An 81,315-nucleotide genomic window follows, 5' to 3' on the forward strand; every position below is an offset into this window, starting at 1 on the left:
TCACCGCACTGTGCCACAAATTTTTATTAAGGATCAATTCATCGGTGGTTTCGACCAGCTTTATGCTTTAGAGCGTGAAGGCAAACTTGATGAATTACTGGCTTAATTCTACTAAAATCATCACTTTATATTAAGGATCAAAGAATGAGTGAAGAACAACAAGCTCAACCACAATTGGCATTAGAGCGTATTTATACCAAAGATATTTCTTTTGAGGTTCCTGGGGCACAAGTTTTTACCAAGCAATGGCAACCTGAGCTCAACATCAACCTTTCTTCTTCTGCAGAAAAAATTGATGAGACTCATTTTGAAGTGGCTTTAAAAGTCGTTGTTCAAGCGACCAATGAAGGTGATACTGCTTTTATCGTCGACGTGACTCAAGCCGGTATCTTCTTGGTAGATGGCGTTGAAGAAGAGCGTCTTCCATACATCCTGGGCGCATACTGCCCGAACATTCTGTTCCCGTTCCTGCGTGAAGCAGTGAATGATATGGTGACTAAAGGTAGCTTCCCACAGTTGCTGCTTACCCCAATCAACTTCGATGCTGAATTTGAAGCCAATATGCAACGTGCACAAACTGCCGTTGTAGATGGTCAGGCTTAATCGCTGTCCTGCAAATCTAAAAAAGACCGCATATGCGGTCTTTTTTATGGCCTTGAGTGAATTCCCCCTTTATCAAAGGGGGGAATGAGGGGATTTTGCTCATTTACTCTTTTTTTAAAGAAAGGGTTTAGCAAGATTAAAGAAAAATAATCCCTCCTAACCTTCCTTTAAAAAAGGGAGGAACTCTTCCCCCCACGGCAGAGAATAGACTTTTATTCCGCATCCGCCATTAAATCAGCGCTCATACCCACGGTATTGAAACCGGCATCGACATACAGGATTTCACCGGTAATGCCATTGGCCCATGGCGAGCACAGGAATAATGCTGCATTGCCGACATCTTCAATCGTTACATTACGTTTTAATGGCGCAACTTTTTCATTTAAGTCGAGCATTTTACGGAATGATTTAATGCCTGAAGCAGCCAGAGTACGGATTGGACCCGCAGAGATGGCATTGACACGAATACCTTCCTGACCCAAGCTCGAAGCTAAATAACGAACACCGGCTTCTAAAGAGGCTTTGGCCATACCCATCACGTTATAGTTCGGCATTACGCGCTCAGAACCTTGATAAGTTAGCGTTAACAGGCAGCCTTGACGAACTTGTAGCAAAGGCTTTGCCGCACGTGCCATCGCGATAAAGCTATAGGCACTGATGTCATGTGCAATATTGAAACCTTCGCGGTCTGTGATTTCGGTAAAGTCGCCATCCAAAGTATGCGCCGGTGCGAAACCGATAGAATGCACTACGCCATCCAGACCATCCCAGTGTTTCGCCAGCTCAGCAAATGCATTATCAATATCAGCATCTACCGCCACATCACAAGGAAAAACCAGTTTTGAACCAAACTGTTCAGCAAAGTCATCTACCCGCTTTTTCAGCTTTTCATTTGGATAAGTAAAAGCCAATTCAGCACCTTCACGATGTAATGCCTGAGCAATACCAAAAGCAATGGATAATTTACTCGCAATACCCGCGATCAAGAAGCGCTTACCCGCCAAAAGTCCTTGTGCCATGTGAATCTCACCTAAAAGAATATATATGCATGATGCCAAGTCTGAGGCATTTTAGAAATTGCATAATGCATCTTTTTTTAACAGATACCAAATTACAGCAGATACAGCCGAGCAATAAAAACCGGCATTATTCATCGGCCAAATTCAAAACCTGATGGGTATTCTGCCAGAGCTGCTGTGCCAATTTGGCTTGATCTTGCCCTAAGCTTTGTGCCAAACCTTCCAGTACATAAGGCAAGTTGGCAGGTGTATTGCGGGTACGTTGCTCACCTGACTGTTGACAGCATAACGGCGTCATATCCGGACAATCGGTTTCCAGCACCAGATGTTCTGCACCGACTGCCTGTACCACCTGATGCAGTTTTCTGGCATTCGGATTGGTAATCTGACCAGTAACACCAAGCTTAAACCCCAACTTGACAAAAGCCTTGGCTTCCTCGACACCTCCGCCAAAGGCATGTGCGATTCCACCCTGTTTAAACTGATGCTGTTTTAAAATTTGTAAAACTTCTGCATGTGATTTACGGATATGCAGCAAAATCGGCTTATCAAATTGTTGTGCCAGTTCAATTTGTGCAGCGAAAAAATCTTGCTGCTTTTGAAAAATTTCAGGTTGTTTATGCTGCTTTAAAAATGTGTCGAGACCGATTTCACCAATGGCAATGCATTGTTCATTTCTAAGTAGCTGCTCCAGATCATATAAATGTTCAGCCTGATGCTGTTCAATATAAAACGGATGCAAGCCGGGTGCCAAGTGGCTATGCGGTGCATTTTCCAACCCGTTGATAAAATGGTGGGTTTTTAACAAATCCTGAAAGCGGTTTTGCAAAAAGCCAATTAGAACCAGATGTTCCACACCTACCGCTTTGGCCGCATAGGCCAGATGTTCCCGATCAGGATCAAAATCGGGAACATCAAAATGGGTATGCGTATCGAACAGTTTTAACTTCATTCGGCTTTAGATGCTAACGCTGGCTGTGCCTCAGAGGCTGCTGTTTCAGCTTGCGGCAGATATTGCGGTTTTAGCACGCCTTGTAGCTGCGCATAAGGAATCATTAAGCGCGGCAAACCCACCACATAAGGTCCGATTTCATATTCGGCATATTGTAAGATCAAACCTTCTTTGGCCAGATAAAAATTATCGGTCAGTGTGAACTTCCAGGCCTGTTCATATTCAGCGACATCTTTTGCCAGCTTGGACTCCATGACCCAGACTTTAAAAGCCTCATACGCCTGTGCTTCGAGTTTGGCTTTTTGCTTCTCGGCAATAATGTCATCCAGCTTGACCAGTGTTTGCTGTTCAAGATCAAAATTATAATAGCGCTGTGCAGATGCCCCGTGCGCACCTCCCAGATAATGGCTACTGTTTAGCACCACAGTCGCCAATGGATCACCCGAATTCAGAATCTTGGGCTTAATCATCAGGCTAATGCTATGACTGGCACTCAGTGCTTTGAGCTCCTTGTCCAGATTCAAGAAGGTCTGCATAGAAGGCTGAATTTGCTGCTCAAGCTGCTGTTTTGGTGTAGTGACCGTCGACAAGGCTGTTTTTGGTTCAGAAGCAGCCACTTCGGCTTCACTGGCAGCAGTGGCTTTTGCCGGCTCAATCGCATCGACAGACAGGATATTTTTTAACTGTTGCAAAATCTGCTGGTCGATCCATTCATCAATAAAGCTCTGATTACTGTTCAGACGTTCAATCGAAATTTCCGGACAGTTTTTACCCTCACACTCTGGAATCACCAGCTTGAGTTTTTCGGTATCACCACTAAGTTTCAGGACTTCTGGCTCGGTTTGTACCACTTCAGGAGAAGTCGGCTCTTTCGGCTCATTGCTCTTCGGCTGACATGCACTCAGTAAAACTGCGGATGCCAGTATCGATAGACAAAAAATATTCTTATATTTTGGCATTCATTACCCTTTTCAAAACGTGTAATTAATCCTGAGAGGATTACGACCTTTAGAACATATTCCGATAGACTTCGGCTTTCAAGACCTGTTGTGTTTGTTCTTTTGTTAAATAGATATCCAGTTGTTTGGTATCTTTGCTAATGTCATGACTACGATAATGCAGACCAATCCCTTCCTGATCGAAGAACCACTCAGCCTGCCCCCAATACAGTTTTTTCGGTGCTTGCTGCTGAACCTCGTGATTATTGTCTTTTAACCATTTTTCATAAGCGGTTTGAATGATCTGATCCATTAACAACTGTTGTTTGGGATCGATGATATCCAGTGGGGTCAGCATTTTTTGCTGTTGACGATCGGCTACAAAAAAATAATAGCGCTCATACACACTGATATTTTCCTGTTTACTATCAATACCAATTTGCAGCAAGACATATTGATTACGCTGATAGGGAATGCGGGTATACAGCGATAATTCATAAGCCTGATTGAGCTGGAGTTGAGCCTGCCAGGCATCCGATTTTTTCACATAGGCATTCATTGCCTGTTGTAAACTCATATCCTGTTTTAAGCCAATTTGATCCTGAATTACCTTGGCCTGCTGTTTTTCGATCCAGTGATTCATCCAGGGATCAGCCGTATATAAAGTCTGGATATCGACATTGATACAGTTTTTGATTTCACAAAATGGCAAGGCGATCTTGGCCGGTTGTTCTTGAATATTCAGGTAAGGCAAAATACTGGCACTTTGCTTAACTGGCGTTGTTTTTCCATCCGGCTGGTCAAGTTCCGGTTCTTTTTCGCTTTTATCACAGCCACTCAGGACAAGACTTAAACCAATGACAGCACCGAGGGCGGCTTCCTTGCTGAACTTCATTTTTAAACAATCTATCAGGTTATGAATAGTTTAAATGTAACATAAAACAAAACAGCTTCCGGAGAAGCTGTTTGATATTTTTAGACGATATTTGAATGCCTGAAAGTTTAGTGTTCGCGCGTATTATGGAACACGATGTCCGGATAACGTTCTTGCATGAGCTGTAAATTCACTCGGCTTGGCGCAAGATAAGTCAAGTGACCACCGCCATCGACTGACAACTGGTCGTGGGCCTTTTTCTTAAATTCGTTAAATTTTTTCTCGTCATCACAAGACACCCAACGAACAGTATTGATGTTCACGGGTTCGTAAACACAGTCAACTTTATATTCTTCTTTCAAACGATACGCCACCACTTCAAACTGAAGTACGCCCACTGCACCCACGATCAGGTCATTATTATGCTGTGGCATAAATACCTGTGTTGCACCTTCTTCAGACAACTCTTTCAGGCCCTTTTGCAACTGTTTCGATTTCAAAGGATCTTTTAAGCGTACACGGCGGAACATTTCCGGTGCAAAGTGCGGAATACCTGTGAACTGTAGTTTTTCACCCGAGGTAAAGGTATCACCAATCTGAATGGTGCCGTGGTTATGCAGTCCGATAATATCGCCCGGCCACGCTTCTTCTAGATGCTGGCGGTCACCGGCCAGGAAGGTTAAGGCATCACTAATCCGCACATCTTTATCCAGACGTACATGCTTCATTTTCAGGCCTTTTTCATATTTACCTGAACAAATTCGCATGAATGCAATACGGTCACGATGTTTCGGGTCCATATTGGCCTGAATTTTAAAGACAAAACCGCTAAAGCCTTCTTCATCAGCTTCGACAACACGAGCCTGAGTAGGATGGGCCTTCGGCGGCGGTGCATATTGACTGAAGGCATCCAGCACATGGTCAACCCCAAAGTTACCTAAGGCTGTACCGAACAATACCGGCGTTTGACGGCCTGCCAGAAATTCTTCACGATCCAATGGCTCATTGGCCATTTGCACCAGTTCAAGTGATTCTTCAAATGCAGCCCACGCCAGCTCACCAACTTTCTCACGAAGATCCGGATAGTCATAACCATCACGTATTTCGATTGTAGGAATGGTTGAACCAAAACCGGTTTTGTAAATGTAGAATTTTTCTTCGATTAAATTAAATACACCGGCAAAATCACGCCCCGTACCCAATGGCCAGGTGATCGGAACACATTTAATTTTCAGAACGTTTTCGATTTCATCCAGAAGCTCGAGTGGCTCACGGATTTCACGGTCCATTTTGTTAACAAAAGAAATAATCGGTGTATCGCGCATACGACACACGTCCATCAATTTAATGGTCCGGTCTTCTACCCCTTTTGCACCATCAATCACCATTAATGCCGAGTCAACGGCGGTTAAGGTACGATAGGTATCTTCCGAGAAATCTTCATGTCCCGGGGTATCGAGCAGGTTGATCATCTTGTCTTTGAACGGGAACTGCATCACCGAGGTCGTGATCGAGATGCCACGTTCTTTTTCCATTTCCATCCAGTCTGATGTAGCGGCCCGGTCAGACTTACGGCTTTTCACCATACCTGCAACCTGAATCGCCTGCCCCCATAACAGCAGCTTTTCTGTCATGGTGGTTTTACCGGCATCGGGGTGGGAAATAATGGCGAATGTACGTCGCTGAGCGACCTGCGCCGCTAACTCATCTTTAAAACTCATGGAAAATACCTACTGCAGAACCGCAGTGCTCAAGATCAAAAACGATCAATATGAAAATTGGCGATATTGTAGCAGATTTCTAAAGCCAATAAGTATGCCCACGGCTGAAGGAAATGACAGTATTTATAAGATCTACACTTGCTGACTGCTGGATTTTTCAGCCCAGATTGAGTCAGAAATAATACGGTTATGAAGCTTAAATATGGGAGTTTGTGTCATTCAACTGGCCTGCTGAATAACGCTAAATATAGGTCCACCGTACTCTTTAGTACCGCATTAGTAGCGTATAAAAATTCAAATTAAGACAGAAAATCCTGTATTTCCAATGACTCGACTGGCATCGGCTTTGCCAGCAAATAACCTTGTAATTGCTGACAACCGAGTCGAGTCAAAATATCTGCTTGCAGCGTGGTTTCTATGCCTTCAGCCGTTACTTTTAAACCCAGTTTAATCGCCAGCCGAATAATGCTTTCCAGAATCATTTCTTCTTTAGAGCCGACGCTAAGATCCTGAATAAACTCTTTATCAATTTTCAGTTCATCCACGGGCAGATTTTTTAGATATAAAAAGCTGGAATGTCCGGTTCCAAAATCATCAATCGCCAGCTGGATGCCGATATTACGTAATTGTTCAAGGGTACGAATACTGGCATCGATATAATGCATGGCGGTCGATTCAGTAATCTCGATCATCAAATGCTGCGGATTGATCTTATAGCGTTTAAACAGGTTTTGCAGATTAGCTAATAGATGCTTATGCTCAAACTGCACCGCAGACAAATTCACGGCAATCGGGAAAAAGTCGGTATTATTTTTTTCCCAGAGTTGGATCTGTTTGCAAGCCTGCTCCAGTGCCCAATAGCCCATCTGAATAATAAGCCCGGTTTTCTCAGCGCCATGAATAAACATATTGGGACCCAGCAACCCATGTAACGGATGCTGCCAGCGAATCAGGGCTTCTACCCCACAAATTTTTCGTTTACCGGTAAATTTGGGTTGATAAAACAGTACAAATTGCTGATCTTCAACTGCTTTATACAGATCATTAATCAGCTTGCTCTGGCTCTTGGATTCATGCTGATCAGAAGAAAAATTAAAGACTGAATAGGTATTGCGGCCCTGATATTTAGAACTGAGCATTGCAGCATCGGCATTTACCAGTAAATCTTGCAGATTTTTGCCATGCTCCGGATACATCGCGATTCCGATACTGCCCGAAATATTAATGGTTTTGCCATCAATAAGGAAGCTGTCCTGAATCAGATTTAGAATCTGCTCTGACATTTCTGAAGCTTTGCTGACGGACGTATTTTCCAGCACCATCAGGAACTCATCGCCGCCAATTCTGAGCAGCTTGGAACGGTCACCCCATAACTGATGAATACGCGCAGTCAGTTGAATCAGCAACTGGTCTCCGACCTGATGACCAAACACATCATTCACCGCCTTAAAACGATCCAGATCAATATATAAAAAGGCAATTTCCTGCTGATGTTGTTGCTTGGAAAACAAGATATCTGCGTATTCAGCCAGGTATAAACGGTTGGGTAATTTGGTGAGATTATCCTGGATATTTTGATTTTCGAGCTCTTTATTGGCCCATCGCAGTTGGCGATTCCGAGAGGCCAGGCGCAATTCTGAGAGAACCAGACGAATCATGGCAATCAGTAACAGAGCACTGATTAACACAACCGCGAACAACAGATCATAAGTCGCATGTGAAGATTCTGTGATTGGCGTAATCTCTGTTCTCTCAAAGTTGGCCCTAAGACTACTTGTATAGTGCATGGCTGAGACCCCGAGACTCATCACCACGATCGCGAGAGCCACTCGGGAAAATGACCAGATGCTTTGGATCATTAACCAGAGGGTAAAAATAGAAGCCGTAAAGACACTCAAATAAGAGAGCAACATCCAGCTGAAATCAAAATGATAGACATGACTTAAATGAATTGCTGTCATCCCAATGAAATGGATCGACCAGATCAACAGCCCCAGTAATGCGGCCGTTGCAAATAGCATGAGTGTTGCAAATTTTCTTCGCGACTCACGCCACCATATTTTTTGAATCGGCATCAAAAAATAGCCAGCGACGAAAGCAAAGAGAGTTGATCCGATGACCAGACTGATATCATGCTGAATAGGGATCATATAAAATGTTCCGTATTGGTCATCATTGTTATTATTCCCCTCACGTGTATTTCTATTTCCACCTGGTCAAGTTTAAAGCCGTCAGAATCGTAAAGTTGACAAGCAATGCACATGTGTCGCTGTGCAAAGCCTCTGGTTTTAAATAAAATTAGAATTTATATTTCTTTAATTCAGTGTCGAGAACAGATTCTGAAATCATGATGAGCATCAGCATAAAATATGACTTCTATCTTATGAGTCTTGAAAATTTTAGCAAATGTTTAAATCTATTTTTCCAGTTTATTTATTCGACCACCGTCACAATTTTTTTCTTTTTATTTAGACAGCTAGCAATTCATATGAAAAATTTATTCTGATTTTTAAATAGCCGGATATCATAAAAAAATAGCCTGTCGAAACAGGCTATTTTTTTAGATCCTTAGATACTTAAATGGACATGCTTAAAAGTTACTGTTTGGCCTGTAACTTGGCATAATCCAGCAACACATGTGCAGCTTCGATCACAAAGGCTTCTTCTTCAGGAAGCGCCGGACGCTCTTTGGCTTTCATTTTGGCACGGGTTTCAATCAGTGCATCCATTGAAGCCTGATAAGTTTCCCAGTTCGGATAAGGTTTAAGACCTGTAGCCATACGGCGGGTATTTTCTGCCTCCAGCGTTTTTTGCTCCATGGCAATCAACTCTGCTTTACGCTGTTGCAAGTCCAGTACCTGACGCTTTTCTTCCTCGGCTTTTTTCATCACCGCCTTACGCTGTTCCAGATACTTGAACTGAGAATCCAGCACGACCCGTTGCTGAGAAAGTTTAGCTAATTCAGGTACATATTTCTGTACTGCACCTTCACGTTTAAACGGTGCGGTTGGAATGGTATCCCACTGCAAGGCATTTTTAGCCTTACGCTCACCAAACTCTTCATTATAAATATCGACCAGTTTAATGTCTGGCACAACCCCTTTATTCTGGGTACTACCACCAGTCACCCGGTAGAATTTACGCTGTGTCAGTGTCGCCTGACCATGGGCCAAGCTATCCAGTTGCACCTGCGCCGTACCCTTACCAGTGGTGGTACTGCCGATCACAATCCCGCGTTCATAATCCTGAATCGCTGCGGAGTAAATTTCGCTGGCCGAGGCAGAGGCCAGATTGATCATTACTGCCAAAGGACCCGCATAGGTTTGTGCACCGCCATCATCATCTTCAAAGACGCTAACATTGCCATTACCATCACGAATCTGTACCACTGGGCCAGATTTAATCACCTGCCCCAACATACGTGCCACCTCTTCCAGTGAGCCACCCGGGTTATTACGCAAATCGACAATAATTCCGGCAATATTTTTGGCCGCCAGTTCTTTTAAAGCCTTATTGGTATCTTCAGAGACTGAACGATAATCTGTACCGGCACGACGTGCACGATAGTTCAGGTAGAACGACGGGATTTCAATCACACCATATTGATATTTCTTGCCATCGCGCTGAATGTCGACAACACGCGTACGCACACCGGCATCTTCTTCCTGAATCACATCACGGGTAATGGTCACGTTACGTGCCTGCCCCATGGTCGCGCCTGCACCGAGTAAACGTAGAGTGACTTTAGTGCCACGCTTGCCGCGAATCAGACCGACAATTTCATTGCTTGGCCAGCCAATCACATCGACCATCTGTTCGCCATCCTGGGCTACACCAATGATACGATCACCCGATTTCACCTGACCGGATTTACTCGCAGGACCACCTTCGACAATGGTTTCAATCTTGGTGTAATCTTCATTGCCACGTTCAGGACGAATCGAGACCCCGACCCCTTCGAGCTGCAAAGTGGTCTGACGATTCAGCTCCATCGCATCTACAGGCGGGAAATAATTACTATGCGGATCATAGGTCAGCATCATCGCATTCAAGGTCTTGTCGAGCACATCATCACTCTTGATCCGGCTGACACGTTCCAGCTGACGGGTATAACGCTTGGTCAAGGTTTGTGCAGGCGTCAGATCTTCAGGACCGGTAAGGTCTTGTCCATTGGCCAGTTCTGGATTGGCCTTCAGTGCTTTCTGTTTGGCCTGTTCTTCTTCTTTACTGATGGTCAGATTGATCAGCTGGGACACCAGCATTTTTGACCAGTGCGCGCGCTGTTCAGCCTCAGTTTTAAAGAATGGTGCTTTTTCACGATCCGTTTCGATATAGACATTTGGCTGATTCAGGTTCTGCGGTTTTTTCAGCTCATCCAGCATATAAGTATAGAACTGGGTCAGGCGCTGACGATATTGCGCATGGATTTCATAAGAACCCGACAAATTGCCAGCTTTCAGGTGAGCACCAAAATTGGCCCCATAACGTTTCTTGTAATTTTCAACTTCTGGTGCCAGAAATAAGCTATGTTCCGGATCCAGACTATCGATATAGAAATCGAAAATACGCTGCGAAGTCTGGGCATCCAGACGCATATTCAAATAGTGCTGACGATCCACCAGCGTCGCCAGTTGACGTGATACTAACGCCTGTTCTTGAGATGGCTGAATGGCTTTGCTGACCACTTCTGCACTATTGGCTGCAATCGCATCATTCACGACATGGGTAAAAAAGAAGCCACCTGTCGCAATCGCAACGGCGCAAGCTATCGTTTGAAATTTCATAAATAATTCGTACTTCCTTGGCCTAGAGACCAATGTGACCGTGTTGCTTTTCGACCAGAATTTAAAGTATTCAGCATCTTAAACAACTTAATATGTTTATGTCGTGTAGTTTTATCATATTCTGTGCTGACAAAGTGTAGCAAATCATTGCAGAAATCAGGTATTGTTTCCCGGAAAAATTCTAAAACGGATTCCGCATATGATTGGCGCATTGATGCTCGACATCGCAGGCACAACCCTGACTCAAGAAGATATTGAACTATTCGGTGCGCCGCAAGTCGGTGGAGTCATTTTATTTGGACGTAACATCGAATCTGCGGCTCAAGTCCGTGCCTTAACCGATCACATGCGCCAGATTCGTCCTGATATTTTGATTGCAGTCGATCAGGAAGGTGGACGTGTGCAGCGCTTAAGACAGGGCTTTACCCTGCTCCCTGCGATGGGGAAATTTGGCGAACTGTATGCTCATGATTCGCAGCGTGCTTTAGATTTAGCCGAAAAATGCGGCTGGCTGATGGCGATTGAAGTACTGGCTGTCGGGATTGATTTCAGTTTTGCGCCGGTGCTGGATTTAAACGACATCAGTGATGTGATTGGTGACCGAAGCTTTGCCAGAAATATTTCAGATATTATTCCACTGGCCAGCGCATTTTTAAAAGGGATGAAACGTGCAGGAATGGCGTCAACTGGGAAACATTTCCCGGGTCATGGTTCAGTCAAAGCGGATTCACATGTTGCCGCAGCCATTGATATGCGCAGCTATGAAGACATTCAGCAAAAAGACATGCAGACCTTTATCCAGTTACAGCCGCAACTCGATGCTTTAATGCCAGCGCATGTGATTTATAGTCAGGTAGATCCCAATCCGGCCGGATTCTCGGAATTCTGGATTCAGAAAGTTTTGCGTCAGCAACTCGGTTTTGACGGCGTTCTGTTCTCGGATGATTTAAGCATGCAGGCCGCCTGTGTGGCAGGCGGTGCCGATGCCCGAATTCAGGCCGCACTGAAAGCCGGGTGTGATATGGGGCTGGTCTGTAATGATCGTGCAGCACAATGTATTGCACTGGAAGGCATTGCCGACCTGCCGTTGCCAAATCAGGAACGTTTAGAACGTATGCGCGGTCAAATTCCAGCGATTCAAATTGGCACTGAACTGGATCTGGGTGATGAATGGCGCAAGATTCGTGATGAAATACTGGTATTCAAGCAGCAGACTAGCTGAAACTTTTTAAATCCAATCAAGATCATAAAGGAACACGACAAAGTGTTCCTTTTTTATTATGATGTTAAAAGGCGTTACTTCTGTAGCACCCAACTAAAATAACAATAAGGTCAGAACCCTATGCCAAAATCACTTTCGCAGCATCGCCATATTTCTTTTACAGCACATTATACCGGCTATATCTGGTATCAAATGGGGATCTCACATCCGGTTTTTGCCACGACTAAAGGCAAGTTTCTGGCCACACTGCTACATCCACTCGAAGTATGGGCAGAACGCTCTGTGGGTGGCAGTATGCGTACCACACTCAAGCAGCGCCATCAGATGATTGATGAACATCTGTGTCAGTTGATCGAGCAACATCCACAACTTCAGATTCTTGAAATTGCCTGCGGTTTGTCTCCACGTAGCTGGAATTTCAGACAAAAATTTCCCGAGATTGATTATCGCGAACTGGATCTTCCCGACATGGCCAGAATCAAGACCCAAGCCTTGCAGCAGATTGATCTGCAGGCTCCCGAAGTGCTCACTGCAGATATTTTTAGTGAAGAGTTGGACTGTATCTTTCAGATGTTTGATCCCGACCAACCTTTGGTGGTAATTAATGAGGGGCTGATTAATTACTTTGATCAACGCATGTTGCGTATTCTGTTGCAAGGTATTGCAGAGAATGCACGACATTTTCCAGCCTTGCATTACCTTAGCGACATTTACCCGGAACCCGTCAAAAATAAATTGGCGAATTTTATTTGGAGCTGTAGCCGTCTGCTTAAATTCATGTCACGCAGTGCATTTACCTTTCATTTTAAAACCCCCCAAGAATTACAGCACTTTTTTCAAGATGCCGGTTTCAATCAGGTTGAGGTACAACAACCGCAACGTTATTTTGCCGAGCCTCGTCAGCAAAATCTGACACCGGAGCAGGATGAACATCTCGGTGATCTGGTCTGGATGATTCATGCAGTGAAAAAAAACAGCGTTAAATGACGCTGTTTTTTTATTAAGCCCCGATTAAATCACTGCATCGAAAGCGTCTTCTTGCTGAAGGATTTTCTGTTGTTGCACAAAAGCCAATAAACGTTCTGCCACTTCAAAACTGCCATGTTTAAACAGGGCCCGCACTTGAGTCTCATCCTGTTCAAAGATCAGACATTCGATCTTGAACTCGCCGTTTTCATCTTCCAGATGCAAGGCCAGATCACGCGGATAAGCTGCGGCACACTCTGTCTGTCCTGCGTCTAACTCCAGCAATACTCCAAAGAAATTCATGTCGATAATTTCTACATTCAACAGCAGATCCGAATGACGATGACTCAAATAACGTTGTGGCTGTTGCACACAAATCCGTTCTTCACCGCGCCGTTCAATCTGCTGCATCTGTTCACGGCTAAACGGAATAATTCCCGGCAACTGCTCGACTGCTTCATCACGCAAGAAGGTGGCAAACAGATGCATAGTTTCTTTCCTGCGCTGCAACTGAGGCACATGGTCAGCACCGGCAATTTGTACATACTGCATATTTGGACATTGCAGGGCAAAATTGGCATTCTCATGTGGCAAGGTAAAACTGTCATATTGACCACAGGCCACCAGAACCTTGCACTGTGGAATCGGCACGTGGGTCAGACGCAATAGACGGTTGCAGTTAATATCATAACGCTCTTGTTCGGTCACCGTGAATTCTGACATCTGCTTGAAGAATAAGCGCTTTGCTGTTGGTGACATGCGGGTTTCTTTGAGACGGGCATGATTGACCAGATATAAAATGACCGCCTGACCAAATTCATCCATGCGCTGTTCTTTCATCAGATGCAAGGATTCTTCCAATAGCATGCGCCAGCTTTTGCGGGTTTTCTGCATTACGCCCATCAGGATCATCCGATCCACCAGTTCAGGGCGCTGGTCTGCCAGACAGGAGGCGACTACTGAGCCTAAGGACATGCCTAAAATTGAAACTTGAGGAAGTTGCATCTGCTCCAGCCATTGCCCCAGCATGGCAGCAAGGTCTTCAAGCTCCAGAGTTCCAGCCGACAGACCAGTATCCACATTGCTGATCTGCTGGTTGGCTCCCATCGAAGGCAAGTCAATCAGAATGATCGGGCCGGCAGCGAAGAGCTGTTCGACACAATATTTATAGGAATTAAAATTCTGGAAGGCGCCCCCAATGATCACCATCGGCCTGAGATGCAAGGTATCCGGACGGGCAATCGCCATATATTCGATTTTCCAGCCATCCATCCAGGTGCTTCGTGCTGGCTGCTTAAAACTGTGCTTGTCATAAAGATCAAAAAAACCATAATGGCTTTGCGAATCCAATACATGGGCATCCATGTGGATAATGGAATTCATTTTCCTTTTCCTCCGTCCTTGCCTTATTTTTATTGTGCAAGTCATGCTAAACAGATCTTATGCTTCAGGCACATTCCGATATGCCTGAACACGCATCCTGCTCTTTAATAGTTATATATGACTTCAATGTCGCTTATTTCATTCTATACAGAGGAGCTTTTCACAAGCAACCGCTTCAGCAACCACTTATCTGCTTTTAAACAGAAAACAATTTCAAAATGTTTAGAAGTCCGCGAAAACGGATGATTTTTAATAGATGGGCTTCATTGTGCAGCATCAGACTGTTAATATCGAAGTGAAATTTCTAAGTGATCAAAGCGCTATGCAAGAGTCTATTGAACAATATATGCAAACGGTAGGACAGCAGGCACGCCAGGCTTCTCGCATTTTGGCTCGTGCGTCCACCCAAACCAAAAACAACGCACTATCGGCTATTTATACGGCTTTGGAAAATAGCCAGCCAGCTATTTTGGCTGCCAACCAGAAAGATATGACCAAAGCGCATAATAACAATCTGGACAGTGCCCTGCTTGATCGCTTAGAACTCAACCCCGCACGCTTTAAAGGTATGTTAGAAGGCCTGAAAGATGTGATTGGCCTGAAAGATCCGATTGGTGAAATTAGCGATATGGCTTATCGCCCATCTGGCATTCAACTGGGCAAGATGCGTGTACCTTTGGGTGTGGTTGGCATGATTTATGAATCACGTCCCAACGTAACCCTGGAAGCGGCTTCACTGGCACTGAAATCAGGCAATGCGATTATTTTACGTGGCGGTTCAGAAGCTCTGGAATCCAATCAGGCGATTGCCGCAGCAATTCAACATGCGCTGAAAATTTCTGGCCTGCCAGAATCAGCAGTACAAGTGATCAATACCGTTGATCGTGCTGCAGTCGGCCAGCTCATTACCATGACCGAATATGTCGATGTGATTGTGCCCCGTGGCGGCAAGAGCCTGATCGAACGCATTACTGAAGAAGCTCGTGTCCCGGTGATCAAACATTTAGATGGTAATTGCCATATCTATGTGGAAGCACAGGCGGATCTGTTAAAAGCCTTGCCCATTGCTTTAAATGCCAAAACCCATCGCTATGGCGTGTGTAATGCCATGGAAACTTTGCTAGTCGATGAAAAAGTTGCTGAAGAGTTCTTGCCCCGCATCGCAGAACTTTATCAGGAGAAAAAAGTAGAGCTCCGTGGTTGCAAAGAAACCCAACGTATTCTTGCTGATGCAGTGATTGCGGCCACTGAAGAAGACTGGTATACCGAATATCTGGGCCCAATTCTGGCCATCAAAGTGGTTTCTGGCATAGAAGAAGCGATTGAACATATTAATCAGTATGGCTCACATCATACCGATTCGATCATTACTGAAAATTACAGTCTGGCACGTGAATTTTTGGCCGGTGTCGATTCGAGTTCGGTGATGATCAATGCCTCGACCCGCTTTGCTGATGGTTTTGAATATGGCTTAGGCGCGGAAATCGGAATTTCAACCGATAAAATTCATGCCCGTGGTCCGGTTGGTCTTGAAGGCCTAACCTCACAAAAATGGATCGTATTTGGTGATGGTCAGATTCGCCAATAACTATTTCAGATGATCACGTTAAAAATCAGCTTTGTTCGCAAGGCTGATTTTTTATGGATATAAAAATTAAAACCAAAATGGATCAGAACCTTTGGGTCATTTTATTGATGAATCTCTGTATAGAATTGTATGTATAAGTCATATTTGCTGTTTTAGGCACTAAACTGAAAGCAATCTGTTCCAGTACGACATTGAAAATAGAATTTGGCAGCTTTATTGATTATATTTTCAACATCATTTTATTTATAAATGAAAACTATGAACTGATAAATTTTAGTTATTATTGTCAGCCTGGTCGATAATGCTTAAGTCTAATCTGCTAAAGTCTATCTAGGACAGAAAAAAAACAAATGTTAAAACATCAATATTGATTCAGCTTAGTGCCTTTTTGCTGATCACTGGATCAAGTCAATGGACGAGAATTTTAATTAAAAATCGGGTAATCAATCGTGTCTAAATCAGTATTAGTTATTAATTGTGGCTCTTCTTCAATCAAGTTTGCATTACTTCTTGAGGAACAGAACTTCCGTATTCATGGTTTAGCTGAGAATTTAGGCACAGAGAATGCTCGTATCAAAGGCGTGACTGTCGGTAACGAACCGGTCGATATCCATATTCCTTTTGCCGACCATAAAAAAGCCCTTGAAGTTGGTTTGGAGCGTCTGGCTAACTATCGCCCAGATGCGATTGGTCACCGTGTGGTACATGGTGGCAGCCTGACCAAAGCAGAATTGATCAATGATGAAATTATTGAAAAGATTCGTGAAGCAACGCCGCTTGCGCCCTTACACAATCCGGCACATCTGATTGGCATTGAAGCCACCAAACGCTTGTTCCCAGACTTACCGCAAATAGCAGTATTTGATACCGCATTCCATCAAAGCATGCCAGCACATGCATATCGCTATGCCCTGCCAAAATTCTTATATACAGCCCATGGTGTGCGTCGTTATGGTTTCCACGGCACCAGCCATGCTTATGTTTCAGACCGTGGTTCTGAACTGGCAGGTAGCCTGAAACAAGGCGGCTGGTTAACAGCACATCTCGGTAATGGCAGCTCGACCTGTGCCGTGTGGAATGGGAAAAGTGTAGATACGTCAATGGGCTTAACCCCGCTTGAAGGTATTGTCATGGGCACCCGCAGTGGCGATGTCGACCCAAGCCTGCACAGCTTCCTGGCAAAGAACCTGGGTTGGGATATCTATAAAATTGACAAGATGCTGAATAGCCAGAGCGGTCTGTTGGGTCTGTCTGATTTGTCGAATGACATGCGTACCCTGATTGAAGCATCGGAACAAGGTAATGAAGATGCTGCATTAGCGATTGAAGTATTCTGCTACCGTCTAGCCAAATCTCTGGCAGCACTGAGCTGTGGTCTGCCACGTATTGATGGCTTGTTCTTCACTGGCGGTATTGGCGAAAATTCTGCCTATATCCGTGAAAAAACCATGACTTATCTGCCCCACTTCGGCTTCAACCTGGATAAAAGTGCCAATAATGACCTGAAACGTGGCACTGAAGGCCGTATCGATTCAGGTACAGGTCCACAAATCTGGGTAGTGCCAACAGACGAAGAAGGTCGTATCGCTCAAGAAGTACATAGCGTTGTAGAACTTGAAGTGGAGCAAAAAAACGCAAAAAAGTCTGAAGCTGAGGTAGCGCTTGCATAAGCAAGCAGGGCCACTTTTTAACTGATTTTTATTATTGTGTGACTGACGTAACTTATGAAAACGATTCTATTGGTTCCCACTGGGGAAGGCGTAGGCTTAACTTCTGCATGTTTAGGCCTGATTTATGCACTGGAATGCCAAGGGGTTAAAGCTGGCTTTCTCAAACCTTTTGCTCAGGAATTGAATGATGTCGAAGACCGTACTACGGCTTTGTATCGTCATATTTCTCAAAGTGAAACTGTTGAACCAATCCGTTATAGCAAAGTCTTGCAGCAGATTAATCTGGGTGAACAGGATGAACTGCTGGAAGAAGCGGTACGTCTGCATCGTCAAATTGCCAGACAGCATGACCTGATTATTGTCGAAGGTCTATTGCCAAATGCTCAGGACAGTTTTGCCGATGATCTGAATGCCTCGCTGGCGCAGGCTTTGGATGCCAAAGTGATTGTGGTCAGCAATGCCAATATCCAGCAGCCAGGTCAGACTGCCGATAAAGTTGAAAACCAGATTCGCAACTTTGGTGGCGCCAGTTCAACCCGCCTGTCTGGCATCCTGTTGATGCGAACCAAAGGTCTGCCTGAAGAATCTGCACAGATTCCTGTAACGCTTGATCCGGATCTACGTCTTGCAGAAGAAACCACACAATTTATTCGTGCCATCCAGCAAACCCATCCACATATTGGTTCAGAAAAGTTACCTGTAATTGGACTGGTGCCTTTCAGTAAAACTTTAAGTGTGCCGCGTATATCTGATCTGGCGGCACATATTCAGGCCTACTGGATTAATGAAGGCGAAGCGAAACAGCGCCGTGTCCAGCACAGCAGCCTGATTTCGGCCAATATTGAACATGAATTGCATAAATTTGTAGCGGGTGAATTGATCATCAGTGCATCTGACCGGATTGATGTGTTATTGGCCAGCAGTCTGGCCAGCAGCAATGGTATTCCTTTGGCTGGCTTGGTGCTAACTGAACATCATCAACCAAATGATCACGTACTGGAATTTTGCCAGACCGCCATCAAACAAGGTTTACCAATTTTACATACACCGCTTAGTACCTTTGAAACCGCACAAAAACTGGTAAATCTCAGCAATGAAATTCCAGTAGATGATACGGAACGTGCAGATCAGGTCACGCGCTTTGTTTCGAGTCACATCAATCCGGAATGGCTCGGTCAGATGTTGAATGGTTCTTATAAGCCACGTCTCTCGCCTTCAGCCTTCCGGCATGAACTGGTACAAAAATCGATTGCGGCCAAAAAACGTATTGTATTACCTGAAGGTGATGAACCACGTACGATACAAGCTGCAGCAATCTGTCAGTCGCGTGGCATTGCACAATGTATTTTATTGGCCAATCCCGAATCTGTTTTAGAAGTGGCAAAAGCTCGTGGTATCGAATTGCCTGAAGATCTGGAAATTCTGGATCCGGATCTGATTCGTGATAACTATATCGACAAGATGGTCGAGCTACGTAAAGGCAAACTCAACGAACTGCAAGCGCGTGAACAGCTGCAAGACACTGTGGTGCTCGGCACCATGATGCTGGCGCTGGATCAGGTTGATGGTCTGGTCTCTGGCGCGGTACATACCACGGCCAATACCGTACGTCCTGCCTTTCAGCTGATCAAGACTGCACCGGATTATTCATTGGTTTCTTCTGTGTTCTTTATGCTGCTGCCAGATGAAGTCTATGTTTATGGCGACTGTGCGATTAATCCTGATCCAGATGCAGAGCAGCTGGCCGAGATTGCGATTCAATCAGCAGATTCTGCCAAAGCCTTTGGCATTGACCCGCGGATTGCCATGATTTCTTACTCTACCGGAACTTCAGGTATGGGTGCCGATGTCGAGAAAGTGGCTGAAGCAACACGAATTGCCAAAGAACGTCGTCCTGACCTGCTAATTGATGGGCCATTACAATATGATGCTGCCTCGGTTGAAAGTGTTGGCCGTCAAAAAGCACCAGATTCACAAGTGGCCGGACGTGCCAATGTCTTTATTTTCCCGGATTTAAATACGGGTAATACGACTTATAAAGCTGTGCAACGTGCTGCCAATGTAGTCAGTGTCGGGCCAATGTTGCAAGGTTTGAACAAACCGGTGAACGACCTGTCTCGTGGTGCTTTGGTCGATGATATTGTATTTACCATCGCCTTAACCGCGATTCAGGCCGAGCAGCAAGAAGCTTAATACTTCTTGAATTTAAGTTTTCCAAACCATCTGATTGAAAAATCAGGTGGTTTTTTTATAAAAAAACACTCATAGCTTCAATAAATTCAGCACGCGATCATTATCTCGTTTTAATAAACAATAAAAATGCCAGTCTTTCGAACTGGCATTTTCAATGATTACTAATAAAGTCTGTGACATAAAAAATTAAGCTGAGACAGCCCTGCTTTTCAGTCCACTGACTTTAATTTTTTATAAGGTGGTCCACTCTTTACGCACATCTTCTGCTGTTTTATTGAGCACTACGCTATCGTCTTTGATTTCGCTTACCCAACTCAAGGGAATCAGATGATGCTCATTATTTTCATCATCACTTCTTGTTAATTTAATTGAATCCTGACCTTCTAAATGGTCTACCTTCCCGACTTGAGTACCACATGAAGCAATGACTGAAGCATGTTCTTTAATATCACTTGCATTAAAATTGTTCATTCTACTTGCCTGTTTCTAGAAGTTGAGAGAAACAGTCTAAGCAATAAAAAATGCCACATGTGTAAGGGTTTTCAGGCTTTGAGTTTTTCTGGGTTAAAAATGTAAATGGTCAACATGGCTTGAGTAAGCTATAGGAGAGATGCTTTTTAAATTTGAGTTTTCAAATATTTTTATAACTGGATTTGAAGATTTGAAGATTTGAAGATTTGAAGATTTGAAGATTTGAAGATTTGAAGATTTGAAGATTTGAAGATTTGAAGATTTGAAGATTTGAAGATTTGAAGATTTGAAGATTTGAAGATTTGAAGATAGGTTAATTTTTTATGTCTTAAAATAAAAAAGAAGATAAAGCTTAGGCTTGATCTTCTTTCTGACCGTACATCCAAGTTGCAGCGATATATACACAAAAACCACTTGCCATTAAAATACCTGTAACCATTGTTAAGATCTCCCGTTTCAATAGCTGCATTATGTAAAAGTTTTATGACAGTTATATGACAATCTGGTTTTTTATTAAATTTAAAATAATTAATAAAATTCAATCGCTTAATACGGAATAAGCAAAATTATGCGTATTTTTTATCTGAAATATGACACTAAATATGACCGATTACTGTCATATTTGACCCGCTGAGCTGCTCAAGTCGTCCTTCAGATTGCTTAAACTATAAACTTTCGGCCAATGCTCGCCCAAAATGCCCACAACCCGATTCTTTTGTCTTATAATTTAGCCCGCTAGCTATCAGCCCGCTCAAGAGATATTTGTATGACAACTATTATCAAGCAAGATGACTTAATCACATCGGTTAAAGATGCGCTTCAGTTCATTTCTTACTATCACCCACAAGACTTTATCCAAGCGATGAGCCGTGCGTATGATCGTGAAGAGAACAAAGCTGCTAAAGATGCGATCGCGCAAATCTTAATTAACTCACGCATGTGTGCAGAAGGCCACCGCCCAATCTGTCAAGATACCGGTATCGTCAACGTATTTGTTGAAGTGGGCATGGATGTTAAATTCGATTTAACCATGGGCCTGGATGATGCAATCAATGAAGGCGTACGTCAGGGTTATTTAGAAAACTCCAACGTGCTTCGTGCATCAGTTCTGGCCGATCCTGCTTTTGGTCGTAAGAATACCAAAGACAACACTCCTGCCGTGATTTACCACAAGCTTGTGCCTGGTAATAAAGTAGATATCACTGTAGCAGCCAAAGGTGGCGGTTCAGAAAACAAATCTAAATTGGCAATGTTAAACCCGTCTGATTCAATCGTGGATTGGGTACTGAAAACTGTTCCAACCATGGGTGCAGGCTGGTGTCCACCAGGTATGCTGGGGATCGGGATCGGTGGTACTGCTGAAAAAGCCATGATGCTTGCCAAAGAAGCATTGATGGAAGAGATCAACATGGACGAATTGCTTCGTCGTGGTCCACAAAGCAAAATGGAAGAGCTTCGTATCGAAATCTTCGAAAAAGTAAATGCTTTGGGTATTGGCGCACAAGGTCTTGGCGGTTTAACCACTGTTCTTGATATTAAGATCAAGGATTACCCTTGTCACGCTGCTGGTAAGCCAGTCGGTATGATCCCGAACTGTGCTGCGACTCGTCATGCACACTTCACACTTGATGGTACGGGTGTTGCCAACATCATCGCACCGAAACTTGAAGACTATCCTGAAGTCACTTGGGATTCTTCAACCTCTAAACGCGTTGACCTCGACACAATTACTCAAGAAGAGATGAATGCTTGGAAACCAGGCGATACGCTTCTTCTTAACGGCACAATCTACACGGGTCGTGATGCTGCGCACAAACGTATGGTCGACATGCTCAACAACGGTGAAGAACTTCCTGTTGATTTGAAAGGCAAGTTTATCTACTACGTTGGCCCAGTCGATCCAGTCAGTGATGAAGTTGTAGGCCCTGCAGGCCCAACAACGGCTACACGTATGGATAAATTCACACGCCAGGTCCTTGAAGCAACTGGCATGTTCGGCATGATCGGTAAAGCGGACCGTGGTCCTGCTGCCGTTGAAGCCATTAAAGACAACCAGGCGACTTATCTCATGGCTGTCGGTGGTGCTGCTTACCTAGTATCTAAAGCCATCCGTGAAGCTGAAGTGGTTGCCTTTGCTGACCTAGGCATGGAAGCGATCTACAAGTTTGTCGTAAAAGATATGCCGGTATCTGTAGCAGTTGATGTGAATGGTACTTCTATTCACGCGACTGCACCGAAAATCTGGCAAGCAAAAATTGGTAAGATTCCAGTCGTGGACGCTGCTGCGGGCTAATTTTGACTGCAATAACAAAGCACCCTCTATCGGTAATGCCAGTCAGTTAAGGAATTGACTGGCATTTTCTTCTTGAAATTCATGATTATATCTGATAGATAGAAAAGTCATCCGCAACTGTTTGAGGCATGAGGTGTATTGCACCGCAAGATTTAAAAATGATTGTTTCTGCGACAAACTTACTGGTCGATGGTGGCTGACGAGTTTTGCGGATGAGGAGTGTTGCTCCGCAAGATGCCTTCCTTGCGAAGCTTCGCTTCTCATTTGGGCGAAACCAAAGTAACAAATAATTTACAAGAATTTGATTTATAAAATTAATACTCCGCTGTGAATGACTAAAAAATTAAAGAGTCTATTTCTAAACTCCTTAACTGATCAACATTACCCTCTATCGGTGCTTTTTTATTATATTTATTCTAGAAAATGTTCCATTACCAAGTACGCGGATCCCAAAGTTTAAAAGGTGCCTTCAACTGTACATCTAATGATGGATCATAAGCAGTCGGTTCAATTTTCTGGGCTTTTTTGCGAATATAGCCAGTTTCCTGATCTTGCGCTACAAAATTAAAACTGTGAGATTTAAGCTGAGTAAAAGCAATTTCATTCAGACCGACTTTTTCCGGCATGAGCATGAAGGGCCCCGAGACACTACGCCGGGTGCTGATATTTTCTTCATCATATTTAATAAAATAGGATTGTCCTGCTTCCACACTAAAATCCAGATATTTAGGCTTCTGAAAATGCAAAGCGCCCAACGGTCGACTGGTACTTAAACGGTACGTTCCTGTAGGAACTTCAATCCAGTAATAATGATTATGCAAAAGACTTGGAATATGTTCTTGATTAATAAACAGGCTGGCAGCAACAATTTCCTGACGGTTCCATCTGGAATCAGGCCGGTATAAATACACGATGGCTGCTTCAGCATGCTGCGGTTTCACCGTCTGAAACTGGTTGCCCTGCTTTTGATTGACCCAGCCGCCAATGGTGAACATGCCGATACGATGCTGCTCGACGAAGCCCGGTTTTTTTTCAAGATCGATATTTTTTAAAGTGCTGAGTGGCTGTGTAGGCTCAACGACGGCTTTCTTACCATGACACCCCAGCAATGCCAAACTGCTGATGAGTACAATTGCGACTCCACGCATGCTTATCCCTCACTGCGTCTTTATTCTTTTGTATGCAAGTGCTTTGCGATTTGTTTTTTATAAGTTTTAGGCATCCACGCCTAGTGAATCAGATTAACACCGAGCTTTATTTTTGGAAATAAAAAACGTGCGAAAACACGGAGTTTTCGCACGTTTCGGACGAATAGCAATTAAGCAGATTTACTATTCACGACCTTTAAATCTATTTTTGTCGCTGTCTCTTGCTGATCATGCGGCTGACGCTCGGCACGGTATTCCGGCTCTGCTTCACCTTTAATCACCGCTTCATTGACGACCACAGTGCCGACATCACTACGGCTTGGCAAGTCATACATGGTTTCCAGCAATGAATTTTCCAGAATCGAACGTAGACCACGTGCGCCTGTATTACGCTCAACTGCTTTCTTAGCCACGGCACGTAGAGCAGATTCTTCAAAGACCAGATCCACATCTTCCATATCAAACAGATGTTGGTACTGACGGGTCAAAGCGTTCTTCGGCTCAGTCAGAATCTGCATCAGTGCTTCTTCATCTAACTCATCCAAAGTAGCAATCACTGGCAAACGACCAATAAATTCTGGAATCAAACCAAATTTTACCAGGTCAGTTGCTTCAACTTGACGGAACAAGTCAGACAGCTTCTTGGTTTCATCTTTTTTACGCACTTCTGCAGTAAAGCCGATGCCACCTTTTTCCTGACGCTGCTGTACAATTTTCTCAAGTCCTGAGAATGCACCACCACAGATAAACAGGATGTTTGAGGTATCAATCTGAATGAATTCTTGCTGCGGATGCTTACGTCCACCTTGTGGCGGAATTGATGCAACCGTGCCTTCAATCATTTTCAATAATGCTTGCTGAACACCTTCACCTGATACATCACGCGTGATGGATGGGTTTTCAGACTTGCGGGTAATCTTGTCGATCTCATCGATATAGATAATCCCCTTTTGCGCTTTTTCGACATCGTAATCGGCTTTTTGCAAAAGCTTCTGTACGATGTTTTCTACATCTTCACCCACATAACCGGCTTCGGTCAGTGTCGTTGCATCTGCCATAGCAAATGGAACATCAAGAAGACGTGCCAGCGTTTGTGCAAGCAAGGTTTTGCCTGATCCTGTCGGACCAACCAACATAATATTACTTTTTGAAAGCTCGACTGAATCATCAGCTTTCTTGCCATTATTCTGCACTTTCAAGCGCTTGTAATGGTTATAAACCGCCACTGACAAGGTTTTTTTCGCGACGTCCTGACCAATCACATATTGATCCAAGGCCGCACGAATTTCATGCGGTTTCGGCAAAGGACGATTGGCCCAGTCATTGGTTTCCACCTGCTGACTGGTTTGAACCAAATCTAAGCATACGTCCACACATTCGTTACAAATGTATGCGTCCTCGCCTGCAATCAGCTTCCCGACTTCAGACTGCGTTTTACCGCAAAATGAACAATGCTTTTGTCCTTGAGGATGTTCGGACATATTTACTCCACTATCTCAATCTTTAAAACTTACGGACGTTTAGTTAAAACTTCGTCCACAAGACCGTATTCTTTCGCTTGCTGAGCAGTCATAAAGTTGTCACGGTCTGTATCACGTGCAACTTTCTCGTAATCCTGACCGCTGTGTTCAGCCATTAAACGGTTTAAACGTTCTTTAATAAACAAGATTTCACGTGCATGAATTTCAATATCTGAAGCCTGACCACGGAAACCACCCAATGGCTGGTGAATCATGACACGGGCATTTTCAAGGCAATAACGCTTGCCTTTGGTACCGGCATTCAGCAGGAACGCACCCATTGATGCTGCCTGACCCATGCAGTACGTTACGACATCTGGTTTGATAAACTGCATGGTGTCATAAATCGCCATACCTGCAGTTACCGAACCGCCTGGTGAATTGATATATAGATGAATATCTTTATCTGGATTTTCCGCCTCTAAAAACAACATTTGCGCAACGATCAGGTTCGCCATGTTGTCTTCAACTTCGCCCGTCATAAAAATTACACGTTCACGCAAAAGGCGTGAATAAATATCAAAAGAACGCTCACCACGAGAGGATTGTTCTACCACCATTGGCACTAAAGCGTTTTCAATCGTTGGAACATACATACGTTTATTTATTCCTAAATTTTTTGTGACCTAACCCATAATCACAATATGAGGGATAATCACTGAAATTGCAAAAAATTCGCCAACAAATCCATTATATTTTTTGCATTAGTTTTGTGAAAAACAGAAATGCTTTTTTCAGCGCTCAATATGAAAAAAAAGGCGCATTAAGCGCCTTTTTTATCGAAAGCTAAATTAGCCTTGTTGACGAGCTTGTTGCTCTTTCAATAAGTCTTCATAGCTTACAGTCGCATCAGTTACTTTAGCAGAAGCCAAAATGTAATCAACAACTTGGTCTTCTAGTACAACTGCTTCGATTTGAGCACGCTGTTGCGCATCGTTTTTGAAGTATTCGATCACTTCATTTGGATCTTCATAAGAAGAAGCCATGTCTTCGATGTACGCTTCAACACGTGCAGCATCTACTTCGATTTTCGCATCAGCTAAAACACGGCTAACCAATACACCAAGTTTTACAGATTTTTCAGCTTGTTCTTTGAACAATTCATCTGGAAGCATGCTTGAATCAAATGCTTGCGCACCTTGAGCACCGAACTGTTGAGTGAACTGCTGAATCATTTGTTGACGTTGACGGTCAATTTCTTGAGCAAGCATAGCCGCTGGAAGTTCAACTTCGTTTGCAGCAACAAGCGCATCAAAAGTCGCACCTTTTACCTGGTTACGCAGGCCGTTTTTCACTTCACGTTCCATGTTTTTACGAACGTCAGCTTTCAACTTCTCAACGCCTTCTTCTTCAGACACACCGAAGATTTCCAGGAATTCAGCATCAATTTCTGGAAGTTTTTGTTTTTCAACAAGCTTCACAGTGATTTTGAATTGAGCTTGTTTACCAGCAAGGTTTTCAGCTTGGTAATCTTCAGGGAAAGTTACATCAATCACTTTCTCTTCGCCTTTCTTCATACCAACGATGCCGTCTTCGAAGCCAGGAATCATACGGCCAGAACCGAGTACAAGTTTGAAGTCTTCAGCAGCGCCGCCTTCAAATTTCTCACCATCAACCGTACCTTCAAAATCGAAAGTCACTTGCATGTCTTTTTTAGCCATGCCTTTGGTTTCAGCCCAAGCAGCACGTTGTTTTTGAAGATTTTCGATCATCTTCTCAACGTCTTTATCGTTGACTTCAGTTGCTTTACGTTCAACTTCCAGACCTTCGAATTTCACTTCAACTTCTGGATAAACTTCAACAGTCGCTGTATATACCAGCGCGTCGTCTTTCATTTCAGTTTTTTCGATGTTTGGCATGCCCACAGCATTGATTTTCTCTTGCTGGATTGCTTCGAAAACTGTGTCACGAATAATATCGTTTACCACTTCTTGGTAGATACCCGCGCCGTATTCACGACGAACTACGTTTACAGGCACTTTACCTGGACGGAAGCCGTTGATCTTCGCAGTTTTAGCAGTGCGTTTTAAACGAGCTTCAAATTGCTCATTAATACGGCTCGTCGGTACAGAAACATTTAAACGACGGGCAACGCCCGAAACCGCTTCAGAAGTTACTTGCATGGCTTCCTCTATATATTAGGTTATAACAGGTTTATAAAAATGTGCCACATTATATGACAACATTTAAGGATATACAAAAAATACGCGCGAGTTCCAGTTTTTAAACCCTTTTTTTACTTGAATTGGCATCTTTTCAAATATTCAGGCGATTAAATTGAAATGAAGGAATTGTATATTTTTATTGCAAATGATAAATATTATCACTAGTATTCACTTTCAAATTTGATACAAAACTCTGAACTCTCTCCATATTGGAATTTTGGTTATGCGTGATTTTAATCTTCGACCTTTAGCTGTGGCTATTCTTGGGGTTACAACAGCTGCTGCACATGCTGAAACAACAAGCACAACATCTGTTCCGACAACTCAACTTTCCACGATTGTGGTGTCAGCGGCTGGCTTTGAACAAGAATTAAAAAATGCACCTGCCTCTATTAGTGTGGTCACTGCTGAAGACCTAAAGAAAAAGGGCATTACCAGCATTGCTGATGCACTTACAGAAGTTCCTGGTGTTGACGTACGTAATGGTCAAGGTAAAACAGGCGGCCTTAATATCCAAATGCGTGGTTTAAATCAAAGCTACACCCTTATTTTAATTGATGGTCAACGTCAAAATACCTCTGGCTCAATTGGCCCAAACGGTTTTGGTGAATTCTCTACCAGTTTTATGCCACCTTTAGCTTCTATTGAACGTATTGAAGTGATTCGTGGTCCAATGTCTACACTATATGGCTCAGATGCAATGGGCGGTATTATCAACATCATTACCAAAAAGGTCTCTTCTGAGTGGAATGGTAATGTTTCTGTTGAGCAAAATATTCAAGAAAATTCTGAGATTGGCAATAACTGGAAAACTAGCGCAGTCGTAAATGGTCCATTGATTCAAGATAAGCTTGGCATTCAAGTACGCGGTGAGTTTTTCCATCGTGACGAATCAGATCGACTTGTGACACCTGCAAAAACTATTGATGAAGGTAGTCAAGGACGAGATCCTCGTACTGTAGAAGCAAATAATTATGCTGTTGGTACAAAATTGACCTATAACCTGAATGATAATGTGTCTACTTGGGTTGATTTCGATCATTCTGAACAACGTTTCAATAATAGCGATGCTCGCTTAGGCGAACTTTACGAATTCAACCGCACGACAGGTTTACCATCTGGCCCAGGCTCATATAAAGATGAAATCAAATTTTTAAGAGATCGTATTTCTGCTGGTGTCGATACTGAGTTAAATTTCGGTCAATGGAAAACGTTTGCAAGCTATGTAACTTCTGAACAAGAAGGTCGTCGCTTACCTAAAGGTAATGTTCCTGAATACAACTATTTCTCTGATGGTACCCAAGATCGTATCTTAGAAAATAAAGACTTAACTGTTGATTCTCGTATAATTTCAACGCTTGGCAATCATAAAGTTACTGCTGGTGTTGAATATAAAGATGGTGAAACCATTGACAATTCAGCAGGTAATAGTGTTGCATTTGAGCAAGACTCTTGGTCTATATTTGCTGAAGATGAATGGAATCTAACTGATTCACTTGCGCTCACTTTCGGTGGTCGCTACGAAGACCATAGCGCTTTTGGTGGCCACTTCACACCTCGTGCTTACTTAGTTTGGAATACGAATGATCAATGGACATTAAAAGGTGGCGTGAGCACAGGCTATAAAGTTCCAACAGCCAATGATCTCCATAGCGGCATTAACGGATTTAGCTCTCAAGGTCGAAACGTGACCTTGGGTAATCCAGATCTTAAGCCTGAAGAAACCACAAACTATGAGCTTGGTTTCGTTTACGATAACTTATCTAATTTCTCTTTAACGACTACGGCATTCTTTACTCAATTTAAAGACATTATTGTCAGCGATGCACGTGTGTTTGAAAACTGTTTATGGGCAGGTCGCCCAGCAGGACAAGCGCCTGCGAGTGACTGTATGACTGTAGGTAGTTTCGATAATCAACAAAACTTCGGCTTTAAAGGTAATGCTGATAAAGCTGAAAGCTATGGTGTTGAGCTAAGTGCAAAATACGATATCTCTCCAAGCTTTGATGTAAAAGCAAACTATACGTGGTTAGAATCTGAAATTACCGAAGGTGAAAACAAAGGTAATCCTATTGAAAATACACCTCGTCATGCTTTGAACTTCACAGGAACTTGGTATGTTAATGATAAGTTCACCACATGGTTAGAAGCTGAATATAAATCTGATCGTGTTCGCTTCACGAATCCTAATCTTAATGATGTAAATATAAGTCGCGAGATTGATGCCGTTGGTAATAAATTAAAAGCATATGAGTTATTCAATTTAGGTGCTTCTTATAAAGTAAGTAACCAAGTGACGGTTTCAGGTCGAGTGAATAACTTATTGAACAAAGACTTTGGCGACTACAAAACGTTCATCAACAGTGATAATGATGTAGAAAATGCCTTTCTTTATACTAAAACTACAAGTGGTTTAGCAGGAACATATATTCCTGATCGCAACTACTGGTTATCTCTGTCTTATGACTTCTAAAACTTAAAGTAATTGCAATAAAAAACCCTGCCCTAGCAGGGTTTTTTATTGTCGCTAGACCAGCACCTTCCGAAACCTTGCTAATTCATACCCTTCCATAAACATCACTATTATCAATAAAAATTTAACAATCCAATTTATTTTTCAATATTAATTAAAAACAAATACTTAAATAACTATTGTTACATCATTACATTTAAGAACTCATTTAACATTTTCTTAAAGATCATGAATTCCCATGATAAAAAGATCAAAGTAAAAACAAGAATCATTATTATTCGCATACATTTTCAAATTCATTTCTTAGGTTTAACATGACCTTTATTAAAACACGTAAAAAAATCGTTTCCTCTGCAATTGTTTCGTCTTTATCAATTGTCGGAACACATGCAATTGCTGAAGAAAATGTAGTTCGACTTGACACCATTCATCAAGAAGTCAAAGCTGAACAAGCACCCAGCTTAAAAGTAGATCAATCTGCAAACAGCAAATTTGTTGCTCCTTTACTCGACACACCAAAATCAGTATCCGTTATTTCAAAACAGCTGATTGCAGATACGCAAGTGACGACTTTAAGTGATGCTTTACGTACTGTGCCGGGTATTACCCTAGGTGCAGGTGAAGGGGGCAATCCAAACGGCGATCGTCCGTTTATTCGTGGTTATAACTCTGAAAGCTCCATGTATGTAGACGGCGTTCGTAATGCCACTTCACAAAACCGTGAAATGTTTGCTGTCGAACAGGTCGAAGTAACTAAAGGTTCTGCGTCTGCCATGGGCGGCGCAGGAGCGACCGGTGGTAGTATCAACATGATTTCTAAAGTTGCGAAGAAAGGTGACTTTTTAGAAGGCTCGGTCGCTGGTGGCACAGATAACTATCAACGTATTACTTTAGATGGCAATAAAGATTTCGGAAATGGTATCGCAGCACGTGTTGCGGTAATGGGTCATCATAATGAAAAAGCTGGTCAGAAAGATGGTGCCGAATATAAACGTGCCGGTATTGCGCCAAGCATTAGTTTCGGCTTAGACACCCCTACTCGCGCGACTTTGAGCTATTACTACTTAAAGTCTGATGATACGCCTGATTCTGGTGTTCCTTATCAATATGATGCGGTAAAAAAAGCAACCGTAGGTAAACCTGTCGATGTAAAACAAGGTATTTACTACGGATGGCTTAATCGTGACTTCCAAAAACAAGAAAATCAATCTGGTACTATTAAACTAGAACACGATCTAAATGAAGATCTTACTCTTAGCAATACCGCTGTATACAATAAGTCTGAGAATAATTATTTGTGGACACAACCAGATGATAGCCAAGGTAATATTTTAAATAATGAAATTTGGCGCCGCCTCAATACCAATTTAACCAGTACAGACAGCTTTACAGATCAACTCGCTTTAACAGGAAAGTTCAATACTGGGGTGCTAACGCACAAATTCAATGTTGGTGCCGAATATTCTAAACAAGATTCAGATCGTGGATCGAATATAGTCACTGATCCGAATACATCTAAAATTGGCGGTAGTTCCAATAACAACAATGCAAATAATGCCTGCTCGTTAGTCAATTCAAATGGTTGGTGTACCGATCTGAACAATCCTAATTCTTATGATGCTTGGTTAGGAACTGTTACCCCAAATCCTAATGTCACTAATATCACATCTAAAACACAATCTATCTATGCTTTGAACAATCTAGAAATTACCCCACAATGGCTGGTAGACCTAGGTGTTCGCTGGGATAAGTTCGAAACGGATATGAAATACAATAAAGATTCCGGAACGATTAAAGCAGGAACAGCATATACTTCAAGTAATGACTTTTTTAATTACCAAGCGGGTTTAACATTTAAACCTACTGAAAGCAGCGCGATTTATGCAAGTTATGCCACTTCTGCCAACCCTGTAGGCGTGGACGCTGGTGACGGCTCTGAAGGTATTAGCGTTCCGGGCAGAAATACATCTGAAGAACAGGCCAAAGCGATCAATAATCTAAAACCAGAAGAAGTTAAAACATATGAAATTGGTACAAAATGGAATGTACTCAATGATAAGTTAAATTTAACTGCTGCTATTTTTAGAACTGAAAAAGAGAATACCCGTGCTCTTGATACAGATGGATTTACTCGTAATATTGGTGAAACTCGCGTAGATGGTATTGAACTTGGTGCAAATGGCAATATTACTGATAAATGGGCAGTTTCAGCTGGCTATACTTATCTAGACAGCGAAATTGTTGATGCTGGTTTTGTTAATACTGCGGCATCAGGAGCACCAGCAGTATATGTTCCAAGCCCAACTAATGGCAATCAGGTTCAAAACGTCGCGAAAAACAGCGCAACCCTGTGGACGACTTATGCAATAACTCCAGCTTTAACTTTAGGTGCGGGTGCTGTGGCAATGGATAAAGTCTATGGCGATGCTGCGAATACAAAATATGTTCCAGGCTATATACGTTACGACGCGATGGCACGTTATAACCTAAATAAAAATGTTGATTTACAATTGAACGTCAACAACCTGTCTGATGAACGTTACTTTACCAAAGCTTATGCATCTCACTATGCCACTGAAGCAGAAGGTCGTAGCGCAGTATTGGCAATCAACTTTAAATACTGATCATTCTTGAGTTAAAACCGGCATAGCCTCCAAATTGAGGCTATGCTATTTTCAATATAAAATATTCAGGAAAAGTCTTCGTGCTGCATCATATCCCAAACGTACTGAGCAAAGAACAAGTGCAATATTTCCGTGAGGAGATGAATAAAATCGAGTGGGTGAATGGCAAGGTTACGGCTGGTACGCTCTCTGCAACGGTGAAACAGAATCAGCAATTGCCTGAAGATCATCCCCTGACCCATCATTTAAGTAATATTATTCTTGAATCTCTGGGACAGCATGCTTTATTTTCATCGGCAGCGATTCCACTGGATATCATTCCTCCCCTGTTTAATCGCTATGAAAATAATGAAGCTTTCGGCTTTCATGTCGACAATTCGATTCGTCGTATTCGCGGCAGCAATGAACGCCTTAGAACGGATTTATCCTGTACGGTTTTCTTGAGTGAACCTGAAGAATACGTCGGTGGTGAACTGGTGGTCGAAGACACTTACGGTTATCACGAAGTAAAATTACCTGCCGGCGATATGATTCTGTATCCATCCACCAGTTTGCATGAAGTCACCCCAATCACCTCAGGTTGCCGAATTGCCTCATTTTTCTGGATACAAAGCATGATTCGTGATGATGCAGAACGGCATATGCTGTTTAATCTGGATCAAAGCATTCAAAACTTGAGAATGCAACTGGGCGATCAGCATGCAGAAGTTATGAAACTGACCAATTTGTATCACAACCTCATGCGCAAATGGGCCGAGCTTTAAAAGCTTGCCCGGATGAAATGTCTTTAACCATCTAGGGCTATCTTTTCTAAAAATAGAGGCTGATATGGCATGATTGGGTGTAAAAAATAACGGCTTATTTCAAAATCAAGAAAATATAAAACACTATACTTAAAATATATGGGAATATTTTTCAAAACTTAAAGCTTATAAGAAAATCTTTATTAAGATACGACTAAAATCTATTAAAAAAGCAAAAACTTTTCGGTTTAACTGGATTAAACTTAAAGTTATAAGTTGATCATGCAGGTTTTTTGATTAAAACTAAATCCCAAATATTCCAGAAGATTTTTAGTTTTAATGCTGGTTCCAATCTGTATGTAGACGATTATAGACACAATCTATTCGGTAACCTTTGCCAGTGCTTCAACCAAGCGCAGACTCTATCAGGTTACACAAGGAGCTCTCTCATGATGTTGGCTGATCCAAGTAAAAAATACCGTCGCATGTATCAACGTGTGGACTTACCAGACCGTCAATGGCCGAACAATGAAATCAACAAAGCGCCAATCTGGATGAGTACTGACCTGCGTGATGGTAACCAGGCGATCTTCGAGCCAATGAACATGGAGCAAAAATTCAAGATGTTCCAGATGTTGGTGAAAATCGGTTTCAAGCATATTGAAATTGGTTTCCCTTCAGCATCGCAAATTGACTTTGATTTCACTCGTAAATTGATTGAAGAAGATCATATTCCTGAAGATGTTTATATCGAAGTTTTGGTTCAAGCCCGTGATCATTTAATTGCTCGTACCTTTGAATCTTTACAGGGTGCAAAACGTGCCATTGTGCATATCTACAACTCCAATTCACCGACTTTCCGCGAGAAAGTCTTGAATGTAGATGTAGCGGGCGCAAAACAATTAGCCGTCAATGCCGCACAAAAAGTCAAAGAATATGCCGCAAAACAGCCTGAAACTGAATTTGTCTTCCAGTACAGCCCGGAATGTTTCACTGCGACTGAATTAGAAGTCGCAAAAGATGTTTGTGATGCTGTGACTGAAATCTGGGAAGCATCACCGACCAATAAAGTGATCTTGAACTTGCCAGCAACGGTAGAAGTTTCAGGTCCACACATCTATGCCGATCAAATCGAATGGATGCACCGCAACATTCAGCGTCGTGACGGCGTGATTATTTCAGTGCACTGTCATAATGACCGTGGTTGCGGCATCGCGGCATCTGAATTGGCGATGATGGCTGGTGCCGATCGTGTTGAAGGTTGTGTGTTTGGGAACGGTGAGCGTACCGGTAACGTCGATGTGGCAGCAATCGCATTGAACATGTATACCCAAGGTGTTGCGCCAAACCTGGATTTCTCCAATATCAATGAAATTATCGCGACTGTAGAAGAATGTACCGGTTTGCCAGTACATCCACGTCATCCATACGCAGGTGATTTGGTCTTTACTGCATTCTCCGGCTCACATCAGGATGCGATCAAAAAAGGTTTCGAATTCCAGAAAGACCAAGAAATGTGGGATATGCCATATTTACCAATCGATCCAAAAGACTTGGGCCGTGACTATGATGCGGTGATTCGCGTTAACTCACAGTCAGGTAAAGGCGGTATCGCCTACTTGTTAGAATCGAATTACAACGTGACTTTACCACGTCGTTTACAAATCGAGTTCTCGCAAATTGTACAAAAACGTACCGATGAACAAGGCACTGAAATTTCTGCAACCGAGATCTGGAAGTTGTTTAAAGAGACTTATGTCGATGTTAAACATGTACATTACTCAACTAAGAACTACAAGTTATCGGATGACAATGGCAATCAGGTGATTGAGCTGGATCTTGAAGTTGAGGGTCAGTCCCGCCGTGTTCGCGGTGAAGGCAATGGTCCAATTTCTGCAATCTTGGATGCACTTCAGTTACCGATTGATGTGGTGAACTATGAAGAGCGCAGCATCAGTTCAGGTGCGCATGCCAAAGCCTTGGCCTTGATTGAACTGCAAGTCAAAGGCACTGGCAAGTCTGCCTTTGGTGCGGGTGTGCATGACAACATCGTGACCTCTTCGATCGAAGCAATTCTTGCATCGACCAACCGTCTGATTGATCAAGGTGTATTAAGCACTGATCAGGTAATCGCTGCTGCGGTCTAACCGGCTGTATTAGAATTAGCGATAATTCATAGCACTAAAATGACTTTAGAAGGATATCCGCTAGTGGTATCCTTTTATTATTCATACTCAAGATTTTAAGGCGAATCCTCCCCGTGTCTTTTCCAGCTGACTCAGTGGGCATTGTTGTCCCACAAAAGTTCCAATTTGAAGAGCCGTTAGAGCTTGAATGCGGTCGCATCCTCCCCCGTTTTGAACTGATGGTTGAAACTTACGGTACCTTAAATGCTGACAAGTCGAATGCCATTCTGATTTGTCATGCCCTTTCTGGTCATCATCATGCCGCAGGTTATCATCATGAAGATGATAAAAAGGCCGGCTGGTGGGACGCCTGTATTGGTCCCGGCAAAACCATTGATACTGCAAAATTCTTTGTGGTTTCACTGAATAATATTGGGGGCTGTAGTGGCTCTACCGGTCCAACCTCACCAAATCCTGAAAATGAAAACCGTCCTTATGGTCCAGATTTTCCGCTGGTCACGGTCCGCGACTGGGTTAAAACTCAGGCTTTATTGTCCGATCGTTTAGGCATTCAGACTTGGGATGCCATCATTGGTGGTTCACTCGGTGGCATGCAGGCACTGCAATGGTCAGTGGATTACCCGAACCGTTTAAGAAAATGTGTGATTATTGCCAGTGCGCCAAAACTTTCAGCACAGAATATTGCCTTTAATGAAGTAGCACGTCAGTCAATTTTGTCTGATCCTGACTTCCACAACGGCCGTTATCTGGAAAATGACAGCTATCCCAAACGTGGCCTGATCCTGGCGCGTATGGTCGGTCATATTACCTACCTGTCCGAAGAAGCCATGAAGCAGAAATTTGGCCGTGATCTGAAATCTGGCAAATTTATGTATGGTTTTGATGTCGAATTCCAGGTCGAAAGTTATTTGCGTTATCAGGGTGAACAGTTCAGCCGTAACTTTGATGCCAATACCTATCTGATCATGACCAAAGCACTGGATTATTTTGATCCGTCACGTGAATATGAGCAGTCACTGAAAAAAGCCATGGCCCATACCCAGTGCAAATTTTTGGTGGTGTCCTTCACGACTGACTGGCGTTTTACCCCTGCCCGCTCGCAGGAAATTGTGGATGCATTAATTAGCAACCATAAACCGGTGAGCTATTTAGATATTGATGCCGAACAGGGTCATGATTCCTTCCTGTTCCCGATTCCCCTGTATGTAAAATCTTTGCGTGCATTCCTGGGTGGTGAAGAACACCTGAAAGCCACACCGAAGGAGGCCGTATAATGCGTATCGATCAACAACTCGCTGAAAAGTGGATTAAGCCCGGTTCTAGCGTGCTCGACCTGGGTTGTGGCGATGGTGAATTGCTGGCACAAATGAGTAAAAAACACGATATTCGTGCATACGGATTGGAAATTGATCAGGAAAAGATTGCAATTGCGGTCAGTCGCGGGTTAAATATCATCCAACAAGACTTAAACCTCGGTTTAAGCCGCTTTGCCGACCAGTCTTTTGACAATGTGGTCATGGCACAAGCTTTGCAGGCTGTAGATGCACCTGACGTATTATTGCGTGATATGGTGCGTGTAGGGAAACAGGCCATTATTACGTTTCCAAACTTTGCCCACTGGAAGACCCGTTCTTTCTTGGCGATCAAAGGAAAAATGCCGGTTTCTGAAGCCTTGCCTTATATGTGGTATAACACCCCGAATATCCACTTATGTACATTCCGTGACTTTGAAGCACTCTGTGCGGAAAATAACATCAAAATTATTAATCGACTCGCTGTGAACGGGAATCAAGAAGATAGTTTGCTGAGCAAACATCTCCCTAATCTATTTGGTGAAGTCGCAATTTATCGAGTGAGCGCGCTATGAAAAAATTATTATTAGGTACGACGCTACTGGCTGGACTTTTTGGCATGCAAGCCCATGCAGACTATGTTGCTCCAAGTCCTTCTGTTGCCAGTCAAGCGGCTCAGTATTCAATAATGGATATCAACAGTCTGATCAAAGCGGCTAAAGCAGGTCAGGCCGGTGCACAGTTTTATCTGGCCACCAAATACCAGTATGGCAAAGACATTCAAAAAGATGAACGACAGGCCTTTGCCTGGTACAAAGCTGCTGCCGATCAAGGTTTAGCTGTGGCGCAGTTAAATGTCGGCCGTATGCTGGCAGATGGCATGGGCACCCGAAAAGATGAAGCGCTGGCACGTCAGTATTTTGAAAAAGCAGCCAGCCGTGGTGATAACCGTGCCAGCTTTAACCTGGCCATGATGGAAGAGAAAAAGAAAAACTACATGGGTGCTTATCAGTGGTATGAACTGTCTACCCGTGATGGCATGCTCGACAATAAAGTGATTACCCTTTCTGAAGGCAAGAAAACAGCATTGGCGGCAAACTTGACCCAGGAACAGATCCGTCAGGCGCGTGACCGTGCCGACAGATGGATTCAGGCACAATAAAGCTGAATGGTATAAATAGCACCTTCGGGTGCTTTTTTATTGCCTACAAACCCGCAATGGCAGTTAAAATAGCACGATTGATATTTAGAGAATGAGTGACACATGGCTTCTACAGATTGGTTATCCCAAGGCACACTGGTATTGGCAAGTAATAACAAAGGTAAAATTGCCGAGTTTGAGAAAATGTTTGCTGAATTACAATTACCTGTTGAAGTCGTGGCGCAAGGTAAATTGAATATCGAAGATGCCATCGAAGATGGCTTAAGCTTTGTTGAAAATGCCATTATCAAGGCACGTCATGCCTCTAAAATCTCAGGTAAACCTGCGATTGCCGATGACTCAGGCATTTGTGTGCCAGTTCTTGGCGGAGCTCCTGGGATCTACTCAGCACGTTATGCCGGTGAACATGGCAATGATGCCGCCAACAATAAGAAACTGCTGGCAGATTTGAAACCATTGCGTAAAGATAGCGAAGCGATTGAAGGCATGTTTGTCTGTGTACTGGCACTGGTTCAACATGCTGAAGATCCACTGCCACAAATTTTCCAGGGCATCTGGACGGGTGAAATTTTAGAAGCAGCACGCGGTGAAAATGGCTTCGGTTATGACCCGCTGTTCTGGTTGCCGGAACTCGGTATTTCCAGTGCAGAAATGAGCAAAGAAGAAAAGAATAAAATCAGTCATCGTGGTCAGGCCATGCAGCTGTTTAAAGCCAGTTTGGCGAAATAATTTGTTTTACCCCTCCCTTTTCCAAAGGGAGGTCGGGAGGGATTCAAATTTACCTCTTATCAAGAATCCCCCTAAATCCCCATTTTTCAAAGGGGGGGACTTTATAACTCTTTCTAGCCTTCTCTCCAAAAAAGGAAACTTTATAGCGTAGGCATCACCGCATGCAACACCAGCCCATAGATCCCAATCAAAATTGCACTCGCAATCGTCCCCGAAGCAATATATTTGGCAGAATGCCCTGTGCCCTGATAATGGGTTTCTAAAGCCACGATGTTCGCTGCCGGTGGCAATAAGAAATACATCATCATTACACTATAAGTCAGGAGCTGATGTGGAATCGGCAAGAATATATAGGCAATACCAGCCAAGCCTAATGCAAAAATAAAGCGCCCGCTGATCAGCACCAGACTGCGCTTTAAATCCCTCAGCTGAATACGGACATGACGAAGCCACATGCCCAAAATGCACATTCCTGCAAAAGTGACTAAAAATTTATTGGCTGCATATGCCCATTGAAGGGTGGGATGAAACTCATAATGACTAAAGTCCCAAAATGATAAAACCCCTGCAATACTGAGTGCGATCACCGGTGGCGATTGCAGGATATTTTTCAGAATAAATGTCCAATCTTGGCGAGTTTGGCTCACGGCAATGACAGCACTGACATTCCCAAATAATGAGCCACCAATATAAAGTGCAATCATGGTCGACATTGCGTCAGTGCCAAACACTGCTAAGGCAAACGGCAGACCGAGCCATACGCCATTCAAATAGCTAAAACACAGCGCACGCAATTTATCTTTGGCAAAATAATAAAACAGGCTAAACAGCACAATTGAACTAAAAATACTAAAGCCCATCAGCCACAGACTGCCCGCTTTATAAAACACCATATTGTAAATAATCAGCACAGGAATCAGGACACGTGCCAATAAAGCCGCCAAGACAGGTCGAACCGGCTTTAAATATTGCACACCCCAATAACCAATCAAAAAAGACAGCAGGGGAAGAATCAAGGCCATGACAGTGCTGCTGAGATTTCCATATCAGGTTATATGCTAGCACAGCATCCTTTTCATCTAATGATAGATTTTTCATATGAATTACTCATTACCCTGCTGCCGTGTCGGCAAACTGTCATTAAAGCGTCACTGCATTGTCATACAAGCCTGCTGAGATAGGGGCATGAAATATAGAGGATAAAATAATGGCAGGATTATCAATTTGGCATGTGCTGATTTTTGCAATTGTGGTGATTTTATTGTTTGGTACATCGAAGCTGAAAAACCTGGGTAAAGATGTCGGCGGTGCAATTAAAGACTTTAAAAAATCAGTCAAAGATGAAGAAGTAGAAATGGCCAAGCTGCAAGAACCGCGAACGATTGATGCACAAGTCAAAACCCCTGAAACCTCAATCAAGAGTTAAGAGTCCGCTATGCTCAATATCGGAATGACCGAGCTGCTGATTTTCGGGATTATTGCACTTCTGGTGCTTGGGCCAGACAAGTTACCTGAGGCAGTCCGTTTTGTCGGAACATGGTATGGCAAGATCAAGCGCATGGTCAGCAATGTTCAGAACGATCTGGATCGTGAATTACGCTTGTCCGAACTGCGAGAACAGATGCAGGCCGAAATGCAGCGGATCCAGCAACTCGAAGCCAAGATGCAGGCACAAATGGCAGATTTGCAGCAGCCGATTGCAACTGATGAATTAAAAGTAAAGCCTCAGGCTGCCCAGCCCGTGCTTCGCTATCAGCCTGTAGTACAGCCCGTATCAGTGGTGTATTTACCTCAGCCTGCACAAACTCAAGCAGTGATTTCCCAACAACGCTATACAGAAATGAAGGTGGCCGTATGACGTCTTCACCGACCACACCTGCTTCAAATGATGCTGCAGCGCTGAACCTTGAAGAGATGCCGATTACCCAGCATTTGGTGGTGTTAAGAAAACATCTGTTTAAAGTGGTTGCTGTCCTGATTGGCCTGTTTTTCTGTTTGCTGCCTTTCGCCAATCAGACCTATCAATGGTTATCTGAACCTTTACGGGCACAATTGCCTGCCAGCTCGACCATGATTGCCACGGATGTGACGGCAACATTCATGGCACCGTTTAAGCTGAATTTCTTTGTGGCGCTGATGATCACAATGCCGTTTATTCTGTATCAGCTCTGGACATTTGTTAAACCGGCGTTATATGCCAAAGAAAAGAGTCTGGCGCTGCCGCTTTTGATCGGCAGTATTGTGCTGTTTTATACCGGGATCAGCTTTGCCTACTCTGTGGCCTTACCTTCGATCCTGCATTTTTTTATCAGTGTCTCACCGGAAACTGTGGCACCGATGACCGACATTAACAGTTATCTTAGCTTCTGTTTAAAGCTGTTTCTGGTCTTTGGTTTTACCTTTGAAATCCCGATTATTACCTTGGTTTTAATCCTGATTGGGGCAGTTTCAACACAAACCCTGGTGGAGAAACGGCGCTTTATTATTGTCGGCTGTTTCTTTGTCGCGATGTTCGTGACACCGCCAGATGCACTGTCGATGATCATGTTAGCTGTACCGATGTGGTTGCTGTTTGAACTGGGTTTGCTGGCCGGAAAACTGATCGAAAAACGGCGTTTAAAAGCGCAATAAGAACAATCAGCCAAAACAAAAATCATGCTTTAACTCAGGCAGCTCCGGCTGTCTTTTTATTTTCAAAATATTATTAAAATACTGATTTATTTAATCTTAATGTCACATTTCCTTAAGATTAGTGTCACATCCCAGACTTAAGGTATTGAAAACTTCTACACCACCAAGCACTTATTTTTTAATTGGGACTTTAAAATGAAAAACGAAGACATGATACCTTGCCAGGATCTGGTTGAAGACAGTAATAATTCAAACAATAGCCACTTTCAAACAATTCTGGATCAATACACCAGTCGCCGTAGTTTTATTGCAAAAACCACCAGTGGGGCAATGGCCTTAGCCTTCGCAGCAACAGTAAGTGGTTGTTCAGATGATGATAATGATTCTGGCACGCCTGACACTAATCCCACTACACCACCAGACACCACGAACCCAGATCAACATGCATGGAGTGACCTGAAAGCGCGCCCGAATAAATTGACCTTTGAGCCGGTTCGCAAAAATACACAAAACTTCTTTAGCGTGCCTGAAGGCTATGAACTGAAAGTGCTATATGCGGTCGGTGATCCAATTAACCCCGCGTATCCAGAAAAGACAGATGCAACATTAGCATCAGGTGCTTCTTATCAGTTCCGTGCAGGCGACAACCATGACGGCATGAGCTTCTTCGGTATGCATCCAACCAACAAAAATTATGCTGCCAAAGAATCAACACAAGGTTTACTTGTTTTAAACCACGAATATCTACAACAATCTCAGCTCCATACACCAGAAGGTACAATTACCATCGATGGCGTACGTCCAGAAGATCAGGTACTCCGTGAAGTGAATGCGCATGGTGTTTCTGTTATTGAGATCAGCAAAGATGCAAATACACAAGACGTTAAAATCAACTTGAATTCTAATTTTAACCGTCGTATCACTGCAGCAACCGAGATGGAAATTAATGGACCGGCTCGTGGTTCTGACCTCGTCAAAACTATTTTCTCACCCGATGGAACGTTGACGCGCGGCACCTTTGCCAACTGTGGTAATGGTTATACGCCATGGGGAACTTACTTAACGGCTGAAGAAAACTGGAGTGGTTATTTCGCTCGTCAAGCCAACGACACCCGCGCTATTGCAAAAGAAGAAATTTCATTATCTCGTTATGGTCGTGGTGGTACTGATGCCCGTTCGTCTCAATACCGCTGGAATACTCCTGTTGCTGAATTAACCGGTGATAAAGGACTTTATGATCGTTGGGATATTTCAGTTAAAGGTGCAAGTGCTTTAGCAGATTATCGTAATGTCATGAATACGTGTGGCTTCATTGTAGAGATTGATCCATTTAGCGCGACTACACGTCCAGTTAAACGTACTGCACTGGGTCGTTTTGCACACGAGGACTGCCGATGTAGTAACCCTATTCCGGGTCAGCCATTAGCTTTCTATATGGGTGACGATGCGACCGGCGAATATATCTATAAATTTGTTTCTGAAGCCGTCTGGGATCCGAAAGACGTCAATGGTGGTTATACTGCTGGTGATAAATACATGGATAAAGGGACATTATATGTCGCTAAATTCAATGATGACGGTACAGGTGAATGGCTAGAACTGACTCATGGCAAAAATGGTTTAACTACTGCCAATGAAATCTATCCATTTGCAGGCCAGGATGACATCGTCATCAATGCCCGTCTTGCTGCTGACCATGTTGGTGCGACCAAAATGGACCGTCCAGAATGGGTTGCCGTGAATCCCGAAAATGGTGAAGTGTATGTAACCTTAACCAACAACAGCAACCGTGGTCGTGCATATGAAACTGATGCTGCCAACCCACGTAGCTACATCGACTTTAAAGGTTCAAGCGCCAGCAATTCAGGCAATATGAATGGTCATATCATTCGTTTCAGTGAAGCTAAAAATACAGTTACAGCGACAAGTTTTGCTTGGGATATTTTCCTGTTCGGTGCAGAAGCACGTGCTGCTTCTAACATCAACCTGTCAGGTCTGGATGATTTAAATGACTTCTCCAGCCCGGATGGCATGTGGTTCGATCCGCGCGGTATTCTGTGGATTCAGACGGATGATGGCCAGTACACCGATGAAACCAACTGTATGATGCTGGCAGCCCTGCCAGGTACAGTCGGTGATGGCAGAAAAGCATTGGCAGCCAGCACCAAGGCTGAAGGACAGGAAACCTTTGTCGGTGCCAAACTGAATAATGATCGGGTTCGCCGCTTTCTCACAGGTCCATCGGGCTGTGAAATTACCGGTGTGACGATTACGCCGGACTACAAAGCAATTTTCGTCAATGTGCAGCATCCAGGCGGTGCATGGCCAGCCAATCAAAGCGAGCGTTATAGCCGTTTAGGCAAAGTGCCTCGCTCTGCGACTGTGGTCATTACCCGTAAGGATGGCGGTGCGATTGCCGGTGAAGCCTTGGAACAAGCGACAGCATAAAAAAATAAGTTTCATTAAAATGCCGGCAGATGTCGGCATTTTTTATCTGGGATTATTGTTGTAGCATCATGATTTTCTCGATCAATTGCCCTGCAGTCACACCTTGTTGTGACTTCTCGATCCAGTGCCATTGTCCTCGCTGCATTCTTAGAAAATTCGAGCAACGGGTGCCGTAAGTCGGGCTTTGAATAAAAGTCGAGGACAGCAGATGTTCCATTTCAACCGAGATCCCTGTTTCCGGCAACAGTTCAGGAATCACCTTGCGTTCATCTTCCAGAATATCCCAAACCGCATGACACAGATCAGTTTCTGGCATGGCTGGTTGTTGCAGCATGGGTAAAAATTCCTGGGTAAAGCGTTTACGCAAATGCCGGGTCTTATACCAGTCTTCGCTCATCAGGCCGTTGGAGACAACATAGACGCCTTGTGCCAGCACTTGCGGTGCTTCGCCGCGATTGCTCATATACACCGCCTGCTGCTGGTCTCCAACGAACAGGTTAAAACCGGCATAGTCACACTGCCGTTGTTCCAGATCTTGTGCGAAACGAATCGGCGTTAAGTCCGAATTTAAAAAATCCTGGATGATATGACCACGTGAAGTCGGATAATCTGTCCGATCTTGCCCGTTGCGAAAATTGGTAATCACTGCCCAGCGACCTGAGGCCGTGATACCCATCCAGGTGCCGCCCGACTGCAAATCCTGCCCGGCAATAATCGGACTATCTTCCCATTCATGCAATGCCTGTGTAGGCCGCTGATAGAATTCATCCCGATTTGAAATCAGACATAATGGGGTCTCATCCACAACCCGCCAAGCCAGTGCCACGATACACATAATTTACGCTCTCGATCTTTACACATTGAATGTACAACATTTTTCTTTGCTTTCAGCTAAAATCTGTGCAAAACAGAATCACAAGGAACAGGAATGCTCACCTATCCCAATATTGATCCCGTCGCGATTTCGCTCGGGCCCCTGCAAGTCCACTGGTATGGACTGATGTACTTACTGGCATTTTTATTTGCCTGGGGCTTGGCAACGTTTCGAGCCAAACAACGCGGCTGGACGCCAGATATGGTCTCTGACCTGATTTTCTTCGGTGCGCTTGGTGTGATCATCGGTGGCCGTGTCGGTTATGTCTTGTTCTATGGTTTTTCTCAGTTCCTCGCAGATCCTTTATGGTTATTCCAGATCTGGACCGGTGGTATGAGCTTCCACGGTGGTTTCCTCGGTGTCACTCTGGCCATGTTGTGGTGGTGCCGGAAATACAAGATGACCTGGTTCCAGACCCTGGATTTTATTGCACCCTGCGTACCAACGGGGCTGATGTTTGGCCGGATTGGTAATTTTATTGGCGGTGAATTGTATGGCCGTCAGGTGACCGATCCCAACTTTGCCTGGGGCATGATTTTCCCGACCGATCCTTTGCAGCTGGTGCGTCATCCATCACAACTATATCAGGCGCTGTGTGAAGGCCTGATTCTGTTTATTGTATTGTGGTGGTTCAGTTCCAAGCCGCGTCCACGTATGGCGGTCTCTGCACTGTTCCTGATCGGTTATGGTCTGGCACGCTTCGTGGTCGAGTTCTTCCGTGAGCCGGACAATGGTCAGCTGTTTATTGGCTGGATGAGCAAGGGCCAGTTCCTGAGCCTGCCAATGATCCTGATTGGCTTGTGGATGATGTGGTATGCCTACCAAAAGAAAATCTATGACTGGGGTCCACAGAAAAACAGTTAAAACCAGCTTAATTGAGCGAGGCACAGGCCTCGCTTTTTTATAGCCAAAATATGCTAAAGTGCCGATTATCTTTTCGATTTCTTCATCACTATGCTTGAGTTCTGGTTCAATCCACAGGTGTCTGTTCTAAAAAAACTGTTGATCTTTATTGTGATTGCCGTGACAGCTGCAGTGTTGTACTGGATGGAACCACTGCCCTTGGATGCAATTCTGATGTTTGTCGGTACGGGTGTGATTTTTCTGATTTGTCGTTACTGCAAAATCCACTTTGCCAGCAAAAATCCGACCGGTTTACTGTATAGACTACTGACCTGGATTCCAATTGCCTTATTGATTGCTTTAGTTTTTATGAACATGCAGCAGGGTGAAATCCTGATTCCGGGTGCACAAGGCATTGCTTTTATGGCACTGGCGATTTGCCTGTTTTCACCGCTATCGCTGCTCAATCAGAACTCTCACGATCCAGAGCCGCCACATGCTTGAATTTTGGTATTCCGAACGCTGTCACCGTCAAATCAAACTGATGGTGATTATTGCGACCTGTATTGTCATTTACGCAGCATCGACTGTGGCCCAGTTAGATCCGGTATTTGTAGGGGTAAGTTTAGCGATTGGAATTGTCGTGCATTTACTGCATCATTTCCGCTTGAAAATCTCGAAGTCCAATCCCTATGCCAATGGTTTTAGCGCCTTAAGCCGGGTCATTCCTATCATTGCACTGATTACCCTGTTTGGTTATTTACCCGAGCAACATCAGCCATGGGCGAAACTTGCCTTGGGTTTGCAATGTCTTGGCTTTGCTGCGATTGGATTGTTTATCGTATCGGTCTATGAAAACCGTGCGAAGCGCTTTGAGGACTGATCACTTCGCAGCATTTTCTTAGAAGTATGTTTCCAGTCGATAGTAACTATAAGTCAGGTTTTTGGTGCGATAGATTGCATGACTATTCTGCTTGAAATCTGACACCCAGGCACTGCCTGAATATGCCGCAATGTGTCCATATTTATGATTTGAAGTACGGTCAATAATATAGATATCACCTTTTTTCGGCCGGTCAAAAGAAGCATTAATTTTCTTATAACCCAGTTGCATCAGGGTATTTCCCCAATCCGCTGCAGCCACGGGATGATTGACAATTTTCGCACCCGAAGATTGCAGACCGACACGAATACTGCGCGCACATTTCTGTGTACTGGTATTTCGGGTAATGCCTTGCAGATAACTGGTAAATTTCTCGATATTAATACGCTGACCATTGCCTGCGCCTGAAGCATTACGGACAGTGGCTTTTTGCGTTGGCTTTTTAGGTCTTTGCTCCGATTGGGAACGCACCATGATATTCGCTTGCACAGGAGCATAAACTTCGCTCATGTTCACCTGATGATCATAGATCATGCCTTACCAACCGCTCCTCGCCTGCAACTTAGGCTTTCATATTGTTAACAAGCGAAGGATACTAGCCGGATAAATGTTATTTTTCACATAAAAAATGTAAACAAATTTGTCTATTTTTACAGCATTTAAATTAAGCCTTTCATTCTACTGTAATTACAAAAATAATCATCTTTATAAAAAAATTGTAAAGCAAATAAGACTCAAACAACCAATAAAGTCTGAGCATGCCTGAATAAGCATTCTCTTCATCTATTTTTTCGGCAATCTGGTAGGCATATTTAATGCATTGCAAAGCGCTATTCCAAGATAACATTTCACTACAGGACTACATCATTTTTAGCCGCAAATCTCGTATTAAACTAATTCGGTAGTTTTAATATTGAATTGAGATTAACGGAGAAGAAAAAATGACTCAGGATTTAGCCACTGTTTCAAATTTTAATTTAGAACAATATTTAGGTACCTGGTATGAAATTGCACGTTTGCCAATGAAACACCAGCCCGAAGACAGCACTGATATTTCTGCGGTATATAGCTTGAATGAAAATGGTAAAGTTCGGGTGCAGAACCGCTGTCTGGATGGCGATGGCAAGCTCGATGAAGCCATTGCTGAAGCCAGCATCGTTGATGCAGAACATGCCAAGCTTGAAGTCAGCTTTTTACCCGAAGGCCTGCGTTGGATCCCGTTTACCAAGGGCGATTACTGGGTATTAAAAATCGATCCGGATTATCAGACGGCCCTTGTGGGCGAACCTGGTAAAGAATACTTATGGCTGCTACATCGCGGGACGACTTTAGATGAAGCCACTCAACATGAATATTTAAGCTATGCAGAATCCTTAGGTTATGATCTGTCCGATCTGATTCACACCGTGCATACTGGCCATAAAACGGCTTAATTTACTGTACAAAGACCTCTATCAGGAGGTCTTTTTTATTCTGGTTTGAGCGATGAAAGCTCATCAAAAAATGCTATGATATGCGCAATTTAAATTGTCCCTTTCGACAGCAAATTATTTTTGAAATAATCTATACTGCTGTTAAAACGGCGATTTTCAACAGATTTAAATAGAGAGACCTATGCGCCAATATCTTGACCTTTTACAACACATTCTCGACAACGGCGGCGATAAAGGCGACCGTACCGGTACAGGGACACGTTCGGTATTTGGTCATCAGATGCGCTTCGATCTTTCCCAAGGTTTCCCTTTACTCACCACCAAAAAAGTTCATTTCCGTTCTATCGTGATTGAATTATTATGGTTTTTAAAAGGCGATACCAACGTTCAATATTTAAAAGAGCATAAAGTTTCGATTTGGGATGAGTGGGCAACCGCCGAACAGACCGCACGTTTTGGCCGCCCTGAAGGTGAACTGGGGCCAGTTTACGGTCACCAGTGGCGTAATTTTGGTGCCAGCAAAAATGCAGATAATAGCTATAGTCAGGATGGTTTTGACCAGATCAAATGGTTGATTAATGAAATTAAAACCAATCCAAATTCGCGCCGTCTGATTGTATCTGGCTGGAACCCGAATGAAGCAGGCCAAGTGGCATTACCGCCTTGCCATACCTTGTTCCAGTTCTTTGTCCACAATGGCAAATTGTCTTGTCAGCTGTATCAGCGTAGCGCCGATGTTTTTCTCGGTGTTCCATTTAATATCGCCAGCTATGCCCTGTTGACACATATGATCGCGCAAGTCTGTGAGCTGGAGGTCGGTGATTTTGTCTGGACCGGTGGCGATACACACCTGTATAGCAATCACTTCGAGCAAGCCCAGTTACAGCTCAGCCGTGAGCCCTTGGGCCTGTGCCAACTTAAATTGAATCCTGAAATCAAAGACCTGTTCGACTTCAAATTTGAAGATATTGAAATTATTGGTTATGAATCACATCCGGGGATTAAGGCACCCGTTGCAGTGTAAATATTCCCAAACCAAAGAAAATCAAAATCCCACTTTGCTTAAAGTGGGATTTTGCATTTTAATAGGAGCAAATTTTTATTTGTTTTTGAGTGTAGGTATGGCATTTCAGGATTTAGAAGTCGTTCATGTCGTTGCAATGGATCAGCAGCGCTGTATTGGTAAGGACAATGACCTGCCTTGGCATATCTCAGCCGATCTCAAGCATTTTAAAGAAATCACTCAGGGCGGTGTAATTGTCATGGGCCGCAAGACCCTTGAGTCGATGGGGCGTGTGCTCCCTAAACGCGTGAACTGGGTCATTACCCGTGATCCTGACTGGTCTTTTCAAGGCACTAAAGTTGCTCATAACATTGAAGATGCGCTTATTCAGGCAGTTACTGATGTACACAGCTCAGAAAAACCGACGTCTATTTTTATTATTGGTGGCGGTGAAATCTTTAAACAGACCATGGACATTGCCGACCGTCTGGAACTGACTCATGTCGACCTGGATGTACAAGGTCATGCCTATTATCCTGAAATTCCGGCAGAATTTAAAAAAGTCGCGGCCGAGCAACATATTGACGACAAAACCGGGATTGCTTTTGAGTTTGCAACCTACAGAAAATAAAGCCTATTTCTCATGAAAAAGTGACCATGCAGGGACGCGAATATATTTCCAAGCACTGGAGTCTGTGGCTACTGGGTAGCCTGTTTACCCTCTTTGTCATTCTGTCGAGTCTGTGGCTCAGCCTGATGCTCTGGGTGCAGCAACCTCTCGGCAAGATTGGCAGCTTGATCCTGATTGGTGTTTGGTTAACCTTTTCCCTGCTGGTACTCGGGATCTACTTCACCCGGCACCTGATCTCGCGTAAAGTCGATAGCATTCTATATCTTCTGGTCTTTCTGTTTTGTCTGCTGGGCTATTTTAGTCTGCAAGCGCGTCAGGATCGGGAGTGGAATCCTGAAGTGGCTCAGTTGTTGCACTATGAACAACAAGGCGATCAGGTCACCCTGCACAATATCCGGAACTTTGACTGGCAAGCTGATGGTCGTTATATCGAACGTTGGGAAAGCCGCAGTTTTGACCTGAACCAGATTAGCGGGGTGAATATCATTACCTCCTACTGGATGGGTCCGAAAATTGCCCACACGCTGGTCAGCTTCGATTTTGCCAATCAAAAACCTCTCACCTTCTCGATTGAAATCCGCAAGGAAAAACATGAAGAGTTTTCTGCAATTGGTGGGTTTTTCCGTAAATATGAATTGAGTCTGGTGGCATCGGACGAAAAAGATATTGTGTATACGCGTAGTAATATTCGCGGGGAGCAGGTGTATTTCTTTCCGGTGAATATGCCCCAAGCTCAGGCCAAAGCCTTATTCAAAGAATATCTGGCCCAGGCCGATGAATTGGCCAGAGAACCCAAGTGGTATAACACCCTGACCAGTAATTGCACCACTCTGGTCTTTGATATGGTTCAGGCAGTATCGCAACAACAATTGCCTTCAGATTATCGACTGTTAGCGTCCGGCTATTTACCGAATTATCTCTATGATCTGAAAGTGCTGGATCAATCCTGGGATATGCACACCTGGTACCAACGGGCGCATGTGAATCCACGAGTCAAACAGAGCGCCGATCTGTCCAGCCAGGAATATTCGCAGCGACTTCGTCAAGGCCTGCCTGCACCTCAGACACATTAACTGGCGTTTTTATCACTGTAAATAAAGATACAAAATCAACTGGAACCTGAGTCATTTTTTTGTTTATATACAAATAGCTAGTCAATAATCAGAGTATCTTTCATGCTAAAAAAATTAACTGCAATTGCCCTATTAGGCTCGGTATTGGCTGTAATGGGCTGCGAGACCGTGCCGAATACCGCCACCACACAAACCACGAATCATTTACAACTTTTGCAAAATCGTACCTGGATTGCCACACAGATTGGCAATACTGAAATCAAGACCGCAGCTACTGCATCTCATCTTCCAAGTCTGCAATTTGATACCAGCACCCAGCGTGTTTCCGGTTCAGATGGTTGTAACCGGATCATGGGCAGCTATACGGCGGGCAAAGATACTTTGAATTTAAGCCAGATGGCAACAACACGCATGGCCTGTATGCATAATGATCAGCTTGATCAAAAATTTAATGAAGCTTTAGCCAAGGTGACGCATTATCAGGTATTTGGTAAAACCCTAAAACTATTGGATCGTCATGGTAATGTGTTAATTCAGCTGGAAAGTGCAGTTCAGCCACGTTAAGACTTCCCTACAAAAAGCCTGTATTGGCGGGCTTTTTTTATCTTTCATACTGATGGGCCAGGATTTAACCATCAGCCCAGTTCAATCGAATGAGGAATCAGCCATGCAACAAGCACTTTTTGGTGGTGGATGCTTTTGGTGTACCGAAGCGGTATTTTTACAAATTCAGGGCGTTCAGCAAGTCCTGAGTGGCTATGCCGGCGGTCATACCCCTGAGCCAAATTATGAGGCCGTGTGCGGCGGTGAAACCGGCCATGCTGAAGTTATTCTGGTTGATTTCGACGAAAACCAGATCAGCTATGCCCAGCTCCTTGAGGTGTTTTTTGCGACGCATGATCCAACCACTTTGAACCGTCAGGGCAATGACGTCGGCACCCAATATCGTTCCGTGATTTATTATCTGAATGCTGAACAAAAAACTCAGGCAGAAGCAGCCATGGATGCTTTAAAAAATGAAGGCCTGAATATTGTGACTGAACTCAGCCCGATGCCGACCTTCTATCCTGCTGAGGAATATCACCAAAATTTCTTTGCGAAAAATCCAAACCAAGGTTACTGCAATTTTGCCATTCCGCCAAAACTGAATAAATTACGCAGTAAATTTATGACTTTGTTAAAAACCCATTAATTTGCATAAAAAATGGGGATAAAAAAAGCGACTGAAATCAGTCGCTTTTTTTGTTAGCTGAATCTTAGTTATCGGTTGCAAAGGCAATGTCGCTGAGTCCGGCTCCACTCGCACGCGACATGACTTGAGCTACCGTGTCATAACGGGATTCTTTATCTGCTTTCAGCACAATCGTCGGCTGACGTTCGGTCTGACCTGCTTCATTAAAACGGGTCTGCAATTCGTCTAGGGTCAGGACATTGCCATTCCAGGCAATCTCACCTTCCGCATTGATGCTGATTGTGACATTTTCAGGCGGCAGATCAATAATCTCCGCGGTGGTTTGTGGCAAGGTTAATGGAATTGATGGGTTCGCAACGGTCGCTGTCACCAAGAAGATGATCATCAATACCAACATAATGTCGATGAGGGGAATGAGGTTCATCTCATTCATACCTACATCGTTGTCTTCACCCAGTTGAAAAGCCATTAAGCTTGACCTCCCACTAAACTCTGTTGTGTTACTTTTTCATCAGACTTTTTTGTAGCAGATTCCTGTTGCAACATGGTGTCAATCAACAAGCCATGTGCCTGATCTTGTAACTCATGCGCCAAACCACGATTGAAACGCACACAGATGTTATAAGCCAGTACCGCAGGAATCGCGACGGCCAAGCCTAGACCCGTCATGATCAAGGCTTCACCGACTGGGGTTGCCACTTGTGCCAGACCAGCCTGACCGCTTTTACCCACTGCAACCAGCGCATGGAAAATACCCCACACGGTACCAAACAAACCGACAAATGGTGAAATCGAAGCAATCGTACCGAGGACGGATACCCCTTTCTCAGCATTGGCTTTTTCGGCTGAAATCTGACGTAACAATGCCTGTTCTGCCACTGCCTTACGCTGTTCAAAGCCCAAAGGAGCCAATTTGGTTTTCAGTTGCTCCAATGCTTGAGACAGCTGGGTATAAGCAACTTGTTTAAGCTGGCGAGTGCCCATTAAACGCAGCACAAAAATGGTCCATGTCGCAATCGACATTGCCAATAACACGAAGTACAGCGTTTTACTGACTGCATCAGCGTGTTGCCAATAAACTGAAAAGTTCATCTTCGAACTCCTAATGGGTTAGCCGTTATTTGGTAATTTGAAAATCGAAAGGTTGCTCAACCCGGGTTGGATAAGCCACACCATTTTCCACATATTTGGTTAGTTGCGCGCGGCGTACCGCTGCTTCAACTTTACGGTTCACTGCCGAGCTACAATCCGAATTACGTGCAGTCGCAGAAACCACTTTACCCTGCTCATTTGCCGCCACATCGACTACCATCGAACAAGTCGCTCTTAACTCACCTGAAGACAAGGAAACTTTCGGTGCGCGCTGCCAGCTCACTCCACCCCCAATCGAGACACTTTTTGGTGATGGCGCAGCAGCAGGTGCTGGCGGTGCTACAGGCGCAGGTGGCGCGACTGGAGCGGGTGCCGGTTGCACTTTGGTTTCGGTGACCACTGTCGGTACCACCGGACTTGGGGTTGGTTTAGCTTCAACGGGTGGTGCTTTCACGACTTTAGGTGCTTCTGCCTTCTTCACCTGTTCTATTTTTTCAACTTTTTTTGGTGGTGGTGGCAGCGGTTTATCTACAATTTTGACTTCTTTGGGCTTAGGCGGCTCTTTTTGTGGCTCGGCCTTCGGCTTTGGCGGTAAAGGTTTGGGTGCTTCCTGCAATTTCACAAAGCGCACTTTGAGCGGCTCTTTCTCTACAGGCTTGAGCTCCGGTGCGTCCATCTGGCTCACTGCCCACAATAGGCCCACATGTCCGACGAACACGGCCGCCAGAATCGAGATGACTTTCTTTTTCATCTTGTTGGGCGGTGTAGGTGGCATGGGAGCAGCAACTTGACTCATTAAATCTATTACCTTGAGGAGATGATGTGAAACAAACAATCAAGCTCATCGGTTAGCACAATTAAAGTACGCCAATAATAAATGAGAAGTGTTTTCATTTGCAACTGCTAATCATACCTTTCACTGATTTTTTTTGCATCAAAACAAAAAAAGGCACACTAAAAGTATGCCTTTTTAAATAGGGATGCAAGTTTTATTGGAACACGACAGTTTTATTGCCATCGACAATAATACGGTCTTCCAGATGCCATTTCACTGCACGTGCCAGTACATTACGTTCTACATCCTGACCGAGTTCACGCAACTGTTCAACGGTAAAGTCATGATTGACACGTTCTACGTCCTGCTCGATGATCGGACCCTGATCCAGATCGGCAGTAACATAGTGTGCAGTCGCACCGATCAGCTTGACACCTTTTTCATGCGCCTGCTTATACGGATTTGCACCGACAAATGCGGGCAGGAATGAATGGTGAATATTGATCACTTTCATTTCCCACTTACTTACAAATTCTTCATCTAGAATCTGCATATAACGTGCCAATACCAACAGGTCATTGCCCTGCATTAACTGGTCAATTTCTGCATAGGCTTCAGGCTTGTTGTCTTTGGTCACCGGCACCACTTCAAATGGAATCCCAAAGTTTTCAACCGCTTCGCGTAAAGTCTCGTGATTCGATACCACCTTGGTAATTTCACATGGCAACCCACCACGGGCATGACGCCATAACAGCTCAAGCAAGGCATGATCGACCTTAGACACCAAAATACCGACTTTCTTCACATCGCTGACCAGAGCCAGACGCCATTGCATGCCATAACGCTCTGCGACATTTACCGCAAAAGTCTGGGTAATGCTTTCTTTACGGCTTTGCAGATGATCCAGTTCAAATTCAACGCGCATGAAGTAACGGCCGCCCTGCGCTGCTGTCGCATATTGGTCAAGCGCAGTAATATTGGCACCTTGATGATACAAGAAGCTCGAAACAGCCTGCACGATGCCCGGCTTGTCTTCACAAGTAATCAATAAACGTGCGGTGTTAGCAGTCGTCATATTCATGTTGGTTTAAGTCACTAATCAGTTAAATTTAAAATAAGCCGAGTATTCTAGCGCGTTTCCGAGATATTCTGAATAGGCGACTCGACTTCTGTGTTTTTTGCAGATGACAGGCTGGCAAAAAGTTCCGAAGAACCTAGGCTATTTAGCAAACCTTCATAAGTTTGACGGCTTTCACCGCGTAAATAGGCCCCTTCCAGGAACACCATTTGACGGAGTGCCTGCCAGACCCATTTTTCTTCCAGCGTATTGGAATCGGTCAGATGACCTGACATATATAGAAAGTTGGTCCAGTTGGTCAGTACAATCCACAGGTTAATGATCAGTGCTTCAATTTCTGAATCGGTCATGTCCATCAAGCCAGCATTCACAAAAGCCTTATAGATTTTCTGACCTTGCTGCATCACCTCGCCGGCAAAGCGTGGATACATCTTGCGGAAATCTTCGTTATTTTCGACCAGATGATAGACATCGCGATGCAGGAAACGATAAGCCCACAGCTGACTGCTCAGTACCTGAAAATAATGAATCTTGTCATTGGCATCCAGAGCACGATCATCCGGCAGCGCCAGCATTTCCAGAGTTTGCTGCTGGTACTCCTCCATCAGTTCTTTAATAATTTCATTCTTATTACGGAAATGATAATACAGGTTACCAGGGCTCATCCCGAGTTCAGCCGCAATATGATTGGTGGTCACAGAGCGTTCGCCACGTTCATTGAACAGCTGCAAACTGAGCTGCAAGATACGCTCTTTAGTTTTTAAGGTTTTGGTTTGGGACATCCTAAAATAACCATTCAGTTCGTGCATTAGCAGGCTAACACACAAAGTCACTTGACTAATTAGAGTATTTGCTCTAAAAATTAATTAATCGATTTTTGAATAATGGTAGTGCGGCATGAACAGTCACACAAAAACAATATCAATGACACCACATTTTTTTGATGGCCAATACTTAAATGAGCTTTTGGCACAACAAAAACATGCTTACTTAAACTATCCTTTGCCGACGGCAAAGGAACGCATCGATCGTTTAGCTCGACTTAAGCGTATCTTAGTTAAGTATCAAGATCAATTTGCAGAGGCAATTAATCAGGATTATGGTAACCGCTCGATTGGGGAAACCAAAATTGGTGAACTGCTCACCTGTCTGGAACATATCAAATATTATAGCAAAAACTTGACCCGATGGATGAAACCCTCCAAGCGTCATGTCGGCATTATTCATCAACCGGCCAAAGCTTGGGTGCAATATCAGCCTTTGGGCGTGATTGGGATTATTGCACCGTGGAACTATCCATTGTTGCTGTCCATTGGCCCACTCATTTGTGCATTGGCTGCCGGCAACCACGCCATGATCAAGATTTCTAGCGCATCGGCTGCGTTTGGTGAAGTGCTTGAAAAAGCCTTGGCAGAAGCCTTTCCGAAAGAACTGGTCGCAGTGGTTAATGGTGGCGGTGTGATCTCAGATGCCTTCTGTCGTCTAGCCTTCGACAAAATGATTTTTACCGGCTCGACTGCTGTGGGTAAAACCGTGATGGCAGCCGCAGCAGAAAATCTGGTTCCGGTGATTCTGGAACTGGGGGGTAAATCGCCAGTGCTGGTGCATCCATCAATTGATCTGCGTGATGTCGCACAGCGGATTGCAGTGGGCAAACTCTGGAATGCCGGTCAAACCTGTGTCGCACCGGACTATATGTTCCTGCCTCGTGGCAAGACGGCAGAATTTATTGATCATTTTAAAGCCTGCGTAGAAAGTATGTATCCGGATATCACCCATAATCAGGATTACACCTCGATTGTGAATGACAAACAGTACAACCGTCTGCAAGGCTATCTGGATGATGCGCGTGAACAGGGTGCGCAAGTCATTGAAATTAATCCGCGTAGTGAAAACTCGGCTGATCTGCGCAAGATTGCACCGACCATCGTGACCAATGTCACCCCGATGATGCAGATCATGCAGCATGAAATCTTTGGCCCACTGTTACCGATCATGGAATATGATCAAATTGACGATGTCATCGACTTTATTAATAGCCGTCCGCGTCCACTTGCTTTATACTACTTCGACTTTGATCAGGCGCGTGCCGATTATGTCGCACAGCGTACCCATTCAGGGCATTTCGGGCAAAATACGGTACTGACCCATGTTGCGCAGGACGATCTACCATTTGGGGGTGTCGGTGCATCAGGTATGGGTAAATACCATGGCCCAGAAGGCTTCTTCAGTTTGTCGCATGAACGCTCAGTAATGTCGAATCCAAAGCTGTACAGCTTGAAATACATTCTGCCACCGTTCAATAAACCGATTCACAAGCTGATTTCGAAGACACTTCTCCGCTAAATGATCAAGGCATGAGCTATCGATATAGTTCGTGCCGCGTTTTGACGAAAATCGCTTGTCTTTTAAGCGCATTTTTGATATAAAACGCCCCTTGAATGATTTCAATCCGTTTATTTTTGACTGGCCATACAGATTTGCTGTTGGCTAAATCAATGGAGTTACACCATGTCTAAGGTTTGCCAAGTTACCGGCAAGCGTCCAGTCGTTGGTAACAACGTCTCACACGCCAACAACAAAACTAAGCGCCGGTTCGAGCCGAACCTGCACCACCACCGTTTCTGGTTAGAAAGCGAAAAACGTTTTGTACGTCTTCGTTTAACCACTAAAGGTATGCGTATTATCGACAAATTGGGCATTGAAAAGGTTGTTGCTGACCTACGTGCTCAAGGTCAAAAGATCTAAGGAGTCTGAACCATGCGTGATAAAATTCGCTTAGTTTCTTCAGCTGGTACAGGTTATTTCTATACCACGACTAAGAACAAACGTACTATGCCGGAAAAAATGGAAATCAAAAAATTTGATCCAAAAATCCGTCAACACGTAATCTTCAAAGAAGCTAAAATCAAATAATTTTAGTTTCTTTAAAAAAACGACCTTTGTGGGTCGTTTTTTTTTGCACTTTTTTTATCCGGCTTGATAAACTTTCTGCATGTTTTGGCACTTTTTGTGCTTATTTCCCAGCAAACCTAGCTAAAGGAGTATTTAGTGCCACATGACGTAGAGCTCATTATATTACTGGCTGTTGGTTTTGGCTTAGCTTTGGTCTTTGGCTATCTCGCTGCACGGCTACGTCTTCCTCCTTTGATCGGTTACTTAATTGCCGGCATTCTGATTAGTCCCCATACGCCCGGTGTAGTCGGTGATATTCATCTGGCCAACCAGCTGGCAGAACTTGGCGTCATGTTCCTGATGTTTGGTGTCGGGATGCATTTTTCCCTGAACGATCTGATGCAGGTACGCCGGATTGCCCTGCCTGGTGCGATTTTACAGATTGCAGTTGCCACCTTGCTCGGGGTCGGAGTTTCGATGCTGTGGGGCTGGAGCTTTGGTTCAGCGCTGGTCTTCGGCCTAAGCCTGTCCTGTGCCAGTACCGTGGTTCTACTCAAAGCACTCGGTGATCGTGGCCTGCTCGATTCAATTAATGGCCGGATTGCCGTCGGTTGGCTTTTGGTCGAAGATCTGGTCATGGTCTTGGCCTTGGTATTATTGCCGGCCACTGCCTTACTTCTAGGCGGACAAGCACTTGAAGGTGCGAGCGATGAAAATATCTGGGCCACTTTAGGCATTACCCTGCTGAAAGTCGCAGGCTTTATTGCCTTTATGCTGATTATTGGTAAACGTCTGGTGCCGATGATCATCCAAGTCGTGGCACGTCTGGGTTCTCGTGAGCTGTTTACCCTGACTGTGGTCGCTGCGGCCATCTCGATTGCCTTTGGGGCCTATAAGGTTTTTGGGGTATCTATGGCGCTGGGGGCTTTCTTTGCCGGGATGGTGGTGAAAGAGTCAGATTTCAGTCATCGCGCGGAACAAGAAACCTTGCCGCTGCGTGAAATCTTCTCAATCTTATTCTTTGTTTCTGTCGGCATGCTGTTTGATCCGCGTATTTTACTGGAACAGCCACTCCATGTGCTGACAGTCGTCGGCATTATTCTGATTGGTAAGACTATTGCGGCTATGGCATTGGTGCTGTTCTTCCGTTATCCGATCAATACCGCCTTGACCGTCGGTGCTTCTCTGGCACAGATTGGTGAGTTCTCCTTTATTTTGGCTGCACTCGGTGTTGCGCTCAACCTGCTTTCGCTGGAAGGTCAAAACCTGATTCTGGCGGGTGCATTGATCTCGATCACTCTTAATTCCTTTATCTTCTCCGCGATTGAACCGGTACAAAAATGGATTCGGGAACGCTCGACCCTGGCACGCTTACTGGAACGCAGTGGTGATCCATTGGCAATGTTACCCGATGAAGTTTCACAGGATTACTTGCGTGATCAGGTGGTGCTGATTGGTCATGGTGAAGTGGGTCGTCGTATTACCCGCTCATTAATGGAAGAAAATATCAAGGTGGTTATTGCAGAAGAAAACCGCGATATTGTCGAAAATCTGCGTGAAAAAGGTATTGCCGCGGTTTCAGGCGCTGCGACTGAAGCCGGTGTTTTGATCCAGGCGCATATTCAACATGCGCGCTTACTGGTCATTTCCCCTATGGATATCATCGATATTCATAAAATTGTAGATATTGCCAAGACCTTGAATCCAAAAATTCAGGTATTGGTCTGTGCCGAAAGCAAGGAAGAAGCTGAAGCGATCCGTCGTGATAATATCGGCGCGGTGTATTATGCCAAAGAAGAAATGGCGAAAAATATGAGTAATCATATTTTAAACCAGATCGAAATTGCGCATCAGCATCCCCCTTCTCATTAAATTTCTTTGCATAAAAAAAGTTGCCCAATGTGGCAACTTTTTATGCATAATCACAAGATTTTTTGTAATAAGCTGACTTCAAATCATCAGGATTTAAATCAAAGAAACGAGGTTTTCATTTCTTGAAATTAACCTTGAGCTCGTACCTAAAATCTAACTCACCCCCAACCCTTTAAAATCAAAAAGCACACCGATAGTGTGCTTTTGAATACATTGTAATCTTAACTCATATACTTCGGCTCTTCATCTACCACTTCTGCCTGCCATTCATTGACCTGCTGTTCCAGCAAGCCATACAGGGCCGCCTGAATCATCTGTTGCGCAATCACAGGCGTCTGCTCTCCGAGTAGAGCCTTCACCTCGTCATTAAACTGAATCATGACCAAAGGCTGTTTATGCGAACCTGCATTGCGTAAAGCCAAGGCACCACCTTCAAGTTGAACGAGTTCTAAAATCGCGTCTTGATTACCAAATAAGTCTTTCAACTGTTCTATAGACATATATCCTCCATGTTCAACATGGTGGCAAAGAGCCGGGTGCACTTTGCATCATTAGAGTAATTAATATAGGGTTAAAAATTCTAATTTCAAGTACGGTCGATCCGATTAAAATTCAATCATCTCATTGCGAAAACCATCGATGAGTTGTGTCAAGTCACGATGCCATTCTCTTAATATAGCAGGATCAGGTAACCATGCTTGTGGAGACTGTGTGACTTTAATGATGAGATTTGAGGAGGTTTCGTCTTCGGGTTCCGGTGTACTCGGTTCAGGCGCATACTGGCACAGACGATACGCACGTTTTAGTTCAGCAATGAAACCGCTCTTGGATAAGTGTTGTAATACGGCTACTTCGGGTGAAATCTGGCCTTTGGCTGCCATTAGTTCTTCGATCGATTTTAACGTCGGATTGGCATCATTCAGGCGATAGTAACGCACCAGTTCCTGCAAAAATGCCAATAAAGCGCCATGCAAATGAAACACAGTCGCCTCACGTTGTGCCTGAGCCTGTTGCACATGCTCGGTTTGCTCTGCCTGCTGACAGGCAAGACGGGCAAAATACAGTTTTTGATTGGTACGGTCCGCATGATAGCGAGCAACACGGGTCATTGATATTTCCTAAGGTTTTAAACAAATTTTGGCTTTTATAAAGTAAAAGGTTCGCTTTCATTTCGCAATCAAAACATGTTTAAACTGAATCCATCCAGTACTGAAATCCAGAAAATCTAACTGCCTGCACGAGTACAACCATGAGCACAACAAGGTTAAATTTCAGCCATAAAAAAGGAGCATATCAAGTGCTCCTTTTCCAGTTTAAGCCTCGGGCTTATCTTCTGCTTGTTTTACCCGGATTCCATGTCCGTGCAAGCGCAAAGTATTCAGGCCTTTAATGGCTTTGATGGCTTCACGTGCATGCGGCATTTCTACAAAGGCAAAACCTTTTGATTTCCCGGTTGCCGCATCGAGCACCAAAGTACAAGTATTCACTGTGCCATATTCCTGGAACAACTTCAGCAACTCGGCTTCTGTGACCGTACGTTCTAAATTACGAACTAAAATTTTCATCTGATAACCTTAAGAAGATAGGCAAAAAATATCAAAAAGCACGCGCCTACTCTACTTTTTGTATGCAACAACTTTGCTATAGTTTAATCGAGATCAATGCCAAAATCTAAATTAATCGATTGACGTTCAATTAAGGCACTTTTCACGGTCTGCTGCCGGGTTTTGTAATGGGTTTCCGTGGTGCATAAATGCCGGGTGAGATCATTCAAGAAATAACTTGCGACTTTACGTCCCTGCGCATCGACCGTTTCCCGCGCCCAGTGATTCAGATTTTGTTTGGTTAGAATCAATTCATTTTTGGCTCGGGTCAGCGCCACATACAGCACACGACGTTCTTCTTCAACATCATCAAAGTCGCCTTGGGCGCGTGCATGCGGATAATTTCCCGGCGTGACATTGGCCACATAACAGACATTCTGTTCGGTGCCTTTTGCTGAATGAATGGTAATCAGGGTCACCACATCATGATCGGACTGGCGTTCAATTTCCGAAATCGACACTGGATCGAGCACATATTCCTCTAAAAATTCACTTAGTTGTGAATGCTTGGAGGCCAGTTGTTTCACCAGTTCAAAATCACCCTGACGACGTGGCCAGTCTTTTTTATAGTTCTCTGCCAGTTGTGTTTCAATTGCCTGAATCGCAAGACTGACACAAGCCTGCACTTCGCCTTTCAGCACGCTCATCTGCTTCATGATCAGAATCGCATTTAGAGGTATCTTGCCAAATTTCTCCAGTTTATCGGAGATTTTATCGATTTCAGGTTCCAGCAAAATGTGTTGCGCCAGCTTGCTTGCACCGACATCACCGACACCATTCCACAGGGTCAAGAAACGCATCCAGGCGATATCATCCAGCGGATTGGCGACCACACGCAGCATGCTGAGCAAATCTTTGACATGTGCCGTTTCCAGCAGCTTCATACCGCCAATAAATCGATACGGTACATTGGCCGCGATACAGGCTGCTTCAATATGCCGCGCGGCAAAACTGGAACGCACCAGTACCATATGTTCGCCCCATTTGCTGCCCTGTAGATAATGACGCTCTTTAATATCAATTGCGATCCATTTGGCTTCATCAAACTCATTCGGAAATATATGCATGCGCGGCTTTAGGCCCTCGCCACGATAAGCTTCCAGACGTTTGTCATATTTGATTTCAGACTGATCCAGCAGCCAGTTGGACAGATCCAGAATTTCCTGGGTCGAGCGGTAGTTTTTTTCCAGTTTAAAAATTTGCGCATCTGGTACCCGTTCTTTGAAATGATGAATATTTTCAAAGTCTGCGCCACGGAAACCATAAATCGACTGGGCATCATCGCCGACACAAAATAGGCTGATCCGGTCTTTCAGCGGCTCCAGCAAGGCCCATTGCAGTGGATTGGTATCCTGCATTTCATCGACCAGCATATGCCGACAGATTGAAGCCACATAATCGACTAAGCCTTCTGATTGTGCCAAAGCTGTCGCCACCACCGCCAGAATATCGTCATAATCCAGAAAACTGCGCGCCTGTTTGCGTGCTTCATATTCCTTCATGATCTCGGCAATTTGATCTTTCAGCGCCAAATATTCCGGCATCTGCTTTTCCAGCGCGAGACTGAGCTTCTGCCGGGTATTACGTGCAAAGGAATATAAATCGCAGAGTTCTTGTGGCTTGGGCAAATGATTAGGATTTTTTTTGTCATCACGGCCACGAATCAGACGGAACATCATCAACTGATCATCACGATCAATAATCGAGAACTGTTCCAGACCAAAGGCCTTCGGAATACGGCGCAACAGATACATACAGAAAGTATGAAAAGTCGAGGCACGCAGACCTTTGGCTTGATCCCCCAAGGCTAATTCCACCCGCGCTACAATTTCACTGGCTGCACGGCGGGTAAAGGTCAGAATCTGAATCTGGTTGGCGGGTACACCCTGCTCAATCAGGTAAGCTGCACGTGCCACGATGGTCTTGGTTTTGCCACAACCTGCCCCGGCCAGCACCAGACTATGTTTTGTTTCTGTGGTCGCTGCTTGCTTTTGTTGGGGATTTAATTCATCAATCAGGTTGGCTAAACTCATTTTCACTCATCGTTTTGTGGATGGCTGTAGTTTAGCAGATCGCTCTTATAATTATGGCTTTTCATCCGCCCTGAAACAGCAGCAAATTTTATCTCTTGATTTGTTTGCTATAGGGTCGACAGCATGGATGCCGTCTGCTGGATTGAGATATAGGGACATACCCTCAATCCAGCAAAGGATTTCTGTTACCTTGCGAAGCAGTGCTTCTCATCCATGAAAAGCAAGATCTGCTTATGCGTTATTATCTGCCATTACGTAAAGCTTGTGCAGCAATGACGATCTTGTAAAAGAAAACTAAATACGCTGTTCCTCAATATTTTTAATTGTTTTGGACACTGCTTTTTCCAGATTCACTTCCGCATTTTTTAAGGCTTCTTCCCGGCTACAATCTGGTGGATTAATCCCGATAATCTGACTAAATCCAGACTCATATAGTGACTCAATCCCATCGCCCACCAGTCCAGCAAATGCAAGCACCGGTTTATTGAATTTTTGCGCTACTTGTGCCACGCCAAATGGAGTTTTGCCTAATTTAGTTTGATGATCAAGCTTGCCTTCACCGGTCAGAACATAATCGGCTTGGGCTATTTTATTGGCTAAATCTGTCTGCTGAATGATGAGTTCCACGCCTGATCGAATAGAAGCAGCTGTGAATGCCATTAAGCCAAAACCAAGTCCACCTGCCGCACCCGCACCTGCAACATGACGATGATCACGTCCAATTTGCCGAGCAACCAGATCGGCAAAATGACTGAGGTTCTGATCCAGTTGCTTGACCATTTCCGGTGTCGCACCTTTTTGTGGGCCAAAGATCGCTGAAGCACCATTGGGTCCACACAGCGGATTATTCACATCCGATGCAATGATAATTTCAATATCCGCCAGCCGTGAATCCAGTTCGGATAAATCAATTGCTATGATTTGATCTAGGTTTCCACCGCAAGCCTGTATTTCTAATCCTTGGGCATCTAAAAACCGAGCGCCTAAAGCCTGTGCCATTCCCGCACCGGCATCGTTCGTCACACTGCCACCCAAGCCAATGATGATTTTACTGGCCTCTAAATCGAGCGCAGACTTGATCATTTCTCCTGTGCCACAGGTTGAGGTCAGCAGAGGATTACGCCTTGCAGCTTCCAGCAGATCTATGCCATTGGCTTTGGCCATTTCAATGATTGCGGTTTTTCCTGCATCAATTACGCCAAAATACGTCTGGATGCGCTGATCAGGCAATGGCCCTGTCACTTCACAGGGAATGCGCTGTCCTTTTGAACTTGAGATCAGCGTATCGACAGTGCCTTCCCCTCCATCCGCCACAGGAACATGAATACACAAAGCATCAGGCAACACGTTTTGAATGCCACTCTGCATGGCCTGACAGGCTTGTTCAGCACTCATACTTTCTTTAAAGGAATCTGGAGCAAGAACAAAAGTAAGCGGCATATGGTTATTTTTATCTATCAATAAAGTCTAGATTCTGGATAAATCCAAGAGAATCTACAAGTCTTTATTTCCAGCCCAACTCAATTGCTGTGATCTCATTAATCAGGGTCTGATCCAGAGATCCCGGCATTTTACTCGTGGTTTCGGACAGCGGGATATGTCCTGCCATCAGTTCTGCCTTGGCTTGTGGGGGAACACAGGTTGCTGATCTGGAAATGCATAACCTATTGGATAAATCGGCTGACCTGTGGCCAGATCATATTTATCACTGGCACCAAAGGCATGCAGTAACTCATGTACCAAAACAATTTTATTTTGTTCAGACTGCTTTTGAGAGGCAAACAGGTTGACCGAACCAATACGGCCTTTTTGCAAGGCAGTTGAATGCTTTAATTGCCGGGTTTGTGCCGGATCATAATAATTTAAAAACAGGGTCAGACTGGCAGAAGGGTCCGAACTTTGTTGCTGTTTCCAGGCATAAAATCGAAACTTTAAACTCCATACAACAGTATCGAAAATTGAGGCCTGCTCAGGGACTTTAGGCGGTAAAACTTTAAGCTCACGACCCAAATTAAAATAAAAATAAGTGGGTTGATTCCGATATTGCTGTGCTGATTTTTGTAGAAAGTCTCTTGCCGTTTCTAGATCCTGAACTGACAGTTGCTGGATGTATTGCTGTGTGGTCGGTAATCCATCTGCATTAATCGGATGCAACAGAACCATGACCGGCTTTGACCAGTTCTGATTTTGATCACGATAGGCATTGACTGCAACGATCAATAAAATACTTAATAAAATCTGAATCCGAATCTTTTTCCACATATCCCCAAGCAACCTTATTTATTTTTTTTAAAATATCGACACATCATAAATAAAAAATGCCGACTTTCGTCAGCATTTTTTTCAAGTTTAAACTTTATTTAGGCTTCAACCCATTTTCCATCCTGGTAAACCAGAGACCATTTGGTTTGCTTGCCTTCCGCATTTTCAGAGCCAATATATTGCGATTGGTTCTTGCGACTGAATTTCACCAAAGTCGGGTTACCTTCCGGATCTGCATCAGGCGCTTGCAAGATAAACTGATATTTCGGATCTAGCTGTTCAGCCACAGAGCGAATCTCGGCAACTTTCGGTGCCCGTGTTTCACGCACTTTCGGGAACTTGCTGGCAGCCAAAAATAAACCGGCCGCACCATCACGCAGCACAAAGAAGTCATCGTGCTTGGTCGAGCGCAAATGTTCCATCTTGATCGGATCGACACGCGGAGGTGCCGGCTGACCACTCTTTAATACTTTACGGGTATTGTCACAACTGTTGCAGGCGAAGTATGGACCAAAACGACCCGTTTTAAGCTGCATTTCGCCATCACATTTGTCGCATGGAATGGTTGGGCCATCATAACCTTTGATCTTGAACTCTCCTTCTTCGAGTTCATAACCATCACAGTCCGGGTTATTGCCACAAACATGCAGTTTACGACCGCCATCAATCACATAGCTGTCCATTGCCGTTTCACACACCGGACAACGTTTCTTCGACATCAGGTCAGCGGTTTCGGCCGCATCATCATCAGACAGTGCAGCCAAAGACTCGACTGGGGTCAGGTTCAAGGTTCCCTTGCAACGTTCTTTCGGTGGCAGGTTATAACCAGAACAGCCCAGGAAAACGCCTGTGGTTCCGGTACGAATCTGCATTGGGCGCTCACATTCTTTACAATGTACCGCATCCACTTCCACTGGCTGATTACGGCGCATACCGTTCTCACCTTGTGCCGTAGTCAAACGCTGCTTGAAATCGCCGTAGAAGCTGTCTAACAGCTCTTTCCAATTACGTTCACCATCTGCCACCTTATCCAGCTGACCTTCAAGATCTGCGGTAAAGGCGTAGTTCATCAGGTTATTGAAGTTTTCATCCAGACGGTCGGTGACGATCTCACCCATCTTCTCGGCAAAGAGACGACGGTTATCGAGCTTCACATAACCACGATCCTGAATGGTCGAGATAATTGCAGCATAGGTCGATGGACGGCCAATACCTTTTTTCTCGAGTTCTTTGACCAGTGAGGCTTCAGTAAAACGAGCTGGTGGCTTGGTGAAATGTTGAGATGGATCAAGCTTCTGAAGTTTCAGCACTTCACCGACTTTCACTGCCGGTAATAGAATATCGTCATCCGCTTTGTTGGCACCACGCACCCGGGTAAAACCATCAAAGACCAGCGTCCGGCCTTTGGCTTTCAGTTCTACGCCATTGGCATTGACTAAAATGGTTGAAGACAGGTATTCAGCCGGTGTCATCTGACAGGCCACAAACTGGCGCCAGATTAAGTCATAGAGACGCTGTGCATCACGCTCCACACCGACCAGACTGTCACCTTTGAGACTCACAGTAGATGGACGGATTGCCTCATGCGCTTCTTGCGCGCCGGCTTTATTGCCATAGCGGTTGGGTTTGGCCGGCAGGTACTTCTCACCAAATTCTGATTCGATATGGCCACGGACCATGCTTACCGCATCATCACTCAGGAAGGTCGAGTCGGTACGCATATAGGTAATGAAACCGGCTTCATACAGGCGCTGTGCCAGCATCATGGTTTTCTTCACAGAAAAACCGAGACGGGTACTGGCCGCCTGTTGCAACGTTGACGTGATATAGGGCGCGCTTGGATTGACTTTGGTTGGCTTATCTTCACGGGCAGAAACGGTATAATCCGCATCTTTAATCAGGTTTAACAGTGCATCCGTTTCGTCTTTATTACGAAGCTTTAAAGTCTTGCCATTTTGCTTGACTGCTTCCAGACGGATGTCATCTTTTTTCGATTTGGTATCGGCAAACACCTGCCAGTATTCTTCAGGAATAAAGGCCCGAATTTCACGTTCGCGTTCAACCACCAGTTTCACCGCAACCGACTGTACACGACCGGCTGACAGGCCACGGGCAATCTTTTCCCACAAGAGTGGTGAAATCATGAAGCCGACCACGCGGTCCAGGAAACGGCGTGCCTGCTGGGCATTGACTTTATTGGTGTCCAGACGTGAAGGATGCTTAAAGGCTTCCTGAATGGCATTTTTGGTAATTTCGTTGAAGACCACACGTTGATAACGTGACTCATCGCCGCCAATCACTTCTTTTAAATGCCAGGCAATCGCTTCCCCTTCCCTGTCCATATCCGTTGCCAGATAGACTTCATCGACTTGCGCTGCCAGTTTTTTCAGTTCGGCAACCACATGTTCTTTGCCGGGCAGCACTTCGTATTTGGCTTTCCAGTCATGTTCCGGATCGACACCCATGCGGTTAATCAACGCATTCTGTGATTTTTCAGCTTTCTGTTCATCTGTCAGTTTGGTGCGTGTCGCCGGCTTTTTCTCTGTCGATTTGGCAGAGCCGCCTGTTGGCAAGTCACGGACATGACCGACTGATGATTTTACGATGTAGTTTGGACCAAGGTACTTATTGATTGTTTTCGCTTTTGCAGGCGACTCCACAATCACTAAGGCACGCTTACTTCCAGCGTCGGGAGACTTTGCTGTGCTGCTTTTTGATGTGGACCGAGGAGCGTTCGCCATAATTAACCGTTAATCCTGTTTATTTCTAAATTAAAGTTCAGCCAAAGCGTGTAATAGTGCTTTGATATCGTCGAGTTGGGCTGCTCTTAAATCAGCATGTTCATCCCAATACAATCCGACACAGTTGGCCTGCATATCAATAGCATAAATGCCTTTTAATGCAATGGGAAAATCTTTAAATTTCTCATCACCCTGCACAATTTCGAGTTTATTATCGACAACACGGGCACGCATCAAGGGTAAACGCGCATCTGGCATGAGTACGCTGTAGTACGCAACCATACTGGCACGACTTTCAGTGGCCTTTGGAATTTTGGTCCAGTCGGGTGCAACCACCAAACGTGGATGCAGACCCATTTTGCGGGCTTTGTCACGCATGATGCCAAGCGCTTTTTCTCTTGGGCTGACACGTAAGCCAAAAATTGACCCCATGACAAAAATGATGATGATCACCGCTACCCAAATTCCAGTGTTTTCCATAGTTCAACCTTTATGTTCTATTATTAGAGTTGCATAAGCACAATATAAAACGCAAGTTTGCACGATAAAATTAATTCAAGAACATTTCATGACTATATAAAACTTCGTGACCATTCCAGTAAATATAACCCTTCTCGATCAGCTCCTTCAGCAGCAAGCGAATGTCCGATTTTGGAAATAACTGTTCCAGTAAATCACGTAACTCATAAATGTCTTTGGGTTTATCGCCCTGCAATTCACGCAGTTTACGTGCGACTTCCAGTTGCACCGGATCAATCCGGTTAAAGTTTTTAAACAGGTCTTGCTGGGCTGACTGGATCGGAGTTTGCAATGATTCAACTGGAGCATCATCCACTTTGAGCCGGGACAGGACCTGATCCAGTTTTGGATTTTCAAGCGGATCTTGTTCATCCAGATTGAGCTGTAGCCACTGTTTCAGGACTTTTTTACGGAAGCTGATCTGCTCATCATAGCGTTTGACGATTTTCAGGTTAATCAGCATGCCGACCACATGCTGGGCCTTCACGGGCATGACGTGCAGAATATTGGCAACTGAATTTTTTAAGGTTTCCAAGGTATTTGGCTTACCACTCATTTTCCCTAGAGCATCACAGTACTTTTTCACCAGTTGCAAGGCCGGTTTGTTGCGGATCGCCTCCAGACTAGGCAGGTAATTTTTAACATGCTCTGCTGGAATAGAGACTTCATCGGGCTGAATCTGAATCAGGCTACATTTAATATCAGAGGCTTGCAGCATCTGCTGCAATATCTCGCTGCTGTCCATCGCCGAGATCAACTCGACTTCGGTTTCCGGCTCCAACAACGCCATCAGCTGACCGACAATGACCGCATATTCATATTCTTTCTGGGGCGATTCAGGTGTATCCAGAATGATGATCTGTCCACTCGCAATCCAGCCGGCCAGCTCGGTTAAATCTTCTAATGAAAATTCAAATGTTCCGGCACAATTAAACAGATACAGGCTGGAATAATGCGTCACAATTTCACGCAGTAACTTGGCCGTCGGAAAATTATTTTCGAGGTCGAGTAGAACAACTTTTGGATGCATGGGACAAGCTTCTGAAATGTACCTGAAAGCCAGTATTAGAGTAGGAAGTGAGTGAAAGGTCAAATAATTTCATGGTGAATATTCGGGTTGCAGCGGATTTACCAGATTCCAACCGAGTGGAAGATTACATATTTGATCTTGCTGCAAGCAGGTCAGAAATCGCTAGATTCCAGGCTGAGAGCTGATTAAATGAATCGAATCATCGGTGAAATAGCAGCTGCAATAAAAAACCCTTATCAAATATAAGGGTTTTATTAAATGATTGCTTGCAAATTAATAATGTGGCGGACGATCAGCAACTGGATCAAAATCCGCAATTCCTTCAGAACGGTCTGAGGACTCAACACGTTGATATAACAGGCTCATTTGCTTTTTCAGATCGGCAATTTCCAGAGTCTGTTTAGCCACCTGATCATTCAACTGTTCAACTAAATCGTCTAAAAATGCAATTCGCACTTGCAAATCTTCAATGGGTGCGGAAAATGACGCCTGATCATTTAGATTTTGTTGTTTAGTCATTTAAAGTCCTCATTGGGGATTTCAGGAAACATTATGGCCTATATTACCCTTAGGGATGTCCAACTTGCGTTTGGTGGACCCGCCCTGCTCAACGGCGCGAATTTTAACTTGGAGCGCGGCGAACGAGTGTGTTTGATTGGCCGTAATGGTGAGGGTAAGTCTACCTTACTTAAGCTGATTGAAGGAAGTTTACTGCCGGATAGCGGCGAAGTTTCATTACAAAATGGCATCACGATTTCGATGCTGGCGCAAGATGTACCGATGGACTCAGGCCGAGTGGCGGATATCGTGGCTGACGGTGCCGGTGAAGCGTCGGAAGTTTTGCGTGCCTACCATGCAGCCAGTGAAGCCTGTGTACTGGGCGATATGGACGCTTGTGACCGCATGGGCAATCTGCAACACAAAATGGACCAGCTCGATGGCTGGGCGCTGGAAACCAAGGTCAATTCGATTTTAAGCAAAATGGGGCTGGACCCAGATGCAGATCTTGCCGATTTGTCGGGTGGTCGTAAGCGTCGTGTCCTATTGGCACGTGCCTTGCTGACTCAGCCAGATGTCTTATTACTGGATGAACCGACCAACCATTTAGATGTTGAAAGTATCGAGTGGCTGGAAAAATTCCTGCTCGATCAAAACAATTTAACTCTGTTATTCATTTCGCATGACCGTGCCTTTGTCGATAGCATCGCCACCCGTATTGTGGAACTGGATCGTGGTCAATTGCGCAGTTATGAAGGTAACTATTCACGTTACTTAGAACTCAAAGCCATGCAAATGGAAGCTGAAGAAAAGCAGAATGCGCTGTTTGATAAAAAGCTGGCTGAAGAAGAAGTCTGGATCCGTCAGGGCATCAAAGCACGCCGTACCCGTAACGAAGGTCGTGTTCGCGCTCTAAAAGCACTGCGTGAAGAATCCAAAGCGCGCCGTTCGCAACAAGGTAAAGTGGCGATGGCGACTCAGGATGCCAACCGTTCCGGCAAACTGGTCTTTGAGATTGAGAACCTGAGTGTGAAATTCGGTGACAATGCACCGATCATTAACAACTTCTCGGCACTGGTTTTACGCGGTGACCGTATCGGTCTGGTCGGTGATAACGGTGTCGGTAAAACCACACTGATTAAAGCCATTCTGGGCGAGCTGGAGCATGGCGGCACGGTGAAAACCGGTACACAGCTGGAAGTAGCCTATTTCGACCAACTGCGTAATGCACTGGATCTGGAAAAGTCGGTCAAAGATAACGTTTCTGAAGGCTCTGACCACGTGGATGTGAATGGTAACCGTCGTCATATCTATAGCTATTTACAAGACTTCCTGTTCTCGCCAGAACGTGCACGTACCCCAGTCAAAGCGTTGTCTGGTGGTGAACGCAACCGTATCTTGCTGGCGAAACTGTTGCTGAAACCATCGAATCTGATTGTGATGGATGAACCAACCAACGATCTGGATATGGTGACCCTAGAGTTACTGGAAGAAATGCTCGGTGGCTACAAAGGCACCTTGTTATTGATCTCGCATGACCGTGCCTTTATGGACAACGTGGTAACCTCCACTTGGGTCTTTGATGGTAAAGGCAATATCGACGAATATGTCGGTGGTTATCAGGATTATCTTGAACAGCGTCCGGATCAAACCGTGGTCGATCAAAAAAGTGCCGTGAAAAAAGCCATGGCCAAAGCTGAAGCCGCACCCGTTGCTGCCAAAAAAGTCAAACTCAGCTACAAAGATCAACGCGCGCTCGAGCAACTTCCGGCTGAAATGGAAGCGCTGGAAAAAGAGCAAGCCGAGATCAATACACAACTGGCTGATGGCTCTTTATTTGTCAGTGATTCCGATAAAGCCATGCAACTGTCTCAGCGTTTATCAGAAATTGATGAACTGTTACTGGAAAAATTAGAACGTTGGGAAGAGCTGGATAACCTTAGCAACGGCTAAATATTCCACGAGTATTTGCTCAAGCATCTGTATTCGTACAGATGCTTTTTTTATTTCAAGAATCTTCTCTGTTAGACTGCACTTAATCTTTTAGCCCTATATTGTTCTATGAGTACCCAGCCTGCATATCAACCCGGCGAATTTCAATGGTCATTCCTGTTACCTCGATACTGGGGCAATTGGCTGGGTATTATTTTCCTGATGATTTTGGCGATTTTACCATGGGCCATTCAGTATCGTCTGGCCTATCTGCTGGGCCATCTGTCTTTTAAGTATCTGCCCTCACGTCGCGACACCACACTGCGCAATCTGGAAGTCTGTTTTCCTGAATGGTCTGCCGAGCAAATACAGGACAATGCGCGTCAGGTTTTTATCGATCAAATGCTGGGGGTTTTTGAAACCTTAAATGCCTGGTACAGTCCGAAATGGTTTCAGGATCGCGTCAGTATTGAAGGACTGGAACATATTCAGAATGCTCAAGCCGAAGGCCGGGGTATGCTGTTACTAGGCACGCATTCGACCTTACTGGATGCTGGTGGATATCTGTGTGCACAATATTTTGAACCGGATGTGGTGTATCGCCCACAGAATAATCCACTTTTGGACATGCTGATTTACCGTTGTCGCGCCACGATTTATGCCCATCAAATTGATCATGATGATATGCGCGGTCTGGTACGTAATCTGAAAAAAGGCCATGCAATCTGGTACAGTCCGGATCAGGATTATGGTTTAAAACAAGGGGTGATGGCACCTTTCTTTGGTGTACCGGCGGCAACCGTCACCGCGCACCGTCGTTTACTGAAAATGACCAAAGCTGCTGCGATTCCTTTATATTTCTATCGTCATGGCGATATCAAAAATCCACGCTACCATGTACTGATTGAACCGGCACTGGAGAATTTCCCTAGTGAGAATGAAGTCGAGGATGCTACTCGCGTGAATCTGATAATTGAACAGCAGCTACGCATCGCACCGACCCAATATATGTGGTTCCACCGCCGTTTTAAAACTCGCCCTGAAGGTTATAAGGAAATTTACTAAATCTGTTTGATCCCGGACTTTAAATCGCTACAGCTCCTATAGTTTAAAATCCTGTTGATGATCTGTACCTTGATAGATCTACATAGCTTTCGTTAGTCCCGCACGCATGAAGCCTAAGACCTGATAAAATCCTATTGTCTGCTGATCGGCCACTAAAATCTGCTGATGAAATCCTGAATAACATTACCACATATTTTACATGATCCGCCGACCAATGCCTTGTCGTTGCCAGTCCGGATCAATCAATAAGTGTGGGAAATACACCCCCAGAGAGCCATCTGAAATCGCATTCGCCAGTCCGACCAGCTGACCATTTATACGTGCAGTGACCAGACCATGCGAATGTTGTAAAGCCTGTAATAAATGTTGTGGTTTTCGGCAGTAGACCATGGATTGGCACGATAAAGCTGAAGTATTTCTGATCCATTCACTGAGTCATCACTGGCAATAACATTTTCCATTCTGCACTGTAAAAATATAGCTTTAAACCTAAAATTATCTTTAATAATCAATTAAATATTTAAAAAAATTCATCCTAAAAATAATTTAACCCGAGTTCTACATCCTGTAAAACCCGGGTTAATGAGGTTGTGCTTTCATCTATTATAATTGGTTCTATTTTTTGTGATTTCCCTTTCAGCATCATATCCATGATGTTTTCATTCAGCTTCGTCTTCCTTATGAGAATATCCTTTCTCGACTCCCTGTGCTGATAAACCTAGAATACCTGGATTGCTCATGATTGCCCATCCGCAAGAAGCGCAAACTGATGTAAGCAATCTCTTACACTTTTCTCTTAAAAAGTTAAGAAATTTTGCCGCCATCTTTATAAGCCATGGCAATTTCATCGGTCACCATTTTTTCCTCTTTCTCTGCTTTTTGAATCCCCTCTTCTATGGCCTCTTGTGCTTCCTGCTCATCTTCATCGGTTTGCTCCAATTCTTCCTGAATATGCTCAAAGACCCGACCGGTTTGTAAAACCAGAAAGACCGGAAAATGATCAGAACCAATATGGGGCAGACGTTCCATATGGACCAGGGCAAAATCGGTACTGTGAAATACGTGATCGAGCGACCAGCGAAAAAAAGGATAATCTGCATGAAAGGTGTTTACATAATGACGTCCGACGCGTGGGTCCAGTAGCCCGCTAATGCGCTGAAACAGCCGCGTAGTACGAGACCAGGCCACATCATTCAGATCCCCCATGACGATGCAACTTTCATCTAAATCTTTAATCTGATCCCCGACAATTAACAATTCCGCATCACGTAAAGTAGAATCCTTGGCTTCAGTTGGGCTCGGTGGTTTCGGGTGCAGACAGTACAGCTGCACCGGCTGTCCCGAGCCTAAAATCACTGTGGTATGAATGGACGGAATCTCGTCGCTTAAAATAAACTTGACCTGGGTATTGCGAAGTTCCAGTTTACTATACAGGTGCATGCCATACAGGTTATCCAAAGGCACAGGCACACGATAAGGATAATCTGCTTCAATCACCGACAGTTCATTTTGCCAGGTTTGATCCGTTTCCAGCGTTAACACCAAGTCTGGCTGATGGGTCTGGATCTGTTCAATCAGTCGATGATATTGAGTATTGGTGGTCAGTACGTTCGAAACAATCAGGGAGATTTGCCGCTGCGGATCCAGTTGATCCTGTTTGACCTGCTTGACCTGTTTTTTCCAGATAAAGGTATAGGGCAATACCATTTTTAGCTGATAAGCCAAAGCCGCAATCAGGGCCACAAAAATCAGCTGATTCAAGACAGTCCAGGGATGCTCCACCACCAAAAACAGCACAAAGGCAATAAAGCCCAAGACCAGAATTTGTAAGCGTGGAAAATCCGCACCTCGAATCCACCATTCATCGCGTGGGATCAGTGACCAGAAACTTAACCAAATGACAATGATTGCCACAATTTGGATAACCCATATCATAAAGCGTGCTCTTAATTAAGTTATTATTTTTTCTGAAAGAAAAATGACGTTATCAATTTTGTATGTATCATAAAGCAGATATTTCGCTCAAGAATATTGATGTTTTGATTGTGTAGCACTTGCAGTTGAGTCCCTTTTTGATACACTCGAATCCCTTTAGAATTTTTAACGCACCGAGGCAAAGTGACATGAGAGTAGGTCTGGTCGGTTGGCGCGGGATGGTCGGTTCCGTCCTAATGCAACGTATGGTTGAAGAGAATGATTTTGCTCATTTTGAGCCATTTTATTTCTCTACCAGTAATGCAGGCGGTGAAGCGCCAGCATTTGGTGGTAAGACTGCCCCAGCACTTATGGATGCATCAGATATTAACAGTCTGAAGCAGATGGATGTCATTATTACCTGTCAAGGTGGCGACTATACCTCTGAGGTTTTCCCGAAACTGAAAGCTGAAGGCTGGAATGGTTACTGGATTGATGCAGCATCGACCTTACGTATGGATGATGAAGCCATCATCGTACTTGATCCGGTCAATATGCATGTGATCAAAGACGGTTTGGTAAAAGGCACCAAAACTTTTGTTGGCGGTAACTGTACGGTTTCCTTGATGTTGATGGGTCTAGGTGGTCTGTTCCAGAACAATCTGGTGGAATGGGCAACGTCTATGACCTATCAGGCAGCGTCTGGTGCGGGTGCGCAAAACATGCGTGAACTGATCAGCGGTATGGGTTATTTATACAATAACACCAAAGAATTACTCGATGATCCACGCTCTCCAATTCTGGATATCGATTCGAGAATTGCTGAATTACAACGCGGTGAAGGCTTCCCATCCAGCAACTTCGGTGTGCCTTTGGCCGGTTCACTGATTCCTTATATCGACAAGCAACTGGAAAGCGGCCAGTCGAAAGAAGAGTGGAAAGGCCAGGTTGAAACCAACAAGATTCTGGGCAACCAGCAGATCGTGCCGATTGATGGTCACTGTGTGCGTATTGGTGCCATGCGTTGCCACTCTCAGGCATTGACGCTAAAACTGCGTAAAGACGTGCCTCTGGATGAAATCGAAGACATCATTGCACGTGCCAATGACTGGTCTAAAGTGGTTCCGAATACCCGTGAAGCCTCGATGACTGACCTGACTCCAGTTGCAGTGACAGGTACGTTATCGGTTCCAGTGGGTCGTCTGCGCAAGCTCAACATGGGTAAAGAATACTTGGGTGCATTCACTGTCGGTGACCAATTGCTTTGGGGCGCTGCTGAACCATTACGCCGTATGCTGCGCATCCTGATTGATTATAAAAACGTTTAATATCCCGAGATGGATATAAAACAAAAAGCCGATCTTTATTGATCGGCTTTTTTATGTAACTATTGCGTAAGTATTTTACAAAAAAGAAACATCCCGTTAATCTATAATTTTCGCTATGCGATAATGACTGAGCTCACAATTAAGATGACTGTATATAACAAATTAAAGCTTGCGATTTTAGCCATTGTTGCTTCACAGAATATTTATGCGATTAACGTAGATCCGGTTCAGATCCAGTCTGCGCCTGGAGAGTTACTCTATGCTGAAATGACCTTTCGACAATCTGATATGAATTTACCGATTGAGGTGAGTCTGGCTTCGCCTGAAGATTTAATCTCGATGGGTGCATCACATCAACCGCCTGGTCATCTGAACTTTTTCACCCGGCGTAGTAGTAATGGCACCGGAGTCATTACCATTACATCGTCTCGACCAATAACCGATCGGGAACTGAATATCATTGTCAAAATTAAGGAAGGCAATGCTGCACGTTTGCAACATATCCGCACGCCTTTGCAAGCGAAAACCGATTTATTAAAAGCCAGTCTAAAACAGAATGAACGCCCACTTGCGCCAGTTGTCATGGTCAGTGAAAAAGATATTGCTTTAAACCTGCCAGTGACTACCCATTACAACAGCTCTCCAGCCACTTCAAATAAGCAACCGGTTTTAGAAAAGCCGCTGGCTGTGCAACATGTTAGTCCGCCGACCTTGTCTAGCAGTTCAATTCCTCAAGCTACACTCGCGCCAGCAGCACCATCGATTCCGGCGCAATCTATCGCTCCTACAATTAAAAGCGAGTCTGTAACTGCTGCCAATACTCAAACTACGGTTAAAACTCCAGCATCGGCCACTTCAGATTCAACGCATCATACTTCGCAGCCGATTCCATCCTCGCCTGTTGTTACAGTAAAACCAACGCCGGCACAGTCTGTATCTGCAAATACGCCAGCGAGCAAGTTATCAGCAGATCATGTTTCTCCAGAGCAAAATAAAGTATCTATGCAAAAACCGGCTGAGACTGGTTCTGAACATCAAAGCGCTTCCAGCGATCCATTGGTCAAGAAATTTGCCGAGGAACAGGCCAGAAAATCGGCTGGCTCAACTCCTCCTGTACAGACCCCAGCTCCAATTACAACAAAAGTTACACCAGCCAAGAGTGCCTCAGCCCAAGCTCAACCCACTTATATGGTTCAGTCCAATGAGTCGCTGTGGGGAATCGCATCACGAATTGCAGCAGAACAGCAACGTCCGGTTAATGAAGTGATGCAGCAAATCAAGCAAAACAATGAACATGCCTTTATCGGAGGAAATGCCAATCGTTTACGCAAAGGTGCAGCACTGAATTTAGCTATGATGAGTAGTGTAACTGCTCCGATCAAAGTCACCGCCGCCAAGCAGGCACAGACACCTTCTCAGCCTGCTACCAAAACTAAATACCGTCTGAATCAGGCTGAAATGAGTCTGGTTGCTGAGAACCAGCACGATTCCGGACAGCTTTCTGCAAACCAGAACACAGAACACAATCAAACATCGAAGGAATTGTCATTAAAAGTTATGACAGCCCGAGAAAAAACCGTTAAATTACAGAGAAACGTAACCGAATTAGAATTGGCACTCAATCAGAAGGATCACAGAATTCAATTATTAAATGCGCGTCTGGCCCAGCTGCAACAACAGCTTAAAGCCCAACAAGCAGATAAGAAGCCAGTTAATTAAAAGTTACACATGACGATTTATTGGGATGAGTGAACATTGAATACACTCTATCCTCAAGGGGTAAAACATGCTGATTTATGTGATTCCATTAGTGATATTGATCATCGTATTAATTGTCGTCAAAAAACGACAAGATGCTCAAGAATCAGATAAAGCAAAAACTAAAACTGTAAAAGCGAAAAAACCTGGCTCTGCTTCAAAAACTGCCCCACAAAAAACCAAAGTAGTTGAGCCAGTCGGGGTCGCAAAAAAATCAGCAACGCCATTATCCGCAGAAACGCGTAAAAAAATTGAAGGCCTGATTCAGGAACGTAATTTTTTTGCGGCCGAAGCTCAGATTAACCAGGCATTGAATCGCGACAATTCCCAGCATGAGCTCTATCTGCTGTTGTTAGATATTCATATCTTACAGAAAGATGAGTTTGCGATTTCACAACTGCTCAACCATATCCGTTCTTTAAATTTAGATGAGATTCTGGCGCAAGCTGAAGCCAAACAGCGTGAATTTGATCAATCTTTATCTGCTGTTCAAGATACGATTGATTTCCCAAGTGCACAGCTTAAAACTTCATCTGTACAGGAAACCTCGGCATCTTCCGATGCCTTTGCTGATCTGGTCGCTCCCGCTCCTTCAAATGAGCAGGCATTTGAACAGTTGCAACAAGAGTTTCAACCAAGCAAGCCAGCTCCAGCAATTGAGCCTGTTGCGGATATTCAGCCACTTGAATTTAATTTTGAACCGACAACTACGCCGGTCATAGCGCCAAAATCTGAAGAAACTCCGGTACCTGCTTTAGATTTTGAATTTCAAGATACTTCATCTGCTGTTGTGCAAACTACACCTACGGCAGCAACAGAAACTGCACCTGTTTTAGATTTTAAACTGGAATTGCAGCAGGCTGCTCCAGTAGAAACAGCGGCTGCTGTATCTGAAGAGATCAAGCCTCTGGATTTCTCATTTTCTATAGGAACTCCAGCGCCTGTCGCCGAAAAAACCTCAGAACCAGCAATTGAGTTTGATCTGTCTAGTCTTTCTGCTGCTGCACCTGTGAGTGAATCTGCGACACAGACAGACCTTTCATCAGGCCTAGACTTTAAATTAGATCATGCAGAAACTAAACCTGCTGCAACAGGTGTTACTTTCGACATTCCTGCTACATCAGTTCAAACAGCCACAGACCAGCATGATCCACTGGTACAATCTTTCCCGGAATTACTGGACATCAATGAGGCCAGTCTGAATCTGGATCTTGCGCAGCAATATATTCAGCTCGGTGCCTATGTTGCCGCACGTGAGATCATTGCAGAGCGAGAAGCTGAATATACGGCCGAGCAACAGCAACGCGCAGAGCAATTACTGAATCAAATCGCATCTTGATGCATTTCGATTTACACTAAAGCAGTCAAGGGTTGGCTGCTTTTTTTATGATGAAAAATATTGCATTAATTTATATGGGTGGCACATTCGGCTGTGTCGGCGATCCACTTGCCCCGATGTCTGCGGATTTATTTATTCCCAAGCTCGAACAGATACTCGCAGACCAATATTTCGTTGAATGCCACCGCGCACCAGCCATTAAAGACAGTAGTGCCTGTACAGCCGCGGACTGGCTGCAATTGGTGCAGTTTATTCAAGAACTACAATCTCGAAAGATCCAATATTTTGTGATTATTCACGGTACAGATACGCTGAGTTATGCCAGTGCAGTCCTGGCACATTTTCTCGGCAACTCGGCACATGTGGTACTGACTGGTAGTCAATATCCGCTGCTGAATGCTCAGGGCAATAAGCAGCGCGAATTTAGTGATGCGCTGGATAATCTGAGATTCGCCCTAGATTCTGTCAGCATGTGTACCGCAGGGGTCTATCTGGCTTTTCATCATCAACTAATGCATGCCCAGACGGCACTCAAACAGCATACCACCGAGTTAAATGCCTTCTCAGGTCTTGAGGCCAACATTACAATCCAGGCCAGTCAGCAGTGTTATCAAGTCAAAGCTGAAGATATTAGGAAAGCCGCTGGATTTAACTGCATGAGTATCATGATGCAACCGATTGATCTGGCCCAGCAACTGAACAACCTGCACAGCTTATTAGCCAGACCACCGCATTTTTTATTTCTGCAAGGTTTTGGCACGGGTAATCTCGCTGTCAATGAGGCCCTGATCGCACTCATTGATCAACTCTATGACCAAGGCTGTCTCTCTGTACTGACCACCCAGGTGCCTTTTGGCGCGACAGATCAGCGCTATGCCATTGCAGAATGGGTCAATCACTGCGAAATTCTGCTGAATGAAAGTTATGGCCATGCGGATCTGTATGCAAAAGCACTGAAAATGTATTTACAATACGACACTGTAGAGCAATGGCATCGTCATTGGTACGATCAATAAGGTTTTGAGGTCATTATGCAGCGTTTTGCGGTGGGAATTGAGTTTTGTGGGATGCATTATCGGGGATGGCAGACTCAACAGCCGGGTGTTGCAAGTGTGCAGGAAACCATTGAAAAGGTACTGAGCCGGGTTGCCGATCAACCGATTAGCCTACATGGTGCCGGACGTACCGATGCGGGGGTACATGCGACCAATATGGTGGCACATTTTGATAGCAATGCCATTCGTTCTGAACGTGGCTGGCTGATGGGTTGCAATAGCCAGTTGCCCAAAGATATCTCGATTCAGTGGATCAAAGAGATGGATCACAGCTTCCATGCCCGCTTTAAGGCTCAGGCACGCCGTTACCGCTATGTGGTCTATAATCATCCTGTGCGACCTGCCTTGCTGCATAAACAGGTCACCCATGTCTATGCTCCACTCGATATTGAACAGATGATGCTGTCTGCGAAAAAGTTTGAAGGTACACATAATTTTGAAAGCTTCCGTGCTGCAGCCTGCCAATCCAATCAACCGGTGCGCCATGTCAGCCACTGCCGTCTGATTCAGCATGGTCAGTATCTGGTACTGGATATTCAGGCCGATGGCTTTCTGCATCATATGGTGCGTAATATCATGGGCTGCCTACTGGAAATTGGTCAGGGCATGTATGCTGCCGATCATATTGATAGTATTTTCGCGGCCGAAGACCGCAAAGCTGCTGGCGTGACTGCGCCTGCCGATGGTTTATATTTTATTCATGCCGACTATCCGGAGCAGTTTGAATTGCCTAAATTACCGTTGGGGCCGCATTGGCTGAATCTGCCGGAATAATTTTTAAATTTTTTAGAATATTTACCTCCCCTAACTCCTTCTGAAAGGAGGGGAATTCCT

Annotated in this window: 72 protein-coding genes and 1 pseudogene (1 of these 73 cut by a window edge); 40 read left to right on the top strand and 33 right to left on the bottom strand. The window is 44.3% G+C overall.

Translation table 11 applies throughout. The features are described 5' to 3' along the window. Both grxC and secB read left to right on the top strand, forming a co-directional pair. A protein-coding gene (gene grxC / locus LOZ91_RS07750; RefSeq protein WP_100329331.1) for a glutaredoxin 3 crosses the window boundary here: on the top strand, nucleotides 1-106 show its 3' end. 152 nt of this gene lie to the left of the window's left edge; only the last 106 of its 258 coding nucleotides appear in the window; its start codon lies beyond the left edge, outside the window; it ends in the stop codon at nucleotides 104-106. Nucleotides 107-144: 38 nt separating this feature from the next. Then, complete coding sequence (secB, locus tag LOZ91_RS07755; RefSeq protein WP_100534613.1) at nucleotides 145-603, top strand: protein-export chaperone SecB; 459 nt, start codon at nucleotides 145-147, stop codon at nucleotides 601-603. Between the two features lie 212 nt (nucleotides 604-815). Here secB and LOZ91_RS07760 read toward each other — a convergent pair whose 3' ends face one another. The 7 genes from LOZ91_RS07760 to LOZ91_RS07790 all read right to left on the bottom strand — a co-directional run bounded on the left by LOZ91_RS07760 (nucleotide 816) and on the right by LOZ91_RS07790 (nucleotide 10,891). Then, complete coding sequence (locus LOZ91_RS07760; protein ID WP_005095616.1) at nucleotides 816-1,622, bottom strand: enoyl-ACP reductase; 807 nt, start codon at nucleotides 1,620-1,622, stop codon at nucleotides 816-818. A 127-nt stretch (nucleotides 1,623-1,749) separates the two neighbouring features. Beyond that, entirely contained in the window at nucleotides 1,750-2,574 is an 825-nt protein-coding gene (locus LOZ91_RS07765; RefSeq protein WP_159516229.1) for a TatD family hydrolase, read from the bottom strand. Beyond that, complete coding sequence (locus LOZ91_RS07770; protein WP_244782952.1) at nucleotides 2,571-3,533, bottom strand: RsiV family protein; 963 nt, start codon at nucleotides 3,531-3,533, stop codon at nucleotides 2,571-2,573. The genes LOZ91_RS07765 and LOZ91_RS07770 overlap by 4 nt, the downstream gene beginning before the upstream one ends. A 49-nt stretch (nucleotides 3,534-3,582) precedes the next feature. Then, nucleotides 3,583-4,407 carry a hypothetical protein gene (locus LOZ91_RS07775; protein ID WP_244782953.1) on the bottom strand — a complete coding sequence of 275 codons (825 nt, stop codon included), beginning with the start codon at nucleotides 4,405-4,407 and terminating at the stop codon, nucleotides 3,583-3,585. Nucleotides 4,408-4,514: 107 nt separating this feature from the next. Continuing rightward, complete coding sequence (locus tag LOZ91_RS07780; RefSeq protein ID WP_005095608.1) at nucleotides 4,515-6,107, bottom strand: peptide chain release factor 3; 1,593 nt, start codon at nucleotides 6,105-6,107, stop codon at nucleotides 4,515-4,517. Between the two features lie 299 nt (nucleotides 6,108-6,406). Further along, nucleotides 6,407-8,257 (bottom strand): EAL domain-containing protein, encoded by a 1,851-nt coding sequence (locus LOZ91_RS07785; RefSeq protein WP_244782954.1) that lies wholly within the window; start codon nucleotides 8,255-8,257, stop codon nucleotides 6,407-6,409. A 447-nt stretch (nucleotides 8,258-8,704) separates the two neighbouring features. Further along, nucleotides 8,705-10,891 (bottom strand): carboxy terminal-processing peptidase, encoded by a 2,187-nt coding sequence (locus tag LOZ91_RS07790; RefSeq protein ID WP_244782955.1) that lies wholly within the window; start codon nucleotides 10,889-10,891, stop codon nucleotides 8,705-8,707. A 199-nt stretch (nucleotides 10,892-11,090) separates the two neighbouring features. On the opposite strand from LOZ91_RS07790, the gene nagZ reads away from it, so the two are divergent. After that, nucleotides 11,091-12,113, top strand: a complete 1,023-nt coding sequence (nagZ, locus tag LOZ91_RS07795; protein WP_005172743.1) for a beta-N-acetylhexosaminidase — start codon at nucleotides 11,091-11,093, stop codon at nucleotides 12,111-12,113. Nucleotides 12,114-12,233: 120 nt separating this feature from the next. After that, nucleotides 12,234-13,100 carry a class I SAM-dependent methyltransferase gene (locus LOZ91_RS07800; protein WP_100355661.1) on the top strand — a complete coding sequence of 289 codons (867 nt, stop codon included), beginning with the start codon at nucleotides 12,234-12,236 and terminating at the stop codon, nucleotides 13,098-13,100. Nucleotides 13,101-13,124: 24 nt separating this feature from the next. Here the strand turns inward: LOZ91_RS07800 and LOZ91_RS07805 are convergent, their stop codons facing one another. Further along, complete coding sequence (locus LOZ91_RS07805) at nucleotides 13,125-14,462, bottom strand: alpha/beta hydrolase (protein WP_005172747.1); 1,338 nt, start codon at nucleotides 14,460-14,462, stop codon at nucleotides 13,125-13,127. Between the two features lie 322 nt (nucleotides 14,463-14,784). On the opposite strand from LOZ91_RS07805, the gene LOZ91_RS07810 reads away from it, so the two are divergent. The 3 genes from LOZ91_RS07810 (at nucleotide 14,785) to pta (ending at nucleotide 19,913) form a co-directional block, all read left to right on the top strand. Then, a complete protein-coding gene (locus LOZ91_RS07810) occupies nucleotides 14,785-16,050 on the top strand; it encodes a glutamate-5-semialdehyde dehydrogenase (RefSeq protein ID WP_034609142.1) in 1,266 nt (421 codons plus the stop codon). Between the two features lie 449 nt (nucleotides 16,051-16,499). Then, nucleotides 16,500-17,720: an acetate kinase gene (locus LOZ91_RS07815; RefSeq protein ID WP_005172750.1), complete on the top strand. Its 1,221-nt coding sequence runs from the start codon at nucleotides 16,500-16,502 to the stop codon at nucleotides 17,718-17,720. A 54-nt stretch (nucleotides 17,721-17,774) separates the two neighbouring features. Next, entirely contained in the window at nucleotides 17,775-19,913 is a 2,139-nt protein-coding gene (gene pta, locus LOZ91_RS07820; protein WP_244782956.1) for a phosphate acetyltransferase, read from the top strand. Nucleotides 19,914-20,144: 231 nt separating this feature from the next. Here pta and LOZ91_RS07825 read toward each other — a convergent pair whose 3' ends face one another. Continuing rightward, nucleotides 20,145-20,384 (bottom strand): DUF2171 domain-containing protein, encoded by a 240-nt coding sequence (locus LOZ91_RS07825; protein ID WP_005095591.1) that lies wholly within the window; start codon nucleotides 20,382-20,384, stop codon nucleotides 20,145-20,147. 766 nt (nucleotides 20,385-21,150) lie between these two features. Here LOZ91_RS07825 and LOZ91_RS07830 point away from each other — a divergent pair. Next, nucleotides 21,151-22,677 (top strand): fumarate hydratase, encoded by a 1,527-nt coding sequence (locus tag LOZ91_RS07830; RefSeq protein WP_244782957.1) that lies wholly within the window; start codon nucleotides 21,151-21,153, stop codon nucleotides 22,675-22,677. Between the two features lie 431 nt (nucleotides 22,678-23,108). Here LOZ91_RS07830 and LOZ91_RS07835 read toward each other — a convergent pair whose 3' ends face one another. The 4 genes from LOZ91_RS07835 to tig all read right to left on the bottom strand — a co-directional run bounded on the left by LOZ91_RS07835 (nucleotide 23,109) and on the right by tig (nucleotide 27,468). Further along, complete coding sequence (locus LOZ91_RS07835; protein WP_244782958.1) at nucleotides 23,109-23,825, bottom strand: DUF2846 domain-containing protein; 717 nt, start codon at nucleotides 23,823-23,825, stop codon at nucleotides 23,109-23,111. A 170-nt stretch (nucleotides 23,826-23,995) separates the two neighbouring features. Continuing rightward, nucleotides 23,996-25,306, bottom strand: a complete 1,311-nt coding sequence (clpX, locus tag LOZ91_RS07840; RefSeq protein ID WP_180078133.1) for an ATP-dependent protease ATP-binding subunit ClpX — start codon at nucleotides 25,304-25,306, stop codon at nucleotides 23,996-23,998. A gap of 29 nt (nucleotides 25,307-25,335) precedes the next feature. Further along, on the bottom strand, nucleotides 25,336-25,941 hold the full coding sequence (clpP, locus tag LOZ91_RS07845; RefSeq protein WP_004647427.1) for an ATP-dependent Clp endopeptidase proteolytic subunit ClpP: 606 nt from the start codon (nucleotides 25,939-25,941) through the stop codon (nucleotides 25,336-25,338). A 195-nt stretch (nucleotides 25,942-26,136) separates the two neighbouring features. Then, nucleotides 26,137-27,468 (bottom strand): trigger factor, encoded by a 1,332-nt coding sequence (gene tig, locus LOZ91_RS07850; protein ID WP_244782959.1) that lies wholly within the window; start codon nucleotides 27,466-27,468, stop codon nucleotides 26,137-26,139. 265 nt (nucleotides 27,469-27,733) lie between these two features. On the opposite strand from tig, the gene LOZ91_RS07855 reads away from it, so the two are divergent. The 8 genes from LOZ91_RS07855 (at nucleotide 27,734) to rdgB (ending at nucleotide 38,680) form a co-directional block, all read left to right on the top strand. Further along, complete coding sequence (locus LOZ91_RS07855) at nucleotides 27,734-29,983, top strand: TonB-dependent receptor (protein ID WP_005172757.1); 2,250 nt, start codon at nucleotides 27,734-27,736, stop codon at nucleotides 29,981-29,983. Between the two features lie 314 nt (nucleotides 29,984-30,297). Beyond that, the gene (locus tag LOZ91_RS07860) at nucleotides 30,298-32,607 is read left to right on the top strand and encodes a TonB-dependent siderophore receptor (RefSeq protein WP_244782960.1); all 2,310 of its coding nucleotides are present in this window, start codon (nucleotides 30,298-30,300) and stop codon (nucleotides 32,605-32,607) included. A gap of 80 nt (nucleotides 32,608-32,687) precedes the next feature. Further along, nucleotides 32,688-33,371, top strand: a complete 684-nt coding sequence (locus tag LOZ91_RS07865; protein ID WP_244782962.1) for a Fe2+-dependent dioxygenase — start codon at nucleotides 32,688-32,690, stop codon at nucleotides 33,369-33,371. Nucleotides 33,372-33,799: 428 nt separating this feature from the next. Next, complete coding sequence (gene leuA / locus LOZ91_RS07870; RefSeq protein WP_159138504.1) at nucleotides 33,800-35,497, top strand: 2-isopropylmalate synthase; 1,698 nt, start codon at nucleotides 33,800-33,802, stop codon at nucleotides 35,495-35,497. A 113-nt stretch (nucleotides 35,498-35,610) separates the two neighbouring features. Beyond that, entirely contained in the window at nucleotides 35,611-36,771 is a 1,161-nt protein-coding gene (locus tag LOZ91_RS07875; protein ID WP_244782964.1) for a homoserine O-acetyltransferase, read from the top strand. Then, the gene (metW, locus tag LOZ91_RS07880; protein WP_005095565.1) at nucleotides 36,771-37,364 is read left to right on the top strand and encodes a methionine biosynthesis protein MetW; all 594 of its coding nucleotides are present in this window, start codon (nucleotides 36,771-36,773) and stop codon (nucleotides 37,362-37,364) included. Before LOZ91_RS07875 ends, metW begins: the two co-directional genes overlap by 1 nt. Further along, nucleotides 37,361-37,951 (top strand): SEL1-like repeat protein, encoded by a 591-nt coding sequence (locus tag LOZ91_RS07885; RefSeq protein WP_005095562.1) that lies wholly within the window; start codon nucleotides 37,361-37,363, stop codon nucleotides 37,949-37,951. Before metW ends, LOZ91_RS07885 begins: the two co-directional genes overlap by 4 nt. Before the next feature lie 102 nt (nucleotides 37,952-38,053). Then, nucleotides 38,054-38,680, top strand: coding sequence for an RdgB/HAM1 family non-canonical purine NTP pyrophosphatase (rdgB, locus tag LOZ91_RS07890; RefSeq protein ID WP_180001633.1), 627 nt, complete (start codon nucleotides 38,054-38,056; stop codon nucleotides 38,678-38,680). Nucleotides 38,681-38,820: 140 nt separating this feature from the next. On the opposite strand, the gene LOZ91_RS07895 is transcribed toward rdgB, so the two are convergent. Continuing rightward, entirely contained in the window at nucleotides 38,821-39,702 is an 882-nt protein-coding gene (locus LOZ91_RS07895; RefSeq protein WP_005172765.1) for a hypothetical protein, read from the bottom strand. Between the two features lie 185 nt (nucleotides 39,703-39,887). Here LOZ91_RS07895 and LOZ91_RS07900 point away from each other — a divergent pair, with 185 nt between their 5' ends. The 4 genes from LOZ91_RS07900 (at nucleotide 39,888) to LOZ91_RS07915 (ending at nucleotide 43,759) form a co-directional block, all read left to right on the top strand. After that, entirely contained in the window at nucleotides 39,888-40,106 is a 219-nt protein-coding gene (locus LOZ91_RS07900; protein ID WP_005095557.1) for a Sec-independent protein translocase subunit TatA, read from the top strand. Between the two features lie 9 nt (nucleotides 40,107-40,115). Beyond that, the gene (gene tatB, locus LOZ91_RS07905; RefSeq protein ID WP_005095555.1) at nucleotides 40,116-40,538 is read left to right on the top strand and encodes a Sec-independent protein translocase protein TatB; all 423 of its coding nucleotides are present in this window, start codon (nucleotides 40,116-40,118) and stop codon (nucleotides 40,536-40,538) included. Next, the gene (gene tatC / locus LOZ91_RS07910; RefSeq protein WP_244782966.1) at nucleotides 40,535-41,311 is read left to right on the top strand and encodes a twin-arginine translocase subunit TatC; all 777 of its coding nucleotides are present in this window, start codon (nucleotides 40,535-40,537) and stop codon (nucleotides 41,309-41,311) included. Before tatB ends, tatC begins: the two co-directional genes overlap by 4 nt. 195 nt (nucleotides 41,312-41,506) lie before the next feature. Beyond that, entirely contained in the window at nucleotides 41,507-43,759 is a 2,253-nt protein-coding gene (locus LOZ91_RS07915; RefSeq protein ID WP_244782967.1) for a PhoX family phosphatase, read from the top strand. 52 nt (nucleotides 43,760-43,811) lie between these two features. Here the strand turns inward: LOZ91_RS07915 and LOZ91_RS07920 are convergent, their stop codons facing one another. Beyond that, a complete protein-coding gene (locus tag LOZ91_RS07920) occupies nucleotides 43,812-44,594 on the bottom strand; it encodes an NRDE family protein (protein WP_005095550.1) in 783 nt (260 codons plus the stop codon). A gap of 93 nt (nucleotides 44,595-44,687) precedes the next feature. Between LOZ91_RS07920 and lgt the strand changes: the two genes are divergently transcribed. The 3 genes from lgt (at nucleotide 44,688) to LOZ91_RS07935 (ending at nucleotide 46,359) form a co-directional block, all read left to right on the top strand. Further along, nucleotides 44,688-45,497, top strand: a complete 810-nt coding sequence (gene lgt, locus LOZ91_RS07925) for a prolipoprotein diacylglyceryl transferase (RefSeq protein ID WP_244782969.1) — start codon at nucleotides 44,688-44,690, stop codon at nucleotides 45,495-45,497. Between the two features lie 90 nt (nucleotides 45,498-45,587). Beyond that, nucleotides 45,588-45,980, top strand: coding sequence for a hypothetical protein (locus LOZ91_RS07930; RefSeq protein WP_005095547.1), 393 nt, complete (start codon nucleotides 45,588-45,590; stop codon nucleotides 45,978-45,980). Continuing rightward, entirely contained in the window at nucleotides 45,973-46,359 is a 387-nt protein-coding gene (locus LOZ91_RS07935; RefSeq protein WP_244782971.1) for a hypothetical protein, read from the top strand. Before LOZ91_RS07930 ends, LOZ91_RS07935 begins: the two co-directional genes overlap by 8 nt. An 18-nt stretch (nucleotides 46,360-46,377) precedes the next feature. On the opposite strand, the gene LOZ91_RS07940 is transcribed toward LOZ91_RS07935, so the two are convergent. After that, nucleotides 46,378-46,893, bottom strand: a complete 516-nt coding sequence (locus LOZ91_RS07940; RefSeq protein ID WP_005095543.1) for a hypothetical protein — start codon at nucleotides 46,891-46,893, stop codon at nucleotides 46,378-46,380. Between the two features lie 407 nt (nucleotides 46,894-47,300). Here LOZ91_RS07940 and LOZ91_RS07945 point away from each other — a divergent pair, with 407 nt between their 5' ends. The 6 genes from LOZ91_RS07945 to msrA all read left to right on the top strand — a co-directional run bounded on the left by LOZ91_RS07945 (nucleotide 47,301) and on the right by msrA (nucleotide 51,691). Beyond that, the gene (locus LOZ91_RS07945; RefSeq protein WP_244782973.1) at nucleotides 47,301-47,792 is read left to right on the top strand and encodes a lipocalin family protein; all 492 of its coding nucleotides are present in this window, start codon (nucleotides 47,301-47,303) and stop codon (nucleotides 47,790-47,792) included. Between the two features lie 181 nt (nucleotides 47,793-47,973). After that, nucleotides 47,974-48,816, top strand: coding sequence for a thymidylate synthase (gene thyA / locus LOZ91_RS07950; RefSeq protein WP_244782976.1), 843 nt, complete (start codon nucleotides 47,974-47,976; stop codon nucleotides 48,814-48,816). Between the two features lie 97 nt (nucleotides 48,817-48,913). Continuing rightward, entirely contained in the window at nucleotides 48,914-49,426 is a 513-nt protein-coding gene (locus LOZ91_RS07955; protein WP_244782977.1) for a dihydrofolate reductase, read from the top strand. 26 nt (nucleotides 49,427-49,452) lie between these two features. Further along, nucleotides 49,453-50,499 (top strand): DUF4105 domain-containing protein, encoded by a 1,047-nt coding sequence (locus LOZ91_RS07960; RefSeq protein WP_005095536.1) that lies wholly within the window; start codon nucleotides 49,453-49,455, stop codon nucleotides 50,497-50,499. 102 nt (nucleotides 50,500-50,601) lie between these two features. Beyond that, complete coding sequence (locus LOZ91_RS07965) at nucleotides 50,602-51,063, top strand: META domain-containing protein (RefSeq protein ID WP_100534637.1); 462 nt, start codon at nucleotides 50,602-50,604, stop codon at nucleotides 51,061-51,063. A 103-nt stretch (nucleotides 51,064-51,166) separates the two neighbouring features. Continuing rightward, the gene (gene msrA / locus LOZ91_RS07970; RefSeq protein WP_005095533.1) at nucleotides 51,167-51,691 is read left to right on the top strand and encodes a peptide-methionine (S)-S-oxide reductase MsrA; all 525 of its coding nucleotides are present in this window, start codon (nucleotides 51,167-51,169) and stop codon (nucleotides 51,689-51,691) included. 64 nt (nucleotides 51,692-51,755) lie between these two features. On the opposite strand, the gene LOZ91_RS07975 is transcribed toward msrA, so the two are convergent. The 5 genes from LOZ91_RS07975 to LOZ91_RS07995 all read right to left on the bottom strand — a co-directional run bounded on the left by LOZ91_RS07975 (nucleotide 51,756) and on the right by LOZ91_RS07995 (nucleotide 55,418). Next, nucleotides 51,756-52,160 (bottom strand): biopolymer transporter ExbD, encoded by a 405-nt coding sequence (locus LOZ91_RS07975; protein WP_005172785.1) that lies wholly within the window; start codon nucleotides 52,158-52,160, stop codon nucleotides 51,756-51,758. Next, nucleotides 52,160-52,783 (bottom strand): MotA/TolQ/ExbB proton channel family protein, encoded by a 624-nt coding sequence (locus tag LOZ91_RS07980; RefSeq protein WP_100534638.1) that lies wholly within the window; start codon nucleotides 52,781-52,783, stop codon nucleotides 52,160-52,162. Before LOZ91_RS07980 ends, LOZ91_RS07975 begins: the two co-directional genes overlap by 1 nt. A 25-nt stretch (nucleotides 52,784-52,808) precedes the next feature. Next, the gene (locus tag LOZ91_RS07985; RefSeq protein WP_005095529.1) at nucleotides 52,809-53,579 is read right to left on the bottom strand and encodes a hypothetical protein; all 771 of its coding nucleotides are present in this window, start codon (nucleotides 53,577-53,579) and stop codon (nucleotides 52,809-52,811) included. Between the two features lie 193 nt (nucleotides 53,580-53,772). After that, nucleotides 53,773-54,639 carry a formyltetrahydrofolate deformylase gene (gene purU, locus LOZ91_RS07990; RefSeq protein WP_005095527.1) on the bottom strand — a complete coding sequence of 289 codons (867 nt, stop codon included), beginning with the start codon at nucleotides 54,637-54,639 and terminating at the stop codon, nucleotides 53,773-53,775. A 47-nt stretch (nucleotides 54,640-54,686) separates the two neighbouring features. Further along, nucleotides 54,687-55,418 carry a TetR/AcrR family transcriptional regulator gene (locus LOZ91_RS07995; protein WP_034608773.1) on the bottom strand — a complete coding sequence of 244 codons (732 nt, stop codon included), beginning with the start codon at nucleotides 55,416-55,418 and terminating at the stop codon, nucleotides 54,687-54,689. Nucleotides 55,419-55,533: 115 nt separating this feature from the next. On the opposite strand from LOZ91_RS07995, the gene LOZ91_RS08000 reads away from it, so the two are divergent. The 4 genes from LOZ91_RS08000 (at nucleotide 55,534) to LOZ91_RS08015 (ending at nucleotide 59,403) form a co-directional block, all read left to right on the top strand. Beyond that, nucleotides 55,534-56,982, top strand: a complete 1,449-nt coding sequence (locus tag LOZ91_RS08000) for a coniferyl aldehyde dehydrogenase (RefSeq protein WP_244782985.1) — start codon at nucleotides 55,534-55,536, stop codon at nucleotides 56,980-56,982. Nucleotides 56,983-57,147: 165 nt separating this feature from the next. Beyond that, nucleotides 57,148-57,384 (top strand): 50S ribosomal protein L28, encoded by a 237-nt coding sequence (gene rpmB / locus LOZ91_RS08005; protein WP_000048256.1) that lies wholly within the window; start codon nucleotides 57,148-57,150, stop codon nucleotides 57,382-57,384. A 12-nt stretch (nucleotides 57,385-57,396) separates the two neighbouring features. Further along, on the top strand, nucleotides 57,397-57,552 hold the full coding sequence (gene rpmG / locus LOZ91_RS08010; protein WP_001205031.1) for a 50S ribosomal protein L33: 156 nt from the start codon (nucleotides 57,397-57,399) through the stop codon (nucleotides 57,550-57,552). A 135-nt stretch (nucleotides 57,553-57,687) separates the two neighbouring features. Further along, nucleotides 57,688-59,403: a cation:proton antiporter gene (locus tag LOZ91_RS08015; RefSeq protein ID WP_244782986.1), complete on the top strand. Its 1,716-nt coding sequence runs from the start codon at nucleotides 57,688-57,690 to the stop codon at nucleotides 59,401-59,403. 221 nt (nucleotides 59,404-59,624) lie between these two features. On the opposite strand, the gene LOZ91_RS08020 is transcribed toward LOZ91_RS08015, so the two are convergent. From LOZ91_RS08020 to LOZ91_RS08065, 10 genes and pseudogenes are all read right to left on the bottom strand, one after another. Next, a complete protein-coding gene (locus tag LOZ91_RS08020; RefSeq protein ID WP_004278462.1) occupies nucleotides 59,625-59,903 on the bottom strand; it encodes a hypothetical protein in 279 nt (92 codons plus the stop codon). Between the two features lie 105 nt (nucleotides 59,904-60,008). Continuing rightward, the gene (locus LOZ91_RS08025) at nucleotides 60,009-60,512 is read right to left on the bottom strand and encodes a DUF6586 family protein (RefSeq protein ID WP_074383987.1); all 504 of its coding nucleotides are present in this window, start codon (nucleotides 60,510-60,512) and stop codon (nucleotides 60,009-60,011) included. A gap of 204 nt (nucleotides 60,513-60,716) precedes the next feature. Beyond that, on the bottom strand, nucleotides 60,717-60,968 hold the full coding sequence (locus LOZ91_RS08030) for an RNA-binding protein (RefSeq protein ID WP_005095517.1): 252 nt from the start codon (nucleotides 60,966-60,968) through the stop codon (nucleotides 60,717-60,719). A gap of 83 nt (nucleotides 60,969-61,051) precedes the next feature. Next, a complete protein-coding gene (locus LOZ91_RS08035; protein WP_005172809.1) occupies nucleotides 61,052-63,040 on the bottom strand; it encodes an ATP-dependent helicase in 1,989 nt (662 codons plus the stop codon). Nucleotides 63,041-63,334: 294 nt separating this feature from the next. Further along, complete coding sequence (locus tag LOZ91_RS08040) at nucleotides 63,335-64,480, bottom strand: glycerate kinase (protein ID WP_244782987.1); 1,146 nt, start codon at nucleotides 64,478-64,480, stop codon at nucleotides 63,335-63,337. Nucleotides 64,481-64,544: 64 nt separating this feature from the next. After that, nucleotides 64,545-65,302 (bottom strand): annotated as a pseudogene (locus tag LOZ91_RS08045) (hypothetical protein). Between the two features lie 98 nt (nucleotides 65,303-65,400). Beyond that, nucleotides 65,401-68,043, bottom strand: coding sequence for a type I DNA topoisomerase (gene topA, locus LOZ91_RS08050; RefSeq protein WP_180001796.1), 2,643 nt, complete (start codon nucleotides 68,041-68,043; stop codon nucleotides 65,401-65,403). 30 nt (nucleotides 68,044-68,073) lie between these two features. Further along, a complete protein-coding gene (locus tag LOZ91_RS08055) occupies nucleotides 68,074-68,523 on the bottom strand; it encodes an ammonium transporter (protein WP_005095506.1) in 450 nt (149 codons plus the stop codon). Between the two features lie 70 nt (nucleotides 68,524-68,593). Further along, nucleotides 68,594-69,592: a hypothetical protein gene (locus tag LOZ91_RS08060; RefSeq protein ID WP_244782988.1), complete on the bottom strand. Its 999-nt coding sequence runs from the start codon at nucleotides 69,590-69,592 to the stop codon at nucleotides 68,594-68,596. 273 nt (nucleotides 69,593-69,865) lie between these two features. Further along, nucleotides 69,866-70,111: a SlyX family protein gene (locus tag LOZ91_RS08065; protein ID WP_005095502.1), complete on the bottom strand. Its 246-nt coding sequence runs from the start codon at nucleotides 70,109-70,111 to the stop codon at nucleotides 69,866-69,868. 33 nt (nucleotides 70,112-70,144) lie between these two features. Here LOZ91_RS08065 and LOZ91_RS08070 point away from each other — a divergent pair, with 33 nt between their 5' ends. Further along, nucleotides 70,145-72,043, top strand: a complete 1,899-nt coding sequence (locus tag LOZ91_RS08070; protein ID WP_005095500.1) for an ATP-binding cassette domain-containing protein — start codon at nucleotides 70,145-70,147, stop codon at nucleotides 72,041-72,043. 108 nt (nucleotides 72,044-72,151) lie between these two features. Next, on the top strand, nucleotides 72,152-73,087 hold the full coding sequence (locus LOZ91_RS08075; protein WP_005095497.1) for a hypothetical protein: 936 nt from the start codon (nucleotides 72,152-72,154) through the stop codon (nucleotides 73,085-73,087). 195 nt (nucleotides 73,088-73,282) lie between these two features. On the opposite strand, the gene LOZ91_RS08080 is transcribed toward LOZ91_RS08075, so the two are convergent. Beyond that, the gene (locus LOZ91_RS08080) at nucleotides 73,283-73,477 is read right to left on the bottom strand and encodes a GNAT family N-acetyltransferase (protein WP_244782989.1); all 195 of its coding nucleotides are present in this window, start codon (nucleotides 73,475-73,477) and stop codon (nucleotides 73,283-73,285) included. A 414-nt stretch (nucleotides 73,478-73,891) separates the two neighbouring features. Then, nucleotides 73,892-75,022 carry an endonuclease/exonuclease/phosphatase family protein gene (locus LOZ91_RS08085; protein WP_225553197.1) on the bottom strand — a complete coding sequence of 377 codons (1,131 nt, stop codon included), beginning with the start codon at nucleotides 75,020-75,022 and terminating at the stop codon, nucleotides 73,892-73,894. Nucleotides 75,023-75,210: 188 nt separating this feature from the next. Between LOZ91_RS08085 and asd the strand changes: the two genes are divergently transcribed. The 5 genes from asd (at nucleotide 75,211) to truA (ending at nucleotide 81,255) form a co-directional block, all read left to right on the top strand. Further along, on the top strand, nucleotides 75,211-76,329 hold the full coding sequence (gene asd, locus LOZ91_RS08090) for an aspartate-semialdehyde dehydrogenase (RefSeq protein ID WP_100329275.1): 1,119 nt from the start codon (nucleotides 75,211-75,213) through the stop codon (nucleotides 76,327-76,329). Between the two features lie 123 nt (nucleotides 76,330-76,452). Beyond that, nucleotides 76,453-78,048 carry a hypothetical protein gene (locus tag LOZ91_RS08095; RefSeq protein WP_005095488.1) on the top strand — a complete coding sequence of 532 codons (1,596 nt, stop codon included), beginning with the start codon at nucleotides 76,453-76,455 and terminating at the stop codon, nucleotides 78,046-78,048. A gap of 67 nt (nucleotides 78,049-78,115) precedes the next feature. Then, nucleotides 78,116-79,426 (top strand): fimbrial protein FimV, encoded by a 1,311-nt coding sequence (locus LOZ91_RS08100; RefSeq protein ID WP_244782990.1) that lies wholly within the window; start codon nucleotides 78,116-78,118, stop codon nucleotides 79,424-79,426. 47 nt (nucleotides 79,427-79,473) lie between these two features. Beyond that, complete coding sequence (locus LOZ91_RS08105) at nucleotides 79,474-80,442, top strand: asparaginase (protein WP_244782992.1); 969 nt, start codon at nucleotides 79,474-79,476, stop codon at nucleotides 80,440-80,442. Between the two features lie 15 nt (nucleotides 80,443-80,457). Continuing rightward, nucleotides 80,458-81,255, top strand: coding sequence for a tRNA pseudouridine(38-40) synthase TruA (gene truA / locus LOZ91_RS08110; protein WP_179999105.1), 798 nt, complete (start codon nucleotides 80,458-80,460; stop codon nucleotides 81,253-81,255). Nucleotides 81,256-81,315 lie beyond the last annotated feature (60 nt).

Origin of the sequence: Acinetobacter sp. F-1, from assembly GCF_022869025.1 — a bacterium.
Lineage (GTDB): Bacteria > Pseudomonadota > Gammaproteobacteria > Pseudomonadales > Moraxellaceae > Acinetobacter > Acinetobacter pseudolwoffii.

What these genes read in the sequence shown, in the direction of transcription:
- nagZ (WP_005172743.1), top strand. Translation starts at nt 11,091, where the DNA reads ATGATTGGCGCATTGATGCTCGACATCGCAGGCACAACCCTGACTCAA.
- LOZ91_RS07860 (WP_244782960.1), top strand. Translation starts at nt 30,298, where the DNA reads ATGACCTTTATTAAAACACGTAAAAAAATCGTTTCCTCTGCAATTGTT.
- tatB (WP_005095555.1), top strand. Translation starts at nt 40,116, where the DNA reads ATGCTCAATATCGGAATGACCGAGCTGCTGATTTTCGGGATTATTGCA.
- LOZ91_RS07810 (WP_034609142.1), top strand. Translation starts at nt 14,785, where the DNA reads ATGCAAGAGTCTATTGAACAATATATGCAAACGGTAGGACAGCAGGCA.
- LOZ91_RS07920 (WP_005095550.1), bottom strand. Translation starts at nt 44,594, where the DNA reads ATGTGTATCGTGGCACTGGCTTGGCGGGTTGTGGATGAGACCCCATTA.
- LOZ91_RS07895 (WP_005172765.1), bottom strand. Translation starts at nt 39,702, where the DNA reads ATGGCCTTGATTCTTCCCCTGCTGTCTTTTTTGATTGGTTATTGGGGT.
- LOZ91_RS07965 (WP_100534637.1), top strand. Translation starts at nt 50,602, where the DNA reads ATGCTAAAAAAATTAACTGCAATTGCCCTATTAGGCTCGGTATTGGCT.
- LOZ91_RS08105 (WP_244782992.1), top strand. Translation starts at nt 79,474, where the DNA reads ATGATGAAAAATATTGCATTAATTTATATGGGTGGCACATTCGGCTGT.
- LOZ91_RS07980 (WP_100534638.1), bottom strand. Translation starts at nt 52,783, where the DNA reads ATGAACTTTTCAGTTTATTGGCAACACGCTGATGCAGTCAGTAAAACG.
- LOZ91_RS07960 (WP_005095536.1), top strand. Translation starts at nt 49,453, where the DNA reads ATGCAGGGACGCGAATATATTTCCAAGCACTGGAGTCTGTGGCTACTG.
- LOZ91_RS07835 (WP_244782958.1), bottom strand. Translation starts at nt 23,825, where the DNA reads ATGCGTGGAGTCGCAATTGTACTCATCAGCAGTTTGGCATTGCTGGGG.
- clpX (WP_180078133.1), bottom strand. Translation starts at nt 25,306, where the DNA reads ATGTCCGAACATCCTCAAGGACAAAAGCATTGTTCATTTTGCGGTAAA.
- rdgB (WP_180001633.1), top strand. Translation starts at nt 38,054, where the DNA reads ATGGCTTCTACAGATTGGTTATCCCAAGGCACACTGGTATTGGCAAGT.
- LOZ91_RS07915 (WP_244782967.1), top strand. Translation starts at nt 41,507, where the DNA reads ATGAAAAACGAAGACATGATACCTTGCCAGGATCTGGTTGAAGACAGT.
- LOZ91_RS07825 (WP_005095591.1), bottom strand. Translation starts at nt 20,384, where the DNA reads ATGAACAATTTTAATGCAAGTGATATTAAAGAACATGCTTCAGTCATT.
- LOZ91_RS07760 (WP_005095616.1), bottom strand. Translation starts at nt 1,622, where the DNA reads ATGGCACAAGGACTTTTGGCGGGTAAGCGCTTCTTGATCGCGGGTATT.
- LOZ91_RS07975 (WP_005172785.1), bottom strand. Translation starts at nt 52,160, where the DNA reads ATGGCTTTTCAACTGGGTGAAGACAACGATGTAGGTATGAATGAGATG.
- LOZ91_RS07985 (WP_005095529.1), bottom strand. Translation starts at nt 53,579, where the DNA reads ATGAGTCAAGTTGCTGCTCCCATGCCACCTACACCGCCCAACAAGATG.
- LOZ91_RS07935 (WP_244782971.1), top strand. Translation starts at nt 45,973, where the DNA reads ATGCTTGAATTTTGGTATTCCGAACGCTGTCACCGTCAAATCAAACTG.
- LOZ91_RS07765 (WP_159516229.1), bottom strand. Translation starts at nt 2,574, where the DNA reads ATGAAGTTAAAACTGTTCGATACGCATACCCATTTTGATGTTCCCGAT.
- LOZ91_RS07800 (WP_100355661.1), top strand. Translation starts at nt 12,234, where the DNA reads ATGCCAAAATCACTTTCGCAGCATCGCCATATTTCTTTTACAGCACAT.
- truA (WP_179999105.1), top strand. Translation starts at nt 80,458, where the DNA reads ATGCAGCGTTTTGCGGTGGGAATTGAGTTTTGTGGGATGCATTATCGG.
- LOZ91_RS07945 (WP_244782973.1), top strand. Translation starts at nt 47,301, where the DNA reads ATGACTCAGGATTTAGCCACTGTTTCAAATTTTAATTTAGAACAATAT.
- LOZ91_RS07805 (WP_005172747.1), bottom strand. Translation starts at nt 14,462, where the DNA reads ATGAATTCCATTATCCACATGGATGCCCATGTATTGGATTCGCAAAGC.
- lgt (WP_244782969.1), top strand. Translation starts at nt 44,688, where the DNA reads ATGCTCACCTATCCCAATATTGATCCCGTCGCGATTTCGCTCGGGCCC.
- metW (WP_005095565.1), top strand. Translation starts at nt 36,771, where the DNA reads ATGCGTATCGATCAACAACTCGCTGAAAAGTGGATTAAGCCCGGTTCT.
- LOZ91_RS08095 (WP_005095488.1), top strand. Translation starts at nt 76,453, where the DNA reads ATGACTGAGCTCACAATTAAGATGACTGTATATAACAAATTAAAGCTT.
- rpmB (WP_000048256.1), top strand. Translation starts at nt 57,148, where the DNA reads ATGTCTAAGGTTTGCCAAGTTACCGGCAAGCGTCCAGTCGTTGGTAAC.
- LOZ91_RS08025 (WP_074383987.1), bottom strand. Translation starts at nt 60,512, where the DNA reads ATGACCCGTGTTGCTCGCTATCATGCGGACCGTACCAATCAAAAACTG.
- LOZ91_RS08070 (WP_005095500.1), top strand. Translation starts at nt 70,145, where the DNA reads ATGGCCTATATTACCCTTAGGGATGTCCAACTTGCGTTTGGTGGACCC.
- LOZ91_RS07830 (WP_244782957.1), top strand. Translation starts at nt 21,151, where the DNA reads ATGACAACTATTATCAAGCAAGATGACTTAATCACATCGGTTAAAGAT.
- pta (WP_244782956.1), top strand. Translation starts at nt 17,775, where the DNA reads ATGAAAACGATTCTATTGGTTCCCACTGGGGAAGGCGTAGGCTTAACT.
- LOZ91_RS08100 (WP_244782990.1), top strand. Translation starts at nt 78,116, where the DNA reads ATGCTGATTTATGTGATTCCATTAGTGATATTGATCATCGTATTAATT.
- LOZ91_RS07940 (WP_005095543.1), bottom strand. Translation starts at nt 46,893, where the DNA reads ATGATCTATGATCATCAGGTGAACATGAGCGAAGTTTATGCTCCTGTG.
- LOZ91_RS08035 (WP_005172809.1), bottom strand. Translation starts at nt 63,040, where the DNA reads ATGAGTTTAGCCAACCTGATTGATGAATTAAATCCCCAACAAAAGCAA.
- LOZ91_RS07955 (WP_244782977.1), top strand. Translation starts at nt 48,914, where the DNA reads ATGGCATTTCAGGATTTAGAAGTCGTTCATGTCGTTGCAATGGATCAG.
- LOZ91_RS08060 (WP_244782988.1), bottom strand. Translation starts at nt 69,592, where the DNA reads ATGCATCCAAAAGTTGTTCTACTCGACCTCGAAAATAATTTTCCGACG.
- purU (WP_005095527.1), bottom strand. Translation starts at nt 54,639, where the DNA reads ATGAATATGACGACTGCTAACACCGCACGTTTATTGATTACTTGTGAA.
- LOZ91_RS07790 (WP_244782955.1), bottom strand. Translation starts at nt 10,891, where the DNA reads ATGAAATTTCAAACGATAGCTTGCGCCGTTGCGATTGCGACAGGTGGC.
- LOZ91_RS07900 (WP_005095557.1), top strand. Translation starts at nt 39,888, where the DNA reads ATGGCAGGATTATCAATTTGGCATGTGCTGATTTTTGCAATTGTGGTG.
- LOZ91_RS08085 (WP_225553197.1), bottom strand. Translation starts at nt 75,022, where the DNA reads ATGATATGGGTTATCCAAATTGTGGCAATCATTGTCATTTGGTTAAGT.
- LOZ91_RS08075 (WP_005095497.1), top strand. Translation starts at nt 72,152, where the DNA reads ATGAGTACCCAGCCTGCATATCAACCCGGCGAATTTCAATGGTCATTC.
- LOZ91_RS08065 (WP_005095502.1), bottom strand. Translation starts at nt 70,111, where the DNA reads ATGACTAAACAACAAAATCTAAATGATCAGGCGTCATTTTCCGCACCC.
- LOZ91_RS07885 (WP_005095562.1), top strand. Translation starts at nt 37,361, where the DNA reads ATGAAAAAATTATTATTAGGTACGACGCTACTGGCTGGACTTTTTGGC.
- tatC (WP_244782966.1), top strand. Translation starts at nt 40,535, where the DNA reads ATGACGTCTTCACCGACCACACCTGCTTCAAATGATGCTGCAGCGCTG.
- LOZ91_RS08055 (WP_005095506.1), bottom strand. Translation starts at nt 68,523, where the DNA reads ATGGAAAACACTGGAATTTGGGTAGCGGTGATCATCATCATTTTTGTC.
- asd (WP_100329275.1), top strand. Translation starts at nt 75,211, where the DNA reads ATGAGAGTAGGTCTGGTCGGTTGGCGCGGGATGGTCGGTTCCGTCCTA.
- tig (WP_244782959.1), bottom strand. Translation starts at nt 27,468, where the DNA reads ATGCAAGTAACTTCTGAAGCGGTTTCGGGCGTTGCCCGTCGTTTAAAT.
- LOZ91_RS07855 (WP_005172757.1), top strand. Translation starts at nt 27,734, where the DNA reads ATGCGTGATTTTAATCTTCGACCTTTAGCTGTGGCTATTCTTGGGGTT.
- clpP (WP_004647427.1), bottom strand. Translation starts at nt 25,941, where the DNA reads ATGTATGTTCCAACGATTGAAAACGCTTTAGTGCCAATGGTGGTAGAA.
- LOZ91_RS07930 (WP_005095547.1), top strand. Translation starts at nt 45,588, where the DNA reads ATGCTTGAGTTCTGGTTCAATCCACAGGTGTCTGTTCTAAAAAAACTG.
- LOZ91_RS08020 (WP_004278462.1), bottom strand. Translation starts at nt 59,903, where the DNA reads ATGTCTATAGAACAGTTGAAAGACTTATTTGGTAATCAAGACGCGATT.
- LOZ91_RS07995 (WP_034608773.1), bottom strand. Translation starts at nt 55,418, where the DNA reads ATGTCCCAAACCAAAACCTTAAAAACTAAAGAGCGTATCTTGCAGCTC.
- LOZ91_RS08040 (WP_244782987.1), bottom strand. Translation starts at nt 64,480, where the DNA reads ATGCCGCTTACTTTTGTTCTTGCTCCAGATTCCTTTAAAGAAAGTATG.
- LOZ91_RS08030 (WP_005095517.1), bottom strand. Translation starts at nt 60,968, where the DNA reads ATGAAAATTTTAGTTCGTAATTTAGAACGTACGGTCACAGAAGCCGAG.
- LOZ91_RS08080 (WP_244782989.1), bottom strand. Translation starts at nt 73,477, where the DNA reads ATGGTCTACTGCCGAAAACCACAACATTTATTACAGGCTTTACAACAT.
- LOZ91_RS07785 (WP_244782954.1), bottom strand. Translation starts at nt 8,257, where the DNA reads ATGATCCCTATTCAGCATGATATCAGTCTGGTCATCGGATCAACTCTC.
- secB (WP_100534613.1), top strand. Translation starts at nt 145, where the DNA reads ATGAGTGAAGAACAACAAGCTCAACCACAATTGGCATTAGAGCGTATT.
- LOZ91_RS07775 (WP_244782953.1), bottom strand. Translation starts at nt 4,407, where the DNA reads ATGAAGTTCAGCAAGGAAGCCGCCCTCGGTGCTGTCATTGGTTTAAGT.
- LOZ91_RS08000 (WP_244782985.1), top strand. Translation starts at nt 55,534, where the DNA reads ATGAACAGTCACACAAAAACAATATCAATGACACCACATTTTTTTGAT.
- topA (WP_180001796.1), bottom strand. Translation starts at nt 68,043, where the DNA reads ATGGCGAACGCTCCTCGGTCCACATCAAAAAGCAGCACAGCAAAGTCT.
- LOZ91_RS07780 (WP_005095608.1), bottom strand. Translation starts at nt 6,107, where the DNA reads ATGAGTTTTAAAGATGAGTTAGCGGCGCAGGTCGCTCAGCGACGTACA.
- msrA (WP_005095533.1), top strand. Translation starts at nt 51,167, where the DNA reads ATGCAACAAGCACTTTTTGGTGGTGGATGCTTTTGGTGTACCGAAGCG.
- rpmG (WP_001205031.1), top strand. Translation starts at nt 57,397, where the DNA reads ATGCGTGATAAAATTCGCTTAGTTTCTTCAGCTGGTACAGGTTATTTC.
- LOZ91_RS07770 (WP_244782952.1), bottom strand. Translation starts at nt 3,533, where the DNA reads ATGCCAAAATATAAGAATATTTTTTGTCTATCGATACTGGCATCCGCA.
- leuA (WP_159138504.1), top strand. Translation starts at nt 33,800, where the DNA reads ATGATGTTGGCTGATCCAAGTAAAAAATACCGTCGCATGTATCAACGT.
- thyA (WP_244782976.1), top strand. Translation starts at nt 47,974, where the DNA reads ATGCGCCAATATCTTGACCTTTTACAACACATTCTCGACAACGGCGGC.